This is a genomic window from Enterococcus sp. C46, assembly GCF_040887565.1.
Classification (GTDB): Bacteria; Bacillota; Bacilli; order Lactobacillales; family Enterococcaceae; genus Enterococcus_B; species Enterococcus_B lactis.
Window position 1 is genome coordinate 55,784 of record NZ_JBFOGA010000001.1, and the last position, 115,343, is coordinate 171,126.

The window sequence follows — 115,343 nt, forward strand, 5'->3', positions numbered from 1 at the left end:
CCTTGCAAAACGAAGGCGTTGAAACTCTTTACTTGGAAAAATTAGCAGCAGAAGCGATTGACGCAGGCAACGTCAAAGAACAATTCTTGAATAAAATGTTGGATGAATCTCATATCGCATCGAATGCAGTAAGAGATGGTCTTCATGAGTTCCTTCTATCAATGGAAACACAAGAAATGGTAGATAAAATCATGGCTGGGGTTCGTACAAAAGATATCGAAGTACGTTCTAGCAGCCTATATGATCTTTCAGCAGACGACGACTATCCATTTTACATGGACCCAATGCCAAACTTGTACTTTACACGCGATCCTTCCGCATCAATGGGAAATGGGATGACCGTCAATAAGATGACTTTTGAAGCACGTCGTCGTGAATCGATGTTTACAGAATATATTTTGAAACATCATCCAAGATTTGCCAATAAAGGGATTGAAGTATGGTTGGATCGTGAAAATCCAGATCATATCGAAGGTGGAGATGAATTAATCTTAAGCGATAAAGTAGTAGCAGTTGGGATTTCTCAACGAACAAATGCAAAAGCTTTAGAAAAATTAGCACGCCATCTATTCGCAAAAAATTCAGGATTTGAAAAAGTATTAGCAATCAAAATCCCGAACAACCGTGCAATGATGCATTTGGACACCGTATTCACAATGGTAGACCATGACAAATTCACTATCCATCCAGCAATCCAAAGTAAAGACGGTAAGATGGATGTCTTTACGATCGAACCAGATGGTGATGATATCAAGATCACTCATTCAGATAACTTACACGAAACGATGAAAGCTGCTCTTGGATTAGATGATCTTGTATTGATTCCAACTGGTAATGGGGATGAGATCGTTGCCCCTAGAGAACAATGGAATGACGGATCCAATACATTGGCAATCGCTCCAGGTGTCGTAGTCACTTACAATCGGAATTACGTATCGAACGAATTGCTTCGTAGCTATGGTATCAAAGTGTTGGAAATCAATTCAAGTGAATTGTCACGAGGTCGTGGCGGTCCACGTTGCATGAGTCAACCACTTGTCCGTGAAGACTTGAAGTAGTTTATAACCTGACGACAGTCTTACTGTCAGCTGTCGTCAGGATTTCCTCTTTAATCTTAAATAAAAACAATCTAAAGGAGAATGTTTAATATGAAAGAATCAGTATTCCAAGGAAGAAGTTTATTAGCAGAAAAAGATTTTACAAAAGAAGAGTTACAATATTTGATCGATTTTTCAGAACACTTGAAAGACTTGAAAAAGCGTGGGATCCCACATCACTATCTAGAAGGAAAAAATATCGCGCTTTTATTTGAAAAAACATCTACACGTACTCGTTCTGCATTTACCACTGCAGCAATCGATCTAGGTGCACATCCTGAATACCTAGGTGCGAATGACATCCAATTAGGTAAAAAAGAATCAACAGAAGATACAGCTAAAGTGTTAGGTCGTATGTTTGACGGAATCGAATTCCGTGGATTCAGTCAAAAAATGGTAGAGGAACTAGCAGAATTCTCTGGTGTTCCAGTTTGGAATGGATTGACTGACGAATGGCATCCAACGCAAATGATCGCTGACTTTTTAACTATCCAAGAAAACTTTGGAACTGTAGAAGGCATCACTGTTGCATACTGTGGGGATGGTCGAAACAATATGGCTAACTCTTTATTAGTAACAGGTGCAATTTTGGGAGCAAACATGCGTATCGTTGCACCAAAAGAATTACAACCTGAAGAAGAAATCGTCAAAATGGCAGAAGGTTTTGCTGAAAAATCAGGGGCACAATTGATGATTACCGACGATGTTGATAAAGGTGTAGACGGAGCAGACGTTCTTTATTCTGATGTATGGGTATCAATGGGTGAAGAAGATAAATTTGAAGAACGGATCAAATTGTTGAAACCTTACCAAATCAATATGGAAATGGTAGAAAAAACACACAATACAGATCGTTTGATCTTCTTGCACTGCTTACCAGCTTTCCATGATACAAACACTGTTTACGGTGAACAAATGAAAGAACGCTTTGGCATCACTGAAATGGAAGTAACAGACGAAGTCTTCCGCAGCAAATATGCTCGTCAATTTGACCAAGCAGAAAATCGTATGCATTCAATCAAAGCAATCATGGCGGCAACATTAGGTAACTTGTTTATCCCTCGCGTTTAAGCATAACCACATTCATCTCACGAAAAAACGAGTCAGCATTGAGGGAAAATCACAAGACGCTGGCTCGTTTTGTTATCTAGAAAATTCAGAAGAACTGAAGAAAGGGCGAATGAAATGGCCAAACGAAAAGTAGTTGTCGCTTTAGGAGGCAATGCCATCTTGTCTACGGATGCAAGTGCAAAAGCCCAACAAGAAGCGTTAATGGAAACAGCAAAGTATTTAGTGAAATTTATCGAGCAAGGAGATGAACTAATCATCTCTCACGGAAATGGTCCGCAAGTCGGCAACCTATTGATTCAGCAGCAAGCTGCTGATTCTGAGAAAACACCAGCAATGCCTTTAGATACATGTGTCGCAATGACAGAAGGGTCAATCGGCTACTGGCTCCAAAACGCGATGGGTGAAGTACTGAAGGAAAAAGGAATCGATAAAGATGTAGTTTCTTTAGTCACTCAAGTCATTGTGGATGAAAACGATCCTTCCTTCAAAAATCCAAGTAAACCAGTCGGCCCATTCTACACGGAAGAAGAAGCGAAAGAACAAATGAATGCTGATTCTACTGTGACATTCAAAGAAGACGCTGGACGTGGATGGAGAAAAGTAGTCGCTTCCCCTAAACCAATCTCGATCAAAGAAGCACGTGTCATCGAAACGCTAGTCGAACAAGGAGTTATCACGGTGTCTGTCGGCGGTGGCGGGATTCCTGTTGTAGAAACAGCTACTGGATTAGAAGGGCGAGAAGCCGTAATCGATAAAGATTTTGCTTCAGAAAAATTAGCCGAAATCATCGATGCGGATTTGCTGATCGTTTTGACAGGTGTAGACAATGTGTATGTCAATTACCAAAAACCGGATCAAAAGAAACTAGAAACTGTTACTGTTTCAGAAATGAAACAATACATTGATGAAAAACAGTTCGCTCCAGGAAGCATGCTTCCGAAAGTAGAAGCAGCTATTGCATTTGTTGAAGCAAAACCGAACGCTAAGGCAATCATCACTTCTTTAGAAAATATCGAAAATCTTTTAGCTTCTGAAGAAGGAACGATTATCGTAGCTGATTAATTTGTTAAGTCTTTCGTATTTACGAAATGATTTATAACTATCCAGGTGGTATTTCTTCTCCTTTAGGCCATCTGGATTGTTTTTTTTATTAGAAACGACTAGCCTTTCGTTTTTTTTTCTGATATAATTCAAGAAAGTTTAATAAGATTAAGATTTGTTGAACAAGAGAGTACTTGTATCATTCTTAGCTAGCGAATTCGGAAGTGGTGGAAGCCGAATGAAGGAGATACAACGAAGCGCACTTGGAGAATTCTGTTTTAAACAGACGGTCGTCTACCGATATCAGATGGAGCTGGTCCTTTTTTAGGACAATTGGAGTGGTACCGCGGGAAATCTCGTCTCTAATGATGGCATACTAAGTATGTCGTCATTAGAGATTTTTTTTGTTGAACAAATAAGAGAGTATTTTAGGAGGAATAAAGATGAATAATAAAGATCTTGTCGCAAAAGCTGTCTATGACGTTGTCAAAGACGATTTGACACTTGAACAAGTCGAACAATTACTAGAAAATCCAAAATCAGCCGAACACGGGGATGTGGCATTTCCAGCCTTTTCATTAGCAAAAGTTTACCGAAAAGCGCCACAGCAAATCGCTGCAGATTTAGCAGAAAAAATCGACTCTGCCAACTTTGAAAAAATCGAAGTGGTTGGACCTTACTTGAACTTTTTCATGAATAAAGAACTTATCAGCAAAAAAGTTTTGCAAACAGTAGTGAAAGAAAAAGAACATTATGGGGATAGCAATATTGGGAATCAAGGGACCGTACCGATCGATATGTCTTCTCCAAATATTGCAAAACCAATCTCAATGGGACATTTACGTTCGACAGTTATCGGTAATTCGATTGGCTTCATTATGGAAAAAATCGGATACCAGCCAATCCGCATCAATCATTTAGGTGACTGGGGCACGCAATTCGGAAAACTGATTGTTGCTTACAAAAAATGGGGTTCAGAAGAAGCGGTCAAAGCAGAGCCAATCAATGAACTGCTTCGTTTGTATGTCCAATTCCATGAAGTAGCTGAAACAGAACCAGAATTAAATGAAGAAGCTCGTGCTTGGTTCAAACGTCTAGAAGAAGGCGATGAAGAAGCTATCCAATTGTGGCAATGGTTCCGTGATGAATCGATGAAAGAATTCAACAAAATCTATGATCTACTAGAAGTACAGTTTGATTCATTGAACGGTGAAGCTTTCTATAATGACAAAATGGATGAAATCGTCGAACTTTTAGAAGAAAAACATTTGCTGAACGAAGATAAAGGTGCGGAGATCGTTGACCTTTCTGCTTACGACTTGAATCCAGCATTAATCAAGAAATCAGATGGCGCGACACTATACATCACACGTGACTTAGCTGCCGCATTGTATCGTAAACGTACCTATGACTTCAAGCAATCTCTATATGTAGTAGGGAATGAACAAAGTTATCATTTCAAACAATTGAAAGCTGTCTTGAAAGAAATGGGCTTTGACTGGTCTGACGATATGCACCATATCCCATTTGGTTTGATCACACAAGGTGGTAAAAAATTATCAACTCGTAAAGGAAAAATCGTCTTACTAGAAGAAGTATTGAATGAAGCAATCCAATCTGCTAAAGAACAGATCAGCGAGAAAAACCCTGATTTAGAAAACAAAGATGTTGTAGCTAAACAAGTAGGGGTTGGAGCAGTCATCTTCCATGATTTGAAAAACGATCGTCTCAATACATTTGACTTCAACTTGGAAGAAGTGGTTCGTTTTGAAGGAGAAACTGGACCTTATGTGCAATATACACATGCTCGTGCAGTCAGTCTGTTGGAAAAAGCAGGATTCGTCCCTTCAGAAACAGCAGACTATGCGTTGAATGACGATATCAGCTGGGAAGTAGTCAAATTGGTTCAAAAATATCCTGAAACAGTCTTATCCGCTGGGGAAAAATATGAACCTTCAGTGATTGCGAAACATGCAATCAAATTAGCACAGGCATTCAACAAATACTATGCTCATACGAAAATTTTAGCTGACGATGAACAAAAAGAAGCACGCTTAGCTTTAGTGTATGCAGTGACTGTATTATTGAAAGAAGATCTTCGTTTGCTAGGACTTCATGCACCAGATAAGATGTAAGAAAAAAAGAATGTGAAATCAGTGATCAGCTCCGAGTCACAAGGAACAATTTCAAAAAACAGCTTCTCGTGTTTGTTGGATATTGTGACTTGTGGCCGAGAAGTTGGCAGGAGAACACCGTTTATTCGCAATAAGGGCTGTGACAATATTTTTGTCACAGCCCTTATTGCGAATAAAAGTCATTCTGGATTCTTGTCAGCGCACAAAATGTACTCTGTTAACTCCTTTAAGTTATTTACGCAAAGATCAGCACCAGCTTGTTGGAATCTAAGAGCAACAGACTGTTTTAAGCGATCTTTTTCCTCCATCTCTATTTGTTGGTATGCATCATATGAAAGTCCCATCAGCGAACTACCTTCAATCACACCAACTGTAAACACCCCAGCATTTTTTCCTTCTTGGATATCTGAGACCGTATCTCCAACTTTGATTACTTCATCAACCGACTTGTTTTTGAAATGTTGTATGTTTTTATGAATCATATAAGGAAATGGTCGTCCATATCCTTCGACGTCTTCAGAAGTTGCCATGAAGTCTGGTGAATACCCTTCTTTTTTTGCGGTTTCTGCTACGATTGCCATCATAGGAGCAGTAAATCCAGTCGTGGAACCAATATTGATCCCAGCGCTTCTCAACTGCTCGACCGTTTCCAATGTGTCGGGTTTCAAGGTAGAATGCTGGGCCAAATCTTTAAACAGATAATGTTCAAATTGCTGATACAATTCCTCTACCTCTTTTTCCTGAGGTAGTTGTCCATGAATCGCTATCCATTGTTCTTTGACAGAAGGGAGGGAAAGAAGCTGTTGGATATGATCCCATTTTAATTTTCCCATCGGTTCGCGGATCTCTTTGTCAGTCAGTTGGATCCCTTTTTCTAGAAAAGCATTTCTAAAAGCGTGGACAGGAGCCATACAGCCAAAGTCCACAGTTGTTCCTGCCCAATCAAAAATTACAGTTTTAATCATTAATGTTCTCCTTATAGTCTTTGATAATTGCTGTCAGTTCTAAAATGTCTTCTGGATAAATCTCGCCAATATTACCGATACGAAAACATTCATGATCGCTGATCTTCCCAGGATAGATCACAAATCCGTTTTGTTTTAAATGCTGATAGAAATGATTGAAATCAAATCGCCAGTCTTTAGGGTAAAGAAAAGAGGTAATGAATGGCCCCTGATACTCTTGGATGAAAGGCTGGAATCCCATCTCTGTCATTTTTTGTCGTAGCACATGATTATTGGCGAGATAACGTGAATATCGAGTTTCGATCCCTCCTTCTAGCTCTAGTTCCTTCAATGCCTGTTGAAAAGCCAAAACCGTATGAGTAGGGGAAGTGAAACGCCATTTGCCATTCTCGTTTTCCATCACGCGATACTGGTCATACAGATCAAGTGACAAACTTCGACTCACATTTTTTCGCTTTTCTAGTTCCACTTTATTAGCAAGTACAAAAGAAAAACCTGGAACACCTTGAATACATTTATTTGAGCTAGAAATCAAAAAATCGATCCCTAGTTCCGCTACATGAATCGGTATCCCACCAAAGCTAGACATCGCATCTACTATAAACAAAAGATCTCTTTCCTGTACGACAGCAGCAATTTCTTCCAAATCATTTAAAATACCGGAAGTAGTCTCGCTATGGACCATTGCAAGTGCGGAGATAGACGGATTCTCTTCAATCAACTGTGTAATCATATGTGCTTGGGGGATTTGGTGTTCAGGTACTTCATAAACTGCATAGTTTAGTTGCAGATATTTGCACATGGCAACCATTCGTTGACCGTATGCGCCATTTGAACAAATCAGCAAAGTATCTTCTGGTCTAATCACAGTACTTAAAACAGATTCTACCCCAAAGGAGCCGCTGCCTTGCATCAAGACCGTTGTGTATAGTTTTTCCGGTACTTGAACAAGCTCCAGCAATTTTTTTCTTATCCATTGTGTCATCTCTTTGTATTCTTGATCCCAGGTACAATGATCGGTCAGCATCGCTTTTTTCACTGTTTCAGAAGTCGTTAATGGTCCAGGCGTTAATAATTTATACATGCGATTTCCTTTCATTTCTTTTTTATTGACATACACAAAGAGCAAGACTCTGCTCTTGCTAACATCCAATATAAATGATGAGTATTGTGATTTAATCAAAGTTATGAAAATTTTAAATAAAAACTGATGTATTTTTGTAAAGAGTGTAAAGGTTTATTTAACAAGGAAAATATTGAAAATAAAAAAACACGCATTCCTTATTAGGAACACGTGCTCTGATTAAAAAAGTGATACTTCAGTCGGATGGTGAAGAAATTCTTCTACTCGTTTTGCATCCTCCTCATTTTCTGAGATAATCATGATCGTATCAAATCCAGCAATCGTACTGACGATAGGAGGAGGCTTGATCTCATCTAAAACAGATGCAAATAAATGAGCATTGTCTGGCAAGGTATTAACGATTGTCAAAAAGTGGACTCGTTCGACTTTCAACACAATGTCTTCAATCATTTGAATCAGCCGATCCTCTTCTTCAGTCTTAGTATCAGGAGTACCTTTTTCGCGAAACAACACAAAGCGGGAAATACCGTTTTCATCAGGTGCCTTCACGATTTTCAGATCACGTATATCTCGAGAAATCGTTGCTTGCGTTGCGGTAACGCCATAATGCCCAAGTTTGTTTAATAGTTCTTCTTGCGTACGGATCGGGAATTCTTCAATGACTTGTTTAATCAGCAAATGTCTTTGAGCTTTGCGCATTTTCTTTCTCCTTTACGAAAGATTTCACATGTATCATAACAAAAAAAAGAAGGATTGCCCAATAATATTCGTCTTTTATATCTAAAATTATTTTATGGAAAAAAGAGAATAAAGAAACAAAGAGAAATCTACTGTTTTTCTTGAATTCTTTTTGTCTTTCAGGTAAACTATTGAATGTTGAGCAGAAAAGTACATTTGCTCTTGCGATATGGATCTTTTGTCTGTATAATAGCTGAGGGTGCTTTATGCATCAGCAAATCCACATTCTTATTGGATTGTCGGTAGGTGCTTGAAAAAGTTTGCCGGCAAGGTAGAAGATAAGAAGAGGGAAAATAAAACCAAATCGGAGGAAACAAACATGGCAGTAATTTCTATGAAACAATTACTAGAAGCCGGCGTACACTTTGGTCACCAAACTCGTCGCTGGAACCCAAAAATGAAGAAATATATCTTCACAGAAAGAAACGGAATCTACATCATTGACTTACAAAAAACAGTTAAATTAGTAGATGCAGCTTATGATTACATGAAGAGCGTTGCTGAAGAAGGCGGCGTAGCATTATTCGTAGGTACAAAAAAACAAGCACAAGAAGCAATCAAAGAAGAAGCAACTCGTGCAGGACAATACTTCGTTAACCATCGTTGGTTAGGCGGAACATTGACAAACTGGGATACTATCCAAAAACGTATCAGCCGTTTGAAACAAATCAATGCAATGGAAGAAGATGGAACTTTTGAAGTTCTACCTAAAAAAGAAGTTGCTGGTTTGAACAAAGAACGCGAACGTCTTGAAAAATTCTTAGGCGGTATCGCTGATATGCCAAGAATCCCAGATGTAATGTACATCGTTGACCCACGTAAAGAACGTATTGCTGTTCAAGAAGCACACAAATTAAATATCCCAATCGTAGCTATGGTTGATACAAACTGCGATCCAGATGAAATCGACGTAGTAATCCCTTCAAACGACGATGCCATTCGTGCCGTTAAATTGATTACTTCAAAAATGGCTGATGCTTTCATCGAAGGAAACCAAGGTGAAGATCAAGTAGTTGAAGAAGATTTCACAGAAGAAAACACAGCAACATCAATCGAAGAAATCGTAGATGTTGTTGAAGGCGACAATTCTTCAGCAGAATAATTTTGAATGATGGAGCTGTTTCAAAGGCTGGGCGACAAGCCTCACTCTCCTTTGAAACAGCTTTTTTTAAAAAGAACACACACAGGAGGAGTTAAACATGGCAGACGTTACAGCTAAAATGGTAAAAGAACTACGCGAAATGACTGGCGTAGGAATGATGGATGCGAAAAAAGCATTAGTTGAAGTAGAAGGCGATATGGAAAAAGCAGTTGATCTTTTACGTGAAAAAGGAATGGCAAAGGCTGCAAAGAAAAATGACCGCATTGCCGCTGAAGGATTAGCTTCAGTTGCTGTGAAAGGTAACACTGCAGCAATCGTTGAAGTAAACTCAGAAACAGACTTTGTATCTAAAAATGAAATGTTCCAAGACTTAGTAAAAGAAATCGCAGAACTTGTTGCTGAAAATAAACCAGCAGACATGGAAGCTGCAATGAAAATCAAAACAGATAAAGGAACGATTGAATCTGATTTGATCGAAGCAACTCAAGTTATCGGAGAAAAAATCAGCTTCCGTCGCTTTGAAGTTGTAGAAAAAGACGACAATGCTGCATTTGGCGGATACTTGCATATGGGCGGACGTATTGCTGTATTGACTGTTCTAGACGGAACAACAGATGAAACAGTTGCAAGAGATGTAGCTATGCACGTAGCAGCTATCAATCCTCGCTATGTAAACGAATCACAAATTCCAGAAGCTGAATTAGAACATGAAAAAACTGTTCTTACAGAACAAGCATTGAATGAAGGCAAACCAGCGAATATCGTTGAAAAAATGGTAGAAGGACGCTTGAAGAAATTCAAAGCAGAAATCGCTTTGGTTGACCAACCATTCGTTAAAGATCCTGATATGACTGTTGAAAAATACGTTGCTTCAAAAGGCGCAACTGTTAAAACATTCGTACGTTTCGAAGTTGGCGAAGGTATCGAAAAACGCGAAGATAACTTTGTAGAAGAAGTTATGAGCCAAGTGAAAAAATAATTCTGTTGAATGACAGACGGGAACGCACGCTTTGTGCGCTCCCTTTTTTTAAGCAAAACAAGAAAAACCAGGCTTAGCGTGTCGAAATCATCTAAGTATGGTAAAATGGCAATAGAAAATATTGGAGGAATGAACATGGTCACACCGAAATATCAGCGTGTAGTCTTAAAATTGAGTGGAGAAGCTTTAGCTGGGGATGCAGGATTTGGAATCAAACCACCAGTAATCAAAGAAATCATCCAAGAAATCAAAGAAGTTCACGAACTGGGCGTTGAAATGGCAATCGTTGTGGGTGGCGGAAATATCTGGCGCGGACAAATCGGAGCACAAATGGGCATGGAACGCGCTCAAGCTGATTACATGGGTATGTTAGCTACAGTTATGAATGCCTTAGCTTTACAGGATACGTTGGAAAACGTGGGTGTACCGACACGCGTGCAAACTTCGATTGAAATGCGTCAAATCGCAGAGCCATACATTCGCCGTAAAGCAGAACGTCATTTAGAAAAAGGACGGATTGTTATTTTTGCGGGCGGTACCGGCAACCCGTACTTCTCGACAGATACAACGGCAGCATTACGCGCAGCAGAAATCGGCGCAGATGTTATCCTGATGGCTAAAAACAATGTAGACGGTGTTTATTCTGCTGATCCGAAAGTAGATGCAAATGCAGTGAAATTTGAAGAACTGACTCATCTGGAAGTGATTGCTAAAGGATTACAAGTCATGGATTCAACTGCAAGTTCACTAAGCATGGATAATGACATTCCATTGCTTGTCTTCAATTTAAATGAACACGGAAATATTCGCCGAGCAATCTTAGGTGAAAATATCGGAACGACTGTAAGGGGGAAATAAAAATGGCAGATGCAATTATGACAGAAGCAAAAGAAAAAATGAAAAAAGCAGCACAAAATCTTCAACGTGAACTTGGGCAAATCCGCGCAGGCCGCGCGAATGCTAGCCTTTTGGATCGAATCACTGTGAATTATTACGGTGCACCAACTCCATTGAACCAAATGGCGTCAATCCAAATCCCAGAAGCACGTGTTTTAATGATCACGCCTTTTGACAAGAGCATTCTTCAAGATGTTGAAAAAGCTATTATGGCAAGTGATATCGGAATCAGTCCTACCAATGATGGAAATGTTATTCGTTTGGTTATCCCACAACTGACAGAAGAACGCAGAAAAGAATTAGCTAAAGATGTGAAAAAAGAAGCAGAAAATGCAAAAATCGCGATTCGTAACATCCGTCGTGATGCAATCGATGAATATAAAAAACAACAAAAAAATGGTGACATTACCGAAGATGATTTGCGTGGACTAGAAAAAGACGTACAAACATTGACAGATAACAGCATTAAAGAAGTAGATAAGATCGCTGCTGATAAAGAAAAAGAATTATTGGAAGTTTAATAAAACCATAAAAACAGAGGGGCGGATCATTCCGCTTCCTCTGTTTTTATTTATGTTTCTTTTATTTAAAGATTAAAAAAAGAAAAAATTATTCAGTTTTTAAATAAAAAAACAATGATTTCATAGGAAAAACGTTTAGATATTGCTATAATACTTAAGATAGTGGGAATCTTTTAAGTATAGGAGGAAAAAGAATGTTACGTTTTTTTCCGCAAAAAAACAAATATATTCAAGAAAAAAGCGAATTTCAATTTAATGCCGATGGACCAATTCCTCAACACGTTGCCATCATCATGGACGGCAATGGTCGTTGGGCGCAAAACCGGCGTTTGCCAAGAGTCGCTGGTCATAAAGAAGGTATGGAAACAGTAAAGAAAGTCACAAAGAAAGCATCAAGGCTTGGAGTGAAAGTATTGACGCTTTATGCTTTTTCAACTGAAAACTGGAAGCGACCAAAAGATGAAGTAAGTTTTCTCATGCAACTACCTGTCGACTTTTTTGATACGTTCGTACCAGAATTGATCAAAGAAAACGTCAAAGTCCATGTCATGGGGTATGAGAACGTGTTACCAGAACAGACGCAAGACGCTGTAAAACGTGCAATTGAGCAAACAAAAGACAATACCGGAATGGTGTTAAACTTTGCTTTGAATTACGGAAGCAGAGCAGAAATCGTGACCGCAGTCCAAAACATTGCTGAAGAAGTAGCAAAGGGAGAAATACAGGCAGAAGAAATCGATGATGAAGTGATTGCCAACCATCTAATGACAGGTTTCTTGCCCAAAGAATTACAAGATCCTGAGTTGATGATCCGTACAAGCGGAGAAGAGCGGATCAGTAATTTTCTGTTATGGCAGATTGCATATAGTGAATTGTATTTTACAAAAGCACTTTGGCCTGATTTTGACGGTGCACATCTTGAAGAAGCAATTGCCTCTTATCAAAATCGAGATCGTCGATTCGGCGGTGTAAAAAAAACAGAAAATGAGAAAGGGGATCAGTCATGAAACAACGTGTAATCACAGCAGCCGTGGCGCTTGTCTTGTTTATTCCGATTATATGGATTGGGGGCATAGCGGTTGAGCTTACCGCAGCAGTCTTAGCTGTGGTAGGAGTTTATGAGCTTTTCCGGATGAAAGGATTGACTCTCCTAAGTTTTGAAGGAGTTTTATCCGCTATTGGTGCAGTGCTCCTTGTCTTGCCAAAAGAAAGATGGTTCTTCTTTCTTCCAGAGAACGTCAGTACATTTATGCTATTTTATCTTATCGTTATGATCCTTTTAGGGACGTCAGTTATATCTAAAAATACGTATACGATTGATGAAGCAGGTTTCCCAGTACTTGTCAGTTTGTATGTAGGAATAGGCTTCCAGAATTTCGTCAATGCACGAACAGAAAGTTTAGCTGTTTTGATTTTTGGTCTGTTTATCGTTTGGGCAACTGATATTGGTGCTTATATGGTTGGCCGTCGTTATGGACAACACAAGTTAAGTCCGGATATTTCACCGAACAAAACGATTGAAGGCGCGTTAGGCGGGATCGGAAGTGCTGTTGTAGTCGCATTTCTTTATCTATTGTTGTATCCAGCAAGAGAACTATTCAATCATGGTATGTTTGTCATGCTTCTGATGACGATTATTTTTTCGGCAGTCGGACAATTTGGCGATTTGGTCGAATCAGCAATCAAACGCCATTATGATGTGAAAGACTCAGGAAATATCTTACCGGGCCACGGGGGAATCTTAGACCGTTTCGATAGCTTGCTGTTTGTATTTCCTATCATGCATTTATTTGGCATTATTTAGTAAGTATACCTGCGTTTCTTTGTGATTTTCATAAAAGACGCAGGTTTTTGTTTCTCATTTTATTGATACTATTGGTGTCTTAGGTATACTATGGTAAAATTATAGTGTTTTAACGTTGTTTAAAAAAACACACAAAAAACAAGTAAAGGAGAAAAAAGCTATGAAAACGATACTAACATTTATCATTGTTTTTGGTATATTAGTGATTGTTCATGAGTTTGGTCATTTCTTCTTTGCGAAACGATCAGGAATCCTCGTTCGCGAATTTGCTATCGGTATGGGTCCGAAAATTTATGGGCATCAAGCAAAAGACGGGACAACATATACGCTTCGCCTATTACCTATTGGCGGTTATGTTCGAATGGCAGGCAATGGGGATGATGAAACAGAAATGGCACCAGGTATGCCTCTTTCTCTTTTACTAAATTCTGACGGCATCGTAGAGAAGATAAATTTAAGTAAGAAAATCCAATTGACAAATGCTATCCCAATGGAATTGAGCCGTTATGATTTAGAAGATGAGCTGACTATCACTGGTTATGTGAATGGAGATGAAACAGAAGTAGTGACCTATCCTGTCGATCACGATGCGACGATTATTGAAACCGACGGAACAGAAATCAGAATTGCACCAAAAGATGTACAGTTCCAATCGGCTAAACTGTGGCAGCGTATGCTGACCAATTTTGCCGGTCCAATGAATAACTTTATCTTGGCAATCGTGTTATTTATTATTCTTGCATTCATGCAAGGCGGTGTTCAAGTGACAAATACTAATCGTGTAGGAGAGATTATCCCTAATGGTGCTGCGGCAGAAGCAGGCTTAAAAGAAAATGATAAGGTAGTTAGCGTGGACGGTAAAGAAATCCACACTTGGAACGATTTGACAACAGTCATCACGAAAAATCCAGGTAAAACATTAGATTTTGAGATCGAACGAGAAGGTAAGATGCAATCTGTCGACGTGACACCGAAATCGGTAGAGTCAAATGGCGAAAAAGTTGGCCAACTTGGCATACAAGCCCCAATGAATACAGGTTTTATGGATAAGATCATCGGCGGAACACGTCAAGCTTTTAGCGGTTCATTGGAAATTTTCAAAGCCTTAGGATCACTGTTTACAGGTTTTAGTTTAGATAAATTAGGCGGACCTGTTATGATGTACCAATTATCTTCAGAAGCAGCAAACCAAGGTGTAACAACTGTTATTGGTTTGATGGCGCTTCTTTCAATGAACCTTGGAATCGTCAATCTGCTTCCGATCCCTGCCTTAGATGGTGGGAAATTAGTGTTGAATATTTTTGAAGGGATTCGTGGGAAACCATTAAGTCAAGAAAAAGAAGGAATATTGACATTAGCTGGCTTTGGATTTTTAATGTTGTTGATGGTGCTAGTTACATGGAACGATATTCAACGATTCTTTTTCTAGAAAAAGTTGACAAATAGGGTATAATAACAAACGATAACTATTTTGAGGAAATAAAGGAGTATATAGAATGAGACAATCAAAAATGTTGATTCCAACATTACGTGAAGTTCCAAATGATGCAGAAGTATTAAGTCATCAAATCTTGCTAAGAGCTGGATATATCCGTCAAGTATCAGCGGGTATCTATTCTTATCTGCCATTAGCAAATCGTGTATTAGAAAAGCTGAAACGTATCATGCGGGAAGAATTTGAAAAAATCGGTGCGGTAGAGATGCTGATGCCTGCTATCTTGCCAGCAGAACTTTGGGAAGAGTCAGGACGTTACGAAACATATGGTCCAAACTTGTATCGTTTCAAGGACCGTAATGATCGAAAAATGATTCTTGGACCAACTCACGAAGAGACTTTTACTGATTTGATGCGTAATGAAATTAATTCATATAAGAAATTACCTTTGAATCTTTATCAAATCCAACCTAAGTATCGTGACGAAAAACGTCCTCGCTTTGGTTTGCTTCGCGGACGTGAGTTTATCATGAAAGATGCATATTCTTTCCATGCAACGGAAGAAAGTTTAGACGAAACGTATAAAGATTATGAAAAAGCCTATACCGAAGTCTTTAAGCGTTGCGGTTTGGAATTTCGTTCGATCATCGGAGACGGTGGCGCAATGGGCGGGAAAGACTCAAAGGAATTCATGGCGATCTCAGAGATCGGGGAGGATACGATTTGTTATTCGACTGAAAGTGATTATGCTGCAAACTTGGAGATGGCTACAAGCTACTATGTGTCAAAAAAATCGCATGAAACACAGCTTGAATTAGAGAAAGTAGCTACACCTAACGTAAAATCAATTGACGAAGTAGCAGATTTCTTTTCTGTTGAACCTCAAAAAATCATCAAGTCTGTATTGTTCATTGCGGATGAACAACCTGTCCTTGTTTTGGTACGCGGAGACCATGAAGTCAATGATGTAAAACTGAAAAACTATCTATCTGCTGACTTTTTAGAAGAAGCGACGGAAGAAGAAGCACAAAAATATCTAGGTGCTGAGTTTGGTTCTGTCGGACCAATCGGTGTTTCAGAGGATGTAAAAGTATATGCAGACCGTTATGTCCAAGATTTAGCGAATGCCATTACTGGAGCGAACGAAACAGGCTTCCACTATAAAAATGTGAATCCAGAACGCGATTTCACTGTGCTTTCTTATGAAGATCTTCGTTTTGTACAAGAAGGAGATCCTTCACCAGACAACAACGGTGTTCTTGCCTTTACTCGAGGAATCGAAATCGGACATATCTTCAAAATTGGCACTCGTTACAGTGAATCTATGGGGGCAACCGTTCTAGACGAAAACGGACGGGAAAAATTTGTGATTATGGGCTGTTATGGTATCGGTGTGAGCCGTTTATTATCAGCAATCGTAGAACAACATTCAGATGAACAAGGAATCAATTGGCCAAAAGGAATTGCGCCATTTGATCTGCATATCGTCCAAATGAATCTAAAAGACGAATACCAAACAAACTTGACGAATGAACTAGAAGAAGCGATGACAAAAGCTGGCTATGAAGTACTGGTTGATGACAGAAATGAACGCGCAGGAGTGAAATTCGCGGATTCTGATTTGATTGGCTGTCCAATCAGAATTACTGTCGGTAAAAAAGCAGTAGAAGGAATCGTAGAAGTGAAAATCAAGAAAACTGGCGAAATGGTTGAAGTACGTAAAGAAGAATTGGCGAATACTTTACCAATCCTCTTGAACCAAGGGGAATAATAAGCGTTAAAACACAGAAAAGTAAAATAGCTGAATCAGCTGTTTTTGACAACCTGATGTTTCGCTTTTAAAATTGGAACTGTGATGTGAATCACAGTTCCAATTTTTTAATGTAAAACTCAGAAAAAACGAGTATACTAAAGGGTACTGAAAAAGAAGAGGATACGATGCAATCAATTGCATAGTTTCTCATCAGAAAGGGCGTATATCTTTGTCAGAAAAACGAGATTTATTTGAAAAACTGTTGGAACAAATCCAACTAGAGGAAGCAGAAAAAAATCATCCACTGCTTACTGCTGGTGAAATGGATAGTGTAGTGGTCCATCGTAAATCGCGTTTATGGGAATTTACGCTGCATTTTTCTAAAATTTTGCCTATTATGCTGTATCGTTCATTGGCTCAGCATCTGACTGTCGCTTTTAAAGAGATTGCACAAGTCAAATTGAATATCTTAGCAGATGACCAGACATTCGATGAACAGCTCTTGCAAGATTACTGGGCCCAAGCTTTGGAAAATCAGCAATGCGATACACCACTAGCACAGCAAGTATTGAAAACGCAAGTACCTGTGATAAAAGATCGTAAAGTCATCTTGCCAATCGACAGTACAGGGGCTATTTCATATTTGAAACAGCAATACTTACCATTAGTAGAAGAGTTGTTCGTCAGTTACGGATTCCCGAAATTTCGTATCGAACCAGAAGTGGATGAGCAGCAAGCGGAACGTGTATTGAAACTTTTTGAAGAACGTAAACAAGAACAGGCAGAAGCCTTTATGAAGCAAGCAGCTGAAAGTCTAGTTGTTCATGAGCAAAAGAAAAAAGAAAGAAAAGAACAGTCACCAGCTCTTGAAGGACCCATCCAGCTAGGACGAAATATTCCAGCAGATGAGCCCACAACACCAATGATCAATATCGTCGAAGAAGAACGACGGGTCACTCTTGAAGGGTATGTGTTCGATAAAGAAGTCAGAGAACTACGCTCAAAACGCAAGATCTTGACTTTGAAAATCACAGATTATACTTCATCATTTATCGTCAAAAAATTCTCAAATGGCGAAAAAGATGAACAGATATTTGATGCGATCAGTGTCGGAAGCTGGTTAAAGGTACGTGGAAGTATCCAAGAAGATACGTTTGTCCGTGATTTGGTCATGAATGCGCAAGATATCGTTGAAGTCAAACACACCCCTCGTAAAGATTATGCTCCTGAAGGGGAAAAACGGGTAGAACTTCATGTTCACAGCAATATGAGTACGATGGATGCAACGAATAGCATTTCTGATCTGGTGGCACAAGCAGGAAAATGGGGACACCGTGCCATCGCCATTACGGACCATGGTGGCGCACAAGCCTTTCCAGAAGCTCATAGTGCCGGGAAAAAAGCAGGCGTGAAAATCTTATACGGTGTGGAAGCGAATGTCGTAGATGATGGCGTACCTATTGCTTATAATGATGCGCATGAAGCATTAAACGAAGCCACATATGTCGTATTTGACGTGGAAACGACAGGATTGTCTGCGGTATACGATACCATCATCGAGCTCGCTGCAGTCAAAATGTACAAAGGAAATGTGATCGAAAGCTTTGATGAATTTATCGATCCAGGACATCCTTTATCCCGAACAACGGTGGATTTGACAGGTATTACGGATGAAATGGTTCGAGGATCGAAGTCAGAAGAAGAAGTCTTGCGGATGTTCCTTGAGTTTTCAAAAGGTACAATTCTGGTAGCACACAACGCGGCTTTTGATATGGGGTTCTTGAATACTAGCTACGCAAGATATGGCATTCCTGAAGCAACTAATCCAGTTATTGATACCTTAGAATTAGCCAGATATCTGTATCCGCAATTCAAACGTTTCGGATTAGGTGTGTTATCCAAAAAATTTGGTGTCAGCTTGGAACAGCATCACCGAGCAATCTATGATGCTGAAGCAACAGGTCACTTAGCTTGGATTTTTGTCAAAGAAGCAATGGACAATCATCACATGCTTTATCATGATCAGCTAAATAAGCATATCGGAGAAGGAGATTCTTACAAACGAGCCCGACCTTTCCATGTAACGATTTTAGCAAAGAATCAGGCAGGACTGAAAGATTTGTTCAAACTGATTTCAATGTCGAATGTCGAATACTTCGAACGTGTCCCGCGAATACCACGCTCCCAATTGAAAAAGATGCGTGAAAATCTATTGATCGGCTCAGCTTGTGATAAGGGAGAAATCTTCGAAGCCATGATGCAAAAAGGGGTAGAAGAGGCAAGAAACCGAGCAAAATTCTACGATTATATTGAAGTTATGCCAAAAGCGGTCTATGCACCTTTGATCGAGCAAGAATTGGTAAAAAATGAACATGATTTGGAAGAAATTATCCAAAACTTGGTAGAAATCGGAAAAAGTTTGGATAAAATCGTTGTTGCAACAGGCAACGTTCATTATCTCAACGAAGAAGATGCCATTTACCGAAAAATTTTGATCAATTCTATGGGCGGAGCGAATCCGTTGAATCGTCATAGTTTGCCAGATGTCCATTTCCGAACAACTGATGAGATGCTCACCGCTTTTCACTTTTTAGGGGAAGAAACAGCAAAAGAGATTGTAGTGGATAACACGAATAAAATCGCAGATATCTGCGAAGAAGTGATTCCAGTCAAAGATGAACTTTATACACCGAAGATTCCAGGTTCAGAAGATGAGATATCAGAATTGAGTTACACAAAAGCAAAACAAATGTACGGAGATCCGTTACCTGAAATTATCCAAAAACGATTAGAAAAAGAGTTGAACTCTATTAATGGTAATGGCTTCTCGGTTATTTATCTGATCGCCCAAAAACTTGTGCATAAAAGTAATGAAGATGGCTATCTAGTAGGTTCACGTGGCTCTGTTGGCTCTAGCTTTGTTGCAACGATGACTGGGATCACTGAAGTGAATCCTTTAGCTCCCCATTATTACTGTCCAGAGTGCCAATATTCCGAGTTCTTTGAAGATGGCACGTACGGTTCTGGATTTGATATGCCAGAAAAACAATGTCCAAAATGTGGTGCACGCTTAAATAAAGATGGTCATGATATCCCATTTGAGACATTTTTAGGATTCCATGGAGACAAAGTGCCCGATATTGATTTGAACTTCTCAGGTGATTATCAAGCAGAAGCACATAACTATACGAAAGTATTGTTTGGTGAAGACTATGTTTACCGTGCCGGAACGATTGGTACAGTCGCCGATAAAACAGCATATGGCTATGTAAAAGGTTATGAAAGGGACAATAATCTGCAGTTTCGAAGTGCAGAAGTCGACAGATTGGCAAAGGGTGCAACAGGAGTCAAACGGACAACTGGTCAGCATCCTGGGGGGATTATCGTTATTCCAGATTATATGGATGTCTACGATTTTACGCCGATCCAATATCCAGCAGACGATCAAAATTCGGAATGGAAAACGACCCATTTTGATTTTCACTCAATCCACGACAATGTATTGAAATTGGATATTCTAGGACACGATGACCCAACTGTTATACGGATGCTTCAAGATTTATCAGGGATTGATCCACAAACGATTCCTACAGATGACCCGGAAGTGATGCGGATATTTGCTGGCCCTGAAGTACTAGGGGTAACTCAGGAACAGATTTATTCTAAAACAGGAACATTAGGTATTCCAGAATTCGGCACTCGTTTTGTTCGAGGAATGTTAGAAGAAACACATCCTACAACTTTTGCAGAACTACTTCAAATATCCGGACTGTCTCATGGTACAGATGTATGGTTAGGAAATGCCGAAGAATTGATTCGACGTGGGGATGCGACATTGGCGGAAGTAATCGGCTGTCGTGATGATATCATGGTTTATTTGATTCATGCTGGATTAGACAGCGGGATGGCATTTAAGATCATGGAAACTGTTCGTAAAGGGCAATGGAACAAGATTCCTGATGAATTGAGAGAAACCTATCTATCCGCGATGAAAGAAAATAATGTGCCTGATTGGTATATCGATTCTTGTTCAAAGATCAAGTATATGTTTCCAAAAGCCCATGCTGCAGCTTATGTATTGATGGCTCTTCGTGTTGCTTATTTTAAAGTTTATTTCCCTATTTTGTATTACTGTGCATACTTTTCTGTACGTGCGGATGATTTTGATCTAGTCTCCATGTGCAAAGGAAAAGATGCTGTGAAACAAGCAATGAAAGAAATCACGGACAAAGGGCTAGATGCTTCCGTAAAAGAAAAAAATCAGCTGACCGTGCTAGAATTAGCCAATGAAATGTTAGAACGAGGATTCAAATTTGGGATGATTGATCTGTACAAATCGGATGCAGTTAATTTTGTTATCGAAGGAGATACGTTAATTGCGCCATTTAGAGCTGTCCCTAGTTTGGGGACCAATGTAGCAAAACAAATCGTTGAGGCAAGAAAAGATGGTCCATTTTTATCTAAAGAAGATCTTGCTACTCGAGGGAAAGTTTCAAAAACATTGATTGAATATATGAACGATAATGGTGTATTGAAAGATTTACCAGACGAAAACCAATTATCGTTATTCGATATGTTATAAGCATCTGTTATCTTGTCTGCTTGTAATATTAAGCAGAGTATGGTATAGTTTTTATAGGTAATGATACTAACTGTGAGTGAGCGGATTTTTCGCTCACTCTTTTTAATGGAATTACGTATTTAATTTTTAAGGAGGCGAAACTTTTGAGTAGCGTCGTTGAAACAGTCACAGAAATGGTGACACCGATTTTAGATGAACAACATTTTGAACTTGTCGAAGTCGAATTTGTAAAAGAAGGAAAAAGTTGGTTCTTACGAGTATTTATTGACAAAGAAGGCGGAATCGATATCGAAGAATGTGCCTTTGTCAGTGAGAAACTGAGCGAAAAACTTGATGCAGCAGATCCAGATCCGATTCCTCAAGCTTATTTCCTGGAGGTATCCTCCCCTGGAGCAGAGCGGCCATTGAAAAAAGAAAGCGACTATGAAAAGGCACTTGGCGATTATGTCCATGTCTCCTTATACCAACCAGTAGATGGCGAAAAACAATACGAAGGATTTCTTCAATCATTTGATGCTGAACAGCTTACATTGAAAATACGCATAAAAACACGAGAAAAAGAATTGACTTTTGACCGAAAAAATATTGCAAAAGCTCGCTTAGCTATCCAATTTTAATCACGGAGAGGAATCAGAAAAAATGAGTAAAGAAATGTTAAATGCGTTAGACGCTTTAGAAGCTGAAAAAGGGATCTCAAAAGAAATCGTGATCGATGCTTTAGAAGCAGCATTGGTTTCTGCATACAAACGCCACTATGGTCAAGCACAAAATGTCGAAGTGGAATTTGATCAGAAAAAAGGAAAGATCCATGTCTATGCAGTAAAAGAAGTAACGGAAGAAGTGATGGATTCACAGTTGGAAGTCTCATTGAAAGATGCACTTTTGATTAATCCAGCATATGAGATTGGTGATACGATCCGTTTTGAAGTCACACCAAAAGATTTTGGGCGGATCGCCGCGCAAACAGCTAAACAAGTTATCTTGCAGCGTGTACGTGAAGCAGAAAGAACGATCATTTATAACGAATTCAGTGCTTATGAAAAAGACATCATGCAAGGAATCGTCGAACGTCAGGATAAACGTTATATTTATGTCAACCTTGGCAAAATAGAAGCAGTTCTTTCTAAACAAGATCAAATGCCAAACGAATTTTACCAACCTCACGATCGTATCAAAGTCTATGTTTCTCGAGTAGAAAATACGTCTAAAGGTCCGCAAGTATTTGTTAGCCGCAGCCATCCAGATTTATTGCGTCGCTTATTTGAGCAAGAAGTCCCAGAAGTTTATGATGGAATCGTTGAAATCGTCAGCATTGCCCGTGAAGCCGGCGATCGATCAAAAGTAGCTGTCCGTTCAAATGATCAGAATATCGATGCAGTCGGTACATGTGTTGGGCCAAAAGGACAACGTGTCCAAGCAATCGTCAATGAATTAAAAGGCGAAAACATGGATATTGTTGAATGGAATGAAGACCCAGCTGTATTCATTGCAAATGCATTGAATCCTGCACAAGTCATGGATGTGATTTTTGATGAAACCAATCCTAAAGCTTGCACAGTTGTCGTTCCAGACTATCAATTATCGTTAGCAATCGGTAAACGTGGACAAAACGCACGTTTAGCTGCTAAATTGACTAACCATAAAATCGATATCAAATCAGAATCTGATATGGCGGAATTTTATGAAAAACAAGAACAACAAAAGGAAACAGAAGAATTGCATGACGAAGCAATCGTTCAGTCAGATTTGACAGACGATGAGTATGAAGCAATTGCGTTCAATAATGAAACGGTCGAAGAAAAACCAGAAGCTTAACTTTAGTAAGGAGGCAAAGAGATGAAACAAAGGAAAATTCCTTTACGCAAATCCGTGGTTTCAGGTGAAATGAAACCTAAAAAAGAGATGGTCCGAATCACCCGTTCAAAAGAAGGGGAAGTATCGATCGATCCAACTGGAAAAATGCCTGGACGAGGAGCGTATGTCTCACTTGAGCCGGAAGAAGTACAACAAGCTTGGGATAAAAAAATTCTCGATCGAGTACTCGAAACAACTTTAACAGATGAGTTTTATCAAGAACTTCTTGACTATGTCACTCACCAAAAAGCACGTAAAGAGTTATTTGGAAAATGAATACAGTCAATCGGCAAAAAGTCATGAATCTCATGGGTCTGGCGATGCGCGCGGGAAAACTGATTACGGGCGAAGAACTGACCATAGCTGAAATCCGCAAACAAAAAGCAAAATTGGTTTTTGTGGCAACAGATGCAAGTGAGAATACAAGAAAAAAGATAAAAGATAAGAGTTCATACTATGAAGTTCCTTGCTTTGAGCTATTTTCTGAAGCAGAAATCACGCAGATGATCGGAAAACCTCGCAAGGTATTCGGAATAATGGATGCCGGATTTGCGAAGAAGACCAAGGAGCTAATTGAAGGTTAGGAAGGTGATTGCATGGGCAATAAAAGAATCTATGAATTAGCAAAAGAACTCAAAAAATCTAGTAAAGACGTCGTGGAAAAAGCACAACAACTTGGCATCGATGTGAAAAACCATATGGGTGCGATTACTAGCAGTGATGAGAAGAAATTGCAACAAGCGTTCAAAAACCCAAGCACGAAACAACAAGCTGCACAACAAGCAAGCAGAAAACCAGCCAATCAACAGCCGAACGATCAACGTAAAAAAGAAGCAACAAATAATCAACAAAAAAATAAAAATAACCGCAGTTATCAAGATCGCGGTCAAGGGAGCGGTCAAGTGAATCAAGGAAAAAAACCAACAACAAACCAAAATAATACGGGGAATACTAGCAGTCAAAATCGTCCAGGAACGAGCCAAGGCGGCAATCAAAACCGTACCAACAACAAACCAAACAATAACAATCGCGGCAAATTTAATAATAACAACCGTAATCGTTATAATAAAAAGGGTAAAAAAGGCAAACAGCAACAATCAACTAAGCCAGCTGTACCACCACGCAAATTCCGTGAATTGCCAGATGTATTAGAGTATACTGAAGGCATGAACGTAGCAGACATCGCGAAAAAAATTCATCGTGAGCCAGCAGAAATCATTAAAAAATTATTTATGCTTGGCGTCATGGTCAATCAAAACCAAGCACTGGATAAAGATACGATTGAACTGTTAGCTACGGACTATGGTATGGAACCACAAGAAAAAGTCCAAGTTGATATTGCAGATATCGATAAATTCTTCGAGTCGGAAGAAGTTGATCCAGATAAATTAGTCTCACGTCCGCCAGTAGTAACGATTATGGGACACGTAGACCACGGGAAAACAACCTTATTGGATACATTGCGCCATTCACGTGTAACAAGCGGCGAAGCCGGCGGAATCACGCAGCATATCGGCGCCTACCAGATTGATATCGATGGCAAACCAATCACTTTCTTGGATACACCAGGACATGCGGCCTTTACAAGTATGCGTGCACGTGGAGCAAGTATCACAGATATCACGATTTTAGTTGTCGCTGCAGATGACGGTGTCATGCCGCAAACCGTTGAAGCAATCAACCATGCCAAAGCAGCAGGCGTTCCAATTATCGTCGCTGTAAACAAAATTGATAAACCAGGTGCAAACCCTCAACATGTTATGCAAGAATTAAGTGAGTATGAGTTAATTCCTGAAGCATGGGGTGGAGAAACGATCTTTGTTGAGATCTCAGCGAAATTCGGCCAAAACATCGAAGAATTGCTGGAAATGATTCTGTTAGTCGCAGAAGTAGAAGATTTAAAAGCAGATCCAACACAACGCGCAATCGGAACAGTGATCGAAGCACGTCTTGATAAAGGTAAAGGTCCTGTGTCAACCTTACTTGTCCAAGAAGGAACACTTCATGTTGGTGACCCAATCGTTGTCGGTAATACTTACGGACGTGTCCGTGTAATGACAAACGATCTTGGCCGTCGCGATAAAGAAGCAGGACCTGCAACGCCAGTAGAAATCACTGGCTTGAATGATGTACCTCAAGCAGGTGACCGTTTCGTAGTCTTCGAAGACGAAAAGACAGCACGTGCAGCGGGTGAAGAACGCGCAAAACGTGCATTATTGGAAAACCGTGCTGCAAGCAGCCGTGTAACCTTGGACAACTTGTTTGAAAGCTTGAAAGAAGGCGAGCTAAAAGAAGTTAACGTCATTATTAAAGCCGACGTTCAAGGTTCAGCAGAAGCATTAGCTGCCTCACTGAAAAAAATCGAAGTTGAAGGTGTACGTGTGAAAATCGTCCATTCAGCGGTAGGTGCAATCAATGAAAGTGACGTAACACTTGCAGCAGCAAGTAATGCGATTATCATTGGATTTAACGTCCGTCCTACACCTCAAGCAAAAGCGCAAGCAGAAGCTGAAGAAGTAGACATTCGCTTACACCGTATCATTTATAAAGCTATTGATGAAATCGAAACAGCGATGAAAGGAATGCTAGATCCTGAATTTGAAGAAAAAATCACTGGTCAAATGATTGTACGTGAAACATTCAAAGTATCCAAAGTAGGCACAATCGCTGGTGCATATGTAACAGAAGGCTATATCCGCAGAGACAGCGGCGTCCGTGTGATCCGTGACGGTATCGTTATCTACGAAGGCCAATTGGCAAGTTTGAAACGTTTCAAAGATGACGTAAAAGAAGTCAAAATGGGCTATGAATGCGGTGCTATGATTGAAAAATTCAATGACATCAAAGTAGATGACGTAATTGAAGGGTTTATCATGGAAGAAGTCAAAAATGACTAAAAACTGATAAAGGAGGCCAATCATTATGGCTAACTATCGTGATCGCCGAGTCGGTCAAGAAATCTTAAAAGAAGTCAATGCGATCCTACGTAAAAAAGTAAGAGATCCTCGTGTGCAAGATGTAACGATCACTGATGTACACGTAACAGGCGATCTTCAACAAGCAACAATCTATTACAGCATCCTTTCTGATTTAGCTTCTGAAAAGAAAAAAGCACAAGAAGGATTGGATAAAGCATCAGGATTGATTCGTCGTGAGCTGGGGCACAATCTAAGTATTTACAAAACACCTGAATTGTCCTTTGAATTAGATGAATCAGTTGTCTATGGCAACCATATCGATGAATTGCTTCGCGACTTGAACAAAGACTAATTAAAAAATCCCGCAAATCCTGTGAAATCAGGGGTTGCGGGATTTTTTTGTTTTCATTAAGACGTATTGCCTAAGAGTTCCATGACTTTAGTCTTGCGGCGTGTCAGTTAACCAAAAAAGAGAAAAAGAAAAAATTCGACTTTCTTTTTTCTATAGTATATAAATTTTTGCATATAGATAAAGATCAAGATACCGATGAGGGAAGCTAGATTGTAATCCATTGTAGTGACAGTCAGGTTATATAGCCAAGTAACTAGAAGATCAGTGGAATCTGCACTATAAAAGTTTGAATTTGTCGGTCTGCCGTCAGTTAAAAGAAAAATCACGTTGAAGTTATTGACAAGATATAAAATCCAAGCAAATGAACAGAAGTGCTTATTAGGTTTCAATTGGGAGTATCTGCGCTAGAATAAGAGTAATAATGAAAAGGAGTGTTACGTATGGATTATTCTAGTAAAGAATACTTTGATAAAATGACGGCTTGGTGGCGTGCTGCCAATTATCTTTCTGTCGGGCAAATTTATCTTAAAGATAACCCCTTACTGAGACGTACGTTGAAACCAGAAGATGTCAAAAAACATCCAATCGGTCATTGGGGAACGATTCCTGGCCAAAATTTTATTTATGTCCATTTGAACCGAGTCATCAATAAATATGATTTGAACATGTTTTATATCGAAGGACCAGGACACGGCGGACAAGTCATGGTATCGAATGCTTATTTAGATGGAAGTTACACAGAAATCTATCCAGAAGTAACGGAAGATGAGACGGGAATGCAAAAATTATTCAAGCGATTTTCATTTCCTGGAGGCATTGCTTCTCATGCAGCACCAGAAACACCAGGTTCTATCCATGAAGGCGGAGAGCTTGGATACTCTCTTTCACATGGAGTCGGAGCTGTATTAGACAATCCTGAAGTAATTTCTGCTGTCGTGATTGGTGATGGTGAAGCAGAAACCGGTCCTTTAGCTGGAAGCTGGTTCTCAAATGTCTTTATCAATCCGGTGACAGATGGAGCTGTTTTACCAATCCTTCATTTAAATGGTGCTAAAATAGCCAACCCAACGATCTTGGCACGTAAAACAGATGAAGAATTAGCAAATTACTTTAACGGACTTGGCTGGGAACCTTTCTTTATTGAAGGAAATGATCCAGAAAAATTAAATCCTGTTATGGCTGAAAAAATGGATCAAGCAATCGAGAAAATCAAATCCATCCAAAAAGAAGCTCGCCTGAAGACAGCAACAGATGTGGTGATGCAAAAATGGCCAGTATTGATCGTACGCACACCAAAAGGATGGACCGGTCCAGAAGAATGGGACGGGGAGCCAATTGAAGGAACCTTCCGAGCACACCAAGTACCGATTCCTGTAGATCAAGAACATATGGATCATGCAGATGCTTTACTCCGTTGGTTGAAATCCTATGAACCAGAAAAATTATTTGATGCACAAGGACGTATTTTAGAAGAAATCAGAGAAATCGCGCCCACTGGTGACCAAAGAATGGCAAAAAATCCTATCATCAATGGTGGAATCGATCCGAAACCGCTTGTTATGCCAGATTGGAAAAAATATACTTTGCAATTTGAACAACCGGGCTCCGTTAAAGCAGAAGATATGACTGAACTTGGTAAATTCGTTCGCGAGATCATTGAGAAAAATCCAGAAAATTTCCGTATATTCGGACCAGATGAAACAAAATCAAATCGATTGAATCAAGTTTTCAAAACGACAAATCGCCAATGGATGGAAAAAATCGAACCAGAAAATGATGAATGGCTTTCGCCATCTGGCCGTGTCATCGACAGTCAATTATCGGAACATCAAGATGAAGGGTTCTTAGAAGGGTACGTTCTGACTGGACGGCATGGTTTTTTTGCAAGTTACGAATCATTTTTGCGAGTGGTTGACTCTATGCTGACTCAGCACTTCAAATGGATGCGGAAATCACGTGACCTTTCTTGGCGAAATAATTATCCTTCGCTGAATCTCATTGCAAGCTCAACAGTCTTCCAGCAAGATCACAATGGATATAGCCACCAAGATCCAGGAATATTGACACATTTGGCAGAAAAAAAGGCGGAGTTCATCCGTGAATATCTGCCTGCGGATGCAAATACGTTGCTCGCAGTCATGGACAAAGCATTCCGCTCGTCAGAAAAAATTAATTTGATCATCTCTTCCAAACATCCGCGTGCTCAATTTTACTCAGCAGAAGAAGCAGCCGTCTTAGTGAATGAAGGCTTGAAAATCATTGATTGGGCTTCGACAGCAAAAGAGGAGGAACCTGAATTGGTCATTGCTGCTGCAGGAACGGAATCTAACTTAGAAGCATTAGCAGCTGTGACTTTGCTGCTGGAAGAATTCCCAAAACTAAAAATCCGGTTCATCAATGTCGTAGATTTATTGAAATTACGTCATCCGAGTCAAGATCCGCGTGGATTGAGCGATGAAGAATTTGACAAATATTTTACAAAAGACAAACCGATCTTATTTGCTTTCCACGGTTATGAAACTTTGATCCGCACGATTTTCTTTGATCGTCATAACCATCATTTAATGATTCATGGCTACAAAGAAAACGGAGATATCACGACACCGTTTGACATGCGTGTGGTAAATGAACTTGACCGTTATCATTTGGCAAAAGATGCAGCTTTAAAAATCAAAGGAAGTCAAGCAGAAGATTTTGCAAAAAAAATGGATCAGAAATTACAAGAACATCAAAACTATATTCGTGAAAATGGTATTGATCTGCCAGAAGTATTGGATTGGAAATGGAAAAATCTTGACCAATAAAATGATAAAATCGACCCTGAAAAACAGATTTTTTTACATTGATCAAGAAACTGAAAAAATAAATAAAAAAAACGGAAAAAAGACTGGAAGAATGACCAGTCTTTTTTTTCGTTTTTGGGAAGTGAGAACCAATCTATTTACCTGTAAGCCACCCATAAATCCAATCAAATGGCGCAAAGAAAAAATCTTCCATTCTATTCCCTCCTTTAAAAAAGCATAACATGATTTCTATTTACATGAGCATGAATTTTGTTACGTTTTTATTGCCGAAAAATAAAAACCGTTCATTATGATGTCAAATTCGTCAGTAATAGATGCAATGTGTTATAATAATTCAGTTAAATCAAAAATGAAATGGAGAAAAGACATGGACGGGTTATTACCTTTATGGAAAGAACGCGGAATGACAAGTCATGATTGCGTATTCAAATTAAGAAAAATCTTACATACGAAAAAAATCGGACATGGGGGTACGCTTGACCCGGATGTAGACGGTGTATTGCCTATTTGTATTGGAAAAGCCACAAAAGTTATCGAATATTTGACAGATTCTGGGAAAATTTATGTGGGCGAGATGACTCTAGGTTTCAGTACAACGACGGAAGATCGATCCGGAGAACGAGTAGAAACAAAACCAGTGGATATGTCTTTATCTGAAGAAAAAATAGATGAAGTGATGGCTTCATTTATTGGTGAAATCACCCAGATACCGCCCATGTACTCAGCGGTAAAAGTAAACGGTAAACGGTTATATGAATATGCACGGAATAATGAACCAGTGGATCGGCCTGTTAGAAAGGCTCAAATTTACCGTTTTATCCGAACAAGTGAACTGACAAGAGACGAAGTGGCAGGAACCATTTCTTGGCGTTTCGAAGTAGAATGCGGGAAAGGAACCTATGTCCGTACATTAGCTGTGGATACAGGCAAGAAACTTGGTTACCCTGCACACATGTCTGATCTCACTCGAACAGCAAGTGCCGGTATGGCCCAAAAAGAAGCGTTAACATTAGAAGAAGTAGCTCAAGCTGTAGAAAACGGTACGATCGATGAGTATTTGCTGCCAATTGAAAAAGGAGTGGAACGGTTCAAACGAGTAGATATTACTGATGAGGTATGGCAGAAAGTAAAAAACGGTATGAGACTTGATTATACTGTATTTGCGCTCCCAGAAATGCCTTCAGAGGAAATTGCCTTGTTTTATAAAGGCAAAGTCGTAAGTATCTATCAGCCAAACCCGAAAGAAAAAAATAAACTAAAACCTAGTAAAGTATTGAGAAATGAGGAATGACGAATGAATATCATCAAGATCAGACATCCTTACCAACCAGAACAAATTCCAGAAGACGATGTCGTTTTAGTACTGGGATTTTTTGACGGCGTGCATATTGGACACCAGAAAGTCATAAAGACAGGTATGGAAATTGCGCAAAAAGAAGGATTGAAATTAGCATTGATGACTTTCAATCAACATCCATCGATTGTTTTTAAGAAGATCGATCCTAGCAGTGTGAAGTATTTGACTAGCCTGAAGCAAAAAGAAGAAAAAATGGCAGATTTGGGTATCGATTATTTATATGAAGTCGATTTTACTTCTTCTTTTGCTCATTTAGCGCCACAAGAGTTTGTTGATCAATATATCGTAGGATTACATGCGAAATATGCTGTTTCCGGTTTTGATTACACCTATGGACCGAAAGACATTGCGGATGTCGCTCATTTTCCTGAATATGCTAAGGGAAGATTCAAAATCGTCACAGTCTCTAAAGAAGAAGAACAAGGCGAAAAAATCAGCTCTACACGTATTCGAGGATTGCTAGACAGCGGTCAAGTAAAAGAAGCGGCAAAACTATTAGGTTGCATATACGAGGTAGAGGGGGTAGTTGTTCATGGCGATGCACGAGGCAGATTATTAGGATTCCCTACAGCAAATGTCAAAGTAAAGAGCACAGTCCATTTACCTAAAGAAGGTGTTTATGTATCGGAAATAAAAATTGGGGAAACTTGGTATCCAGCCATGGGTTCCATTGGACATAATGATACATTTGGTGAAGGACGGGAGCTGACTGTAGAATTATATATTTTGGACTTTAATCAAGATATCTATGGCGAGCATGTCAAAGTACGTTGGAATCAATTTTTAAGAGATCAAGTGAAATTTTCAAGTGTAGAGGAATTGATTGAACAACTCAAGGATGATGAACAAGCAACAGCTGAATATTTTTCTCAGCAATAAAATAATGTCCGTGAGAGCTAATCTTTATGCATAACTAGCAATTACAACGAAATGGTTGATAAATAAGCGTATGAAAGGCTGTGACAAAAGTCTTGTCACAGCCCTTTTTCCGAATAAATGGTGTTCCAGAAGTAGCTTCTTCGGAAATAAGCCGAAATTTCACAAAAATTTTGAGAAGCAATTTTCGTCCATTCCTTCTTATTTCTTGAAGCTGAACACTTCTGTCACAAACTCTTTCTTTATAGAAATAGAAGGATGCTACCAACCAATGAAAACGATTACTGGAGCGTATCATTTGCTTTAGACTATATATATTGGTGTACACTCACTTTAAGGCGGAAATAAAAGTTATCCGTAATAACAGGTTTAGGTATAAAAAGGAGTGGGTACTATGTATAAGGAATTAGAAAACAAAGTCGCAGTAGTAACTGGCGGCTCAAAAGGGATTGGAACAGCGATTGCTCAACGATTCGGGAAAGAAAAAATGAATGTAGTCGTCAACTATAATTCGGATAAAGAAGGGGCAGAAAAAGCAGTCAAAGCAATCGAAGAGGCAGGCGGAAAAGCAGTCTCTGTACAAGCAGATGTCAGTTCTGAAGAAGGAATACAGCGTTTACTTGATACGGCTTTAGAAAATTTTGGGACACTAGACATTTGGGTTAATAATGCTGGGATGGAAAATCAGCATCCGACCCATGAACTTAGCCTTGAAGATTGGGAAAGAGTATTAAAAGTAAATTTGACTGGCGTTTTTATCGGAACGAAAGCAGCTTTGAATTATTTTACAGAGAATGATAAAAAAGGAAATATCATCAATATGTCTTCTGTTCATGAACAAATCCCATGGCCAACATTTGCTCATTACGCTGCTTCAAAAGGCGGGGTAAAATTATTTACCGAAACGGTAGCAATGGAGTACGCACCTAAGGGAATCAGAATCAATAGTATAGGACCTGGCGCTATCCGTACACCTATTAATGCGGCAAAATTTGATGATCCTGAACAAAAAGAACTCTTGGAAAGTATGATCCCGCTAGGACGCGTAGGTGAACCAAAAGAAATAGCAGCGGCAGCTGCATGGTTGGCTTCAGATGAATCCAGTTATGTTACAGGTATTACACTATTTGCAGATGGTGGGATGACTTTATATCCTTCGTTCCAAGGTGGAAAAGGATAAGGGTGAATAAAAATGGGTTTATTGATTGCATTGATCCCGGCAGTTGGGTGGGGGATCCAGCCACTGATTTTGAAAAAGATTGGCGGCAGACCAACAAATGAGATATTAGGAACTGGTATTGGAGCGGTGCTTGTTGGCTTACTCGTTCAATTATTCGCTTCTCCAGCTGGCATTTCAGTGACTACATTTTTGATTAGTTTACTTTCTGGTACATTTTGGGTTATTGGACAAACAGGACAGTATACATCTTTCAACTTGATTGGTGTTTCTAAAACGATGCCTATCTCGACTGCATTACAGTTAGTCGGAACCTCGTTGATTGGTGTCTTTGCTTTTGGAGAATGGTCTGGAAGTATGGGGAAAATCATTGGTGCAGCAGCGATCATTCTTCTTGTATTTGGCTCTGCTTTAACGGCAATCAGTGATGATCCTGGAAAAAAAGGCGGTATCACAAAAGGAATTAGTCTATTAGCATCAACAAGTATTGGTTATTGGGTTTACAGTGCATTGCCCAAACTAGTTGATGCAAGTGGACTTTCCATTTTCTTTCCGCAAATGATCGGTGTCTTTTTAGGGGCAGTTATTTATGTGATTTTCCGAAAACCAACTGCATTTTCTGAAGACAAAAGTTGGAAAGCAACAATAGTTGGAGCCATCTTCAGTGTGTCAGCGTTGGCTTATATTTTTTCAGCGAATGAAAATGGGGTTGCTACTGCATATATCATTACACAACTAAACGTAGTTATCTCTACATTAGGCGGTATGTACATCCTGCATGAAAATAAGACACCAAAAGAAAAAAAATTAACGATTATCGGCTTGTTGCTGATCGTAGTAGGAAGTATGGTCACGGTCTTTATTTGAGGATAAAGAGAGCAAAAGATTACTTATAAAAAGAGGCCGGGACAGAAGCGTTTAACTCCAAGAAATAAGAAGGAATTCACGAAAATTGCTTTTCAAATTTTTGTGAATTTCAGCTTATTTCCGAAGGAGTTGCTTCTGCTTCCGCCATTTATACGTGTTTAGAGCGTGAGACAAAAGTGTTATTTACTTTTGTCCACGCTCTTTTTAATCGTCTAAGAAACAAGTGAAATATCTGTCTGCATCAATAATTTTCCATTGATCCATTGACTAAAGTTCGTTACATAATTAAAATTACCACCTATAAGTATCTCCGCATGATTATCTTTATAAAGATCGTATTGTAAAAGACGGTCTTTTTTATTTGCGTAAACATCGTTATGGTACTGAACTAATTGTTCTCGGAATTGATTGATCGCTGTAAAATCACGATACTGAAGGTTGAAACGCATCGTGATTGGTGTATCTAGCATGAATCGTTGCATGTCTTTTGCTGCTTCATCTGCTTGATCTCCGTAAAGAAATTCAAAAAGATTACGTTCAGAAAATTTCCATTGTCCGCCGACCTTTGTTCCTTTTAGTTTTCCTTCATGAAGATAATTTCTGATAGAACGTGTAGTAACACCTAATTGTTCGGCTAATTCATTTACTGAGTAAAAATCTTTCAATGTTCCCCCTCCTATGTGAATGATTCTATTGGTTTGGTTGTTAGTTGCTTTATCACGAGATGTAGAAAGAACGATCTCACTTAAAGTCATTGCAAAAAACGAATCAGAAAATTCTAACTTTTCTTTCTCTAAAGAAATTCATTCTCTTCTAAAGTGATATTATATTTAAATATACCTGAAAATAATGGATAGTATTATGAAAGATTGCTGATATTTTCTCGTATTTTTTCCTTATTCAAAAGATTTGCAGGAAAATTGCTGAAAAAATTTTACTAAGTTGAAAATTCAAGGTCATTCGTATCAGTGATTTTTTTCAGCACAAGAAAGACTCCTTATAAAAACAACAGATACTTTGCCAATTAAGTGTTTAACCAGTGAGGATAAAAAGGATAGAACAAAGCCTGTACAAGGTAATGGATAGATTCTTCGCCAGTACAGTTTTTGTTTGTATAAAGCTTTATCGCCAAAATTTATTATGATCTTTCTTGTCTTCAATATTAAATGAAATAAAATGGTCAATCAGTTCCCAATTGATTGCACTTTTCCAAGGAACTTTGATGACATTATCAGTATATATGTAACCAATTTCTTGGATAGTCTTTTCAAGGGCACGAATCGCTGCTTTTTCTGGTGCGATGGAAAAATGATTTTTAGCAAAACTGAATGCAATAATAAAGGTACCATGATCAGTAAAGATAGGCTGGTTCCATTTTACAGTTGTGTCCAGCTGGGGATATGTCTTCGCTATCTTAGAGAAAAGGTCATTGATCTTTTGTTGATTTTCTTTTTCTTTTATTTGATCAATAATCAATCGGAATTTTTCCATTCTAAAACGCCTCCATTAAGTGGTTTGATTTATTTTACCAGAAAAACAATGGTTATGTATAAAAATAAATTAGAAAACAAGCGATATTGTATCCGGTATATTTTGATGATAAGATGGCTCAAAGACCAAAATAGAAAAGAGGCATAAAAATGATTGACTTGGCAAAGAAATTCTCACACGCAAATATTTATTTTGAGTTGTATCATCATCGAGCTATTTATACAAATGAAGATGCTTTGGTGGTGAAGAAAGAGCAAGGATTTACAGGCACAGAGACCAAAAGCTTATTCTTAAAAGATAAAAAAGATAATAACTATGTATATCTGACTTTTACTACAAAACAAACGGATTTCAAAGCATTAGGAAAGATCATCGGTAAAAGGCTTTCTATTGTTTCATCAGAACATATGGAAGAACAGACGGGACAAAAACAGGGCGCTGTTTCTCCATTTGGTTACGAAGAACAGATACCGATTATTATTGACGAAGAACTATTGTCAAAAGAAAAACTTGTTTTTGCACCAGGAAGGCCAGATCAAACGATGGTCATCAAAACGATTGACTTAAACAAAATCATCCAGCTACTTAAAATACCGATGTTTTTAATGCCAGCAAATGAAAATAACAACAATCAAACAAAATAGTGCATACTAGGAGCTGTAGCAATATGATAAGATATCCGTTATTAGGTAAAAATACGACGATTGGGGTTATTGCACCATCATCGGGCGTAGCAGAAGAACACCACCTGTTACTAGAAATGGCTTTAAAGAGTATGGAAGAAAAATCTTTTCATGTCGTTACTGGAAAGACGCTGTGGACGCAAGATAAAGAAAAATCAGCTCCAGCAAGAGAAAGAGCAGATGAATTCAATCAAATGATGAAAGATGAGAATATCCAAATGATCTTTCCGCCTTGGGGAGGAGAATTATTGATTGAGATCCTCGATTCTGTCGATTTCGATGCACTACAGCCAAAATGGATAGTAGGTTATTCAGATATTAGTACGTTGCTACTCGCCATCACATTAAAAACAGGGATAGCCACTGCACATGGGACCAACCTTATTGATTTAAGAGGAAATTATTCAGATAAAACGACAGCGATGTGGAAAAGTGTGCTAGAAACAGGCAAAGGAGAATCAATCTTACAGCGTTCTTCTGAAAAATATCAAAAAGAATGGCATCATGAGCAACCGTCACCTTCAGTTTTTCATCTTACTGAACCAACAAATTGGCAAACAGTCAGCGGAGAGGCAGTAAGGATAAAAGGCCGATTATTAGGTGGTTGTATAGATACGATCAGACATTTAATTGGTACACCTTATGGAGATGTCCAAACGTTTAAAAGAACGTATAATGATGGAAAGCCAATCTTGTGGTTTCTAGAAAACTGTGAGCTATCCTCCGTTGATTTAAGAAGATCACTTGTTCAGATGAAACTAGCAGGATGGTTTGAGGACAGCTCTGGTATCATGTTTGGCAGAAGTGCAGCAGAGGATTTGCTAGATTATCGAATGAAGGATGTATATGAAGATCTTTCAAAAGAATTGAACATACCAATCTTGTATGATATTGATTGCGGTCATGTGCCGCCACAACTAACATTAATCAATGGTGCCTACGCAGAAGTATCGGTAAAAGATGGAAAAGAGACTATTTTGCAAACGTTTATTTAATAAAATTTTTTCCTGCCTTGGAGTCTATCAAAGACCAATAAATTTAAATAGAAAAGAAAGTGAAAGAAGCTGACAGTATTTTGTCAGCTTCTTTTTGTATAACATATTAGAAAGTTTAATTATCTATAACTGTCACATCGATTAACTGTTTCACGTCATTTGGGTTGCCTGTAGGAATAGCAACCACAGATGCATGATCAATGATTTCTTGAGTTGTTTTTTTTATGAATGCTGGATCAGAGGCTTGATCTGCAGGTATTTGCCAATGTGAAGGAACTGGATAACTAGTGATCGTTCCGTCGTGGTTACTAGAATACACTAAAATTCCCTGGTAGCCGTATTTTCCAGTAAGCATAACTACGTCTTTTGGATAACCTACGCTCCCTGCATCATAGGGATCGATAGGTGTTCCTGCCGGATAATGAATAACATGTAGTTCAAAATCGCCTGATGCATCTTTAAAAGTATTACCCTTGACAGCCAACCAAACGCGTGCGTACTCAATTTGCAGATCAGAATATCCTGCTAACGGATCTACTGACTGAGAAGACTGTGAGAAGGATGTGTCTGCTGTAGAAGAAAGACTCGTGTCAACTGTACCACTAGATATAGAAGAAGGGTTGGACTCTGAAAGCTTGCTGGTGGTTGAAGATGTATTCGATTCAGAAGAAGCTGATTTCTGTGTACTTGATTTTTCAGCTGAACTAGTTTGTCTGATGGAACTTTTGACTGCGGTCGCAGATGACTCACTAGTTTCTTTACTAGCAGATGTACATCCTACAAGGAATAAGGAGATCGACGCTAAAATAAACCCTAACTTTTTCATATAAAACACCTCGTCACTTTAATTAATACTAGTATAGCATAATTCTAAATTTCTCTGGTTAAAGGAGAAGCAGAGAAAAAATTTCTATACATTGATTAAATCTGTCTTTTATTTATGTATTTAGGGAAATTTCCCATTATATGCTACCTAAGAACTATTATTGAAATCAAGTTTCTTAAAGTGTAATAGCTATTGTAACCGATTTCTTTTATGCTTATACTAAATCTGCGACAAAAGATGTGTATGGAAGGAGTTGACTTATTATGATAATGGAAAAGATTCAACGCTTTGGCGGAGCTATGTTTACACCGGTTTTGCTCTTTTCTTTTTCGGGGATCATGGTGGCTTTATGTATCATCTTTAAAAATCCAATGTTAGTGGGGAGTATTGCTACAGAAGGAACAGCATGGTATTCGATCTGGTCAGTGGTTGAAAGTGGTGCTTGGACCGTATTCAATCAAATGGAGTTGTTGTTTGTTATTGGATTACCTATCGGATTAGCTAAAAAAGCAAGTGCTAGAGCAGTAATGGAAGCATTTGTAGTCTATATTACTTGTATAAATTCTATCATCACTTTCTTTTTTACTTTTATTTTGGACTCTCCCTATAGTTGAATAGGCTTGACATGGAGGACCGCCAATTATGCCATCAATTTTTTTATTTGCACTTTTTGAATCAATAATTTGAAAAATTTTTTCTAAATTTTTACTATTTATTTCCAAATTTTCGATCTTATCTAGAATCTCCTTTGGGACATAGGCATATAACTCTTCTCTGCTAAGCTCACCAGTTAAATAAGCATTATATACTTCTAATTGATTAGTATGATTTAAATAGTAGAAAGCTTCTCGAGTTTTCAGAGAGTAACATGCGTCTTTATCCATCTCAATATAACAAATAAAATCAAAGTTTTTACTTCGAAATCCTTCTGTCAAACCGCCCGCTCCAGAAAATAAATCTAAAATTTTTAATTTAGACATATGTACACCTCTTTCAATCTTTAAACAGTATACCAGGAATCGTATTGTTTTAAAAGATTATTTTATCATTCCTGAAGATAACTTATTTTTATATAAACAAGATAAAAGATACAAAAAATTCACCTTGTCTTATTATTCAGTATTTCAAAGTATTCATACAAAAATAGATTTATTTCCATAGTAATATCCTTTAAAGAGTATATACGCTTCTTCAGAAGTATATCCTCCAGTAAATTCCAAGTACTGGAGGATTCTTTTTCTTAGTGCTGCCTTGCTCATGAAAAAGTAGTTGGCTACTTCGTTAAAATTTCTGAACTTTTTTAACGCATAAGAAAGAGCCCGGTCATTCGCCATGAGGATACTGGCACCTATATTTGCTCGAAGTTTTTTTATAGTCTTCTGGCAAATAAGCATCTTCTAAAATCATATCAGAAAATGCATGAGATTCTCCAAGATAGGGGACGTCCTTATAATAATGGATGATCTCATGCATTTTTGTAAAATTTTTGCGTTCAAGCATTAAATGTTGATTGGTAGTAATGATGATTTCGCCATGAACTTTTGTAATGGAACCAAGCATTTTCTTACTTAAGTTATCTTTGAAGTCGTAATCGATGAATTCTACATCTTCTACTTCATTCACATAATTCTCAATGTCGTAGCATTTTACATGTTCCATTTTCTTTGAACAGTAATAACTAACTTCTTCTGAGAGTTCATTTGCAAGGTCTGCAGCTTCAAAATAAAGTCCTTCAGAAATCACATTCAATCCGATAATTCTCCCGGCTATTTTTTATTTTTCTTTGCTTTTGCACGTTGAACTAAAAAGTCCATATATTCATTTAATTCTTCTTCCAATTCTTCAATGTCTTCTACTTCCATATCTGCAGTATTCAATCTGAAGTGAGAAAGAATACTGTCTCCAAGCTGATCTTCTTCGCTACGTTTTGGAGGAGTCGGATCAGAGGTTCTATTTAGTAGAAAATCTGTAGAAACATTGAAGAAATCTGCTATTACTGTGACTAGCTGATAATTTGACAACAAGGTGATTAAATTCGACTTTTTTGTAAAATTAGCACTGTTTTTTTATAGAATATAAAAATAGTAACGATTACGAGTCTAAAACAGCTTTTTAAGATGCTATAAAATATTAAACTTGTTATCAATTTATAGTTATTTTGTCTTTATAAGGCAAATTTAAATTTTGGAGGATTCATAATGAAAAAGAAATATCTGGACTTAAAAATGTGGATTAGTGTAATAGCAGTAACTTTTGTTTTGTCCGTAGTAGCAACAAGTGGGAGTATGATTATTTCAGCGAATGAGTTGATTCTGGATGAAACTCAGAATAGTAAAAGCAATTTTAGTTCTGAAGACTTGTCAGTTTATTACTCGGAAGAAAAAAAGAATTCCGAACTAGCCCTTGAAAAAATCAAGGAAGAATATGGAGATGTTCAACCTAAATTTAACGAAAACGGAGAAATATTATTAACACCTGAAGATGAATTAAGGATGGAACAAGCAATCAATCAGTATTTAGCAATGATTGGATTCAATCCAAGAATGCGAGGCGTAGGGAAAAACTGGTGGAACTCAACTGGTTTTGTTGCTGGTGTCATTGATGCAGGATTAATCGTTTTGGGTCTAGGTTTAGCAAATTCAAGTGTGAATACGGTAAAAGCAATTATTAGAAAAAACAAGCGAAATATTGCTCGAGTAACTGAAAATGTAATTGTTGCACAAATTGGAATTACCACTGTAAGAGGAAAAGCGCTCGCAGCTGTAGAAATTGCCTTAGCTTTAGCTGGTACTTCGGCTGGAGGTCTAATCGCAGAAGGTCTTGATCGAGTAGATGGAAGAAATGATAATTATCTTTGGGCATAGCGCTAGACAAGATTAAAATTCAAGTAGATGAGGAGCTATAAGTGACAATAGGAGAAAATTTGAATTTTTTAGGTAGAATATTGCTAGGAGTATTGAGTGTGTGCTGCTTTATCATTGGCACACGATTTCTCTTGAAAGTAAAAACAATTGTTCGTTTCAATTTAGGAAAAGAAATGTCAAAAACAGACTATATAAAGGTAGAAACATGTTTAATAAAATATAAGCTATTTGTAATTTGGGGCTTTGTGTTTCTTGCGATATGTTTAATTTTGGTACGTTTTTAAAAAAACTACCCTTCTCTAAAAGTTCATTTGTAAGGTCGGCAGTTTCAAAATAAAGTTCTTCAGAAATCACATTCAATCCAATAATTCTCCTGGATTTTTTTATTGGTTAAAAAATGGAAAAATCTCAAAATAAGCTAAGTAAATCATACAAAATTGACATCTTGCCCCTTTTGTATTACAATGTGATACAAATGGGAGGCGATAATATGGCTATGATTACGGTTCGTGTGAGTGATGCCGAAAAAGAATGGCTTTCTTATATGGCGGAATTTTATGGGATTACTTTATCTGAGCTTCTAAAAACCTATTCGATGGAACAACTAGAAGATGAATACGATCGTCAAACGGCTGAAATTGCCCATAAACATTGGGTAGAAAGTGGAAAAACAACAGTATCCATGGAAGAAATCCTTCATGAATTTGGAGGGTTGGAATGACCTACCGTTTAGAATTCACGCCTGAAATTCAGAAACAACTTCGTAAAATGGACAAGCATCAAGCGACGCTGATCGTTCGATGGCTGTATCAACATATTGATGGTATTGACGATCCGAGAAAATTCGGAAAAGGATTGACCGCTAATCGTTCAGGACAATGGCGTTATCGAATTGGCAAATATCGTGTGTTGGTAGAGATAGAAGATAATCAAATGGTTGTTATCGCTATTCAAGTGGGACACCGAAAAAATGTCTATGATTAAGAGACTATTTATTTTTATAAAAAAATAATAAGAAGAATCTAGTTAAAACTTTTGAAGTGAGAGATTTAACTAGATTTTTTTATGGACAAAATATGGATAAAATTGTTTAGGAGGAATCATGAACGTAAAAAAAATCATCCAAGAAGTCGATTCTTGGATTTTTTAGTGGATTTGTTTGCCAAATACGTTTAGTATGCGTATATGAGAGGTTGTAAGCAAAGCGTTGTGACCTGAGCACTTAAGGAAGAATCTGTGAAAATAGCTTTTCATATTTTTGCAGATTTTGAGTTAACGCCGAAGGTCAGCTTTGTGAACACCGTTTATCGAGAGGTTGTGAAAGCCACATGTAGCTCCGATGACAACAAGCAAGCATTTTTGGAACTAGACTTCTTAGATTATAAACATGCGGCTTATTTCAAGGAGCTGGTGCTTGAACACCGTTTAAAGAAGGTCGAAAACAGGTACGACTTTTCGACGTAAGGAGAAAGAATTTCAATGATAGAAACAATAAATCCCGCAGAAAACAAGGTTTCTGCGTACATTCATATCCCATTTTGCGAGCATATCTGCTATTACTGTGACTTTAATAAAGTTTTTTTAGAAGGGCAACCGGTAGATGAGTATGTGGAAATGCTGCTGAATGAAATGAGATTAATGCTGGAAAGTCACCCGACAGCGAATTTGGAAACACTTTATGTAGGGGGCGGAACACCGACCTCTTTATCTGCTAAACAACTTGATCGATTGTTATCAGGAGCTAGAGAGATCTTGCCTTTCCAGGATGGTAAAGAGTTTACTGTAGAAGCGAATCCTGGCGATTTGACCCGTGAAAAGCTTCAAGTGATGAAAAACTATGGCGTCAATCGTTTATCCATGGGAGTTCAGACATTTGACAATCGCTTACTGAAAAAAATTGGACGTAAACACACCGCAGAAGATGTGTTTCAAACGATGAAATTTTTAAAAGCAGAAAATTTTACCAATGTAAGCATCGATTTGATTTATGCATTACCGGGACAAACACTTGAAGGGTATCGGGATACTTTGGAAAAAGCTTTGGCTTTGGATCTGCCTCACTATTCTTTGTACTCATTGATCCTAGAAAACAAAACAATGTTCATGAACTGGGTACGACAAGGAAGACTCGAACTGCCTGATCAGGAAACGGAAACTAAAATGTTTGAAGAGACCATTGAAGCAATGGAAAAGCATGGACGTCACCAATATGAAATAAGTAACTTTGGGCTTTCCGGACACGAGTCGCAGCATAACTTGATGTATTGGAACAATGACCATTATTTTGGGTTTGGAGCAGGAGCTAGCGGTTATCTTGGAAATATTCGTTATCGCAACAAAGGACCAATCCAACACTATTTACGTCCATTACGAGTCAATGAACGCCCAGTATTGGAAGAAGAAAAATTGACACGAAAAAATCAAATAGAAGAAGAAATGTTCTTGGGGCTAAGAAAAAAAACTGGGATTGCTAAAAAACACTTCTATGATCGCTATCAACAAACGATTGAATCGGTGTATGGAGATGTGTTGATGAAGTTAGAGGAAGAAGGGTTACTTGTTAATGAAGAAGAACGTATTTATTTGACACCTAGAGGGACTTTTTTGGGAAACAATGTGTTTGAGCGTTTTTTGTTTGAAAAATAGTTTAAAGAATATTTGTTTTTTATCGGAATTTAAATAAAAAAAGTTCAAAAATACAATAAAGAACTATTGAAACGTTGATATAACTGAATTTATAGCAATTGCTCATAATTAGCACTCTGGACGATAGAGTGCTAAAAAATGAAGTCTTTCTCTTGACAGGAGAAGGGCTTCTTGCTATATTTATAAGTGGATTAGCACTTAGAATATATGAGTGCTAATGAGAGGTGAGGAAGATGTTAACAAAGCGACAAAACGACATTTTACGTCTGATCATCCAACACTATACGAGTAGTGGCGTGCCCGTTGGTTCCAAAACATTGATGTCTGAGGGAGTCAAGGCCAGTTCAGCAACGATTCGCAATGATATGAAGGCATTAGAAGATGAAGGGTTGCTGTTGAAGACTCACTCTTCTTCTGGGCGGATTCCATCTGCTTTAGGCTATCGTTATTATGTGGATCATTTGTTAAAACCTGCTCGCGTAGCAGAAGATGACTTGCTGCTGATACGTCAGTCTTTAGGTAGAGAATTTCATGAGATCAATGAGATCATTAAGCAATCTGCTGAGATCTTATCTGAGCTGACAAGTTATACGACTTTTTCGTTGGGACCTGAAATAAAAGACCGCCGACTAACAGGCTTTCGTATCGTACCCTTGAATAATCGACAGATCATTGCGATTGTCGTGACAGATATGGGAAATGTAGAAAGCCAAGTGTTCACTCTTCCCGAATACATGGGAAGTCAGGAACTAGAAAAAATGGTGCAAATTGTAAACGACCGTCTAGTCGGGGATCCTCTGATGACGGTATACCATAAACTACGTACAGAGATTCCGATGATTCTTCATAAATATTTCCAGACCACAGAAGGGATGTCCCAGTTGTTTGACACCGTTCTTGGTCATGTGTTTGAAGAAAAAGTTTATGTCAGTGGACAAATGAATCTCTTGGATTATGAGCCCCGTCAAGATCTTGATCAGTTTAAATCGATGTTTTCTTTTATGAAAGACTCCGATGGACTTACACAAATGATCACTCCGATGGATAATAATATTCGTATCAAAATCGGTGCTGAATTAGGTAATGATTTATTGCAGAATATGAGCATGATTCAAGCAAGTTACGAGATAGATGGTCATGGAAGAGGTACAATAGCCTTGTTAGGGCCGACTAGTATGCCTTATTCTCGGATGTTTGGTCTAGTGGATGTTTATCGAAGAGAACTAGCAGCTAAGCTTGCTGATTACTATCGATCACTTGACTTGTCAAACTCGTAATGTGAATAACGAAGCTATTTGCAGCTGATCGTTCTCTCTTTCTTAGTAAGAGCAATCAAACAGCTGACTGAATAATGAAAGGAAGACTGTATCGTGAAAGAAAATCAAGAAGAACTAGATAAAGAAATGACAGATGCTCAGCCAGAACCGGAAATCGATGTCGAAGCTGCAGAAGATTCAGGCATTTCAGAAGTTGAAGCGGAAGAATTCGAATCAGCAAAATTAAAAGCTGAATTAGAAGAAATGGAAGATAAATATTTGCGGGCTCGTGCGGAAATCGCAAATATGGCAAATCGAGGAAAAAATGAACGTGAGCAATTACAAAAATACCGTTCACAAGATTTAGCCAAAAAATTGCTTCCATCAATTGACAATCTGGAACGTGCATTAGCCACAGAAGTGTCAGATGATCAAGGAGCAAGCTTGAAAAAAGGCGTGGAAATGGTTTTGGAAAGTTTACGTAACGCACTGGAAGAAGAAGGAATCGAGAAAATCCCTGCTAAAGGAGAATCCTTTGATCCTAATCTTCATCAAGCAGTACAAACTGTTCCAGCGACTGAAGATACACCAGCCGATACGATTGTAGAAGTACTACAAGAAGGCTATAAATTACATGATCGCGTGTTAAGACCAACTATGGTCATTGTTGCACAATAATTGTGCGGATATAAAACTTACACTTTCAATTAAAGAAGGAGACGTTAATTATGAGTAAAATTATCGGTATTGACTTAGGTACGACTAACTCTGCAGTAGCAGTACTAGAAGGAAACGAAGCAAAAATCATCGCTAACCCAGAAGGAAACCGTACAACACCTTCTGTTGTATCATTCAAAAATGGAGAAATCCAAGTAGGGGAAGTGGCAAAACGTCAAGCTGTAACAAACCCAAATACGATTTCATCAATCAAACGCCATATCGGTGAAGCTGGTTACAAAGTAGATGTAGAAGGCAAATCATACACACCTCAAGAAATCTCAGCAATGATTCTTCAATATATTAAAGGATTTGCAGAAGATTACTTAGGTGAAAAAGTCGAAAAAGCAGTTATTACTGTACCAGCTTACTTTAACGATGCACAACGTCAAGCAACAAAAGATGCTGGTAAAATCGCTGGTTTAGAAGTAGAACGTATCGTTAATGAACCAACTGCAGCTGCTCTTGCTTATGGTTTGGATAAAACAGATCGTGACGAAAAAATCTTAGTATTCGACCTTGGTGGTGGTACTTTTGACGTATCAATCCTTGAATTAGGAGACGGTGTCTTTGATGTATTGTCAACAGCTGGTGACAACCATCTAGGTGGGGATGACTTTGATAACAAAATCATCGACTACATGGTAGCAGAATTCAAAAAAGAAAACAGCATTGACTTATCTCAAGACAAAATGGCGTTACAACGCTTGAAAGATGCCGCTGAAAAAGCGAAAAAAGATTTATCTGGCGTATCAAGCACACAAATCAGTTTGCCATTTATCACAGCCGGTGAATCTGGACCATTGCACTTGGAAATGACATTGACACGTGCAAAATTTGATGAATTAACAGCTGACTTAGTAGAACGTACGAAAGTACCAGTACGTCAAGCACTAAAAGATGCAGGTTTATCACAATCAGAAATCGACGAAGTTATTTTGGTCGGTGGATCTACTCGTATCCCTGCAGTTGTAGAAGCAGTACGTAAAGAAACAGGAAAAGAACCAAACAAATCAGTTAACCCTGATGAAGTAGTTGCGATGGGTGCTGCTATACAAGGCGGCGTGATCACTGGTGATGTAAAAGATGTTGTTTTACTTGACGTTACGCCATTGTCATTAGGTATCGAAACAATGGGCGGTGTATTCACTAAATTGATTGACCGCAATACAACGATCCCAACAAGTAAATCACAAGTGTTCTCAACTGCAGCAGATAATCAACCAGCAGTAGACATCCATGTATTACAAGGTGAACGCCCAATGGCTGCTGACAACAAAACACTAGGAAGATTCCAATTGACAGATATTCCAGCAGCTCCTCGTGGTATCCCACAAATCGAAGTAACATTCGATATTGATAAAAACGGGATTGTAAATGTATCTGCGAAAGATTTAGGTACACAAAAAGAACAAAAAATCACGATTAAATCTTCTTCAGGTCTAACAGACGAAGAAATCGAACGTATGGTAAAAGATGCAGAAGCAAACGCTGAAGCAGATAAAGCTCGTAAAGAGGAAGTTGACCTACGTAATGATGTAGACGCATTGCTATTCTCTGTGGACAAAACATTGAAAGAATTAGAAGGCAAAGTAGACGAAGAAGAAGTGAAAAAAGCAGAAACAGCTCGCGATGAATTGAAAGCCGCTGTTGAAGCAAACAACATTGAAGAAATGAAAACTAAACGCGATGCATTGAACGAAATCGTTCAAAACTTGACTGTTAAACTATATGAACAAGCGGCACAACAACAAGCTCAAGAAAACCCAGAAGCAGCTCAAGGCGGAGCAGATGATGTCGTTGATGCTGATTTTGAAGAAGTCGATGGCGACGATAAATAATCAGTTCACTGAATTTCGAGAGAAGGCCAAAGTTGCTACTTTGGCTTTTTCTTTTGAAAAATAGTTTGAAGTATCGGTTTTTGTTTCAAACAAAATATGATATGATAACAAGCGACGTGAAAATGATGAGAACCAATAGGAGGAAAGCCTATGGCAACAAAACGTGATTATTATGAAGTCTTAGGGCTCTCAAAAGGAGCATCAGAAGATGAAATAAAGAAAGCTTATCGTAAGCTTTCAAAAAAATACCATCCTGATATCAATAAAGAACCTGATGCAGAAGAAAAATTTAAAGAAGTATCAGAAGCTTATGAAATTTTAAGTGATCCGCAAAAACGCGCTGCATATGACCAATACGGGCATGCAGGTACAGATCCAAATTACGGTGCTGGTGGAGCTGGTGGCGGATTTGGTGGATTCGGCGGCTTCTCTGGCGGCGGCTTCGGTGGTTTTGAAGATATCTTCGACTCGTTCTTTGGAGGGGGAGGTCGTTCAGTCGATCCCAATGCGCCTCGTCAAGGTGCTGATTTGCAATATACGATCGACTTATCTTTTGAAGAAGCAATTTTTGGCGTAGAGAAAGAAATCAAGTACAATCGGGAAGAAATCTGTCATACTTGTGGCGGAAATGGGGCAAAACCAGGTACGCAACCAACTACTTGTCATAAATGCCATGGTGCAGGTACGATCAATGTAGAACGCCAAACACCGCTTGGACGAGTGATGAGCCGTCAAACTTGTGATGTTTGTCATGGTACAGGAAAAGAAATCAAAGAACCTTGTCCAACCTGTCATGGCTCAGGTCATGAGAAGAAAGCTCACTCAGTCAAAGTGAATGTACCAGCTGGGGTAGAAGAAGGACAACAAATGCGTTTAGCTGGTCAAGGAGAAGCCGGAGAAAACGGCGGACCATTTGGTGATTTGTATGTGGTCTTCCGTGTAGAAGAAAGTGATATCTTTGACCGTGAAGGCTCTGAAATCTACTATGAATTGCCTTTAAGTTTTGTACAAGCAGCTTTGGGGGATGAAGTCCAAGTACCAACTGTCCATGGAGATGTGAAACTGAAGATTCCTGCTGGTACACAGACAGGTACGAACTTCCGTTTACGTGGAAAAGGCGCTCCAAAGTTACGTGGTGGTGCAACAGGCGACCAACATGTCAAAGTAAAACTGATCACGCCGAAAAATCTAAATGAACAACAAAGAGAAGCGTTACGTGCATTCGCTGAAGCTGGCGGCATCAAAGTAGAAGAACAACAAGAAGATGGTTTCTTCGATAAATTCAAAGATGCTTTTGGTGGGAAAAAGCGGAAGTAGCTTTTCTAGTAAAAAATACAAGTGTCAAAAAGACTTACCAAAATTTTCTATTTCTAGAAAAAATGGTAAGTCTTTTATTTTTTTATGTATTAACACTTAGTAATGCTAGTTTTCAATAGCGTTTATTAGGGGAAAAAGGAATCTAAGAAATGAAATAAGGGGATGGCTATCACTTTCTATATTGATAAAAAGTTGATAATGAGCCATTACTATATTTTGGTAAAATATAAATAAATAAAAAACTCGATTGATTGAATTAGTTCATTTTGATTGAAGAAATTAAAAAAGTATATGGTTGGAGTACATGGTAATGGTGGTTCTACATGGTACTAATCTATTCAGGAGTTTGTCTATGAAACTTATTGATTTTTCTAAACGATTTGGGCAAAAAATCTTATTTGATCATCTGTCATTCACATTTGATCAAAATAAAATCTATTATCTTTATGGGGATAATGGCATTGGCAAAACGACTTTATTTCGCTGCATTGTCGGTATTGATAGCTACTCGGGAACGATTGAAAAAACAGGTAGTTGTTTTTGTGTTTTTGACTCTACCCCTTTTTACTTGAATCTAACTGGATTAGATAATCTGATTTTACTGACAAAAAATCGGCAAATAAAAGAACTAATCTCTAAACAAAAAATCGATTTTTTACCCCTTTCATTTTTATCGTATGTGAAAGTTAAGAACTATTCTCTGGGAGAAAAAAAGATGCTTTCGCTGCTATTGCTATTGTTGCTTGCGCCGCGAGTTGTTTTATTAGATGAAGTGTTGAATGGATTAGATCAAAAGAATCGGAAAGTGCTGCTTTATTGCTTGGTTCAGCTGAAAAAAGAAGCTACAGTCATCTTAAGTGGTCATGAAGAATATTACTTGGAAATGGCTGATGAGTTATTAAATGTAAAAAACGGAAAAATAGAACCTATCACGTCCGAGGATTTACGCAGCTTTTTTATTTCAACAAAAAGGAGGTAAAAATGCTTTTTGAATTTTATTATCAAAGACGTTCGAAAATATTTTACCTTTTTCTTTCAGTAATATTGTTGCTTTCTACTTTAATGTTCGTTTCTCAAATAATGCTCATTCAAAGTCATCTTCGTCATTTCCAATATTATGTAGAGGAAGCCTTGGCAATGGGTGAAACGATCCAAGAAATACTTTAACAACCTTTTTCTATCAGTATGAACGAAAATACTGAAATAGTTGACAATCCGTTGAAATATCATTACGTTGCTTATCATTCCAGTTTTGCTGCTTTAAATGTCCAAAACGGGGTCAACCAATTATTGTCTTCTTCGTTTTTTGTTCTCTTTCCTTTTTTTTCGGGGGTATACGGGATAGTAATAGCAAATGCAGATATCAAATACCATACAATGAAAATCAGGCGCTGTTTGGATTCTCAATGGCAAATCAATCGTCATAAGATAGGAGCGGGGTTTCTTAGTTTAATTATTTTTATACTTGCTTCCCTCATTTTATTTTTGATGTTGCAGTCTTTTTCAAGATTTTTTGTTCAGGCTGACAAATCGACACAAATCGATGAAGCGTTAATTAGGCAAATATCTTATCTTGAGAAAGCGCCGCTTCAATTGAGTGTCCTATTGGGGTTTGCATTTCTTTCCTTTTTAGTTTGTTATTATTTTACAACAGTCGTAAAGAATTCTTTCGTCAGCCTATGTCTCTTAGGAAGTTATTTTCTTTTTTTGCCACCACTAGGAAAATATGATCTCAAGAATATTTTGTTATATCTATATCCTAAAATATTTAACACAAACGCTTCAACTTTTAGGATCAATTCGGGGACGCGGGTTGAGTTTGGTATAGAATATATTGTGATTATCGGTATAGGCATCATTATTTATATATGGACGATGGAAAAATTACAACGAATGTGGAGCAGTCCTACTGAGAAATAAGTAGAAACCAGACGGACAACCTTATGTTCATCTGGTTTTTTGTAATCGTCATATTTGTATCAACAAAAAAGCTAGCTTTAGAATAAGATAATCATCATAGTTTCTAGGGTTATAACCAGTGAGAGAATGGAGTTTATTCAGTCGATATTGCAAGGTGTTTTTATGAATAAATAATTCTTCTGCACATTTTTTGATACTTCCGTTATTTTTACTGAAGCATGTCAAAGTTTTCTTGAATAAATGTACTTCTTCTTCTGTCAAGCTTTTCAAAATACGTTTTACATATAATGATCGTTGACCTGATGGGATTGCTGGTAAAAGGATCCCGAGGTCTAAATCTTCAAAAAAGCGGATCTTGTTCACAGATTGATGGAAAGTTATCCATTCACAAGCATGCTGGGCATGAAGGAAAGATTGCGGTGTCTCCTGCTCTGTATAACAAAGCGACCCAATTCCGAAGTTCAGTTGTAACTGATACGATTTTTCAAAATTTGTCTGGACTTTGTCAAGTAACGATATCAATAAGGCTCTGGAAATGCGATTGACTAGGATAATGATTTGTTGCCTATGTACAGTGAACAAAGCCTGACTGTAGTAAGAAAAGACCCTTTCAAGTAACTCTAATAAAGGGGTGATCTGCTCTTGATACAATTCCTGATTGTCAGGAAGTTGCCCCACAACTACATAATATGGAGAAGAAAAATCAAGCTCGATCAAGTGAGGAGAGTCAAAATGACTGAAAGGAAACAATAGCGATTCGATCGTCAGACGATGTCTCTCCCTTAATTGAAAAGTAAAATCTTTCAGATATGCCTCTTTTATGAGTATTTCTGTCATTTTTTTTAAAATTTCAGCATACTTTTTCACTTCCTTTCCACCGGTCAGTCCAATTATACCGATGATATGTTGTTCAAAATACACCGAGGCGTTGATTCCACGCTTCGTTCCTTTGAATTGGCCGTCTTCGCTGATAAAAACTTCTTTTTTCGTATCCAAAACGATTTTTGCCCCTTCATGGAGGGTCCTGATCCGTTCCTCATCGGTGCTTGCAATGATTATGCCCTCTGTATCGATAAAGTTGATTTCTTGTTTTAGTACATCTTTGAGATTTTTGACAATATTCCGTGCTAATTGTTTAGAGATGTTCATCTAGTTCTCCTTGTAAGAAAATACAGTAAAACAGCAAAAGGTAACGTTTACATAAAAAATATAAAGGAAATTCAATAATAAATCAACAAGACTTCTAATATAACATTTATTTTTAAAAAAAATGATTATTATCCTGTAGAAATCATCGATAATTGTGATGGATAACGAATAATCTTATCAAAAGATGAATTATTTCTGTTACCTGTACCATACCCTAAATCATTGTGAAAATATATACTTTTTATTATGAAAACGTTCTTATAATTATTGCGATATTGATTTGTAGCATGAATATTGAAGAAACGATTGTGAAAAAAATCACTTTTATGTTGTGATGAACATCCCTAGGAGGAGAATGCATGGATATTGAAAAAGTCAAAGGGATTATCGTCCCAATTGTTACACCGGTAAATCAAGAGAATCAGATAAAAACTGCACCATTAGAACGAATGGTTGAACATGTGATTCAAGGAGGCGTCAATGGTATTTTAGCATTTGGAAGTAACGGAGAGTTTTTTGCGATTGATAAAGAGGAACAAAAGAAAGGTCTCCAAACAATCGTTAAATCAGCCAATAAACGTGTACCAGTTTATATGGGTATTGGATCGATCACGACGAAGGAAGGAGTGTTGATGGCAAAAACAGCAGAGGAAAACGGTGCTGATGGTTTATCGATCTTGCCACCGATGTTCATTTCTCCTACAGATGACGAATTGTATCAACACATAATCACGATTGCAAAGGCTGTGCCTCATCTACCTGTTTTGCTATATAACAATCCTGGAAAAGTTGGATATAGTCTAAGTGTTTCTTTGGTCGTTCATCTTTCCCAGTATCCGAATATTGTTGGAATTAAGGATAGTAGTGGGAATGTACATTTGACAGCAGAATATATTCGACGTACTGAGAATGAGGAGTTCAAAGTAATGGCTGGAAGAGACACCTTGATTTTAGGATCTCTTGTCTATGGGGCGGTCGGCGCAGTTGCATCTACAGCGAATGTTGTCCCTGAATTAGTCGTCTCTATTTATGAACATTATTGCACTGGCGACTTGTCTTCCGCGCGAAACGCGCAATTTGAATTGACAGAATTTAGGAATATGTTTGACCGTGCATCATTTCCAATAGCTACAAAAGATGCTTGTAATTTGATTGGACTAGATGTTGGAGCAAGTATTTTACCGAACACGACGTCTTCCGATCAATTAAAGAAAGAAATGTCTGAAGTACTTGAAAAAATCATAAATAAACGAGATATGGAGGAATAAGAAATGAAAATCGGATTTGTAGGACTAGGAATCATGGGTAAACCAATGGCAAAAAATCTAATAAAAGATGGTTATGAGGTTATCTGTTATGATTTCAATCAATCGAATATGGATGAAGTTGCAGCAGCTGGAGCTTCAACAGCAAAAAATAGTCAGGAGTTAGCAAATCAATCAGATATCGTAATTACTATGTTACCGAATTCTCCGAATGTGGAAGCCGCATTGTTTTCAGAAGAAGGGATAGCCGCTGGAATCAGTGAAGGCAAGATCGTAATCGATATGAGTTCGATTAATCCTGTTTCTAGTCAGCGATTTGCAGAAAAGCTTGCAGGACTTGGAGTAGAGTTCTTAGATGCGCCGGTATCTGGAGGAGAACCAAAAGCAATTGACGGAACAATCGCTGTTATGGTCGGTGGGAAAAAGAAAGTTTTTGATCAATGCTATGAGTTGCTCCTATCAATGGCAAGTTCAGTCACTTATATAGGTGAGGTAGGTGCGGGAAACATTGCTAAACTAGCTAATCAAATAATCGTCGCAATCAATATCGCCGCTGTCGGTGAAGCTTTATCCTTTGCTACTAAAGCAGGTGCTGATCCCGAGTTGGTCTATCAAGGGATTCGTGGTGGATTAGCAGGGAGTACGGTTATGGATGCTAAATCACCGATGATTTTGAACCGAGATTTTGATCCAGGATTCAGAATAGAGTTGCACATCAAAGATCTACAGAATGCGTTAGATACCTCACATATGATAAATGCCGGAATTCCTTTGACAGCTCAATTGATGGAAATCATGCAAGTACTAAAAAATGACGGTTTGGAGAAAAAAGATCATTCAGCTATTGCGTGTTACTACGAAAAAATAAATAACTTGACAATCGAAAGTAAAGATACAGTTTGATTTTCGTAAAGAGAGAGGAACTAGTGTATGAGAACGATTGATACGATACCCAAAATAATGAAAATGGCTGTCTATCCAGTAGCAGGTTATGACAGTATGACTCTGACTCTCAGTGGAGCCCACGCCCCTTACTTTACAAGGAATATCGTTGTTTTAGAAGATGAGACTGGTCAAAGAGGAGTGGGAGAGATTCATGGCGGAGAAGATATTACAAAGATGCTAGAAAGTTATATTCCTTTGGTAGAAGGTCAGAAAATTGCTGATTACCGACAAGTGATTACAACTATTCGTAAAAAAGGTTGGTTGGCAAAAGGAAATGATGGACAGGGTCTGCAAGGTTTAGATTTGAAAAATATGAAATTTGTTGTTCAAGCAGAAGCAGCAGTTGAATGCGCTATGCTTGATCTATTAGGAAAGCATCTAAATATGCCGATGTGTACATTGCTTGGAGATGGAAGACAGCGAGCCGAAGTTGAAGTCCTTGGCTATCTATTTTATATCGCAGATTGCGAGAAGACTGATTTGCCATATTTAGTGGAATCTTCATGTAAAGATAAATGGGACGAACTTCGTCGAAAAGAAACATTGACACCTGAAGAAATTGTTGCTCAAGCAAAAGCGGTGAAAGAAAGATATGGGTTCAATAATTTCAAGTTGAAAGGCGGAGTTTTTTCGGGGGAAGCAGAGATGAAAGCGATAGAAGCACTGCACGACGCTTTCCCCGATGCACGAATCAATATCGATCCAAATGGTGCATGGTCTTTAGAAGAAGCAATTGATCTGTGTAAAGACAAATTATCAATGATTTCCTATGTCGAAGATCCATGTGGTCCTGAACAAGGATTTTCTAGTCGTGAGATCATGTCAGAATTCAAGACAGCTACAAGGCATCAAGTGGCAACGAACATGATTGCGACGAATTGGCGACAATTCTATCATGCCTTAGAAACAAAAGCTGTAGATATCGTGTTGGCTGATCCTCATTTTTGGACGTTGAATGGAAGTATTCGTATGGCTCAAATATTAGCTGATTTCGGATTGACTTGGGGATCGCATTCTAATAATCATTTTGATATTTCCTTAGCTGTATTTGCGCAATGTGCAGCAGCGGCTCCTGGAAAAATCACTCCTATTGATACACACTGGATTTGGCAAGATGGACAGGCGTTATGCAAAGATCCTTTAGTTATTCGTGATGGAAAAATCAAAGTGACAGATAAGCCTGGATTAGGCATCGAAATAGATATGGAAAAACTTGAATCAGCGCATCACCTATATCAAAAAATTGAAAAGAAATATAGGGATCGTGATGACTCGTTAGCAATGCAATATTTAATTAAAGGTTGGATGTTTGATTCAAGTAGACCTTGTTTGGTGCGCTAAACATGTAATAAAAGATAATTGATGAAACTAGCTGACTTTTCTCCTATTCTTGCCAGCTGGATCAATTATGAAAAAATGGTTGAAGGAGATTACGGCATGAGTTATTTAGCAATTTTAGGCTTCGCAATGATGGGAGTCATCACTTTTCTGCTAATGAAAGATAAACTGAATATTTTGGTTTGTTTTGCGATTTTGCCCCTTGTTTTTTCATTTCTAAGCGGTGCTGATTTATCCAAGACAACAGAACATATTATATCTGGACTAGATCTCACTAGAAGTATCTTTTTAATGATTATGTTCTCGTTACCGTATTTTGCATTAATGACAGATGCTGGATTATTTGAGATTTTGATCTATAAAGTGCTGAAGAAAATGAAGATTGGTGGACCAATCCTGTGTAGTTTTACTGTACCGTTGGCTATCCTTGCAACATTAGACGGGAGTGTCATGTCTACTTATTTGATTGTTATCCCATTACTATTACCGTTGTTTAAAAAATTAAAGATTGATCCGATGATTCTGGTTTTTTTGACTTCGCTTGGTACGATGTTAGGAACGATTAAACCTTGGAATGCACGGGTGCTCCGGGCTGCTGCATTGTTGCCAAATGTCGATAGTCCGGCGATGCATGTCTTTTTAAAACTAATTCCTTTGATGATATTGATGACGATTTTGACCATGATATTCGCTTATTTTTTAGGAAAGAAAAGCCAAAAAAGAAATGGATTCATTAAAAAGAATATAGAAGCAGGTACATTAGTGGGAGAAGAACCAGAGCTTTCCGAAATGTCAAGACCTAAACTTTTTTGGTTCAATCTCTGCTTGACAATAGCTGTGGTCACGCTACTTATCGTTACTTCTTTTCCAGAATTTTATATTTTTGCCGTTGGTTTAATCCTTGCACTAGTGATCAATTATCCAGATCGCAAGATGCAAAACAAGCTGGTCAGCAAATATGCTGCGGCTACCTATCCCATAGCACCGATCGTCTTTATGTCAGGAGTCGTAGTTGGTGTATTGGAAGGAACGGGGATGATGGAACAAATGGTCATGACTTTAGTTGAGATCGTGCCTTCTTCTATGGGACCCTATCTTCATATCATTATCGCACTGTTGAGTACACCTTTGATGTTCATTTTCACTAATGATACTTGGTATTTTGCCTTAGTTCCCATTATAACAGCAGTAGGAGAACAATATGGAGTTGCTGCAGATATTATCGTGTTAGCGTTATTTTTCAATGTTGGTGCATTTGCTTCTATCGTGGCACAGCCTCAAATCATCATGGCCTGCGACCTTGGAGGAGAAACAATTAGAGAGTATATTCGCTTTTCTTTCTTCAAATTGTGGGGAATCAGCATCGTTTGGACGTTGGTAGGATTTGCTATAGGAATTTTTTAATAAGCTAGGCAATTAGAAATTAAAACAAAAAGGAGAAAAAAGATGATTCCGAAAATAATTGATACAAAAGTTATACCAATCGCAGGTTATGACAGTATGCTACTGAATCTAAGCGGTGCTCATGGCCCCTATTTTACGAGAAATCTATTTTTGATGACAGCAGACAATGGAGAAATCGGTGTAGGAGAAGTGCCGGGAGGGAAAAATATCCAAAAGGTTTTAGAAGACGCAAAGCAACTGCTTATTGGTAAAACAATCGGTGAATATAAAAATGTGTTGAAGAAAGTCCATCATAATTTCAATCATTTGGATAGTAGTGGTCGAGGATTGCAGACTTATGATTTGCGCACAACGATTCACGCAGTAACAGCTATTGAATCAGCTTTTCTTGATCTATTAGGCAAGTTCTTTCAAGTTCCAGTTGCTGCGCTTTTAGGAAATGGACAGCAAAGAGATGAGATAGACGTTCTAGGATATCTGTTTTATATTGCAGATTCTAGACAAACGACGTTGCCTTATTTGCTAGGTGACGATGAGTCTGATGAATGGGGTCGACTGAGAAGAGAAGAAGCATTGACTTCTGATTCGATCGTCTCTTTAGCGAAAGCTGCACATGAAAGATACGGTTTTAAGGATTTCAAATTAAAAGGAGGCGTCTTAGAAGGTGAGGAAGAGATAAAGACGATCTGTGCTTTGAAAAAAGCTTTTCCAAACTCTAGGATCACGCTAGATCCAAATGGCGCATGGTCTTTGCAAGAAGCAATTGATTTATGCAAGGGAATGAATGGTATCTTATCTTATGCGGAAGATCCTTGTGGGGCTGAGAATGGATTATCGGGAAGAGAAGCATTAGCGGAATTCAGAAAAGCAACTGGATTACCAACAGCCACAAATATGGTAGCTACAGACTGGCGACAAATGCAACATTCTGTAGCTTTGCAAAGCGTATCTATCCCATTAGCAGATCCCCATTTCTGGACAATGGATGGTTCGGTCAGAGTAGCGCAAATGTGTCATGATTTTGGATTGACTTGGGGCTCTCATTCCAATAATCACTTTGATATCTCACTTGCGATGTTTACGCATGTAGCAGCGGCGGCACCTGGTGAGATCACAGCCATCGACACTCATTGGATCTGGCAAGATGGACAGGAATTATCAAAAAGACCATTCGTTATTAGAGATGGGAAAATCAAGTTGACAGAAGAAATCATTGGTTTAGGTGTAGAACTAGATATGGAGAAAGTAGAAAAGGCACATCAGCTCTATTTAGACAACGAATTAGATTCAAGAGATGATGCAGTAGGAATGCAATTCTTAATTCCAGGATGGACGTTTGATCACAAAAAGCCATGTTTAGTACGTCCATAGCTTAAAGTAGTCATGTTGATTATGGTAGAAAAAGCAGGTGTAGCATGAAGAAAAAAATCATCATTGCGTCAGACTCCTATAAAGGAAGTGCTTCGACTTTTGAAGTAGAAGCATCTATTGAAGAAGGAATCAAACGAGTGGAGAAACAAGCAGATGTACTCAAGATCCCGATTGCAGATGGTGGAGAAGGTACTGTTGATGCAATCATTGAGGGGTGCGGTGGAGAATATCGATACATCACAGTGACTGGACCGTATCAGCAAATGGTTCAAGCAAAATTTGGGTTGATTGATACCGAGCGTGCCGTGATCGAAATGGCTCAAGCTTCCGGTTTGATGCTTGTTGGAACCAATCAGATGAATCCGATGGAAGCAACATCTTATGGAACAGGCGAGCTCATCAATGAAGTACTAGCCCATGGTGTAAATGAAATTTATATCGGTATTGGTGGAAGTGCAACGAACGACGGCGGAGTGGGTATGGCCCAAGCTTTGGGAGTGTCTTTTAAAGATGCCGATGGAAAAGAGATAGCGCTTGGCGCGAAAGAAATCGCAATGATTGATTCCATTGATATATCTAATATTAATCCAAGGTTGAAAGAGACTGTTTTTTACATTTTATCTGATGTTTCCAACCCTCTATGTGGGCAAAACGGCGCTTCTTTTATTTATGGGAAACAAAAAGGAGCTTCTGGAGCGCAAGTGTTAAAATTAGATGAAGCACTCTGTCATTATGGTCAAAAGATCCAAGAAACGTTAGGGATAACCGTTCTAGAAATGGAAGGTGCAGGTGCGGCAGGTGGTTTAGGAGCAGGTCTGTTGGCGTTCTGCGATGCAGAAATGTGTCAAGGAATCTCGAAAATCCTTGAACTTTTAAAGCTTGAAGAATACATGAAAAAGGCAGATGTTGTCATTACAGGTGAAGGGAGAATGGACGGTCAATCTTTGAATGGAAAAGCACCAGTTGGGATTGCTATTCTAGCCAAAAAATATGATATTCCTGTTATAGCTATCGTCGGTAGTGCCTCGGCTAATCTTTCGACCATTTATGAAACTGGTATCGACTATGTACTTGATATCATCAATGAACCGATGGAACTTTCTTATGCGATGGAACAGGTAGAGCGATTGCTTGTTTGTGCAGGAGAACAAGCGATGCGACTGATACAGTTAGGTGAGAAAATAAGAAGATAAAAACACACGGTCCCTTCATGGCGACCGTGCATTTTTGGTTTTTATTAAATATTTAATACTTTATTCAAGAAATCTTTTGTCCGTTCATTTTGCGGATTTTCAAAGATTTGTTGAGGCGTTCCATCTTCTAAAAAGTTACCGTCGTCAATGAACATGACGCGATTGGCTACTTCTTTAGCGAACCCCATTTCGTGCGTAACGATAACCATCGTCATACCTTGTTCTGCCAATTTTTTCATGACGTTCAAGACATCACCAACCATTTCAGGGTCGAGTGCAGAAGTAGGCTCATCAAAAAGCATGATGTCAGGATTCATCGCTAGAGCACGAGCGATAGCTACACGCTGTTTTTGTCCACCGGAAAGCATTTCAGGATACATATCTTTTTTATCTTCTAGACCAACTGTCTGTAGCAATTTGATTGCTTTTTTCTCTGCTTCTTCTCTGGATTCTTTCTTCAGATCCATCGGTGCTAAAATGATGTTTTCCAAAATAGAAAGATGAGGGAATAGGTTAAAGTGCTGGAATACCATTCCGATATGTTGTCTCACCAAGTTGATATCTGTGCTTTTATCCATCAAGTGGGCGCCGTCAATAATGATCTCACCGTCAGAAGGTTCTTCTAAACGATTCAAGCAACGTAAGAATGTACTTTTTCCTGAACCTGAAGGGCCGATGATACAGACGACATCTCCTTCGTTGATGGATACGTTGATGTCGTTTAATACTGTGTTATCGCCGTATTTTTTGACTAGATGCTCAACTAAGATTTTTTCTGCCATCTTACTTCACCTTCTTTTCTAAAACTTTCGCTAATTTTGTCAATGCTGTAATCAAAATCAAGTACATGATCGCGATGATCAAATAAACATACGTACTTTGTGTCGTACGTGCAACGATGATTTTACCAGTTTGTAGCAATTCGACTACACCAATTGCGGAAATGATCGTTGTATCTTTCAATGAGATAACGAACTGATTCACGAATGATGGAATCATGATGCGTATCGCTTGTGGTAAAATGATTTTTTGCATCGTCCGATTATAAGAAAGACCCAAACTTCTAGAAGCTTCCATTTGTCCGACAGGAACGGCATTGATTCCGCCTCGAACAATCTCTGCGATATAAGCACTTGCGTTAAGAGTCAAGGTGATAACACCAGCGATGAAGTCGGGGATCGTAAATCCAACGATACCAGGCAATCCAAAGAAAATAAAGAATGCAAGAACCATCATCGGAATCCCACGGATGATATCGACATAAATGCTAGCAACCGTGCGAAGCGCGCGTATTGGTGCTACACTGAATAATCCAAAAATCACACCGATTACTATAGCCAAAGCGAAGGAGATCAAAGTCAAGAGAATCGTTCGCCAAAGTCCTTTTAACAATGCTTGATAGTTGTTTTGGATAAGTCCAAGAAATGTCGATTCATCAGCTGCGGAAGAATCACTAGAAGATTCTGAACCATCTGCTACATATTCTTTGATGATCTTATCGTACTCGCCTGTTCTTTTTAATTCTTTCAATCCTTCATTGAACATATTAAGAAGTTCAGGGTTTTGCCCTTTTTTGACGGCAAATGCATACTTTCCGCCAGATTCTTTTTCAATTGGTGTTTCCAATTCTTGTCCTTGTTTGATCGCATAACCAATTACTGGATAATCATCCATCATGGCATCAATTGCGCCAACTTTCAACCCGTCATACAATTGATCTGCAGCATCAAAATATTTGATAGAATAGCCGTATTCAGATTCATGATCGCTTAAAAATTCTGCACTTTCGGTTCCAACTTTTGCTCCGACTGTTTTTCCTTTCAAATCTTCATAAGACTTGATCGAAGTGTCGCCTTTTTTGACAGCTAATTGAATTCCGCTGTCAAAGTAAGAATCAGAAAAATCGTAGCTTTTCTTTCTTTCGTCCGTTACCGTCATTCCGGCAATCATCCCGTCTGCTTGTCCTGATTCTAAAGCTTGCAAAGCAGCGGAGAATCCACGATAGTCCATTCGGATGTTGAATCCTTGCAGTTTGGCGATGCTTTCCATCAATTTTACATCGATGCCCTCGTACTCGCCGTTTGCGTTTTGAAATTCAAATGGAGCAAAAGCAGAGTCGCTAGCAATTACGTATACGTCTTTTTTGGGCTCTATTTTTTGCATTGTCTCGCTTGTGCTTGACTCTGCCGTTGTAGTGTTGTCAGCTTGTGCAACATGACCAAACGCAAGTGTCACAAGTCCTGTCATTAAGAAAACAAATGAGTGAAATAAATGCTTTCTTTTCATAATCAACCTCCTAAATTTCCAATATTTTATTATTATAGGCGAAAAGTGCTGAATCAGACAAGACTGTAGGCTCGAAAAAATGAAAAAAATGCGAGTTTCTAACATTGTATGTTATAAAACATAACATGGAGAATGAGAGAAAAAAGTGGCGAAAGTATGTTCGGTGTGGTATAATTTTTTAGTAAGGAATGCCTATGCTTTCCTTTTCTTTTTATTGGTCGTAAAATGAAAAGGAATGAATGAAAAGGAGGACAAAGAATGATTGAAAGAGATACCTCCCGACGCTTTGAGCTTGTCTCGAAATACCAACCGGCTGGTGATCAGCCTGAAGCGATTAACCAATTAGTGGATGGCGTAGTCGGCGGGAAAAAAGCACAAATTTTATTAGGTGCGACTGGAACAGGGAAAACATATACGATTTCCAATCTTATTGAGAAAGTGAATAAACCAACACTGATTATTGCCCATAACAAAACATTGGCTGGTCAGCTGTACGGGGAATTCAAGGAATTTTTCCCTAACAATGCTGTTGAATATTTTGTTTCTTATTATGATTATTATCAGCCTGAAGCTTATGTGCCTTCAAGCGATACGTATATCGAAAAAGATTCAAGTGTAAATGATGAGATCGATAAATTACGACATTCGGCTACTAGTTCATTATTAGAAAGAAATGATGTGATCGTCATTGCATCCGTTTCATGTATTTTTGGATTAGGTTCGCCTTTTGAGTATCAAAAACAAGTCGTTTCGATTCGACAAGGAGCAGAATTAGATCGCAACCAGTTGATTCGTGACTTAGTCAGTATCCAGTTCGAAAGAAATGATATAGATTTTCAGCGCGGTCGTTTTCGAGTGCGTGGTGATGTCGTGGAGATTTTCCCGGCTTCAAGAGATGAACGTGCCTTAAGAGTGGAGTTTTTTGGAGATGAAGTCGAACGTATCCGAGAAGTCAACGCGCTGACAGGTGAAGTTTTAGGAGAAACGGAACATGTAGCAATCTTCCCGGCAACTCACTTTGTGACGAATGACGAACATATGGAGCATGCCGTAGCGAATATCAAAGCAGAATTAGAGCAGCGTTTAGCTGTTTTACGAAATGAAAACAAACTTCTAGAAGCTCAACGTTTAGAACAGCGAACCAATTATGATATTGAAATGATGTTAGAAATGGGCTACACTTCAGGAATCGAAAATTATTCTCGGCATATGGACGGACGTAAAGAAGGCGAACCGCCTTATACGCTATTGGATTTCTTTCCTGAAGATTTTTTGATCGTGGCTGACGAATCGCACGTGACCATGCCTCAAATCAGAGGAATGTATAATGGCGACCGAGCGAGAAAACAGATGCTAGTAGATTACGGTTTCCGTTTGCCATCTGCTTTAGACAATCGACCGCTTCGTCTAGAAGAATTTGAAAAACATGTCAATCAGATCATTTATGTCTCTGCGACACCAGGACCATATGAATATGAACAAACTGATACCGTTATCCAACAAATCATCCGTCCGACAGGGCTGCTTGATCCAGTAATCGAAGTCCGTCCAATCATGGGACAAATCGATGATCTAGTAGGCGAAATAAATGAACGGGTCGAAAAAGATCAACGGGTATTTGTAACGACACTGACGAAAAAAATGGCAGAAGACCTCACAGATTATTTCAAAGAATTAGGAATCAAAGTCAAATATCTGCATAGTGATATCAAAACGTTGGAACGAACAGAGATCATTCGAGATCTACGATTAGGCGAATTTGATGTGTTAGTCGGAATCAATTTGCTTCGTGAGGGATTAGATGTACCTGAAGTTTCTCTTGTTGCTATCTTGGATGCAGATAAAGAAGGCTTTTTACGTAGCGAACGTTCCTTAGTTCAAACGATTGGGCGAGCTGCTCGTAATGAAGAAGGGAAAGTAATCATGTACGCAGACAAGGTGACGGATTCTATGCGTTTAGCGATGGATGAAACGTCAAGACGTCGTACGATTCAGCAGAAGTACAATGAAGAACATGGGATCGTTCCAAAAACGATCATTAAAGAAATCCGAGATTTGATTTCTATTACGAAAGAATCGGAAGATGATACAAAAGAAGCGGTACAAGTCTCGTACGAAGAAATGACGAAGGAAGAAAAAGATACGTTATTGATGAAATTAGAAAAAGAAATGAAAGATGCGGCAAAAGCTTTGGATTTTGAAACAGCCGCTAATGTACGAGATATGATTTTAGAATTAAAAGCTTCGAAGTAGGAGGACAACATGGCTAACGATAAAGTTACGATTCATGGTGCACGTGCCCATAACTTGAAAAATATAGATGTCACGATTCCACGAGACAAATTCGTGGTCGTTACAGGTTTGTCCGGTTCTGGAAAGAGTTCCTTAGCATTTGATACACTGTATGCAGAAGGACAGCGGAGATACGTAGAAAGTCTTTCTGCGTATGCCCGCCAGTTTTTAGGTCAAATGGATAAACCAGATGTAGACAGCATCGACGGATTGAGTCCGGCGATTTCTATTGATCAGAAAACAACAAGTAAAAACCCTCGTTCGACAGTAGGTACTGTGACGGAAATCAATGACTATTTACGCTTGTTGTTTGCTCGTGTAGGACATCCGATTTGTCCCAACGATCATATCGAGATTACCAGTCAATCAGTAGATCAAATGGCCGATCAAGTAATGGCTTTACCTGAGCGCACAAAGATTCAAGTAATGGCACCAATCGTGGTAAAGAAAAAAGGTCAACACAAAAAAATATTCGAACGAATCCAAAAAGAGGGATACGTCCGCGTTCGAGTCGATGGCGAAATCTATGATTTAAGTGAAGTACCTGAGCTGGAGAAAAACAAAAAACACGATATCGCAATCGTCATCGACCGGATCATTGTGAAAGAAGGAATTCGTTCTCGTCTATTTGATTCTTTAGAGGCAGCCTTGCGACTGGCAGACGGCTATGCTTTGGTTGACGTGATTGGCGAAGAAGAAATGTTGTTTAGCGAACACTATGCTTGTCCTTATTGCGGATTTACTGTTGGTGAACTAGAACCAAGACTGTTCTCCTTCAATGCGCCTTTTGGAGCTTGTCCAGACTGTGACGGTTTAGGCGTCAAATTAGAAGTCGATCAAGATTTAGTCATTCCAGATAGAACGAAGACGCTTAGTCAAGGTGCAATCGTTCCATGGAATCCAATCAGCTCTCAATATTATCCTCAAATGTTAGCGCAGGCTTGCGAAAGTTTCGGTATCGATTTGGATACACCATTCGAAGAATTACCGGAAGAACATCAGGAAATCATCTTAAATGGAACAGATGAACTTTTCCATTTCCATTATGAAAATGATTTTGGTGGCGTTCGCGATGTAGAAACAACTTTCGAAGGAGTATTGAAAAATATCGAACGTCGTTATCATGATACGAACAGTGATTTCACGCGTGAGCAAATGCGTCTTTATATGACCGAATTGACTTGTCAGACGTGTAAAGGTTATCGTTTGAATCCTCAAGCATTATCTGTTCAAATCAATGGAACGAATATTGGGCAAACAAATGAATTGTCTATCCAAAAAGCAGTAGACTTCTTCTCAAACCTTACATTATCTGAACAAGAAAAAGTGATTGCCAAACCGATTTTAAAAGAAGTAAATGACAGACTTTCATTCTTAGAAAATGTCGGATTAGACTATCTAACCTTGAGTCGTGCTTCGGGAACGTTATCTGGAGGAGAAGCACAGCGAATCAGATTGGCTACGCAAATTGGATCGAATCTTTCTGGAGTTCTGTATATTTTAGATGAACCATCGATCGGATTACATCAACGCGATAATGATCGACTGATTGGCTCATTGAAGAAAATGCGTGATCTTGGCAATACACTCGTTGTGGTCGAACATGATGAAGATACGATGTGGGCAGCAGATTATCTGATTGACGTCGGACCTGGAGCAGGGGAACAAGGCGGACAAATCGTTGCTGCAGGTACTCCTGAAGAAGTAGCTAATGATGAAAATTCTTTGACAGGGAAATATCTTTCAGGGAAAAAATCGATCCCGGTGCCAAAAGAACGCCGTAAAGGTAATGGGAAAGCAATCAAGATTACTGGTGCTTCAGAAAACAATCTGAAAAATATCAGTGTCGAATTTCCTTTAGGAGAATTTGTAGCAGTAACAGGTGTGTCTGGTTCTGGAAAGAGTACATTGGTCAATAGTATCTTAAAGAAATCATTAGCGCAGAAATTAAATAAGAATTCTGCCAAGCCAGGTAAATTCAAGACAATTTCCGGCTACGAAAGTATCGAAAAGATCATCGACATCGATCAAAGCCCAATCGGACGGACGCCGAGAAGTAATCCAGCGACTTATACGAGTGTCTTTGATGATATCCGTGGGTTATTTGCTCAAACAAACGAGGCAAAAATGCGGGGATATAAGAAAGGTCGTTTTAGTTTCAACGTAAAAGGCGGTCGTTGTGAAGCGTGTCGCGGGGATGGGATTATTAAGATCGAAATGCACTTTTTGCCTGATGTCTATGTTCCTTGTGAAGTATGTCATGGCAAACGATATAACTCTGAAACATTAGAAGTGCATTACAAAGGAAAAAGCATTGCAGATGTTTTGGAAATGACGGTAGAAGATGCTGTAGAATTCTTCAAGCATATTCCAAAGATTCATCGCAAACTGCAAACGATCGTTGATGTTGGCTTAGGGTATGTGACGATGGGACAACCAGCAACGACATTGTCCGGTGGCGAGGCGCAACGGATGAAACTTGCCAGTGAATTACACAAAATCTCTAATGGAAAGAATTTCTATATATTAGATGAACCAACGACTGGTCTTCATAGCGACGATATCGCCCGTTTGTTGCAAGTGTTACAAAGGTTAGTAGACGCTGGTAATACAGTTTTAGTGATCGAACACAATCTAGATGTAATCAAAACAGCCGATCATATCATTGATTTAGGACCAGAAGGCGGAGAAGGCGGAGGAACGATCCTTGCGACTGGAACTCCAGAAGAAATCATTGATGTAAAAGAAAGCTATACAGGTCACTATTTGAAAAAAATAATGGTATAAAGAAGATAGATCGCTGAGATAGTTAAAAAAACATAAAAAAATGAATTTTTGCTTGTTTTCTTAATACTAGTGTTCTAGAATCATTACATGGTAGTTCTTTCTACACTGATTGGTATAGATAAAAACTTCCTATAAGTTCAATCCGTTCAAAAAAGAATTGAGCAATCGGAGGAGTTTCCTTTGATTGCTTTTTTCTTTATGGTATGATATTCCTTGTGTAGTTAGAAAAGAAAAACAAGAGATTATGAGTAAGTGAGAGATAATGATGAACAGTATTGAAAATGAAGAATTTATCCCTATATTATTAGGAAGCGACATGAACGTTTATGGTATGGCACGTTCTTTTAACGAAGCATACGGCAAAGTCTGCCAAGCATATGCTTCTGATCAATTAGCCCCTACCCGCTACAGTAAAATCGTCAATGTAGAAGTCATTCCAGGATTTGATAAAGACCCTGTATTTATCGAGACGATGCTTCGTTTGGCAAAAGAAAGATATTCTGATAAGAGTAAAAAATATCTTTTGATCGCTTGTGGTGATGGGTATGCAGAATTGATCTCTCAACATAAGCAAGAGCTGTCAGAATATTTTATCTGTCCGTATATTGATTATTCTTTATTTGAAAGACTGATCAATAAAGTAAGCTTTTATGAAGTTTGTGAAGAATATGATCTTCCGTATCCTAAAACATTGATCGTCAGAGAAGAAATGTTAGTAAATGGACGCTTAGAACAGGAATTGCCTTTTGAATTCCCGGTTGCTTTGAAACCCGCAAACAGTGTGGAGTACCTTTCTGTTCAATTTGAAGGAAGAAAAAAAGCGTTTATTCTAGAAACGAGAGAAGAGTTTGATTTGATTTTAGGTCGGATCTATGAAGCCGGTTATACTAGTGAAATGATCGTACAAGATTTTATCCCGGGTGATGATAGTAATATGCGTGTGCTAAATGCGTATGTAGATGAAGATCATCAAGTTCGGATGATGTGTCTTGGTCATCCACTTTTAGAAGATCCTACACCAGCATCGATTGGAAATTACGTTGTGATCATGCCAGATTATAACGAAAAAATCTATCAAACCATTAAAGCATTTTTGGAAAAAATCGAATATACCGGCTTTGCCAATTTCGATATGAAGTATGATCCTAGAGATGGAGAATATAAATTATTTGAAATCAATTTGAGACAAGGACGTAGCAGTTTCTTTGTGACATTGAACGGCTTGAATCTGGCTCGTTTCGTCACAGAAGATCGAGTGTTCAACAAACCCTTTGTTGAAACGACCTATGGAACGAATCAATCAGATAAAGCAAGATTATGGATGGGTGTGCCCAAAAAAATCTTTTTAGAATATGCTCGGGAAAATGAAGACAAAAAACTAGCTGAGCAAATGATCAAAGAAAATCGTTACGGCACTACTGTATTTTATGAAAAAGATCGGTCAATCAAGCGCTGGATGTTGATGAAATATATGTTCCATAACTATATTCCAAGATTCAAAAAGTATTTTCATGTGAAAGAAGGCTAGTTCATGGAGAATTTTTTCAGTATTTTAGGCGGAATGGGCACGATGGCGACAGAAAGTTTTGTTCGCTTGATCAACCACCGAACGAAAGCTACAAAAGATCAAGAATATTTGAATTATGTCTTATTCAATCATGCAACAGTTCCTGATCGTACAGCTTATATTTTAGATCGATCAGAAGAAAATCCAATGCCGTTTCTGCTGGACGATATTGAGAAACAAAATTTATTGCGACCAAACTTCATTGTGTTGACTTGTAACACAGCACATTACTTTTTTGAAGAATTACAAGCGGCAACGGATATTCCTATTCTGCATATGCCAAGAGAAGCAGCAAATGAACTTGTCCGTCAGCATACGACAGGGAAAGTAGCGATTCTAGGAACAGAAGGAAGTATGAAAGCTGGAATCTATGAACGCGAAGTCAAAAATCTTGGATTCGAAACAGTGATTCCTGATACTGCGCTTCAAGAAAAAATCAATTATTTGATCTATCATGAAATCAAAGAGTCAGATCACTTGAATCAAGAACTCTACTATGAGATTTTGGAGGAAGCGGTAGAGCGATTAAACTGTGAAAAAGTTATTCTAGGTTGCACGGAATTATCTTTGATGCATGAATTTGCTGAAGATAATCATTACCCAGTGATCGATGCTCAATCTATTTTAGCGGATCGGACGATCGAACGTGCATTAGCTGAAAGAAACGAAGCATTAGATACAGTATCTGAAAAGTAGAAAAATCTTGGATTTGGGGCAAATATCCTAAAAGATATTTGGTCCAAATCTTTTTGTAAAAGAGAAAGAAAGCTGGTAATGATACGCCCGGAATGATATAATTTTATTATGTACAATGTGAGAGGGGTTCGTAAATATGACAGATAATTTGCAATTAGTCATCATAACAGGTATGAGCGGTGCAGGAAAAACAGTAGCTATCCAAAGTTTTGAGGATATGGGCTATTTTTGTATCGATAATATGCCACCTCGATTGATTCCAAAATTCTGGGAATTAATCAAAGAATCAGGTAAAGTCACAAAAATGGCTTTAGGAGTAGATTTACGTTCTCGTTCCTTCTTTGAAGAAATTCAAAACATGCTGATTGAAATCGAAAATACGAACTTCATCGACACTTCTATCTTGTTTTTAGATGCTTCGGACGAAGAACTAGTTGCTCGTTACAAAGAAACAAGACGAGCGCATCCGATGGCAATGGACGGTTTGATCACTGAAGGAATCCGTAAAGAGCGGGCAATATTAGACGACTTGAAAGCACAAGCTTCCGTGATCATTGACACCACGACATTGACACCACGACAATTACGCGAAAAAATCAACGAGTCTTTCAAGTCAAAGGGAGACCAAGGATTTCGAATCGAATTTGTATCATTTGGCTTTAAATATGGGTTGCCGATTGACTCTGATATCGTGATGGATGTACGTTTTTTGCCAAATCCTCATTATATTCCAGAACTAAGACCACTAACTGGTAAAGACCAGCCAGTCTATGATTATGTGATGTCCTTTGATGAAACACAATCTTTCTATCATAAATTTTTGGATCTTCTGGAAACCGTATTGCCTGGATATATCAAAGAAGGAAAAAGCAGCTTGACAGTTGCAATCGGCTGTACAGGCGGCCAACACCGTTCTGTGGCGTTGACTGAACGTTTGGCAAATGCTTTAGGAAAAACATATAAAGTCAATGTGACACATCGGGACAAGGATAAAAGGAAAGAGACGGTGAACCGGTCGTGAAAATGAAAACCTACCGGATAAGAAAACCAAAGATCGTAGTGGTCGGCGGTGGCACGGGTCTGCCGGTTATCCTAAAAAGTTTACGAAATCAGGGAGCAGATATCACGGCGGTAGTAACTGTTGCGGATGATGGTGGAAGCAGCGGCGCAATCAGAGAATCGATCGCTATGGCTCCTCCTGGTGACTTGAGAAATGTCTTAGTAGCGTTATCAGATATGCCGCAATTCTATGAAGATATTTTCCAATATCGTTTTAAAAAAGAAGATCAGTTCTTAGCCAATCATACGATCGGTAACCTGATTATTGCTGCAGTTTCCGAAATGCGAGGAAGCACATATGAAGCGATTCAATTATTAGCGAAAATGATGCATGTAGATGGACACGTCTATCCTTCTTCAGAAACGCCTTTGACCTTGCATGCCGTCTTTAAAGACGGAACGACTGCAGTAGGAGAATCTAAAATCGCGATTGATCGCAAAACGATCGATCATGTCTATGTTTGCAACACGAATGATAAAAGTGAAGCTAAAGCGGCACGAAAAGTCGTTTCAGCAATTATGGATGCCGACATGGTCGTTTTGGGTCCCGGCAGTTTATTCACTAGCATCCTTCCCAATTTAGTGATACCAGAAATTGGCGAAGCTATGATTAATACAACTGCTGAAACCGTGTATATCTGTAATATCATGACCCAAAAAGGGGAAACTGAACACTTCACCGATGCCGATCATATACGTGTCTTACACAAGCATTTGAAGCAGCCTTTTATCGACACGGTACTAGTCAATACGGAAAAAGTACCAGAAGATTATATGGACCCGGAAATCTATGATGAGTACTTAGTACAAGTCGCACATGATTTCCATGGATTGAGAAATGAAGGCTGTCGAGTGATTTCTACCGACTTTTTAGAATTGAAAGACGGTGGTGTCTTCCATGATGGAGACAAAGTGGTAGAAGAATTATTCCGATTAGTTTTCGGTTCAAAATATTAAGCAATTTATTGTTGGAGAAAGGAGGAGAATAGGATGTCATTTGCTGCAGATGTGAAGAAAGAACTAACTGGTTTGGAAGTTCATCGAGAACATGCGAAAGCAGAATTAGCTGCTTTGTTGCGAATGAACGGCTCTTTAGGTATTGTGAACCAGCAGTTTATTTTGAACGTCCAAACAGAAAATGCTGCAATTGCCAGACGTATCTATTCTCTTTTGAAAGATCATTATCAGGTACGAAGTGAGCTACTCGTTCGTAAAAAAATGAAATTAAAAAAGAACAATGTCTATATCGTCCGCTTGAAGCAAGGCACAAAAGATGTGTTGATGGATCTTGATATTATGGATGGTATGATGTTCAATGGACACGTTTCGGACGAGATTATGGGGAATTCGCAAAAAATGCGTTCGTATTTACGTGGGGCTTTTATGGCCTCGGGTTCAGTCAATAATCCAGAAACAAGCCGTTACCATTTAGAGATATTTTCCATTTATGAACAGCATAACCAAGACATTTGCGATATGTTGAATTATTACGGACTGCATGCTCGAACGCTTGAACGACGCAATGGCTATATTTCCTATTTAAAAGGCGCAGAAAAGATTGCTGATTTCTTGACACTGATTGGTGCAACTAATTCGATGCTTCGATTTGAAGACGTGCGGATCGTACGGGATATGAGAAATTCGGTCAATCGCCTAGTTAATTGTGAGACAGCAAATTTGAATAAGACGATTGATGCGGCTTCTAAACAAATTGAAAACATCGAATTGATCGAAGCAAAGGTCGGTCTGCATGCCCTTCCTGAAAAACTTCAGGAAATTGCTGAACTCCGGCTTCAGCATCCAGAAGTCAGTTTGAAAGAGTTAGGGGAAATGATTCCCTCAGGTACGATATCCAAATCGGGAATCAATCACCGTATACGCAAAATCAATGAATTTGCGGAAAAACTACGTGAAGAAGCAGTGTAATCCAATGTAAAAACTGATACATGAAGCAGAGGTGCGGATGTATCAGTTTTTTTTATTTAACAAAATATCACTTGCTTTTCTTTTCTTCTTCTGTCAAACTATAAATCCCTATTACTGCCCGTTGTTCGCCATAGATTTGTTTAAAAATCGATTTTAAAGGAGAAACAAGGATGACAGAGTATATTGAATTGATTCATGCACGAGAAAACAACTTGAAAAACATTGATTTGCGTATCCCAAAAAATAAAATTACCATCTTTACTGGCGTATCAGGGTCTGGCAAATCTTCTATTGTTTTTGATACGATTGCACAGGAGGCGGGCAGACAACTGAATGAGACTTTTAATAGTTTTGCACGTAATTTTTTGCCTAAATATAGCAGACCTGATATTGATGAAATCAAGCATTTATCCACGGCTGTTTTGATCAATCAGAAGAAACTGGGAGGAAATGCTCGATCCACTTTAGGTACTGCAACGGATATTCAGGCACTTTTTCGAATTTTATTTTCACGCTTTGCTGAACCGCCATTAGGTTATGCCAACGCGTATTCATTTAATGATCCTCAAGGTATGTGCCCTGTCTGCCAAGGAATTGGAAAAACGATAACATTGAATATCGATGCCGCCGTAGATGTGACACGCTCACTAAATGAAGGAGCAATCTTGCTTCCCAATTTCACGGTAGGGACTTGGTATTGGAAAATGTATGCAGAGACTGGTTTATTCGACCCAAACAAACCAATCTCCGAATACACATCAGAAGAATACGATCGATTATTGTATGGAAAAGCAGAGAGAATCAATATACCAAGTGCGGGAGATATGAATGTGACGTATGAAGGGATTGTCACTCGATTCATGCGAACCAATGTCCATACTGAAAAAGAAACAACGAAAAAAACAGCAAAGGTTCTGGAGACGTATACCAAAATGGACACTTGTCCAGAATGCCAAGGAAAACGTTTCTCACACGAAGTCCTAAACTCTAAAATAAACGGTTATAATATATACGATTTGACCGCAAAAGAATTATCTTCACTATTACAAATACTAGAAACGTTAGATAACAAAGAGCGTCATCCGTTGATTGCCAGTATCAAAAAACGTATCCAAGATTTGATTGATATTGGATTAGGCTATATGACATTGACACGCGAGACTTCAAGTTTATCTGGAGGGGAATCACAGCGAGTAAAAATGGTGAAGCAATTAGCTAGCAGTTTGACTAATATGATGTATATTTTTGATGAGCCAAGTACAGGATTGCATCCTAGAGATGTCCATCTACTTAATGATTTATTAAAAAAAATCCGAGATGAAGGGAATACAGTTCTGGTAGTCGAACATGATCCTGATGTCATCAAGGTGGCCGATCATATCGTGGATGTAGGACCTTATGCTGGAAGTCACGGCGGTGAGATCATGTATACTGGGGATTATGATGGATTACTGGATTCTGGTACGTTAACGGGAAACTATTTGCGACATCAATTACCAATCAAAAAAGAAGTACGGACATTTTCAGAAACCTTTATTAGCCGCCAGAGCTCTTTGCATAATTTAAAAAATATTCGCTTAGAAATCCCTAAAGGTGTTTTTACCGTTGTTTCTGGGGTAGCTGGTTCTGGCAAGAGTACATTGGTCAATCAAGTATTTTTAAAAGACTTTCCAGAAAGCCTACTTATTGATCAAAATCCAATCCATACGAACAAACGGTCAAATCCAGCCACATTCAGTGGGATCATGAATAACATTCGGAAAGCTTTTGGTAAAGAAAATCAAGTTGATGCTGGATATTTCAGCTACAATTCTAAAGGGGCTTGTCCAGAATGCAAAGGAATGGGTGTAATCGAGCTTAATCTATCCTTTATGGACGAATCAGAGGTAGTTTATTCAAATTGCCATGGGAAACGTTATGATCCAGCTGTTTTGGATTATCGTTATCGTGGAAAAAATATCGTAGAAGTCATGGATATGACCATAGAAGAAGCACTTGAATTTTTTGATGAGAAAGAGATCCAGCGAAAGCTTGAGAATCTAGAAGAAGTTGGTATTGGTTATCTGACTCTTGGACAGCCGATGGACACCTTATCTGGCGGAGAAGCACAAAGGCTGAAATTAGCTAATGAATTGAAAACAAATGGACAAATATACATTCTAGATGAGCCAACAACAGGACTGCATATGTCAGATGTCGAAAATGTGATTCGAATTATCAATAACTTAGTGGATAAAGGGAACACGGTCATTGTTATTGAACACAATCTAGATGTGATCCGAAGTGCTGATTGGATCATTGATCTTGGACCAGAAGGTGGATCTGGTGGTGGAAATATTCTTTATGAAGGGATTCCAGGAGGATTAAAGAACGCACAAACGATCACTGGAAACTATATCTGATTGAATACTGTTTAGTGGAGAGGTTGTGACAGAAGCTACTTCTGGAACACCGTTTATTCGGAAAAAACATACTAGGAAAGGGCTGTGACAAGACTTTTGTCACAGCCCCCTTGTTGTTTTATTTTGCTTGGATCAATTCTTTTAGTTTTTCTTTTGAAATAGATTCATCAAAGATTTCTTTACCCAAGATGACGGTTGGAACAAATCGAATATGTGCTTGCTCAGCTTCGTTGATGATAGCTTGGCTCAGCTGTTCGTTTTTTTGTTCTGCCAGCCCTAATTTATCTGCTGCAAAATCCGCTACTCCTTGGAGCGAAAGATGTTTCCACTCGTCTTGAGTATCGAATATTTGTTTGATCTCTTTGATTGCTTGTTGTCCATCGCTGATCGTGATATACCGGTGCATCACGTTTCCTCGCTGCAAGCTTTCTTTTTCTTTATCGAATAATTTGATCACTCTCTGTAATTGACCGCTTTGGACGGCTTCTTCCAATAGCTCATGAGATTCTTCAAACCATTGTCGGCAATATGGGCAAGCTAAGTTGATGAATTCGATCATTTTTTTAGGAGCATCTGATGAACCATAAGTAATACCTTTTTCTGTAGTTGTTTTTGTTGCATCAATCACTGATATATCCATGTAAAAACACCTCTTTCGGTTATAGTTTACACATGTCTGACAAAAAAAGGCAACGATTTAGATTGTTTTTCTAAAAAAATGATTGAAATAGACGTATGTGAAATATTTTTCTAAATAAAAGAAAAAATGGAATATTTTACGTTATAATGGAACAGATAATAAGAGAGAATATGAACAAGGATGATGAATCATGCGAAAAATGAAAACAATGGACGGCAATACGGCAGCCGCGTATATTTCTTATGCTTTTACCGAGATTGCTGCAATATATCCGATAACGCCCAGTTCGACCATGGCTGAATTAGTCGATCAATGGTCAGCAGCAGGAAAAGAAAATGTATTTGGTCAACCAGTAAAAGTAGTGGAAATGCAATCCGAAGCAGGAGCAGCTGGCGTGGTTCACGGTTCACTGAAAACTGGTGCGCTGACAACTACATATACCGCCTCACAAGGGTTGCTTTTGATGATACCGAATATGTATAAAATTGCTGGGGAACTACTGCCAAGTGTTTTTCACGTTGCTAGTCGGGCAGTGACGACGAATGCTTTAAATATATTTGGAGATCATGGAGACGTGATGGCTGCAAGACAAACAGGGTTTGCGATGCTAGCTGAAAGCAGTGTGCAAGAAGTGATGGATTTGACACCTGTTGCCCATCTTGCTTCCATTGAAGGCGAATTGCCTTTTTTGAATTTCTTTGATGGGTTCCGTACGAGTCACGAAATTCAAAAAATCGAAGTTTTGGAATATGAAGAATTAGCTCCTTTGGTCAATCAGGAGAAGTTAGCTTCTTTTCGTAAACGTGGGATGAATCCCAATCATCCGACAGTTAGTGGCACGAACCAGAATCCAGATATTCATTTTCAACAACGGGAAACAATCAATCCGTATTATGATAAGTTACCTGCAATCGTACAAAAATATATGAAAGAGATTAATCGATTACGAGGTACTTCTTATGATTTGGTGACTTATTACGGAGCAGCTGATGCAGAAGAGGTCATTGTTTCGATGGGATCAGTTGCACAGACGATTGAGCAAACAGTTGATTATTTGAATGCAAACGGACGGAAAACAGGTTTTTTGAATATCCATCTTTATCGACCTTTTCCAGTGGAAACATTTGTGCAAAAGTTACCTCATACAGTAAAAGCAATCGCTGTTCTTGATCGAAGTAAAGAGCCAGGAGCAGGGGGAGAACCCCTTTTATTAGACGTTCAAAGTGCGTTATATGATTCTGAATTTCGCCCGGCTATTATTGGCGGTCGCTACGGATTAGGTTCGAAAGATGTGACACCCGATCAAATCTCGGCAGTTTTTGATGAATTGCAAAAAGATCCAAGTATACGCAAAAAAAGGTTCACCATTGGGATCGTGGATGATGTGTCTTATCAATCTTTGGAAACAAAAGAAAGTCTAGATTTAACAGAACCGCAAACATTCCAGGCAAAGTTTTGGGGATTTGGATCTGACGGAACAGTTGGTGCAAATAAATCAGCCATCAAGATTATCGGGGATCACACAGACAAATATGCTCAAGGCTATTTTTATTATGATTCGAAAAAATCTGGCGGTCTAACTGTCTCTCATCTGCGTTTTGGAGATACGCCGATACGTTCAGCGTATCTTGTCGAGCATGCGGACCTTGTTGCTTGTCACACACCAGCTTACCTGCATAGCTATGACTTAGTCAAAGGATTGAAGCCAGGTGGAATCTTTTTACTGAATACTCTTTGGAGTGACGAACAATTAGAAACGCATCTGCCCATAAAATTAAAACGTTACTTGGCTGAAAATAACATTCGGTTCTATACGATCAATGCCATGAGATTGGCCCAAGAAGTTGGTTTGGGACGACGGATCAATACGGCAATGGAAACAGCATTTTTTAAATTAGCTGACATCATTCCATTTGATGAAGTGATTCCGTTGCTAAAAGAAGAAGCACTAAAAAGCTACGGGCATAAATCAATGGCTATCGTAGAAAAAAACATACAGGCAATCGATCGGACAATCGAACTGCTTCATGAAGTTGTGATTCCAGAAAATTGGAAAACATTGGAGATGCCTGAAAAAATCAATAAAAGGAACAAGGGGTATGTACAAGAAATCCTTGAGCCAGTGAATGCGCAGGAAGGGAATCATCTCTCTGTTGGTACGCTTGTAGCAAATGGAATGACAACTGGCGAAATGCCTTTAGGAACGGCTTCTGTTGAAAAGCGAGGTGTCGCTTTAGAAGTACCTGAGTGGATTAGTGATCGCTGTACGATGTGTAATGAATGTGCCTTTGTGTGTCCACATGCTGCCATCCGTCCATTTTTAGCAGATGAAGAGGAAATGGAAGAAGCACCAGAAGGATTTATCGTGAGAGAAATGAGAGGCGCAGACGGCGTAAAATACCGTATCCAAGTTTCAGTGGAAGACTGTACAGGTTGTGGTCTGTGTGTAGAGGCTTGTCCCGCAAAAGGCAAAGCTTTAGTGATGAAACCTTATGAAGAACAGAAAGAACAAGCTATGAATTGGGCTTTTGCGATGACGCTAAGACAAAAAGAAAATCCAGTGAAAGGGAAAAATACGGTTTTATCGACACAATTCAACCAACCACTTCTTGAATTCTCAGGCGCTTGCTCAGGCTGTGGCGAAACACCTTATGTAAAATTATTGACACAAATGTTCGGCGATCGAATGATGATTGCGAATGCGACAGGCTGTTCTTCTATTTGGGGCGGTGCCTCTCCAGCTTCGCCTTATACGACAAACGAATGTGGTCAAGGGCCTGCATGGTCAAATTCTTTATTGGAAGATAATGCTGAATTTGGTTATGGTATGCTTCTGGCGGCACAGACTCGTCGTGAGGCTTTGGCAAATTCAATCAAAGAAGTATTGCCAAAAGTGTCAGAAGAACTGCGAGAATTGATGGAAGACTGGTTGGAACATCTCTTTGAGAGTGAAGGAACGCAACAAAGAGCAGCAAAACTGCAAGCAGCGATCGAAAATGAACGATCAATTGTCCCTGAACTGGAAGATATATACAAGAGAAGAGATCTATTCGTAAAAAACAGCCAATGGATGATTGGCGGAGATGGATGGGCTTACGACATTGGTTTTGGCGGGATCGATCATGTACTTGCCAGCGGAGCAGACGTAAATATCCTTGTTTTGGATAACGAAGTCTATTCCAATACTGGCGGTCAAACCTCAAAAGCAACACCAGCTTCGGCAATCGCTAAATTTTCAGCTAGTGGAAAATATGCTTCAAAGAAAGACTTAGGGATGATGGCGATGACATATGGGAATGTCTATGTAGCACAAATCGCTTCAGGGGCCAATCAAATGCAGACAATCAAAGCATTTGAAGAAGCAGAAAAGTATCCTGGCCCTTCTTTGATTATTGCCTATACACCTTGTATCACACATGGCTTGCTTGGTGGAATGAAAGAATCGCTTAAAGAAGCAAAAGAAGCTGTTTCTTCTGGTTATTGGTCATTATATCGATATAACCCTACAATGGTCGAAAAAAACAAGAAACCAATGACTTTGGACTACAAAAAACCTGATTTCTCTACTATGCCTGATTTCATGAGGAAACAGGTTCGCTTTTCTTCACTAGAGAACGCAAATCCAAATCTTGCAAAAGCTTTATTTGAAAAGACTGTCCAAGATGCTAAAAAACGTTTTTACAACTATGCTGCACTGTCAGGAGAATTAGAAAAAATCAAGAAAAGACTTGAACCAGAAGAGTCCATTGATGTAGTCGTTAAAACGAGAAAAGAAAAAACGACGGATCTTGAAGCGGAAGAAAGAAGAGCTGCCCGAAGAGCCGCTCGAGCAGAACGACGTAAAAAAATGGAACACGTTACAGAAGAAAAAAGTGAAAAATAACAGAAAAAATGTAATGAATAATTCTCTGAGGTTTAAAAATTTTTATTCTAGAGAAAAATAAAACGCATACTTGTAATTTTCTTGAAAATTATGTGTTTTTCTCAAGAAAAAAACGAGTAGATCAGCCTCTAAAATTAAAACATATGATATACTAGAGAGGAAATCTCAAAAGAGAAGAGAGGCTTTTTATGTCATTTCAAATCGGGGAACTTTTTAATTTGGACTATTGGCAGCAAATGTTTTCCGGTGACTTGTTCTCTCTGAATTTTTTGGTGAACATACTTGATATTCTGGTTGTCTGGTATCTTGTATACAAACTGATCCAACTGCTGCGAGGCACAAAAGCGATTCAGCTTCTGAAAGGTGTAGCTATTTTTATTGTTATCCGAATCGTAGCAGAAATCATTGGTCTGCACACCTTGTCTTGGCTGATGAACCAAGTCATCACGTACGGGGTGATAGCTGCTATCGTGATTTTTCAGCCGGAAATCCGGAGAGGACTGGAACATCTTGGACGCAGTTCGCTTTTCAAACAATCAAAAAGCGAACAGCAGGAAGATGAGAAGATGATCTTGTCTTTTGACAAAGCCATCCAATATATGTCCAAGCGAAAAATCGGTGCGCTGATCACTATCGAACGTCATACTGGATTAGATGAGTATATTGAGACAGGGATTGCTTTAGATGCAGATATCACTGGGGAGCTGCTGATCAATATCTTTATTCCTAATACACCGCTGCATGATGGTGCAGTTATTGTAAAAGAAGGAAAGATCGCAGTAGCAAGTGCCTATCTTCCTCTATCAGAAAGTATGTTGATCCCTAAAGAATTCGGGACTCGACACCGGGCAGCTGTCGGTATAAGCGAAGTCAGCGACGCGATCACCATCGTTGTCTCTGAAGAAACCGGGGACGTCAGCATCACGTTAGATAATGAACTGATGGCTGGCTTATCCCAGCAAGAATATTTGGCAATCTTGCGTAGAGAATTAATTGCTGAAGAGAAAACAAAAAATAAGAAAAACGTGATTCAATCTTTCCTAGACGGTATGACTAAGGGAGGGGATCGCAAATGATCTCAAAAGAGAAACGGACAAGCATTCTTTACAGTTTTATTGCATTGCTGTTCAGTATTGCAATGTACTTCAATGCAAATGGACAGTCCGTTCAAAACACGCTTTCTGGAAATGAAGCGTATAATCAAACAGTCACTGGTGTGCCAATCAAAATTTCTTATGATTCGCAACGCTATTATATCCATGGATATGAAAACACAGTGACGGTCAAACTTTCCAGTGCAAACCGAGTCCAGTTGAATGCAGAAGCAAACGAAGATACACGGATGTTTCGCATCACTGCAGATATCACTAAGCTTGGCGAAGGAACACATGAAGTTCCGCTGAAAATTCAGAACTTGAGCAGTGCTGTCACAGCAAAGATGGAACCAGCAACTATTACAGTAACGGTTGAGAAAAAGGTGACAAAAGATTTCGATGTGGAAACATTGATTCCTTCAACGATCACACCATCTGGATATGAGCTGGATGATACTTCCGTTAGTCCTAAAAAAGTCTCTATCACTACAGGTGATAAAACGTTGGCCGAAATCAAACGAGTAGTAGCTGATGTAGATGCTTCGATGGTCACGGATGATGGAATCAATAGTGAAGTGCCGATACAAGCGCTGAACGCAGCAGGAGAAATATTAAGTATCATTTCCGATCCAGTGCAAGTAACTGTGAAAGCTGATGCAATCAAACCAAGCAAAACGGTACGACTTTATGGGACGCAACAAGGAACACCGGCTGCTGGGGTTAAAAGCTATGATTTCAGTTTTTCAGACCTGGAAGCAGAAGTAAGCGGATCTAGCGATTTGCTTGCGTCAATCGGCGACAGTATCGTTGTACCAATCAATGTCTCAGGAATCAGTCATCGAACAACTCGTAAAATCGAAATACCAGTAGAAGAAGGACTAAGTATCAAACCTAAATCAGTCAGTGTGGAGATTACACCCGTAATGCAAACGTCAAGCAGCAGCTCCGCTTCGACGAGCAGTCGGACACAAGAAGATACAAATATAAGTACAAGCACCACATCTGCTGATTCAGTAACGGTACCTTCAACAACAACGTCCATCTCTTCTAGTTCGGAATCTGCAACAAGCAGTTCATCCACGAGTACAGAAGAAACGTCGCAAACAAGCGAATCAACACAAATGAGCAGAACAAATTCCTCGGAAAATTAAGTTAAAGGAGTAATTTTACAACTATGGGTAAATATTTTGGAACAGACGGCGTCCGCGGTGAAGCCAACAAGGAGCTTACGCCAGAACTTGCATTTAAGCTGGGACGATGCGGAGGTTATGTCCTAAGCCAGCATGAAGAAGAAGGAAAACGCCCACGCGTACTAGTGGGGCGGGATACAAGAATCTCAGGTCAAATGTTAGAAGAAGCGCTGATTTCAGGACTTTTATCGGTGGGTATCGAAGTGTTCCAACTAGGTGTGATTTCTACGCCAGGTGTTGCTTATCTGACACGGTTACAAAAAGCAAGTGCAGGAGTGATGATCTCTGCTTCTCACAATCCAGCGCAGGATAATGGAATCAAATTTTTTGGTGCAGACGGTTTTAAATTAGTAGATGATCAAGAACTAGAAATCGAAGCATTGTTGGATGCAGAAGTAGATGAATTGCCTCGTCCATCAGCTGACGGTTTGGGAACTGTAGAAGAATTTCCAGAAGGTTTATTGAAATATTCTCAATTCCTTGTTCAAACGATCAATGGCGATCTTTCCGGTTTGACGATTTGTGTCGATGCAGCAAACGGAGCAACTTCAACAAGTGTCAATCGTTTGTTCGCTGATCTTGAAACAGACTTCTATACAATGGGCACAAATCCAGATGGTTTAAACATCAATGATGGGGTAGGTTCTACGCATCCAGAACGTTTAGCTGAGATGGTCGTTGAAAAAGGAGCGGACGCTGGTCTAGCTTTCGATGGCGATGGCGATCGCATCATCGCGGTAGATGAACTTGGGAATATCGTCGATGGTGATAAAATCATGTTTATCTGTGCTAAATACTTAGCAGAAAAAAATCGCTTGAAAAAAGACACCATCGTTACAACTGTGATGAGCAACTTAGGCTTCCACAAAGCGGTAGAAGGAATCGGTCTGAAAGATGTCGTTACACAAGTCGGTGATCGTTATGTTGTAGAAGAAATGCGCAAAAACGATTATAATTTTGGTGGCGAGCAGTCTGGACACATGATTTTCTTAGATTTCAACACAACTGGTGATGGGATGCTTTCAGGAATTCAGTTGTTGAATATTATGAAACAGACGGGTAAAAAATTATCTGAGCTTGCAGCAGAGGTAACGATTTATCCGCAAAAATTAGTGAATATCCGTGTAAGTGATAAAAATGGTGCGATGGATGTTCCAGCAATTAAAAAAGTGATCGAAGAAGCAGAAGCTGAAATGGGGTCAGAAGGTAGAATCCTAGTTCGCCCTTCCGGCACAGAACCATTACTTCGTGTGATGGCAGAAGCGCCTACCGATGAGAAAGTCAATTACTATGTCGATAAAATCGCAGCAGTAGTCAAAGAAGAAATCGGTCTAGATTAAGAACCTAAGGTAGAAGAGAAAAAGCAAAGACTAGTGACGGTTATTCGTCGCTGGTCTTTGCTTTTTCTTTTATTTAAAAACATATAAAAACATATTGTGTAAGAAATATTATACCAATGTAAGAGATGAAAAAACTCAACATCACTAGTAAAATAGCACGTTTGCGTGCTTTATCTGCTTTTAATCCTATTTTTTTGTGGATATGATCAAGAATAATATAACTAGGAATTTGAGCCAATAGATAGACGTAATAATAGTTTTGCCCGTCCGCAATAAGGAAGTACAAAACAAGAGAAGCAACTATACTATCAAAAAAGAGAATAGACCAGCGTAAGAGCGTTAATTTTGTTACCATCGAAAATCATAGGTAGAACTCCAGCGTGCTTCAGTCAAGGTTATTCTACCAGTCCCTCTATTGCCGTTAGCATCTTCATAACTATCATTTTTGTAAACATCAGGCTTGATAGTGGTAGTATCTAATTCAGAAGCAAGGGAGACGATTGCAGTAGAAGTCAGGACGAGTGAGGAAACAACAATTGTAGTGACAAAAATAATAAGCATTTTTCTTATCATAGGACAACCTCCATTTTGTTTTTGTTATAATATAAGTATAATAGTTTCTTTGTTACCCTTATATTTTATAATCATCGAATTGTTTTTGGTAGATTTGTTGCATAAGCTCACAAAAATTTTGGAGGGAGAAAAAATTGAGGTTTGGCGAAATGTATCGATTTATAAGGAAAGGGAAAGGAATGACTCAAAAAGAAGTTTGTAATGATTTTTTAGATAGGACAACTCTTTCGCGGATTGAAAAAAATGAGACGGAGCCAAGGTTTGAAAATTCTTGTTATTTATTAGAGAGGATAGATGTATCTTTAGATGAATTTAGATATTTGGCAAATATAGATAATAGAGATAATAGAGATAATAGAGATAATCGTACAAGGCTTATTGAGGATTTTTATTTCTATTATTTCAAATACAGAAAGTGCACAGATAAGAAAGTTGTATAGACGATGTTTAGAATTTACATCTACTTGTTCAGATAAAAAAATAGAAGAAATCCTGTTGATTTTACGCTTGTATTTATCTGCTGATCCTATAGACTTTGATAAAACAGAATTCAAAGGGTTGGTGACTCCGATTTGGCAGCGGCTTTCAAAAATAGAGGTGTGGACATTAAGAGATATTCAAATATTTGCGATCATTTCATTTCATCTAGAAATCAGCACGTTAGAAATAATGTATCCTATTCTATTAGCTACGCTTGATAGATATAATCGATTGGATGTTGTCGATACAGTAAGGCTGACACTTTTGATGAATATCTCTCAAATATATATACAAAAAAACTTGTAGAAGATGGCCGATACATGTTGAATCTAGCAAAAGATATGGCGAAACGAGCAAAACGAGCTGATTATCTAGGCATGATCTTCGTAAGATTGGGGTACTGCCAAAACGATACAAAATTAATGCAAAAAGGGTTTGATTTACTTGAAGTAGTTGAAGAAACGGAATTAAAAGCCAAATTATTAAAGGAACTCCAATATTATAGACAGAGAAAGTGAACGATTTATTTAAACGAGGTTTTAAAAAGTAAACGGGAAATGAAATAAAGTAAAAATACCGAACACTAAAAATCAAATTTTTTTGGTGTTCGGTACATACTATGCTTTTATTTTTTTACAAAAGACTGCAAAAATCAAATGATTTCCCGTACAGAAACGTTACTCAACTGTTACTGATTTCGCCAGATTACGTGGCTTGTCAACGTCAAACCCTCGTAACAGTGTGGCGTAATAGGCAAGTAATTGAGTCGGTACGACTGTGGCAAGAGTAGACAGATAAGGGTGGACTGCTGGCAGTACTAGTTGGTCATTTTCCTTTTCTAATCCTTCTGAGACGATAACTAATGTTTTAGCGCCACGGCTTTCGACTTCTTTCAGATTACCTCGAGTATGCGCGCCAGTCACTTCTTCACTGATGATTCCGATCACGGGTGTTCCTTCTTCAATCAAAGCAATTGTTCCGTGTTTCAATTCACCAGCAGCAAAACCTTCTGCCTGGATGTAACTGATTTCTTTCAATTTCAAAGCGGCTTCAAGAGAAACGTTGTAGTCTGCCCCGCGTCCGATATAAAAAGCATTTCTTGTGTCACTGAGGTATTCTGCAGCCAGCTCCTCTAAATAATCTTTCTGGGCAATGACCGATTCCATCGCATTTGCGACTAAACTCAATTCATGAGTGATATCGAACGAAAGAGAAGTTTCTACTTCTTTTTTGTCACCGATAGCTTTGGCTAATAAAGTCAGTACTGCTATTTGTGCAGTATAAGCTTTCGTTGATGCTACTGCAATCTCAGGTCCGGCATGCAACAATAGGGTGAAGGATGCTTCTCGCGAAAGAGTAGAGCCAGCAACATTTGTAATCGTAAGTGAAGGATAGTCAAGACGGTTGATTTTTACCAGCACTTGCCGACTGTCCGCTGTTTCGCCACTTTGACTCAAGAAAATAAAGAATGGTTTTTGTGAAAGAAGAGGTGTGTTATAGCCGAATTCACTGGCTAAATGAACCTCGACAGGAATCTGTGTCAATTCTTCCAAAGTCTGTTTACCAGCTAATCCCGCATGGTAACTAGTTCCGCAAGCAACGATGTAGATTCGATCGCTGTCAGATAATGTATCGATCAGTTTTGGATCAAGAGGGACTCGATTGTCTTCTGTTACGTATTTTTGAGCAATACGGCGCATGATAATAGGCTGTTCGTCGATTTCTTTCAGCATATAAAAAGGATAGGTGCCTTTCTCGATATCTGAAGCATCTACTTGCGCTTCAAATGAAGAACGTTCCATAATGTCGCCCGCAAAATTTTGGATAATAATTTTGTCTGATGTAACGGTAACCATCTCTTCATCTTCGACCTCGACGAATTTCTTCGTATGAGCAAGCATAGCCATTGCATCGCTAGCAATTACATTGAATCCATCACCAAGTCCGACTAACAATGGGCTTTTGTTTTTCGCTACATAAATCACATCAGGTGTTGTACGATCAATCAAAGCGAAAGCATAAGAACCTTTGATGACGCGCAAAGCTTTTAAAAATGCCTCTTTTGCCGTCATATCCTTCGCAAAAGTTTCAATCAGATGAGCGATAATCTCAGTATCTGTCTCACCGATAAAGTGATCATCTGTTAAATAAGCATTTTTAAGTTCTTCGAAGTTTTCGATCACGCCATTATGGACAAGTACGAAACGCCCGCTTTGTGAAGTATGTGGATGGGCATTTTCCTCAGATGGTTGTCCGTGGGTTGCCCAACGTGTATGGCCGATGCCTATATTTCCTGTAGTATCAGAAGTTATTCTATCTTTTAAATTTTGGATTCTGCCTTGTGCTTTGACTAAATGATCTGTCGTGCCATCTGAGACAAAGATGCCAGCTGAATCATAACCGCGGTATTCCAATTTTTCTAGCCCGCCAATCAATCCTGGTGTTACATTTTTTAATCCAATCATTCCAACAATTCCGCACATAAAAAACATCCTACTTTCTATAATGAATTCGTATGAATGCTTCCAGCTGCAGGAAAATCCTTTTGTTTTATCTTTGCAGATACTTTTTGTGGATCTTCTGTAGAGTGCAGTCCCTAGGGTCATCCGCCGAATCTTTCGATAAACCCTCTCCTCGTCATCTGTTTACACAGACCAGGCGCTTTCCTAAAAGGTATAACTATCCTCCTTTTTTGTTTTTTATCTGGAAACATTTAAAATCATACCCTTTTGCGAATGTTTTTGTCAACAAAAAAAGAATAAAAATAAATTGGTATATATCGAATTGCCTTTTGGGTGTGCGTTTTGTATCCAAAAATAATCGGTTTTTGTCTATCATCTTTTTCAGGAGTTCGGTACAATAGAAAGTAATAGGATGAAGGAGGAGAAAAATGGATTCAAAAATTGAAATCATGACACTTGGAATGTTAAAAAAACAATTGTCCGAATTTGAAGCATCAGCTGGTGTATCAGATGATACAAAAATATTTTTAGATACTGGTTGGGATAGCATCCAGGAAATCGCACCTGATGCCTTGGAAGTTGTCCAAGCGCGAGAGTTTACGGTAGAAGATGAATGGACAAAAGAATCATTTTCCGGGTATGCGCGTGAAGAAAAAGCAGAGCGGTTCGACGCTTCCGAGCAGTCAGAAACTGTAATCGTCATAAAAAACTTGTATTAGAAAGGAGAAAGAATGAATAAAAAACGTTGGGCAGCAGTTCTGATTGCTGCGGGATTATTTGTGGTTTCGTTAGTTTCGGCGAGTTTGACTAACCCTCAGGAAAACAATCAAGTCGAAGGGTTGAACAGTTGGTTATACGGGGATGAAGAGTTAGTACCAAATGTGTTGGAAGAGGGAGACAGTACGCAAAAAATCGTAAAACTGACAGTAGATGGAACGATTGCTGCAGGAGGATCTTCTGGCTTATTTGCTTCTGAAGGTTATAACCATGAAAATTTCATGGAACAACTGAAAGCTGTGGAAGAAGATCCAACAGTTAAAGGAATCTTTTTAGAAGTAAACTCTCCTGGTGGTGGTGTCTATGAAAGTGCGGAAATCGCTAAGAAATTAGATACGATCCGTAAAGAACATGATATCCCGATGTATGTCAGTATGAAAAACATGGCAGCTAGCGGTGGTTACTATATTTCTGCTCAAGCAGATAAAATCTTTGCAACCGAAGAAACAGTGACCGGTTCAATTGGTGTGATCATGTCAGGATTGAATTATTCAGGGCTTTTAGAAAAACTGGGTGTGGAAGACACAACAGTGAAAAGTGGCGCGTTGAAAGATATGGGATCAGGAACACGCCCAGAGACAAAAGAAGAGGAAGCAGTGCTTCAAGCGTATATTGATAGTGCGTATCAACGATTTGTAAGAATCGTTAGCGAGGGACGGAATAAATCTGAAGAAGCAGTCAAAAAAATAGCAGATGGAAGGATTTATGATGGTGTCCAAGCAAAAGAAGTAGGTTTAGTTGATGAATTGGGATTCCCTGAAGACGCCTTACAAGCTATGCGAAAGGAACAAAAGCTTGAAGATGCTGAATTAGTAGAATATTCCTCCCCATCATCTGGATTTGCCAGCACATGGTTAGGAAGCAAACTGGCAGAGTTCCAAGGATTGAAATCTTCTGAAACTAGTCAGATCTTATCAATACTTGAGAATCTCGGAACTGCAGAATCACCAAAAGCAATGTATTATTACGGAGGTGAGTAAGCATGACGGAACTTCCAAACGAAAATAAGGAACAAGGAAGAGAGAGGCAACAGCAGCCTGCTGTGGGACCTGATCCAAGCTTTTCCCAAAAAGTGCTGAGCTCTTTTGAAAGAGAACCGATGACATCAGAAGAAATCAAAAAGAAACAACGGAAATGGAAAAAGTATACTGACACAAAAAATGAACCACCAAAAGCAAATGATTTTCCTCATTATTTCTATGCAGGCTTTTTGATCCGAATGTTTGCCTTCTTGATCGATCTTTTGTGTATCGGAGCTATTACACGTTTAACACTTGGTATTGCCAAAAATCTAGGTTGGCTGAATTTTTCAGATTCGTATTTGAGTCTCTATGGATTCACGGCATTACTCATTTATTTAGCGTATTTTGTTTTATTGACGAAACTCAATCATGGCCAAACGATTGGGAAAATGATCTTCGGTATTCGAGTCATCAGCTTTGATGAAGAAGAACTTAGCTGGTCAACTGTTTTAGTTAGAGAAGGTGCTTGCCGGTTCATTTTAAAGTTTCCTTTGCTGATGTTAGGGTATCTTCCAGCAATCTTTAATCAGAAAAAGCAGCATCTGGGAGATTTTTTCACTAATACAAGTGTCGTTACGATTAATCTGATCAAAGCATTCAACCAAGAAGTTAACAGCTGATGATCCATAAAAAACAGTAGTTTGAAGCATCTTATAAAAGTCAGATCAAAAATCTAGCTTTTAGAGGATGCTTCGATTATTTTTAATTGTCATGCTTTTTTTGTTTTGCTACTATTGAACATGAGCTGAACATAAGCAAGAGGAGGACACTGCGTGAAGCCGATTGATTTTCCAGAAAAATATGAGAATTTAATGCGAGTGGCCCAACAAGCACTAGCAAACCAGCAATATCAGCAGGCAAAAGAACTATTTCAACGTGCTTACGAGTTGAAAGAAAGCTTTGAGGCTAATAGCCTGCTTGTTTTTTGTCTTTATGAGTTAGACGAGAAAAAAGAAGCGTTGAAACAAGCACTCTTACATGAAAAACAGTATCTTCAAAACGAGGAGTTTGCTGAATTTTATTTTGACTTGTTAATCAGTGCACAAGATTTTTTATATGCTAGAAAATTGATAGCAAGTACAGATTTTTATGAATCTTTTGAGCAGCGTATCATTGAAAAAATCCAATTTGCAGAAGAGTTATCCGGCCAAATGGAGAGGCAAAAAGTCAAGGCGCTCCATAAAAAATCGGAGGAACTTCCTTCATTGGAACCAGCACGTCAGCTGTCGTCTATTGAGGAGATCGAACAGCTTCCTTACCATGAGTTTATCCAAACAGCGAGTAAACTGATTGTATTACCAGAGGTCCATATTTTAGCGAGGGCAAAATTGCTGGAGATGCTTAGGCAATTGAATGAATGCAACCCTGTTTTCTATTTGACGATTGAAGAAAAACTAGTCAAAGTTATACCCAAAGATTTGCCTAAGCCACAGCAACAGTCAAGTTATCAACAATTGTGTGTGTTATCAGACCATTATGGGAATGAAGATGCGCTACTTAGTTCGGTGCTGAAAGAAGAATTTACGTTGCAATCTGCAATCGTTTATCCTGTCTATGATACATACATTGAAGACCCGAGGCGTTGGTTTCAACTGACTGTAGAGGCATGTACAGGAAAAACGATGTATGATGGTACGGAAGATGAAAAACAAAATTTTTTTAAAAAACGAGAGAAAATTTTGGAGCAAATGATCTTCTTCCATTAGATTTTATCAGTGAAAAAGATAAAAATGTTATGAAAAACAATGATTCTACCCATTCAATATGTTTACAATTTGAAAGGGTTAGTGTACTATTTAAAGGTATGCATGAAACGTTTTTGATGTATAAAATGAATTTCTAAACTCGGAGGGAATTAAATGACTGCAACATTTGAAAAAAAAGGCACGAATGATGGTGTTTTAAAATTTACGATTGCGCAAGACGAAATCCAAAAAGGATTAACAACTGCGTTTAATAAAGTGAAAAAAAGCTTGAACGTACCTGGATTCCGTAAAGGAAAAGTTTCTCGTCAAGTATTCAACCGTATGTACGGTGAAGAAGCTTTATATGAAGATGCATTGAATGCTGTATTACCAGAAGCTTATGAAGCTGCTGTCAAAGAAGCTGGCATCGATCCTGTTTCTCAACCAAAAATCGATGTTGAAAGCATGGAAAAAGGTCAAGACTGGGTAATCACTGCTGAAGTAACAGTGAAACCAGAAGTAAAATTAGGACAATATAAAGATCTAGTTGTTGAAAAACAAGATCGTGAAGTAACAGATGCTGACGTGGATGCACGTATCAAACGTGAACAAGAAGCACAAGCTGAATTAGTTATCAAAGAAGATGCTGCAGCTGAAAATGGCGATACAGTAGTAATCGACTTCGAAGGCTTTGTAGATGGCGAAGCGTTTGATGGCGGAAAAGGCGAAAATTACTCACTTGAATTAGGTTCAGGTTCATTCATTCCAGGATTTGAAGATCAATTAGTTGGTCATAAATCAGGTGAAAGTCTAGATGTAAATGTAACTTTCCCAGAAGATTATCAAGCAGAAGATCTTGCTGGAAAAGAAGCAGTCTTCAAAGTGACAATCCATGAAGTAAAAGCAAAAGAAGTGCCTGAATTAGATGACGAATTCGCAAAAGATGTGGATGACGAAGTATCAACATTAGACGAATTGAAAGAAAAATATCGCAAAGAATTAGTAGAAACTAAAGAAAAAGCAGCAGACGATGCAAAAGATGAAGCAGCAATCCGTATGGCTGTTGAAAACGCAGAAATCGTTGAATTGCCACACGTGATGGTTCATGATGAAGTACATCGTTCAATGGACGAATTCTTGAACAACATGCAACGTCAAGGTATCTCTCCTGAAATGTACTATCAATTAACTGGTTCTACAGAAGAAGACTTGCATAAACAATTCGAAGGTGAAGCAGAAATGCGCACAAGAACAAATCTTGTGATCGAAGCAATTGCAGCTGCTGAAAATCTTCAAGCAACAGAAGAAGAAATCAATGCAGAAATCCAAGAATTATCAGAAACATACAACATGCCAATCGAACAAATCAAACGCGTGTTGACAGAAGATATGCTGGAACATGATGTGACAATGAAAAAAGCAATCGAATTGATCACGGGTACAGCGACAGAAGCAAAAGAATAGAAATTAAGTAATACAGGTCATGAAATAAGGGACTGTGACATGTTTGTTGTCACAGTCCCTTATTTTTTGTTAAGCGTGAAAATATACAAAGATATAGGTCAATCGATCCTTTGTTAAACACTTTTTCTTTTTACTAAACTATGTTATGATAATAAAAGACTGTAAAGTCTCTGATAGTTTCTTGCATACTTTTTGCAAGTTAAGGGGTGAAGACCATGTATGACAATCCAAGTAGCAATGAGACCGTACGCTGTTCTTTTTGTGGGAAAACCCAAGAAGAAGTGAAAAAAATCGTAGCTGGTCCAGGGGTCTACATCTGTAATGAATGTATCGACCTATGTAAAGAAATCATTGATGAAGAATTTTATGAAGAAGCTGTACGCGAATTCACTGAAGTCCCTAAACCACTAGAAATTCTTGAAGTATTGAATAACTACGTGATTGGACAAGATCGCGCAAAACGCTCGTTAGCTGTTGCTGTATACAATCACTACAAACGTGTCAATCAGCAAGCACAAGAGAACACAGATGATGTTGAACTACAAAAAAGCAATATCTGCTTGATCGGACCTACAGGGTCAGGGAAAACATTTTTGGCACAAACATTAGCAAAAACGTTGAATGTACCTTTTGCAATCGCAGATGCGACAAGTTTGACAGAAGCTGGTTATGTGGGTGAAGATGTAGAAAACATTTTACTTAAATTGCTCCAGTCTGCTGATTACAATGTGGAACGTGCAGAAAAAGGGATCATCTATATTGATGAGATCGATAAAATCGCGCGTAAAAGCGAAAATGTATCCATCACTCGTGATGTTTCCGGTGAGGGTGTCCAACAAGCCTTGCTGAAGATTCTAGAAGGAACTGTTGCAAGTGTTCCGCCTCAGGGAGGACGTAAACATCCACATCAAGAATTTATCCAGATCGATACGACGAATATCTTGTTCATCGTAGGTGGGGCGTTTGATGGTATCGAAACAATCGTGAAAAACCGTATGGGCGAAAAAACGATTGGATTTGGTACACAAAACCAAAAACTTTCTGAAGACGAAAGCGTCATGCAACATATCATCCCTGAAGATTTGCTGAAATTCGGATTGATTCCTGAGTTTATCGGACGATTACCTGTTATGGCAGCTTTAGAGAAATTGACAACAGATGATCTGGTGCGGATCTTGACTGAGCCAAAAAATGCGTTAGTCAAACAATATCAAAAGCTTCTTTCTCTAGATGATACTGAACTTGAATTCGAACCTGAAGCGTTGAGAGCTATTGCGAAAAAAGCAATCGAACGCAACACTGGTGCTCGAGGTCTTCGTTCTATCATCGAAGAAATCATGATGGATGTGATGTTTGATATCCCTTCAAATGAAAACATCGAAAAAGTGATTATTACCAAGGAAGCAGCTGAATTGTCTGGTGAGCCAACAGTGATCTATAAAGATTCAGAGAAAAAAGCGGGTTGATGAGAAGAGGCTGCCGTAAAAGTCATTTTGGCTTTTACGACAGCCGCTTGCTTTATTCATCACCTTTTTAAGGAGAGAGACCATGAAAGTCCATCAAGCTGAAATCATCATAAGTGCAGTGGCACCAAAACAATATCCAGAGACACAATTGCCGGAAATAGCTCTGGCAGGGAGATCAAATGTAGGGAAATCTTCTTTTATCAACACATTGATTGATCGAAAGAATTTAGCGCGTACTTCCGGTAAGCCTGGAAAGACCCAGACCTTGAACTTTTATTTGATTGAGAATGCGTTGCATTTTGTCGATGTTCCAGGATACGGGTATGCAAAAGTATCCAAAACTGAACGAGCAAAATGGGGAAAGATGATCGAGACATATTTAACGACCAGAGAACAACTACGTGCGGTCGTTTCTTTAGTAGATCTACGCCATAAGCCTTCTCAAGAAGATATCCAGATGTATCAATTTTTGAAGTATTATGATATCCCTGTGATCGTTGTTGCTACTAAGGCAGATAAGATTCCTCGCGGTAAATGGAACAAGCATGAAAGCGAGATCAAAAAAGCATTGGATTTTGATCATAATGACACATTTATTCTTTTTTCTTCCGTTACAAAACAAGGAAAAGAAGAAGCATGGGCAGCAATCGAACAAGCAATCGAATCATAAAAAGAATAAAAAAGACTTACCAGTCAAACTCTTCCATAAAAGTTTGGCTGGTAAGTCTTTTTTTTGCAGAACTTATCTTACTTTTGTTTCTTGTCTTTTTTCTTTTCTTTTTGTGGTTGCGGTTTTAGAAACCGATCGATTTCTTCTTTTGGCGCAACTGTTTTTTCCGGATCGACAGCAAATGATTCGAAAAGTTTATCTAAATTGTCTGTACGTTCAAATTTCAATCCCATCGCGAACACCTCTTTGTTCCTTTTTTACTTAGTTTACCATGTAATACCTAAAATTGGTTTCCAAGACAAAAAGTTTTAGTTTTTCTTTATCATTCGTTATAATTAAATTATAAAAAGATTTGAAAGAGGTGAGAAAATGATTGGTGAAGATAAATTATTAATGACTATCCAGCTCACAGACTTAGATGATGAAGAAAAAAAACAGGAAATAAGCGATTGGGCTGTTTTGACACGTCTGTTGATCCAGCCAACATTTATCCGCTCTTTCACTCAACAAGCGGACCCGTATAATCTTAGGAAACTTCAAGAAAAAATAATGCTCGCATCGGTAAGAGACGAAAGCTGGTTAGTTGTAGGGAATGACGAGAACGAGTGTAGTTTTCGTTTGGAAGGCAATCAATTGTTGATAAAAAATGTATTGTCTATCTCTGTTTTCAAAGAAAACCAGTTTTTGATTCGAGATTTCATTCAGAAAAAAATGATTGCCCATGGTGTGTTTGCTTATATGAGAGCGTATAGCGAGTTTATCTATCACAATACAAAAGAGATCACCCAGCGGCTGCTGTTTGAGACGATGGATGAAATCGAGCGTTTACCTAAAATGAAACAGAAAAATGGCGACGTAGTAGTGGATTGCAATCAATTTCCAGGCTACGATCTTTTTTATCAAGGCTTATGTTTTACCTCATGCTGGGAAATGTATTACAGTCACTATTACCATCAGATTATCCCAAAACCGATTTTTCTCGATACACAACAAGTAGAAAAAGTGAAAGAATTAGATAATGAAGTCATATATATCCAGCTTTATCGAGACCCATTCAATTGGCAAAAAACAAACAATCAGCTATTCCAATCCTATTTTAGAGACCAGCTTGGGTTTGACCACCTTGCTTGGGATAACGGCGTGGGATTGTTGAAACCACCATTTGTTGAATACATTTATACTGATCATACGATTCAATCTGTCCAGTATCAAAATGCGCAAATGCAACCTGTTCCCAAAAAAAATGCCTCGTTCTTTGTAACGAAAAGTTATGATATTCAAGGAGGAAATTATAAAGAAAGACGTGTCCGCGGAACACTGAATGCTCAGGCGTATTTTCCTTGGGTTGACGAGAATCGCGCGCGAATGATGTGCTATAAGATCATCGATCCGACTGTTGCTTTGGACAATGGAATCGAAGCGTATTGTTATTACATCAGGGAATATCTAGAAGTAGAGGTAACAGATGAGAAATATCAAGATTATCTTTTATCATTAAGAATCTATGTTCCTTCTGAAGCACTTCCGGATTTACCGTTAAAGGAAATCAAACACAGACTCTCTGATATTGCCTTCAAACGAATAAAGAAAAAACGGCGTAGTGTCCAATTTGATGTCAAGAAAGGCGAGAAGCATCTGCGTGTGCAGTTTTTAGATTATCGCGAATTAGAACAATTGATTACTTTACAAAAAATATGAGGTGAAGAAAATGGATAAACAACTTTATTATCGAATCATGGTTCCAGCATCATTATTATCCGTCTGTCTTTTTTTTGTTCCTAATTTTCCTATTCGATCAGTCATCGGTTTCTTGGTTATGTTTGGTGGGATGGGACTTTATTATTACCTTCTTCATAAGGAAAGAAAACCTGCTACTGTTTATATGAAAAAACAAGAAGCGAAAATAACAAATGATAAAATAGTTTGATAATAGTCAAGTAAAGTAGGAAACCAGTCAAAAAAAGACTGGTTTTTTATTTTTTTTGACTGATTTATAATTTTTGTGAACGTTTTTGACTGATTTGTGTTGCGAGTCTAAAAAAAATATGCTATTATTTGTATTGAGGTGACCGTGAAAATGCTTACAGAGGAACGCAGACAAAAAATCCTAGACTTGCTTGAACAGCAGAAAATCGTGAAATCACAAGATCTTGTAAACCTTTTGAATGCTTCAGAATCAACGATAAGGCGTGATTTGCAAGAGTTGGAGAATGGTGGGTTTCTAGAAAGAGTCCATGGCGGCGCTAAGAAAGAGCAATTATTGAATTTTGAGCAGAATATGAGTGAAAAATCACTCAAAAACGTTCATGAAAAACAGCAGATCGCCAAATTGGCAGCTGAAACCATTAATGACGAAGATGTCATCTATTTAGACGCTGGCTCGACTACTTTAGAAATGATTCCTTTTTTACAAGGAAAACAAATCACAGTGGTGACAAATTCCGTTCAACATGCGGCAAATTTAGTCGATTTGGAGCTTGCTACGATCATTTTAGGTGGAACGATCAAGCTGTCAACCAATGCTGTTTTAGGATCTAATGCGATAGAACAACTAAAACATTTTCATTTCAATAAAGCGTTTATGGGAATGAACGGTGCACATATCGAACAAGGATTCACGACTCCGGATCCAGAAGAAGCAGCAGTTAAACGTTTAGCCATGAAAAATTCAGAAGAGACCTTTGTATTGATTGATCATACTAAATTCAGCCAGTTGTCTTTCACCTCTGTTGCACCTTTGGAAGCAGCCACGATCATAACCGAGCGTTGTCCATTAGAATTCATCAATGAATTCCGTGAAAAGACAACAATTAAGGAGGCAATACAATGATTTACACAGTAACACTTAATCCATCAATTGATTATATTGTACGCGTAGATGGGTTAAAACTAGGTGATTTGAACCGGATGAAAGAAGACTTCAAATTGCCTGGAGGAAAAGGGATCAATGTTTCCCGTATTTTGAAACGGATCGATTCTCAATCTACAGCACTAGGGTTTTTAGGAGGATTCACTGGCGAATTTATTTCGAAGTGGCTTGAAAAAGAACAAATCAAATCTTTGTTCACACACGTGCAAGAAGATACAAGAATCAATATCAAACTAAAATCAGATACTGAAACTGAAATTAACGGTTTAGGTCCAGCTATTTCAGACGAAGAAATCAATGAATTGAAGCAAGCGCTAGGGACAGTAGAACAAGGAGATATCGTCGTATTGTCAGGAAGCGCGCCAGCCAGCCTACGAAAAGGATTTTATCAAGAACTGATTGATATCATTCGAGAAAAAGGTGCAGATTTCGTAATCGATACAACAGGTGATGATCTAAAGAATGCACTTGTTAAGAAACCGTTGTTGATCAAACCAAACAATCACGAATTAGCTGAGCTTTACAATACAACCTTCCAATCTGTAGAAGAAATCATTCCGTATGGGAAAAAATTACTAGCTGAAGGGGCACAGAATGTGCTGATCTCAATGGCTGGAGATGGCGCTTTGCTCTTTACAGAACAAGGAACTTATAAAACGAATGTATTGGTTCGCCCGTTGAAAAATTCAGTAGGTGCAGGGGATTCAATGATCGCCGGTTTTATTGGTGCTTACAGTCGGACAAAAGATCCGATCGAAGCCTTTAAATGGGGAGTTGCTTGTGGAAGCGCAACGGCTTTTTCTGATGACTTGGCAGATCGCGAACTGATTGATGAGTTATTGCCAGAAGTTGAAATCACAAAAATTGATTAGTTTCAAGGAGGATAATCATGAATATCAAGGATTTAATGGTCAAAGAAGCAATGATCATGGATTTGCAAGCGACTGATAAAAAAGGCGCGATCGATGAAATGGTCCAAAAAATGTTTGATGCCGGCCGGATTTCCGATATCGACACATATAAAGAAGGAATTCTAGCTCGTGAAGCACAAACCTCTACAGGTCTTGGTGACGGAATCGCCATGCCTCACGCGAAAAATAGTGCAGTCAAAGAAGCAACAGTTTTATTTGCAAAAAGCCAAAAAGGAGTAGATTATGAAGCATTAGACGGACAGCCAACTTATCTGTTTTTCATGATCGCAGCTCCAGAGGGCGCGAACGACACACACTTGCAAGCATTAGCAGCACTATCTCGATTGCTGATTGATGCAGATTTTGTAGCGAAATTAAAAGAAGCAAGTACACCAGAAGAAGTCCAAGACTTGTTCCAAACAGCTGAAGAGCAAAAAGAAGCAGAAGAAAAAGCAGAACAAGAAACACAAGCTGCAGAAGCTTCTGCTCATCCAGAAAGAAAATTCGTTGTTGCCGTTACAGCTTGCCCAACAGGAATCGCTCATACTTACATGGCAGAAGATGCTTTGAAGAAAAAAGCGAAAGAAATGGGAGTGGAGATCAAAGTCGAAACGAACGGTTCAGAAGGAATCAAAAACCGATTGACTGCTGAAGACATCGCTCGTGCAGAAGGCGTGATCGTTGCAGCAGACAAAAAAGTAGAGATGAACCGTTTTGACGGAAAAGAATTGATCAATCGTCCAGTCAGTGATGGTATCCGTAAACCAGAAGAGTTGATCAATCTAGCCCTTAGTGGTACTGCACCAGTATTCCATGGTGACGGAAAAGAAAATAGTTCAGAAGAAGGAAACGCGGATGGTACTGTCGGACAAAGAATCTATAAAGATTTGATGAATGGCGTATCACACATGTTACCATTCGTTATTGGTGGAGGAATCGCTATTGCTCTTTCTTTCATGATTGACCAATTTATTGGCGTGCCGCATGACCAGTTATCGAATCTGGGGAACTACAATCAAGCTGCTAGCTGGTTCAACCAAATCGGACAAGCTGCATTTGGGTTCATGTTACCGGTATTAGCTGGATTTATTGCTTCAAGTATCGGCGACCGCCCTGGTTTGATTGTTGGATTTGCTGCTGGTGCATTAGCTAATACAGGTGGCGCAGGATTCTTAGGCGCACTGATTGGTGGATTCTTGGCTGGTTATGTCATCGTATTTTTACGTAAATTATTCAAGAACTTACCAAAATCATTGGATGGAATCAAAACGATCCTCTTTTATCCAGTGTTTGGCTTACTGATTACTGGTTTCCTGATGTTGCTAGTCAATGTCCCTATGAAAGCAATCAATGATGCATTGAACGGTTTCTTGACAAGTATGAGTGGTTCGAATGCTGCTTTACTTGGTGCATTATTAGCTGGAATGATGGCGGCAGATTTAGGCGGTCCAATCAACAAAGCCGCTTATGTATTTGGTACAGCAACTTTAGCTACGACTGTTGCCACTGGCGGAAGTGTTGTGATGGCTTCTGTTATGGCTGGAGGAATGGTCCCTCCATTGGCGATTTTCGTTGCTACACGTTTGTTCAAAAGTAAATTCAGCAAAACAGATCAAGATGCTGGTTTGACGAACATCGTGATGGGACTTTCGTTTGTCACGGAAGGATCGATTCCATTTGCAGCAGCTGACCCGATTCGTGCCATTCCAAGTTTTATTATTGGTTCTGCTTTAACTGGCGGATTAGTCGGTGCTTTCGGAATCAAATTACTGGCTCCTCATGGCGGAATTTTTGTTGTATTCTTACTGAGTCACCCAATCATGTATTTGGTGTTTATTGCTATCGGAGCAGTCGTCTCTGGTGTGATTTATGGTTTATTTAGAAAAGCTCCTGCAGTAGCAGAAGCATAGAAATAAAAAGAAGAGACTGGGGAAATCCAGCCTCTTCTTTTTTTGTAGAGTCAAAGTAGTATAGATGAATAGTTGTTGTGCCATAAAATAGTTCTTCCCGGTTCGTTAAAATGATTGCTTCAAATTTGTGATCGAAGATTTAGCCTCGATTTCTTGCTTGATTCTTGGTAAGTTTGCTTCATCAGTCAAGATTACCAAAATATCTCCTACATTCATGATCGTATCACCGTGAGTCAAGATTTCCTGATTTCCTCTGCGTATAGAGATTAGCAGCATATTTTTAGGCCAATTGAAGTCCCGTACCATTAATCCGTCTAAAGAACTCTCTGCCGTTACTGGAAAATCAAAAGTTGTCCTTGCGCCTTTAAGAGCGGCGGTCTGATTGTTTCCAAGTAAACGTTCCAACAATGATTCGTAGATCGGATTCCCTCCGAGAAGATCATTGACGATATAAGCAACAAGAGCAGCCAACCCTAAAGGCATCAGATGATTGAGAGAGCCAACCATTTCTGTCACTAAAATAATTGCTGTCAGCGGTGCTTTTCCAATTGCTGTGAAATAACCAGCCATGGCAATCACGACGAAATCCTTGATGTAGATTGGATCCATCCCGAAATCAACCATGATGTTTCCATAAAAGCTACCGATTAAAGCCCCCAATGTCAATATCGGAAGGAAAATCCCTCCTGGAAGACCACCACCATAAGAAATCATGGAAAAAACGAATCGAAGAACAAACAAACCGATAATCATAATGATTGGCAATGAAGCATGTCCAAAAGCTAAAACGATTTGATTACCTCCGCCTAGCGTACTAGGCCATAAATAACCAATCGGCAAAATCAGCAAGAAAGGAACGAATCCATGAAAATAAGCTGGTAAAGGCAATCGGTTGTAAAATTTTGGCAATGCTAGCAGGACCTTTTGATAAATAAAACCTAAGACGCCTAGAAGTACGCCTAATACCACCAAAGAACCATAATATTTCAACGGCAAAGAAGGAAGATCCCCTAGATATAAAACTGGTCTTAAGCCAAAAAAATAAAGAGAGACAAAGTTAGCTGTGATGGCCGAAGCAAAAGATGTCAGCCAAACAAGAGGAGAGAAGGAGTGATGGATTTCTTCTAAAACAAAGAGTAATCCTGCGATAGGAGCATTGAATGCTGCTGCAAGTCCGCTACTTGCTCCGCTAGAAATCAAAATCTTTTCTTCTGAAGATGGACTCCGAAACAATTGTCCAGCTCCTTGTCCGATAGCTGCACCAAGCTGTATAGAAGGGCCTTCTCGACCTAGAAAAAGTCCTGCGCCAACTGAAAGTACACCACCAATGAACTTTTTCCATAAAACAGAGAACCAGTTCATTGATAATTCCCCTCGAAGCTGTCCTTCTACTTGTGGAATCCCGCTTCCTTTGATATCCGGTTCATTTTTGACCAGATAACCCACAAAAAATGCTGCAAGGATGCAGCAAGTAGCCATGCCAACTAAGTAAATCGGCTGTTCCCGACTTATTTCATAGATGCTTCGAACAAAATCGCCTAACTTTTCGATCGATAAACGAAACAGGCTAACCACGATTCCTGTCAGTAGTCCAACGAATATTCCTTTTAGAATAAAATATATCTGAGTTTTATCTAATTTCTTGATTTTTCCTTTTTTTTCCATTCAAACGCCTCGCTTTCTTTTAATTTAGCGCGAAATCAACGAATTGACAAGAAGAAATCCATAAAAAGAAACAAATGATTTTGAATTAGCTAGTTTAATGAAAGCCAAGAAAATGCTATAATTAACAAGATTGATAAAAGAAAGGATGTTGTTAATGTCATCCAAAGCTGAATTATTAAACGGGATGAACCCCCGTCAGAAAGAAGCTGTTCTTCACACTGACGGACCATTATTGCTGATGGCAGGTGCGGGAAGTGGAAAGACGAGAGTGTTGACGCATCGCATTGCCTATTTGATTGAGGAAAAAGAAGTCAATCCTTGGAACATCCTAGCGATTACTTTTACCAATAAAGCTGCAAAAGAAATGAAAGAACGTGTCAATGCGATTCTCGCATCTGGGGGCGAAGATGTCTGGGTATCGACTTTTCACTCAATGTGTGTGCGTATTTTAAGAAGAGATGTTGATTTTATCGGGTATAACCGGAACTTTACGATCATCGACTCTTCTGAACAGCTGACCTTGATGAAACGGATACTGAAGGAACTGAACATTGACCCGAAAAAATATGATCCTCGCAGCATATTAGGAACAATCTCCCAAGCAAAAAATAGCTTGCAGACCCCTCAAGATTTTGCAAAAATGCAAGGCAGTTATTACGAAGAGATTGTGGCAAAATGTTACGCTGCTTATCAAAAAGAGCTTCAATACAATCAATGTATGGACTTTGACGACCTGATCATGAATACGATCCGGTTATTTGAAGAACATCCTGATTCACTCACATATTATCAAAACAAATTCCATTATATTCATGTAGATGAGTATCAAGATACAAACCACGCACAGTATACGTTGGTCAATTTATTGGCAGGTAGATTTAGAAATCTATGCGTAGTGGGAGATGCAGATCAAAGTATCTACGGCTGGCGCGGTGCAGATATGCAGAACATCTTGGATTTCGAAAAAGATTATCCAGATGCTGCAGTGATTTTGCTGGAACAAAACTATCGCTCCACGAAAAACATTCTTAGCGCGGCAAACCAAGTCATTGAAAACAATAGCAATCGAAAACCAAAAAACTTGTGGACAGAAAACAAAGAAGGAAACAAGATCACTTACTATCGTGCAGATAATGAACGAGACGAAACCCGTTTTATCGTAGACCGGATGCAAGAAGAGATTCGAAGCAATCATCGGAATTACGGCGACTTTGCCATTTTGTACCGGACGAACGCACAATCTCGTGTGATGGAAGAAACCTTGTTGAAAGCAAATATTCCTTATAAAATGGTTGGAGGGCACAAATTCTATGATCGGAAAGAAATCAAAGATATTTTAGCGTATTTAAATGTGCTGGCAAATCCTCAAGACTCAATCAGTTTTGAGCGTATCGTTAATTCGCCCAAACGAGGCATCGGACCAGGATCTATCGAAAAACTACGCAGTTTTGCTTCTCTCCATGAATGGCCACTGCTTGAAGCAGCCCAAAATGTGGAACTGGCAAATATCGGTGGAAAAGCAGGCCAGCAATTAGGTTCATTTGGAGAGATGATACAAGAAGTCACGCAGATGATCCCATACTTGACAGTGACAGAATTGACGAAAGAGGTTTTGGATCGTAGCGGATACCTGGAAGATTTAAAAATCCAAAATACATTAGAAGCACAAGCGCGTATCGAAAACTTGGAGGAATTTTTAACGGTCACACAAGAATTCGATAAGCAGTTCGAACAGCAAAATGAAGAAGATGCTGATGCACCAGAAGAAAAACTAACGGTCTTCTTGAACGATCTGGCACTTGTTTCTGACATTGACAATTTAGAAGAAGACGCTTCGCAAGTGACATTGATGACGTTGCATGCAGCCAAAGGATTAGAATTCCCAGTTGTATTCCTGATTGGTCTAGAAGAAGGTGTTTTTCCTTTATCTCGAGCATTGATGGAAGAAAGCGAACTGGAAGAAGAACGTCGTCTCGCTTATGTGGGAATCACGCGAGCAGAAGAAGCGTTGTATTTAACCAATGCTTTCTCCAGAACATTATATGGACGGACGCAATATAACCGTCCTTCTCGTTTTGTAGAAGAAATCGATCAAGAATTGCTAGAAATCGAGGGCATGCGTCCTACACCTAAAAAAACACCTGTATTCGCAAAAAAAACAGCATATAGCTATAAACAGCCAGAGACAGCGGTTGTTTCCTCTAAAAGTGCCACTGGAGGGGAAAAGAACAGCTGGAAACCTGGAGATAAAGTCAAACACAAAAAATGGGGTCTAGGAACAGTCGTCCGAGTAAGTGGGACGTCGAAGGATCTAGAACTAGATGTGGCTTTCCCAAGTCAAGGAGTAAAACGTCTTTTGGCTGCCTTTGCGCCAATTGAAAAAGCTTAGTAGTGGAGGGTAAATGATGGAACATGAAATGACGATTGACGAAGCTGCTAAACGAGCAGAAGAACTTCGTACAAGATTGAACCAATGGTCTCGTGAATACTACGTAGAAGATAAACCAACAGTGGAAGACTATGTTTATGATAAAGAATACGCAGAATTAGTAGCAATCGAAGAACAATATCCTGATTTGATCACGTCTGATTCTCCCACTCAACGAGTAGGCGGAAAAGTATTAGAAGGTTTTGAAAAAGTCACTCATGATATTCCGCTTTACAGTTTGAACGACGTTTTCAGCAAAGAAGAACTGATAGCTTTTGATCAACGTGTACAAAAAGCAGTGGGACGTGTAGTCGACTATTGCTGCGAACTAAAAATAGATGGTCTTTCCGTCTCTTTGCGTTATGAAGATGGGAACTTCGTTAGAGGAGCGACTCGTGGGGATGGGACTGTAGGAGAAAACATCACTGAAAACCTAAAGACTGTCCGATCAGTCCCAATCAAATTAAAAGAACCGATGAACATCGAAGTAAGAGGCGAATGTTTCATGCCAAAACGGTCATTTGTTCAATTGAATCAAGACAGAGAAGCAGAGGGAAAAGATATCTTTGCGAATCCTCGGAATGCCGCAGCCGGTTCCTTGCGTCAGTTAGATTCTAAAATCACAGCGAAAAGAAATCTGGATACTTTTTTATACACAGTAGCTGATTTCGGTCCTATGGAAGCAAAAACACAGTATGATGCATTAGAAGAGCTAGAAAAAATAGGATTCCACACGAATCGGGAAAAACGTCTATGTCATTCGATTGATGAAGTATGGGCATACATTGAGGAATATCATGATAAACGTGTAGATTTGCCCTATGAGATTGATGGAATCGTCATCAAAGTGAATGAGTTCTCGTTGCAAGATCAACTTGGCTTTACTGTCAAAGCACCACGATGGGCAACAGCTTATAAGTTTCCCCCAGAAGAAGTTGAAACACTGATCGAAAACATCGAATGGACAGTCGGACGAACGGGGGTAGTGACACCAACGGCAATCATGACGCCTGTCCGAGTAGCAGGAACGACAGTAAGCCGTGCCAGTCTGCATAATGGGGATTATATCAAGTTGAAGGATATCCGCTTAAAAGATACAGTTCTGATTTATAAAGCGGGAGATATCATTCCAGAAGTTTCGCAAGTCGTGTTGGATAAACGACCTAAAGACAGCGAAGAATACCAATTACCTACACATTGCCCAGTTTGTGGAAGTGAACTTGTCCATTTGGATGAAGAAGTAGCGCTACGGTGCATCAATCCTAAATGCCCTGCTCAAATGAAAGAAGGCTTGAACCACTTTGTCTCAAGAAATGCGATGAATATCGACGGATTGGGCCCACGTGTGCTTGAACAGATGTATGACAAAAAACTAGTCGCAGATGTTGCTGATCTTTATAAATTGACAGAAGAAGAGTTATTGACGTTGGACAAAATAAAAGAAAAATCAGCAAATAATATTTTGACAGCAATTGACAACAGCAAAGATAATTCGGTCGAGCGGTTGATTTTCGGGTTAGGAATCCGACATGTCGGAGCGAAAGCAGCAAAAATTTTAGCAGAACATTTCGGTGATCTAGAGACATTGAGTAGAAGCGACTATGAGTCGATTATTGCGCTTGATACGATCGGTGATATCATTGCCGACAGTGTAGTCACTTATTTTAGTAACGAAGAAGTCCATGAATTGATGAATGAATTAAAACAAGCAGGCGTCAATTTCGAATACAAAGGGCTTCGAAGTACCCAATTGCAAGAAGTCGAGTCGCCTTTTAAAGAAAAAACAGTAGTCCTTACTGGTAAACTAACACGATTGACTCGTGAAGAAGCAAAAGAGACGATCGAAAATCTTGGCGGGAAAGTGACTGGTAGCGTATCGAAAAAAACAGATATCGTGGTAGCAGGAGAAGATGCTGGCAGCAAGCTAACCAAAGCACAAGAATTAGGAATCGAAGTTTGGACAGAAGATCAAATGGCAGAAGCATTGGCTAAAAGCCACTCAGCAAAAGAATAAATATTGAGTTTTTTCAGACAAATTTCAATAAATAATTTCAGACAGAGCACTCTTATGTTAAAATAGAGAGCAAAGTTTTTAACTCGTTTAGAAAGAAGGGGTAGTATGGCGATTAGTGAAGAACAAGTGAAACACGTTGCCAAATTAGCAAAACTTGCGTTCGCAGATGAAGAACTTGCAAGTTTTACCGACCAATTAGGTAAAATCATCGATATGGTGGAAATGCTGGAAGAAGTAGATACGGAAGGTGTTCCATTTACGTCGAATGTTGTCGAAACAGTAAACGTGATGCGACAAGATCGGGCGCAAGCTGGATGGAACCGTGATGAATTATTGAAAAATGTGCCGGAAACAGAAGACGGCTTTATCAAAGTACCCGCAATCATCGATAATGGGGAGGCTGGCGCATAATGACAAAAATACACAATCGTTCTCTAGAAGAACTGCATCGTATGCTTGTATCGAAAGAAATCACTGTACAAGATTTGACAAAAGCAACATTTGAACGAATCAAAGAAACAGAGCCTGAGATCGAAGCATTCATCACATTGAATGAAGAAAAAGCATTGGAACAGGCAAAAGCTTTAGATGAAAAAGGTATTGATGAAAGCAACATCCTTGCTGGAATTCCGATTGGGATCAAGGATAATATCGTAACAAAAGATATCTTGACAACCGCTGCATCTAAGATTCTTTACAATTTTGAACCAATTTATGATGCAACGGTCATGGATAAAATCTATCAAGCAGATATGATCCCTGTTGGAAAACTAAACATGGATGAATTTGCTATGGGCGGAAGTACAGAAACTTCTTATTTCAAGAAAACAAAAAATGCTTGGGACCAAACAAAAGTACCTGGGGGCTCTTCCGGTGGTTCTGCAGCAGCAGTAGCAGCTGGACAAATCCCAGTTTCTTTAGGTAGTGATACGGGGGGAAGTATCCGCCAGCCAGCAGCTTTCAACGGCATTGTAGGAATGAAACCTACTTATGGCCGTGTCTCACGTTTTGGCTTGATTGCCTTTGCTTCATCTCTTGACCAAATCGGACCAATGACCCGTACGGTGAAAGATAACGCATTAGCATTGACAGCTATCAGTGGTTATGACGAAAAAGACGGTACTTCTTCAGGCGTTTCAGTTCCTGACTTTGCAGAGGGACTGACCGGTGACATCAAAGGAATGAAGATTGCTTTACCTAAAGAATACTTAGGCGAAGGTGTGGCCTCTGGCGTAAAAGAAGCTGTATTGAAAGCAGCAGAAACATTCCGTTCATTAGGTGCTGTTGTGGAAGAAGTCAGCTTACCTCATTCAAAATACGGGGTGGCTGTTTATTATATCATTGCCTCATCAGAAGCAAGTTCCAACTTGCAGCGTTTCGATGGTATCCGCTATGGTTATCGCTCTGAAAACGTGAAATCATTGGATGATGTATATGTCAACTCACGTTCAGAAGGATTCGGTGAAGAAGTAAAACGCCGTATCATGTTAGGTACATTCTCATTAAGTGCGGGCTATTATGACGCTTACTTCAAAAAAGCAGGACAAGTCCGTACATTGATCAAACGAGATTTTGAAAAAGTCTTTGCAGATTATGACTTGATCATCGGACCATCTTCACCAACAGTGGCATTCGGAATCGGTGAGAACATCAACGATCCAATCACGATGTACATGAGTGACATCTTAACGATCCCTGTCAACTTGGCTGGACTTCCAGGTATGTCTGTACCGGCAGGATTGTCAGAAGGATTACCAGTTGGATTGCAGATCATCGGTAATTATTTTGATGAAAAAACGATGTATCAAGCGGCATATGCGTTTGAACAAGCAACAGAATTCCACACACAACAACCAGCTATTTTAGGAGGGAAAGACGAATGAATTTTGAAACAGTCATTGGACTAGAAGTCCACGTCGAGTTGAAAACCAACTCAAAAATTTTCTCTCCAGCGCCAGCTCATTTTGGTGCAGAACCAAACAGCAATACAAACGTGATCGACTGGGGTTATCCAGGCGTGCTGCCAGTAATGAACAAAGCTGCGCTGGAATTCGGGATGAAAGCCGCTTTGGCATTAAACTGCGAAATCTCTAAAGATACTCATTTTGACCGGAAAAATTACTTTTACCCAGATAATCCGAAAGCATATCAAATTTCCCAATTTGATCAACCAATCGGTCATGATGGATGGATCGAAATCGAAGTAGAAGGCAAGAAGAAAAAAATCCGGATCGAACGGGTCCATTTAGAAGAAGATGCTGGGAAAAACATGCATGGTATCGGCGGCTATTCTTACGTTGATTTGAACCGACAAGGCACGCCTTTGATCGAAATCGTTTCTGAAGCTGATATGCGTTCACCAGAAGAAGCATACGCTTATCTAGAAGCATTGCGTTCAATCATCCAATTTACAGAAGTCAGCGATGTGAAAATGGAAGAAGGTTCTATGCGTTGTGATGCGAATATTTCTCTCCGCCCTTATGGACAAGAAGAATTCGGTACGAAAGCAGAATTGAAAAACTTGAACTCTTTATCTTTCGTGAAAAAAGGTTTAGCTTTTGAAGAAAAACGTCAAGCAAAAGTTCTTCTTTCAGGAGGAGAAATCCAACAAGAAACACGCCGTTTTGACGAAACAACGAATAAAACAGTTTTGATGCGTGTGAAAGAGGGTTCTAGTGATTATCGTTATTTCCCAGAGCCTGATATTCCGAAATTCGTGATCGATGACGAATGGATTCAAAAAGTAAAAGCTAGTTTACCTGAGATGCCAGCTTCTCGTCGCGAACGCTATATCCGTGAATTTGGTCTTCCAGAGTATGACGCAATGGTATTGACACTTACAAAAGAAATGTCTGATTTCTTTGAAGCTGTTTTGGAAAATGGTGCAGATGCCAAGCAAGCATCTAACTGGTTGATGGGTGAAGTTTCTGCTTACTTAAACAGTGAGAAACTGGAATTAGCTGAGACAAAATTGACACCTGAGAACTTAGCAGGAATGATTCGTTTGATCGCCGATGGAACGATCAGCTCAAAAATCGCCAAAAAAGTCTTCCGTGAATTGATCACAAATGGCGGAGAAGCGCAAGAAGTTGTTGAGAAAAATGATTGGGTACAATTATCTGATCCTAGCAAACTTCTTCCAATCATTAATGAAATCTTGGATAACAATCAACAATCTGTCGATGATTTCAAAAATGGAAAAGATCGTGCGGTTGGCTTCCTAGTCGGTCAAATCATGAAAGCAACTAAAGGGCAAGCAAATCCTGGTGTCGTGAACAAGCTGCTTAAAGATGAATTAGCGAAACGCTAGAGGCTGAAAATGAAAAAAGCACGCGTAATTTATAACCCTACCTCGGGAAAAGAATTATTGAAAAAAAATTTGGCGGATATCCTGCAGGCATTAGAAGAAGCAGGATTTGAAGCTAGCGCCTATGCCACTACACCAGAACCTGATTCAGCCAAGAATGAAGCACGCAGAGTTGCAGAACTAGGTTTTGATCTAGTAGTGGCAGCTGGGGGCGACGGAACGATCAACGAAGTGGTCAATGGGATCGCTCCGCTTGAACACCGTCCTAAAATGGCCATTATCCCAGCCGGTACGACGAACGACTATGCTCGAGCATTAAAAATTCCTAGAGATAATATTAAAGCAGCAGCAGAAGTAATAAAAAAACACCAAACAGTAAAAATGGACATCGGTCTTTCTGATAGCAGTTACTTCATCAATATCGCTGCAGGCGGCTATTTGACAGAATTGACTTATGAAGTTCCATCAGAACTAAAGAGTATTTTTGGTTATCTTGCCTACCTTGCGAAAGGAGCAGAGATGCTACCTCGAGTAAAGCCAATCAAAATGCGCTTGAAGTATGATGAAGGGGAATATATCGGAAATGCTTCGATGTTTTTCCTAGGGCTGACGAACTCTGTTGGAGGATTCGAACAGATCGCGCCAGATGCCAAATTGGATGATGGCAAGTTTTCTTTGATCATTGTAAAGACAGCAAATATCTTTGAGATCTTGCATATTGCGGCACTCATGCTGAATGGCGGTCGACATGTCGATGATCCAAGAGTAATCTATACCAAAACAAGCAGTTTGTTCGTCGAAACAGAAGATGATATCAATCGACCAGTAATGATCAACTTAGATGGTGAATATGGCGGGGAAGCACCGATGCATTTCCAAAATCTTCATCAGCACATTGAGTTCTTTGCCAATACCGATCAGATTCCTGATGAAGCAATCACAGGCACAGATGAAGAAGAATTAGAGGTTGTCAGCAAAGAATTCGTAAAAGAAGTCGAACGTTTAACGGATGAAGATATCGACGGTGACGGAAAAATAGCAGACGAAACACCTAATCAAAAGAATTAATCAAAAGCCGGTGCTGAACGTAGTAAGGTCAGTGCCGGTTTTAGTTGTGTAATTAACTGATTTATAGTAGAGTTCAGTAGGATTGAAAAATAGGCTTAAAGGAGCAAAATATGACAGAACAGCAAATAGTAAAGAAAAACGAACGATATACAGTCGAAATCGTCGACTTGAGTTATGAAGGAATGGGGGTAGCAAAAATCGATGGTTATCCATTATTTATCGAAAATGCACTTCCTGGAGAAGAAGTAGAAATACTAGTAGTGAAAGCGGGCAATAAGTTTGGATATGGGAAAGTCGAAACATTTATTACACAATCTCCTGATCGCCAGCCTGTAGAAAACAATGCACTACTTCGCACAGGTATCGCACCTTTAGCCCATTTGAAGTATGAACAACAGCTTGTTTTCAAACAAAAACAAGTAGAGCATGTAATGGCGAAGATTGCTAAGATGTCAGAAATTCCTGTACTTCCAACTGTCGGAATGGCAGAACCATTCGGCTACCGTAATAAAGCACAGATCCCTGTTCGCCGTATCGATGGACAGTTAGCCACCGGTTTTTACAAAAAGAATAGCCATGATCTAGTCCCTATCGAAGATTTTTATATCCAAGATCCTGTCATCGATCAAGCAATCAAAGTAGTCAGAGATATCTTGCAACGGTTCCAAGTACGAGGATATAATGAAGAAAAAAATGAAGGACAGCTTCGTCACATCATTATACGTCGTGGTCATTATTCCCATGAAATGATGGTCGTTTTAGTTACTCGTAAAGAAAAATTCTTTAAATCCAAGGAAATTGCTGAAGCCATTCATGAAGAATTGCCAGAAGTGGTTTCGGTCATCCAAAATATCAATGAAGAAAAAACAAATGTGATTTTAGGAGACAAAGAAAAAGTTTTATATGGCAGAGACTATATCGAAGATCAGCTATTAGGAAAAACCTATCGAATCTCAGCAAAGTCATTTTATCAAGTAAATACTCAACAAGCAGAGTATCTGTACCAAACAGCCATCAAGTTTGCTGAGTTAGATAAAAAAGACATTGTGATTGACGCTTATTCAGGAATAGGTACGATTGGCTTGTCTTTAGCAGACAAAGTGGATAAGGTGTATGGGATGGAAGTTATTCCAGAAGCAATTGAAGATGCACAATTCAATGCTTTAAATAATAAAATCGAAAATGTTTATTATGAAGTCGGAAAAGCAGAAAAAGTCATGAAAAAATGGCAAGAAAAAGGAATCAAACCATCTGTGATCGTAGTTGACCCTCCACGAAAAGGATTAGATCATCATTTTATTGAATCAGCAATCGAAATGTCACCAGAACGAATCGTCTATATCTCATGTAATCCGGCAACTTTTGCAAGAGATGCTAAGTTATTTGCAGAAGCAGGTTATGCCGTGAAGAAAGTTCAGCCTGTAGATCTTTTCCCACAAACCCATCATATCGAATTAGTCGCTTCATTCGTTAAAGGAGAATAAAAATGGACCAAAAAGAAAAAATGAAAGAATTGATCAAAAAGAAACAAGGTGGAGGTCGATCCAAACAAATGGAAACACCTAAAAATGATCGTAAAAACATGAGAAAAGGCCCTAAGATCTTTAATAATTAATATGGTTAAAAAAGGATGTGGAACGATAATCTTGATGATCGTTCCACATCCTTTCACTATTTAAATCCTCCTATACTTCGTTTCATGTTCTTGACAATAATATAACCTAAAAAAGACAAAGAAAGAGTGAACAAAATGCCGCTTTACTCCACGTTTTTTGGTAATTCAAACGGCTGTTCATGAAAAAGTCGTTGAAAATGAGGGGTGAAAAAAGTCATGATGACAAAAGAAACAAGAAACGTAGCTGCATTTAGAAAAGCTACGTTAAAAAAACTCATGAAAGCCATCAGAATTGCTTCCGCCTTTTATACGTGTTTAGAGCGTGAGACAAAAGTGTTCTTTACTTTTGTCCCACGCTCTTTTGGCTATGCTACCTGAAATTGACTATTATAAAGGCTAGCATAAAGCGTTGGTGCTTGGAGTAATTCAGAATGCGTTCCTTTTTCGACGATATCGCCGTTTTTCATTACAAGGATCATATCTGCATTTTCAATCGTTGACAAACGGTGGGCAATGACAAAACTTGTCCTGTCTTTTGTCACAGCCTCCATTGCTTGCTGGATCAATGCTTCTGTTCGTGTATCTACACTAGAAGTTGCTTCATCTAAAATAACGACAGGGGGATTTGCCAGAATGACCCGTGCAATTGTTAATAATTGTTGCTGCCCTTGAGATAACGTACCATTTTCGCTAGAGATGATTGTATCATATCCCTCTGGCAGTGTTCGAATAAAGTGATCACATTGCGCGATTTCAGCCGCTTCGATAATTTGTTCTCTCGTGGCATCCATTTTCCCATAGGCAATATTATCGGCCACTGTTCCTTCAAACAGCCAGGTATTTTGTAAGACCATCCCAAAAGAACGGCGTAGTTCTCCACGCGAAAGCTTAGTAATATCGCAGCCGTCAAATTCGATCTTTCCTTTATTCAGTTCATAAAAACGCATCAGCAGATTAACTAAAGTCGTTTTTCCTGCACCAGTTGGGCCAACAATCGCCACAGTTTGTTTTGGTTTTACTGAAAAATCAACTTGATTCATCAATATTTTATCTGATGTGTAACCAAATTGTACATTTTTGAAAGCTATTTTTCCTTTCGGTTCTTCCAAAAGTTTTGCTTCTGGTAGGTCCGGAATTTCATCTGTTTCATCTAATATTTCAAAGATCCTTTCGATTGCAGCCATTGCGGATTGGATCGAGTTGATCACATAAGAAGCAGTGGAAATTGGTTCAGAAATCTGATTGATGTACTGAAGGTAAGCTTGTAAGAAGCCAATCGACACACCGCCAGAAAGAACGAGTATAGCACCGAATACCGCACTTATGATGAAGGCAAGTTGATTGATGAAACGGATTGCCGGATAGATGGCAAAGTTCATAAATTGAGCACGTTTAAAAGCATTGTATTGTTTTTTGTTTACTTCATGTATAGAAGCCTCTGCACGAGCTTGCTGATTGAATGTTTTGACTACTAGATTACCAGCTAAGATTTCTTCCATCCGATTATTCAAGACACCTAGTTCATATTGGTTTTGTTCAGAAATCTGTTTGTTTTTATTCGCAATTTTAGTTGTAACAATTGAACTTCCGACGATCAGCAATAAGACGAGCAAAGTAAGCTTGCTTTCGATATAAAACAGCATTAGACCAGCAGCAACTATTGTTACCACAGAAGTGAAAAATTGATTGATACCTGTCAATAACACTTGAGAAAGCTGATTGAGTCCGGTAGTCGTCCGACTGATGATGTCGCCGACTTGATGATTATCAAAAAACGACATCGGCAATGTTTTGAATTTTTTTGTGATTTCTTTTCGTACCCTCAATGTGATCTTTTCGCTTAATGCTGCCATTGTACGTTCTTGGATAAATGAAGCAACACTGCTTAGGACTGAACAGCCGATCAGCAATAAGACAGGGAACAGCAATGCCTGTTTGATATCACTGAAAGTAAGCTGTCCAATACCTGTTTTTCTTATTTGCGACAACAAATCATCAATCCCAATTCCCATGATCAGGGGCATGGCTACAACTAATAGGTTGCCCAATAAACTGCATAGAAACAATCCGTAAAAATATTTATGTTCAGGTTTGATCATTTTCCAAAAACGTATCAAAGCGTGTGTGTTCAACGTTTTTTTCTTTTCCATCGAATCCCTTCTTTCTATATTCCTTGTGATTTGGCAAACTCTTGATATGTTTGACAATTAGACAATAGTTCTTCATGAGTACCTTGTCCTACGATTTTTCCTTCATCTAAAACAATGATGTTATCTGCTTGTTGGATCGTACTGAGCCGTTGAGCAACAATCACGAGAGTTTTCTCCGACATGTGTTTATGGAGTGCTGCCCTTAATGCTGCGTCTGTCTTATAATCTAAAGCGGAAAAACTATCATCGAATACATAGATTTCTGCTGGTTTGATCAATGCTCGAGCAATGCATATCCGCTGTTTCTGTCCGCCAGAGTAATTAGAACCACCTTGAGCAACAAAGCTATCTAATCCATCAGGAAGAGTGTCCACTAGTTCTTCTAATTGGGCGACCTTGATCGCTTTAGCCAATTCTTCTGGTGAAGCATGTTCATTTCCCATCTGCAAGTTGCTTAAGATCGTACCGCTGAATAAGAAGGCTTTTTGAGGGACATAACTGATGTGGGAGCGGATCTGTTCCTGCGTCATTTGAGTAAGAGGAATACCACCAAGGGTCACTTTTCCTACCGTAGGATCACTTAGTCTCAAGAGAAGTTTTGCTAAACTACTTTTTCCAGATCCGGTCCCACCAACGATCGCCGTTGTTTTTCCTTTAGGTATTGTAAAATCAATATCTTCTAGAACTGGATCAGAAGTTTCAGTATATTTGAATGTGACATGTTTAAAAGCAGCTGCATTTGTCTGATCAAAGGATGGTTTAGCAACTGTTTGGATCGTCTCTTCTTTAATTTCGATCTCTGCTTCGAGTATTTCTTCTATCCGTCGTAAAGAGGCGAATGATTTAGGGATAATGACCAGTACCATGGCTGCAATCATCAAATAAGCAAGTGTCAGCATAGAGTATTCCACTACCGCGGTCACGACCCCGATCTGTAACGTCCCGTCTGCCACAAGATTTCCGCCAAACCACAAAATAGAAGCATAAACGATTCCCATGAGTAAAAAAGCAATTGGAGTGACCCAAGCAAAGATTCGGTTCACTTTGATCATTTGACTAGCATAATCTGCAAAGGTCTGATTCGTTCGCTTTTCTTCATATGATTGATTATCAAAGGCACGGATCATATTGATCCCCGTAAAGAATTCTCTCAATGTGATGGTGATCCGATCCATTTTTGGTTGGATACTCAAAGATAAAGGCGTTCCTCGTTTCATCAGTCGGTAAACGATCCATACGTAAAAAACAACAGAGAATAATGTAACCCATGTAAGCAATAGAGAATAACGAAACATCATGAGGATGGTGAAAAAGCAAATAACTGGTGCTGGTAAAATCATTTGGCAAAATAAAACAATCATTTGCTGGACATTATCGACATCATTCGTCATTCTTGTCAAAAGAGATCCAGAACTGAAACGGCTGATATCCTTCATTGACAGTTGTTGGAATTTACGGAAATATTTCTCCCGTGTCTGGAAACCAAACCGAGCGGATGCCAATGCTGAAAAGTAACTAGAGGCAACTGCAGCAATCGTTCCTAGAAATGATACAAGTAGCATTTCAACGCCGATTTTCTTGATAACAGAGGCTTCGCCACTTGCTATACCTGTGTCGATCAGTTTGGCTACTAATTTTGGTACACCTAATGTACCGGCGATTTGTAAACAGATCATCACAAAGGTAAGGAGAGCGAGTCCTTTGTTTTGCTGTAAGAATTTTTTTAAGATAGTCATATTATTCCTCCTTTTTCCTGATACTTTTCGATTCTATACCTTCAAGTAGCTTGAAGGTCAATAGAAAAAAGAATAAACTGGAAAAGAGGTGAGAAAAAATGAAAAAAATGAAAAAAATGTACACGATCGGTCAAGTATCGGAACTGTTTGATTTGCCAAAATCAACGATTCGCTATTGGGATGAACAGGGACTGATCCGGTCAAGCAGACAGGAAGAGAATGATTACCGCTTGTTTGATATCGATGATATTTTTATGCTTTATGATATCGTTTTTTATAGAAAATTAGATATACCGATCAAGCAGATGAAGAATTTATATGGTAAAACGTTGACGGAGTTATATGAGACACTTGATGAAACAGAAAAAAGAATCCATAAAGAACTATTGATAATGAAACAAAAACAGAAAGAGATAAGGGCGCGAAAAAAACAGTTGAAATTGATGATCGATACAAACGAGGAAGAATTTCCTATAGAAGAGATCCCTTTTGACTGTATGATCTCAACGGAATTTGAAGATATTGTGGAAATAAAACAATTTCTACCAAACTATTCGAGTTTTGGAATGATGAGTATGCCAGCTTCCAGTTCGCAAACGATGTACGGCTTTTTTATCGACCCCAGTGACATACATTTATTTTCCCAAGATGTGATTTGGAAGAAAAAAGATACGACTATTTATCGCCGGTTTTTATTGAAATCTGAGATGAACCATGCGGAACGTAATAATATCTTAGAAGTCAGAGAAACAATGCATGAAAAAGGGTGGGAAACAGGAGAAGTGATCGGACAATATCTATTGACCAATACGGACGAAAACAATATCAGAATTGAATATTATCATGCATGGATGGAAATGAAAAAATAGGAAAGAAATATTTAGGATAAGTGGATTGAATGGATGAAAATGAAATGAGAGAGAAATCGCTCGATTTTTTTTATTGAAAAAAGATTGACAAAATGAAACGAAAGTGGGATATTAATTAGCAAATAATGAAGCGTTGAAGAGAAGAGTAGCTGATCGGAAATAAGTACAGAGACCTTGGTAGGTGAGAGCAAGGATTGTTTGGTCAGTGAAGATGAGCTCTGAGTTTTTTGGATTGTTCACGCAATCTAAACGGTAAAGCGACCGATAACTCGCCGGGTATACAATCTGTACCGATGAGGCATTATTTGTGAGAATAATGCAAATAAGGGTGGTAACACGAAGTATTCGTCCCTTTTGTCGTTCAACGGCAAAAGAGGCGGGTACTTTTTTCTTTTTTTGAAAAGCTTCTT

The 115,343-nt window shown here is 38.8% G+C and carries 98 protein-coding genes, 2 pseudogenes and 1 other annotated feature (1 of these 101 cut by a window edge); of the genes and pseudogenes, 80 read left to right on the forward strand and 20 right to left on the reverse strand.

Annotated features, from left to right (window positions below; all coding sequences use genetic code 11):
* The 4 genes from arcA to argS all read left to right on the forward strand — a co-directional run.
* On the forward strand, positions 1-1,058 hold the 3' portion of the coding sequence (gene arcA / locus AB3I27_RS00325; protein ID WP_002308888.1) for an arginine deiminase. 172 nt of this gene lie to the left of the window's left edge; the window shows 1,058 of its 1,230 coding nt (coding positions 173-1,230); the start codon falls outside the window, past its left edge; its stop codon occupies positions 1,056-1,058.
* Positions 1,059-1,148: 90 nt separating this feature from the next.
* Positions 1,149-2,168, forward strand: coding sequence for an ornithine carbamoyltransferase (gene argF, locus AB3I27_RS00330; protein WP_002288437.1), 1,020 nt, complete (start codon positions 1,149-1,151; stop codon positions 2,166-2,168).
* Positions 2,169-2,282: 114 nt separating this feature from the next.
* Entirely contained in the window at positions 2,283-3,230 is a 948-nt protein-coding gene (gene arcC / locus AB3I27_RS00335) for a carbamate kinase (protein ID WP_002313642.1), read from the forward strand.
* Positions 3,231-3,652: 422 nt separating this feature from the next.
* Positions 3,653-5,344 (forward strand): arginine--tRNA ligase, encoded by a 1,692-nt coding sequence (gene argS, locus AB3I27_RS00340; RefSeq protein WP_002308891.1) that lies wholly within the window; start codon positions 3,653-3,655, stop codon positions 5,342-5,344.
* A gap of 179 nt (positions 5,345-5,523) precedes the next feature.
* Here the strand turns inward: argS and phnX are convergent, their stop codons facing one another.
* The 3 genes from phnX to AB3I27_RS00355 all read right to left on the reverse strand — a co-directional run bounded on the left by phnX (position 5,524) and on the right by AB3I27_RS00355 (position 8,092).
* Positions 5,524-6,309 (reverse strand): phosphonoacetaldehyde hydrolase, encoded by a 786-nt coding sequence (gene phnX / locus AB3I27_RS00345; protein WP_104760041.1) that lies wholly within the window; start codon positions 6,307-6,309, stop codon positions 5,524-5,526.
* A complete protein-coding gene (gene phnW / locus AB3I27_RS00350) occupies positions 6,302-7,393 on the reverse strand; it encodes a 2-aminoethylphosphonate--pyruvate transaminase (RefSeq protein ID WP_104760086.1) in 1,092 nt (363 codons plus the stop codon). The genes phnX and phnW overlap by 8 nt, the downstream gene beginning before the upstream one ends.
* A gap of 219 nt (positions 7,394-7,612) precedes the next feature.
* The gene (locus AB3I27_RS00355; RefSeq protein WP_002316352.1) at positions 7,613-8,092 is read right to left on the reverse strand and encodes an arginine repressor; all 480 of its coding nucleotides are present in this window, start codon (positions 8,090-8,092) and stop codon (positions 7,613-7,615) included.
* A gap of 358 nt (positions 8,093-8,450) precedes the next feature.
* Here AB3I27_RS00355 and rpsB point away from each other — a divergent pair, with 358 nt between their 5' ends.
* The 15 genes from rpsB to rbfA all read left to right on the forward strand — a co-directional run bounded on the left by rpsB (position 8,451) and on the right by rbfA (position 26,328).
* A complete protein-coding gene (gene rpsB / locus AB3I27_RS00360; RefSeq protein ID WP_002293880.1) occupies positions 8,451-9,233 on the forward strand; it encodes a 30S ribosomal protein S2 in 783 nt (260 codons plus the stop codon).
* A 97-nt stretch (positions 9,234-9,330) separates the two neighbouring features.
* Positions 9,331-10,212: a translation elongation factor Ts gene (gene tsf / locus AB3I27_RS00365; RefSeq protein ID WP_002293878.1), complete on the forward strand. Its 882-nt coding sequence runs from the start codon at positions 9,331-9,333 to the stop codon at positions 10,210-10,212.
* A gap of 135 nt (positions 10,213-10,347) precedes the next feature.
* Positions 10,348-11,070 (forward strand): UMP kinase, encoded by a 723-nt coding sequence (gene pyrH / locus AB3I27_RS00370; RefSeq protein ID WP_002293877.1) that lies wholly within the window; start codon positions 10,348-10,350, stop codon positions 11,068-11,070.
* Positions 11,071-11,072: 2 nt separating this feature from the next.
* A complete protein-coding gene (frr, locus tag AB3I27_RS00375) occupies positions 11,073-11,630 on the forward strand; it encodes a ribosome recycling factor (RefSeq protein WP_002293875.1) in 558 nt (185 codons plus the stop codon).
* 194 nt (positions 11,631-11,824) lie between these two features.
* A complete protein-coding gene (locus AB3I27_RS00380) occupies positions 11,825-12,637 on the forward strand; it encodes an isoprenyl transferase (RefSeq protein WP_002308897.1) in 813 nt (270 codons plus the stop codon).
* Positions 12,634-13,434 carry a phosphatidate cytidylyltransferase gene (locus AB3I27_RS00385; RefSeq protein ID WP_368022878.1) on the forward strand — a complete coding sequence of 267 codons (801 nt, stop codon included), beginning with the start codon at positions 12,634-12,636 and terminating at the stop codon, positions 13,432-13,434. The genes AB3I27_RS00380 and AB3I27_RS00385 overlap by 4 nt, the downstream gene beginning before the upstream one ends.
* 160 nt (positions 13,435-13,594) lie before the next feature.
* Entirely contained in the window at positions 13,595-14,863 is a 1,269-nt protein-coding gene (rseP, locus tag AB3I27_RS00390) for an RIP metalloprotease RseP (protein ID WP_002308899.1), read from the forward strand.
* Between the two features lie 67 nt (positions 14,864-14,930).
* Positions 14,931-16,640: a proline--tRNA ligase gene (locus AB3I27_RS00395; RefSeq protein ID WP_002308900.1), complete on the forward strand. Its 1,710-nt coding sequence runs from the start codon at positions 14,931-14,933 to the stop codon at positions 16,638-16,640.
* A gap of 211 nt (positions 16,641-16,851) precedes the next feature.
* Entirely contained in the window at positions 16,852-21,204 is a 4,353-nt protein-coding gene (locus tag AB3I27_RS00400) for a PolC-type DNA polymerase III (RefSeq protein WP_070872377.1), read from the forward strand.
* A gap of 143 nt (positions 21,205-21,347) precedes the next feature.
* A complete protein-coding gene (rimP, locus tag AB3I27_RS00405; protein WP_002308902.1) occupies positions 21,348-21,821 on the forward strand; it encodes a ribosome maturation factor RimP in 474 nt (157 codons plus the stop codon).
* Between the two features lie 22 nt (positions 21,822-21,843).
* Positions 21,844-23,019, forward strand: coding sequence for a transcription termination factor NusA (gene nusA, locus AB3I27_RS00410; protein WP_070872375.1), 1,176 nt, complete (start codon positions 21,844-21,846; stop codon positions 23,017-23,019).
* A gap of 21 nt (positions 23,020-23,040) precedes the next feature.
* Positions 23,041-23,334 carry a YlxR family protein gene (locus AB3I27_RS00415; RefSeq protein ID WP_002288501.1) on the forward strand — a complete coding sequence of 98 codons (294 nt, stop codon included), beginning with the start codon at positions 23,041-23,043 and terminating at the stop codon, positions 23,332-23,334.
* The gene (locus AB3I27_RS00420) at positions 23,331-23,642 is read left to right on the forward strand and encodes a YlxQ-related RNA-binding protein (protein WP_002308904.1); all 312 of its coding nucleotides are present in this window, start codon (positions 23,331-23,333) and stop codon (positions 23,640-23,642) included. Before AB3I27_RS00415 ends, AB3I27_RS00420 begins: the two co-directional genes overlap by 4 nt.
* Positions 23,643-23,654: 12 nt before the next feature.
* The gene (infB, locus tag AB3I27_RS00425; protein WP_002314813.1) at positions 23,655-25,955 is read left to right on the forward strand and encodes a translation initiation factor IF-2; all 2,301 of its coding nucleotides are present in this window, start codon (positions 23,655-23,657) and stop codon (positions 25,953-25,955) included.
* A 25-nt stretch (positions 25,956-25,980) separates the two neighbouring features.
* Positions 25,981-26,328, forward strand: coding sequence for a 30S ribosome-binding factor RbfA (gene rbfA, locus AB3I27_RS00430; protein ID WP_002308906.1), 348 nt, complete (start codon positions 25,981-25,983; stop codon positions 26,326-26,328).
* Between the two features lie 107 nt (positions 26,329-26,435).
* Here the strand turns inward: rbfA and AB3I27_RS00435 are convergent, their stop codons facing one another.
* A complete protein-coding gene (locus AB3I27_RS00435; protein ID WP_002308907.1) occupies positions 26,436-26,654 on the reverse strand; it encodes a hypothetical protein in 219 nt (72 codons plus the stop codon).
* A 114-nt stretch (positions 26,655-26,768) separates the two neighbouring features.
* On the opposite strand from AB3I27_RS00435, the gene AB3I27_RS00440 reads away from it, so the two are divergent.
* The 5 genes from AB3I27_RS00440 (at position 26,769) to AB3I27_RS00460 (ending at position 33,409) form a co-directional block, all read left to right on the forward strand.
* Positions 26,769-29,132, forward strand: coding sequence for a phosphoketolase (locus AB3I27_RS00440; RefSeq protein ID WP_002348558.1), 2,364 nt, complete (start codon positions 26,769-26,771; stop codon positions 29,130-29,132).
* 367 nt (positions 29,133-29,499) lie between these two features.
* Entirely contained in the window at positions 29,500-30,423 is a 924-nt protein-coding gene (gene truB, locus AB3I27_RS00445) for a tRNA pseudouridine(55) synthase TruB (protein WP_070872372.1), read from the forward strand.
* Positions 30,424-30,426: 3 nt separating this feature from the next.
* The gene (ribF, locus tag AB3I27_RS00450; RefSeq protein ID WP_002308911.1) at positions 30,427-31,368 is read left to right on the forward strand and encodes a riboflavin biosynthesis protein RibF; all 942 of its coding nucleotides are present in this window, start codon (positions 30,427-30,429) and stop codon (positions 31,366-31,368) included.
* A gap of 391 nt (positions 31,369-31,759) precedes the next feature.
* Entirely contained in the window at positions 31,760-32,545 is a 786-nt protein-coding gene (locus AB3I27_RS00455) for a glucose-1-dehydrogenase (protein ID WP_002308914.1), read from the forward strand.
* A gap of 12 nt (positions 32,546-32,557) precedes the next feature.
* The gene (locus AB3I27_RS00460; RefSeq protein WP_070872369.1) at positions 32,558-33,409 is read left to right on the forward strand and encodes a GRP family sugar transporter; all 852 of its coding nucleotides are present in this window, start codon (positions 32,558-32,560) and stop codon (positions 33,407-33,409) included.
* A gap of 212 nt (positions 33,410-33,621) precedes the next feature.
* Here the strand turns inward: AB3I27_RS00460 and AB3I27_RS00465 are convergent, their stop codons facing one another.
* Positions 33,622-34,074 (reverse strand): helix-turn-helix domain-containing protein, encoded by a 453-nt coding sequence (locus AB3I27_RS00465; RefSeq protein WP_002316342.1) that lies wholly within the window; start codon positions 34,072-34,074, stop codon positions 33,622-33,624.
* Between the two features lie 457 nt (positions 34,075-34,531).
* Positions 34,532-34,900 carry an iron chaperone gene (locus AB3I27_RS00470; RefSeq protein ID WP_002308916.1) on the reverse strand — a complete coding sequence of 123 codons (369 nt, stop codon included), beginning with the start codon at positions 34,898-34,900 and terminating at the stop codon, positions 34,532-34,534.
* A 149-nt stretch (positions 34,901-35,049) separates the two neighbouring features.
* Here AB3I27_RS00470 and AB3I27_RS00475 point away from each other — a divergent pair, with 149 nt between their 5' ends.
* On the forward strand, positions 35,050-35,544 hold the full coding sequence (locus tag AB3I27_RS00475) for a YbaK/EbsC family protein (RefSeq protein ID WP_002316340.1): 495 nt from the start codon (positions 35,050-35,052) through the stop codon (positions 35,542-35,544).
* Between the two features lie 23 nt (positions 35,545-35,567).
* On the forward strand, positions 35,568-36,578 hold the full coding sequence (locus AB3I27_RS00480) for a S66 peptidase family protein (protein ID WP_002308918.1): 1,011 nt from the start codon (positions 35,568-35,570) through the stop codon (positions 36,576-36,578).
* A gap of 115 nt (positions 36,579-36,693) precedes the next feature.
* On the opposite strand, the gene AB3I27_RS00485 is transcribed toward AB3I27_RS00480, so the two are convergent.
* Complete coding sequence (locus AB3I27_RS00485; RefSeq protein WP_002308919.1) at positions 36,694-37,404, reverse strand: hypothetical protein; 711 nt, start codon at positions 37,402-37,404, stop codon at positions 36,694-36,696.
* Between the two features lie 263 nt (positions 37,405-37,667).
* Between AB3I27_RS00485 and AB3I27_RS00490 the strand changes: the two are divergent.
* Positions 37,668-37,985, forward strand: a pseudogene (locus AB3I27_RS00490) (PTS alpha-glucoside transporter subunit IIBC); the annotation flags it as partial.
* Here AB3I27_RS00490 and AB3I27_RS00495 read toward each other — a convergent pair.
* From AB3I27_RS00495 to AB3I27_RS00505, 3 genes are all read right to left on the reverse strand, one after another.
* Positions 37,902-38,384, reverse strand: a complete 483-nt coding sequence (locus AB3I27_RS00495) for a DNA cytosine methyltransferase (RefSeq protein WP_146094118.1) — start codon at positions 38,382-38,384, stop codon at positions 37,902-37,904. The pseudogene AB3I27_RS00490 and the gene AB3I27_RS00495 overlap by 84 nt on opposite strands.
* Before the next feature lie 343 nt (positions 38,385-38,727).
* Positions 38,728-39,147, reverse strand: coding sequence for a toxin (locus AB3I27_RS00500; protein ID WP_252702561.1), 420 nt, complete (start codon positions 39,145-39,147; stop codon positions 38,728-38,730).
* Positions 39,148-39,170: 23 nt separating this feature from the next.
* Positions 39,171-39,428: a hypothetical protein gene (locus AB3I27_RS00505; RefSeq protein WP_002313665.1), complete on the reverse strand. Its 258-nt coding sequence runs from the start codon at positions 39,426-39,428 to the stop codon at positions 39,171-39,173.
* Between the two features lie 174 nt (positions 39,429-39,602).
* Between AB3I27_RS00505 and AB3I27_RS00510 the strand changes: the two genes are divergently transcribed.
* The 12 genes from AB3I27_RS00510 to AB3I27_RS00565 all read left to right on the forward strand — a co-directional run bounded on the left by AB3I27_RS00510 (position 39,603) and on the right by AB3I27_RS00565 (position 49,965).
* On the forward strand, positions 39,603-40,268 hold the full coding sequence (locus AB3I27_RS00510) for a hypothetical protein (RefSeq protein ID WP_002292140.1): 666 nt from the start codon (positions 39,603-39,605) through the stop codon (positions 40,266-40,268).
* A gap of 490 nt (positions 40,269-40,758) precedes the next feature.
* A complete protein-coding gene (relB, locus tag AB3I27_RS00515; RefSeq protein WP_002329324.1) occupies positions 40,759-40,989 on the forward strand; it encodes a type II toxin-antitoxin system RelB family antitoxin in 231 nt (76 codons plus the stop codon).
* Positions 40,986-41,252 carry a type II toxin-antitoxin system RelE/ParE family toxin gene (locus AB3I27_RS00520; RefSeq protein WP_070872447.1) on the forward strand — a complete coding sequence of 89 codons (267 nt, stop codon included), beginning with the start codon at positions 40,986-40,988 and terminating at the stop codon, positions 41,250-41,252. The genes relB and AB3I27_RS00520 overlap by 4 nt, the downstream gene beginning before the upstream one ends.
* Before the next feature lie 252 nt (positions 41,253-41,504).
* Positions 41,505-41,732, forward strand: coding sequence for a hypothetical protein (locus tag AB3I27_RS00525; RefSeq protein WP_070872449.1), 228 nt, complete (start codon positions 41,505-41,507; stop codon positions 41,730-41,732).
* 15 nt (positions 41,733-41,747) lie between these two features.
* On the forward strand, positions 41,748-42,914 hold the full coding sequence (gene hemW, locus AB3I27_RS00530; protein ID WP_070872451.1) for a radical SAM family heme chaperone HemW: 1,167 nt from the start codon (positions 41,748-41,750) through the stop codon (positions 42,912-42,914).
* A 233-nt stretch (positions 42,915-43,147) separates the two neighbouring features.
* Positions 43,148-44,191 (forward strand): heat-inducible transcriptional repressor HrcA, encoded by a 1,044-nt coding sequence (hrcA, locus tag AB3I27_RS00535; RefSeq protein ID WP_104760045.1) that lies wholly within the window; start codon positions 43,148-43,150, stop codon positions 44,189-44,191.
* 93 nt (positions 44,192-44,284) lie between these two features.
* Complete coding sequence (grpE, locus tag AB3I27_RS00540) at positions 44,285-44,848, forward strand: nucleotide exchange factor GrpE (protein WP_002292135.1); 564 nt, start codon at positions 44,285-44,287, stop codon at positions 44,846-44,848.
* Between the two features lie 50 nt (positions 44,849-44,898).
* Positions 44,899-46,728: a molecular chaperone DnaK gene (dnaK, locus tag AB3I27_RS00545; RefSeq protein ID WP_002292134.1), complete on the forward strand. Its 1,830-nt coding sequence runs from the start codon at positions 44,899-44,901 to the stop codon at positions 46,726-46,728.
* A 150-nt stretch (positions 46,729-46,878) separates the two neighbouring features.
* Positions 46,879-48,045, forward strand: a complete 1,167-nt coding sequence (gene dnaJ, locus AB3I27_RS00550; protein WP_002292130.1) for a molecular chaperone DnaJ — start codon at positions 46,879-46,881, stop codon at positions 48,043-48,045.
* 352 nt (positions 48,046-48,397) lie between these two features.
* Positions 48,398-49,024 (forward strand): ATP-binding cassette domain-containing protein, encoded by a 627-nt coding sequence (locus tag AB3I27_RS00555; RefSeq protein ID WP_002292127.1) that lies wholly within the window; start codon positions 48,398-48,400, stop codon positions 49,022-49,024.
* 2 nt (positions 49,025-49,026) lie between these two features.
* A complete protein-coding gene (locus tag AB3I27_RS00560) occupies positions 49,027-49,212 on the forward strand; it encodes a hypothetical protein (protein ID WP_070872455.1) in 186 nt (61 codons plus the stop codon).
* A 51-nt stretch (positions 49,213-49,263) separates the two neighbouring features.
* Positions 49,264-49,965 (forward strand): hypothetical protein, encoded by a 702-nt coding sequence (locus tag AB3I27_RS00565; RefSeq protein ID WP_231601460.1) that lies wholly within the window; start codon positions 49,264-49,266, stop codon positions 49,963-49,965.
* A 48-nt stretch (positions 49,966-50,013) separates the two neighbouring features.
* Here AB3I27_RS00565 and AB3I27_RS00570 read toward each other — a convergent pair whose 3' ends face one another.
* Entirely contained in the window at positions 50,014-51,114 is a 1,101-nt protein-coding gene (locus tag AB3I27_RS00570) for a sugar diacid recognition domain-containing protein (protein WP_104771506.1), read from the reverse strand.
* Between the two features lie 359 nt (positions 51,115-51,473).
* Between AB3I27_RS00570 and AB3I27_RS00575 the strand changes: the two genes are divergently transcribed.
* The 6 genes from AB3I27_RS00575 (at position 51,474) to AB3I27_RS00600 (ending at position 58,630) form a co-directional block, all read left to right on the forward strand.
* Positions 51,474-52,382 carry a dihydrodipicolinate synthase family protein gene (locus AB3I27_RS00575; RefSeq protein WP_070872456.1) on the forward strand — a complete coding sequence of 303 codons (909 nt, stop codon included), beginning with the start codon at positions 51,474-51,476 and terminating at the stop codon, positions 52,380-52,382.
* A 3-nt stretch (positions 52,383-52,385) separates the two neighbouring features.
* On the forward strand, positions 52,386-53,282 hold the full coding sequence (gene garR / locus AB3I27_RS00580) for a 2-hydroxy-3-oxopropionate reductase (RefSeq protein ID WP_002308995.1): 897 nt from the start codon (positions 52,386-52,388) through the stop codon (positions 53,280-53,282).
* 27 nt (positions 53,283-53,309) lie between these two features.
* Positions 53,310-54,665 (forward strand): enolase C-terminal domain-like protein, encoded by a 1,356-nt coding sequence (locus AB3I27_RS00585; protein WP_002313674.1) that lies wholly within the window; start codon positions 53,310-53,312, stop codon positions 54,663-54,665.
* A 96-nt stretch (positions 54,666-54,761) separates the two neighbouring features.
* A complete protein-coding gene (locus AB3I27_RS00590; protein ID WP_002308997.1) occupies positions 54,762-56,066 on the forward strand; it encodes an SLC13 family permease in 1,305 nt (434 codons plus the stop codon).
* Positions 56,067-56,108: 42 nt separating this feature from the next.
* On the forward strand, positions 56,109-57,437 hold the full coding sequence (locus AB3I27_RS00595; protein ID WP_002292115.1) for an enolase C-terminal domain-like protein: 1,329 nt from the start codon (positions 56,109-56,111) through the stop codon (positions 57,435-57,437).
* 44 nt (positions 57,438-57,481) lie between these two features.
* Complete coding sequence (locus tag AB3I27_RS00600) at positions 57,482-58,630, forward strand: glycerate kinase (protein ID WP_104760047.1); 1,149 nt, start codon at positions 57,482-57,484, stop codon at positions 58,628-58,630.
* A gap of 44 nt (positions 58,631-58,674) precedes the next feature.
* Here the strand turns inward: AB3I27_RS00600 and AB3I27_RS00605 are convergent, their stop codons facing one another.
* Positions 58,675-59,412, reverse strand: coding sequence for an amino acid ABC transporter ATP-binding protein (locus tag AB3I27_RS00605; protein ID WP_002292113.1), 738 nt, complete (start codon positions 59,410-59,412; stop codon positions 58,675-58,677).
* 1 nt (position 59,413) lies between these two features.
* Complete coding sequence (locus AB3I27_RS00610) at positions 59,414-60,916, reverse strand: amino acid ABC transporter substrate-binding protein/permease (protein ID WP_002292110.1); 1,503 nt, start codon at positions 60,914-60,916, stop codon at positions 59,414-59,416.
* A gap of 258 nt (positions 60,917-61,174) precedes the next feature.
* On the opposite strand from AB3I27_RS00610, the gene uvrB reads away from it, so the two are divergent.
* The 8 genes from uvrB (at position 61,175) to AB3I27_RS00650 (ending at position 73,645) form a co-directional block, all read left to right on the forward strand.
* A complete protein-coding gene (uvrB, locus tag AB3I27_RS00615) occupies positions 61,175-63,169 on the forward strand; it encodes an excinuclease ABC subunit UvrB (RefSeq protein WP_002292109.1) in 1,995 nt (664 codons plus the stop codon).
* 9 nt (positions 63,170-63,178) lie between these two features.
* The gene (gene uvrA, locus AB3I27_RS00620; RefSeq protein ID WP_368022879.1) at positions 63,179-65,995 is read left to right on the forward strand and encodes an excinuclease ABC subunit UvrA; all 2,817 of its coding nucleotides are present in this window, start codon (positions 63,179-63,181) and stop codon (positions 65,993-65,995) included.
* A 262-nt stretch (positions 65,996-66,257) separates the two neighbouring features.
* Positions 66,258-67,523, forward strand: coding sequence for a D-aspartate ligase (locus tag AB3I27_RS00625; RefSeq protein WP_002320122.1), 1,266 nt, complete (start codon positions 66,258-66,260; stop codon positions 67,521-67,523).
* A gap of 3 nt (positions 67,524-67,526) precedes the next feature.
* Positions 67,527-68,258, forward strand: coding sequence for an aspartate racemase (locus AB3I27_RS00630; protein WP_002345169.1), 732 nt, complete (start codon positions 67,527-67,529; stop codon positions 68,256-68,258).
* Positions 68,259-68,394: 136 nt separating this feature from the next.
* Complete coding sequence (gene rapZ / locus AB3I27_RS00635) at positions 68,395-69,279, forward strand: RNase adapter RapZ (RefSeq protein ID WP_002292102.1); 885 nt, start codon at positions 68,395-68,397, stop codon at positions 69,277-69,279.
* The gene (gene yvcK / locus AB3I27_RS00640; RefSeq protein WP_002316327.1) at positions 69,276-70,274 is read left to right on the forward strand and encodes a YvcK family protein; all 999 of its coding nucleotides are present in this window, start codon (positions 69,276-69,278) and stop codon (positions 70,272-70,274) included. The genes rapZ and yvcK overlap by 4 nt, the downstream gene beginning before the upstream one ends.
* A gap of 33 nt (positions 70,275-70,307) precedes the next feature.
* The gene (whiA, locus tag AB3I27_RS00645; protein WP_002292098.1) at positions 70,308-71,243 is read left to right on the forward strand and encodes a DNA-binding protein WhiA; all 936 of its coding nucleotides are present in this window, start codon (positions 70,308-70,310) and stop codon (positions 71,241-71,243) included.
* Between the two features lie 170 nt (positions 71,244-71,413).
* Positions 71,414-73,645: an excinuclease ABC subunit UvrA gene (locus AB3I27_RS00650; RefSeq protein ID WP_104760048.1), complete on the forward strand. Its 2,232-nt coding sequence runs from the start codon at positions 71,414-71,416 to the stop codon at positions 73,643-73,645.
* A gap of 118 nt (positions 73,646-73,763) precedes the next feature.
* Here the strand turns inward: AB3I27_RS00650 and AB3I27_RS00655 are convergent, their stop codons facing one another.
* The gene (locus AB3I27_RS00655; protein WP_002292093.1) at positions 73,764-74,285 is read right to left on the reverse strand and encodes a DsbA family protein; all 522 of its coding nucleotides are present in this window, start codon (positions 74,283-74,285) and stop codon (positions 73,764-73,766) included.
* Positions 74,286-74,475: 190 nt separating this feature from the next.
* Between AB3I27_RS00655 and nifJ the strand changes: the two genes are divergently transcribed.
* The 4 genes from nifJ to glmM all read left to right on the forward strand — a co-directional run bounded on the left by nifJ (position 74,476) and on the right by glmM (position 81,792).
* Positions 74,476-78,168: a pyruvate:ferredoxin (flavodoxin) oxidoreductase gene (gene nifJ / locus AB3I27_RS00660; RefSeq protein WP_002334747.1), complete on the forward strand. Its 3,693-nt coding sequence runs from the start codon at positions 74,476-74,478 to the stop codon at positions 78,166-78,168.
* Positions 78,169-78,356: 188 nt separating this feature from the next.
* On the forward strand, positions 78,357-79,244 hold the full coding sequence (gene cdaA / locus AB3I27_RS00665) for a diadenylate cyclase CdaA (protein ID WP_002287821.1): 888 nt from the start codon (positions 78,357-78,359) through the stop codon (positions 79,242-79,244).
* The gene (locus AB3I27_RS00670; protein ID WP_325907979.1) at positions 79,241-80,413 is read left to right on the forward strand and encodes a CdaR family protein; all 1,173 of its coding nucleotides are present in this window, start codon (positions 79,241-79,243) and stop codon (positions 80,411-80,413) included. The genes cdaA and AB3I27_RS00670 overlap by 4 nt, the downstream gene beginning before the upstream one ends.
* Before the next feature lie 23 nt (positions 80,414-80,436).
* Positions 80,437-81,792, forward strand: coding sequence for a phosphoglucosamine mutase (gene glmM, locus AB3I27_RS00675; RefSeq protein ID WP_002292085.1), 1,356 nt, complete (start codon positions 80,437-80,439; stop codon positions 81,790-81,792).
* Between the two features lie 348 nt (positions 81,793-82,140).
* Here the strand turns inward: glmM and AB3I27_RS00680 are convergent, their stop codons facing one another.
* Positions 82,141-82,365 (reverse strand): hypothetical protein, encoded by a 225-nt coding sequence (locus AB3I27_RS00680; protein WP_002306487.1) that lies wholly within the window; start codon positions 82,363-82,365, stop codon positions 82,141-82,143.
* Between the two features lie 149 nt (positions 82,366-82,514).
* Between AB3I27_RS00680 and AB3I27_RS00685 the strand changes: the two are divergent.
* A pseudogene (locus AB3I27_RS00685) lies at positions 82,515-83,363 on the forward strand (helix-turn-helix domain-containing protein).
* A 159-nt stretch (positions 83,364-83,522) separates the two neighbouring features.
* On the opposite strand, the gene glmS reads toward AB3I27_RS00685, so the two are convergent.
* Positions 83,523-85,328: a glutamine--fructose-6-phosphate transaminase (isomerizing) gene (gene glmS, locus AB3I27_RS00690; protein ID WP_002306489.1), complete on the reverse strand. Its 1,806-nt coding sequence runs from the start codon at positions 85,326-85,328 to the stop codon at positions 83,523-83,525.
* 407 nt (positions 85,329-85,735) lie between these two features.
* Between glmS and AB3I27_RS00695 the strand changes: the two genes are divergently transcribed.
* From AB3I27_RS00695 to yihA, 7 genes are all read left to right on the forward strand, one after another.
* Positions 85,736-86,026: a hypothetical protein gene (locus tag AB3I27_RS00695; protein ID WP_002297551.1), complete on the forward strand. Its 291-nt coding sequence runs from the start codon at positions 85,736-85,738 to the stop codon at positions 86,024-86,026.
* A gap of 12 nt (positions 86,027-86,038) precedes the next feature.
* Positions 86,039-87,064: a signal peptide peptidase SppA gene (gene sppA / locus AB3I27_RS00700; protein ID WP_002309012.1), complete on the forward strand. Its 1,026-nt coding sequence runs from the start codon at positions 86,039-86,041 to the stop codon at positions 87,062-87,064.
* A 2-nt stretch (positions 87,065-87,066) separates the two neighbouring features.
* Positions 87,067-87,726 (forward strand): RDD family protein, encoded by a 660-nt coding sequence (locus AB3I27_RS00705; RefSeq protein ID WP_002292072.1) that lies wholly within the window; start codon positions 87,067-87,069, stop codon positions 87,724-87,726.
* Between the two features lie 153 nt (positions 87,727-87,879).
* Entirely contained in the window at positions 87,880-88,812 is a 933-nt protein-coding gene (locus AB3I27_RS00710; protein ID WP_002309014.1) for a hypothetical protein, read from the forward strand.
* 153 nt (positions 88,813-88,965) lie between these two features.
* Positions 88,966-90,255: a trigger factor gene (tig, locus tag AB3I27_RS00715; RefSeq protein WP_002292069.1), complete on the forward strand. Its 1,290-nt coding sequence runs from the start codon at positions 88,966-88,968 to the stop codon at positions 90,253-90,255.
* Positions 90,256-90,470: 215 nt separating this feature from the next.
* Entirely contained in the window at positions 90,471-91,721 is a 1,251-nt protein-coding gene (clpX, locus tag AB3I27_RS00720) for an ATP-dependent Clp protease ATP-binding subunit ClpX (RefSeq protein ID WP_002292068.1), read from the forward strand.
* A gap of 82 nt (positions 91,722-91,803) precedes the next feature.
* Positions 91,804-92,391, forward strand: coding sequence for a ribosome biogenesis GTP-binding protein YihA/YsxC (gene yihA / locus AB3I27_RS00725; RefSeq protein WP_002292067.1), 588 nt, complete (start codon positions 91,804-91,806; stop codon positions 92,389-92,391).
* A 77-nt stretch (positions 92,392-92,468) separates the two neighbouring features.
* Here yihA and AB3I27_RS00730 read toward each other — a convergent pair whose 3' ends face one another.
* A complete protein-coding gene (locus tag AB3I27_RS00730) occupies positions 92,469-92,624 on the reverse strand; it encodes an SPJ_0845 family protein (protein WP_002292066.1) in 156 nt (51 codons plus the stop codon).
* A gap of 136 nt (positions 92,625-92,760) precedes the next feature.
* Here AB3I27_RS00730 and AB3I27_RS00735 point away from each other — a divergent pair, with 136 nt between their 5' ends.
* From AB3I27_RS00735 to AB3I27_RS00755, 5 genes are all read left to right on the forward strand, one after another.
* Positions 92,761-94,089, forward strand: coding sequence for a hypothetical protein (locus AB3I27_RS00735; RefSeq protein WP_002345164.1), 1,329 nt, complete (start codon positions 92,761-92,763; stop codon positions 94,087-94,089).
* 10 nt (positions 94,090-94,099) lie between these two features.
* A complete protein-coding gene (locus AB3I27_RS00740) occupies positions 94,100-94,318 on the forward strand; it encodes a hypothetical protein (protein ID WP_104760051.1) in 219 nt (72 codons plus the stop codon).
* 150 nt (positions 94,319-94,468) lie between these two features.
* Positions 94,469-95,221, forward strand: a complete 753-nt coding sequence (locus tag AB3I27_RS00745; RefSeq protein WP_002297539.1) for a DeoR/GlpR family DNA-binding transcription regulator — start codon at positions 94,469-94,471, stop codon at positions 95,219-95,221.
* Positions 95,218-96,132, forward strand: a complete 915-nt coding sequence (pfkB, locus tag AB3I27_RS00750) for a 1-phosphofructokinase (RefSeq protein ID WP_065773044.1) — start codon at positions 95,218-95,220, stop codon at positions 96,130-96,132. The genes AB3I27_RS00745 and pfkB overlap by 4 nt, the downstream gene beginning before the upstream one ends.
* Before the next feature lie 17 nt (positions 96,133-96,149).
* Complete coding sequence (locus AB3I27_RS00755) at positions 96,150-98,081, forward strand: fructose-specific PTS transporter subunit EIIC (RefSeq protein ID WP_104760052.1); 1,932 nt, start codon at positions 96,150-96,152, stop codon at positions 98,079-98,081.
* Positions 98,082-98,186: 105 nt separating this feature from the next.
* Here the strand turns inward: AB3I27_RS00755 and AB3I27_RS00760 are convergent, their stop codons facing one another.
* Entirely contained in the window at positions 98,187-99,746 is a 1,560-nt protein-coding gene (locus AB3I27_RS00760) for a ClC family H(+)/Cl(-) exchange transporter (protein WP_002292056.1), read from the reverse strand.
* Between the two features lie 154 nt (positions 99,747-99,900).
* Here AB3I27_RS00760 and pcrA point away from each other — a divergent pair, with 154 nt between their 5' ends.
* From pcrA to AB3I27_RS00805, 9 genes are all read left to right on the forward strand, one after another.
* Positions 99,901-102,135, forward strand: coding sequence for a DNA helicase PcrA (gene pcrA, locus AB3I27_RS00765; protein WP_002334742.1), 2,235 nt, complete (start codon positions 99,901-99,903; stop codon positions 102,133-102,135).
* Positions 102,136-102,151: 16 nt separating this feature from the next.
* Positions 102,152-104,188, forward strand: a complete 2,037-nt coding sequence (gene ligA, locus AB3I27_RS00770) for an NAD-dependent DNA ligase LigA (protein WP_002306506.1) — start codon at positions 102,152-102,154, stop codon at positions 104,186-104,188.
* Between the two features lie 105 nt (positions 104,189-104,293).
* Positions 104,294-104,599 carry an Asp-tRNA(Asn)/Glu-tRNA(Gln) amidotransferase subunit GatC gene (gatC, locus tag AB3I27_RS00775; protein ID WP_002288477.1) on the forward strand — a complete coding sequence of 102 codons (306 nt, stop codon included), beginning with the start codon at positions 104,294-104,296 and terminating at the stop codon, positions 104,597-104,599.
* A complete protein-coding gene (gene gatA / locus AB3I27_RS00780) occupies positions 104,599-106,071 on the forward strand; it encodes an Asp-tRNA(Asn)/Glu-tRNA(Gln) amidotransferase subunit GatA (RefSeq protein ID WP_002292053.1) in 1,473 nt (490 codons plus the stop codon). Before gatC ends, gatA begins: the two co-directional genes overlap by 1 nt.
* On the forward strand, positions 106,068-107,498 hold the full coding sequence (gene gatB / locus AB3I27_RS00785) for an Asp-tRNA(Asn)/Glu-tRNA(Gln) amidotransferase subunit GatB (RefSeq protein WP_104760053.1): 1,431 nt from the start codon (positions 106,068-106,070) through the stop codon (positions 107,496-107,498). Before gatA ends, gatB begins: the two co-directional genes overlap by 4 nt.
* Before the next feature lie 9 nt (positions 107,499-107,507).
* The gene (locus AB3I27_RS00790) at positions 107,508-108,563 is read left to right on the forward strand and encodes a diacylglycerol kinase (protein WP_002292050.1); all 1,056 of its coding nucleotides are present in this window, start codon (positions 107,508-107,510) and stop codon (positions 108,561-108,563) included.
* A gap of 110 nt (positions 108,564-108,673) precedes the next feature.
* A complete protein-coding gene (rlmD, locus tag AB3I27_RS00795) occupies positions 108,674-110,047 on the forward strand; it encodes a 23S rRNA (uracil(1939)-C(5))-methyltransferase RlmD (RefSeq protein ID WP_002309023.1) in 1,374 nt (457 codons plus the stop codon).
* A 2-nt stretch (positions 110,048-110,049) separates the two neighbouring features.
* The gene (locus AB3I27_RS00800; protein WP_002292046.1) at positions 110,050-110,178 is read left to right on the forward strand and encodes a hypothetical protein; all 129 of its coding nucleotides are present in this window, start codon (positions 110,050-110,052) and stop codon (positions 110,176-110,178) included.
* Positions 110,179-110,394: 216 nt separating this feature from the next.
* Positions 110,395-110,556, forward strand: a complete 162-nt coding sequence (locus AB3I27_RS00805; protein WP_002306511.1) for a hypothetical protein — start codon at positions 110,395-110,397, stop codon at positions 110,554-110,556.
* Here the strand turns inward: AB3I27_RS00805 and AB3I27_RS00810 are convergent.
* The gene (locus tag AB3I27_RS00810; protein WP_368022880.1) at positions 110,544-112,328 is read right to left on the reverse strand and encodes an ABC transporter ATP-binding protein; all 1,785 of its coding nucleotides are present in this window, start codon (positions 112,326-112,328) and stop codon (positions 110,544-110,546) included. The two genes, AB3I27_RS00805 and AB3I27_RS00810, sit on opposite strands and share 13 nt — an antisense overlap.
* A 14-nt stretch (positions 112,329-112,342) precedes the next feature.
* Entirely contained in the window at positions 112,343-114,064 is a 1,722-nt protein-coding gene (locus AB3I27_RS00815) for an ABC transporter ATP-binding protein (protein WP_104760054.1), read from the reverse strand.
* Between the two features lie 107 nt (positions 114,065-114,171).
* On the opposite strand from AB3I27_RS00815, the gene AB3I27_RS00820 reads away from it, so the two are divergent.
* Complete coding sequence (locus tag AB3I27_RS00820; RefSeq protein ID WP_002309028.1) at positions 114,172-114,933, forward strand: MerR family transcriptional regulator; 762 nt, start codon at positions 114,172-114,174, stop codon at positions 114,931-114,933.
* A gap of 124 nt (positions 114,934-115,057) precedes the next feature.
* Positions 115,058-115,289: a binding site (T-box leader), on the forward strand.
* Positions 115,290-115,343: the final 54 nt, after the last annotated feature.

Excerpts from the sequence above, each read along its gene's own strand:
- argF (WP_002288437.1), top strand. The coding sequence starts at position 1,149 with ATGAAAGAATCAGTATTCCAAGGAAGAAGTTTATTAGCAGAAAAAGAT.
- arcC (WP_002313642.1), top strand. The coding sequence starts at position 2,283 with ATGGCCAAACGAAAAGTAGTTGTCGCTTTAGGAGGCAATGCCATCTTG.
- argS (WP_002308891.1), top strand. The coding sequence starts at position 3,653 with ATGAATAATAAAGATCTTGTCGCAAAAGCTGTCTATGACGTTGTCAAA.
- phnX (WP_104760041.1), bottom strand. The coding sequence starts at position 6,309 with ATGATTAAAACTGTAATTTTTGATTGGGCAGGAACAACTGTGGACTTT.
- phnW (WP_104760086.1), bottom strand. The coding sequence starts at position 7,393 with ATGTATAAATTATTAACGCCTGGACCATTAACGACTTCTGAAACAGTG.
- AB3I27_RS00355 (WP_002316352.1), bottom strand. The coding sequence starts at position 8,092 with ATGCGCAAAGCTCAAAGACATTTGCTGATTAAACAAGTCATTGAAGAA.
- rpsB (WP_002293880.1), top strand. The coding sequence starts at position 8,451 with ATGGCAGTAATTTCTATGAAACAATTACTAGAAGCCGGCGTACACTTT.
- tsf (WP_002293878.1), top strand. The coding sequence starts at position 9,331 with ATGGCAGACGTTACAGCTAAAATGGTAAAAGAACTACGCGAAATGACT.
- pyrH (WP_002293877.1), top strand. The coding sequence starts at position 10,348 with ATGGTCACACCGAAATATCAGCGTGTAGTCTTAAAATTGAGTGGAGAA.
- frr (WP_002293875.1), top strand. The coding sequence starts at position 11,073 with ATGGCAGATGCAATTATGACAGAAGCAAAAGAAAAAATGAAAAAAGCA.
- AB3I27_RS00380 (WP_002308897.1), top strand. The coding sequence starts at position 11,825 with ATGTTACGTTTTTTTCCGCAAAAAAACAAATATATTCAAGAAAAAAGC.
- AB3I27_RS00385 (WP_368022878.1), top strand. The coding sequence starts at position 12,634 with ATGAAACAACGTGTAATCACAGCAGCCGTGGCGCTTGTCTTGTTTATT.
- rseP (WP_002308899.1), top strand. The coding sequence starts at position 13,595 with ATGAAAACGATACTAACATTTATCATTGTTTTTGGTATATTAGTGATT.
- AB3I27_RS00395 (WP_002308900.1), top strand. The coding sequence starts at position 14,931 with ATGAGACAATCAAAAATGTTGATTCCAACATTACGTGAAGTTCCAAAT.
- nusA (WP_070872375.1), top strand. The coding sequence starts at position 21,844 with ATGAGTAAAGAAATGTTAAATGCGTTAGACGCTTTAGAAGCTGAAAAA.
- AB3I27_RS00415 (WP_002288501.1), top strand. The coding sequence starts at position 23,041 with ATGAAACAAAGGAAAATTCCTTTACGCAAATCCGTGGTTTCAGGTGAA.
- AB3I27_RS00420 (WP_002308904.1), top strand. The coding sequence starts at position 23,331 with ATGAATACAGTCAATCGGCAAAAAGTCATGAATCTCATGGGTCTGGCG.
- infB (WP_002314813.1), top strand. The coding sequence starts at position 23,655 with ATGGGCAATAAAAGAATCTATGAATTAGCAAAAGAACTCAAAAAATCT.
- rbfA (WP_002308906.1), top strand. The coding sequence starts at position 25,981 with ATGGCTAACTATCGTGATCGCCGAGTCGGTCAAGAAATCTTAAAAGAA.
- AB3I27_RS00440 (WP_002348558.1), top strand. The coding sequence starts at position 26,769 with ATGGATTATTCTAGTAAAGAATACTTTGATAAAATGACGGCTTGGTGG.
- truB (WP_070872372.1), top strand. The coding sequence starts at position 29,500 with ATGGACGGGTTATTACCTTTATGGAAAGAACGCGGAATGACAAGTCAT.
- ribF (WP_002308911.1), top strand. The coding sequence starts at position 30,427 with ATGAATATCATCAAGATCAGACATCCTTACCAACCAGAACAAATTCCA.
- AB3I27_RS00455 (WP_002308914.1), top strand. The coding sequence starts at position 31,760 with ATGTATAAGGAATTAGAAAACAAAGTCGCAGTAGTAACTGGCGGCTCA.
- AB3I27_RS00460 (WP_070872369.1), top strand. The coding sequence starts at position 32,558 with ATGGGTTTATTGATTGCATTGATCCCGGCAGTTGGGTGGGGGATCCAG.
- AB3I27_RS00470 (WP_002308916.1), bottom strand. The coding sequence starts at position 34,900 with ATGGAAAAATTCCGATTGATTATTGATCAAATAAAAGAAAAAGAAAAT.
- AB3I27_RS00475 (WP_002316340.1), top strand. The coding sequence starts at position 35,050 with ATGATTGACTTGGCAAAGAAATTCTCACACGCAAATATTTATTTTGAG.
- AB3I27_RS00480 (WP_002308918.1), top strand. The coding sequence starts at position 35,568 with ATGATAAGATATCCGTTATTAGGTAAAAATACGACGATTGGGGTTATT.
- AB3I27_RS00485 (WP_002308919.1), bottom strand. The coding sequence starts at position 37,404 with ATGAAAAAGTTAGGGTTTATTTTAGCGTCGATCTCCTTATTCCTTGTA.
- AB3I27_RS00495 (WP_146094118.1), bottom strand. The coding sequence starts at position 38,384 with ATGTCTAAATTAAAAATTTTAGATTTATTTTCTGGAGCGGGCGGTTTG.
- AB3I27_RS00510 (WP_002292140.1), top strand. The coding sequence starts at position 39,603 with ATGAAAAAGAAATATCTGGACTTAAAAATGTGGATTAGTGTAATAGCA.
- relB (WP_002329324.1), top strand. The coding sequence starts at position 40,759 with ATGGCTATGATTACGGTTCGTGTGAGTGATGCCGAAAAAGAATGGCTT.
- AB3I27_RS00520 (WP_070872447.1), top strand. The coding sequence starts at position 40,986 with ATGACCTACCGTTTAGAATTCACGCCTGAAATTCAGAAACAACTTCGT.
- hemW (WP_070872451.1), top strand. The coding sequence starts at position 41,748 with ATGATAGAAACAATAAATCCCGCAGAAAACAAGGTTTCTGCGTACATT.
- hrcA (WP_104760045.1), top strand. The coding sequence starts at position 43,148 with ATGTTAACAAAGCGACAAAACGACATTTTACGTCTGATCATCCAACAC.
- dnaK (WP_002292134.1), top strand. The coding sequence starts at position 44,899 with ATGAGTAAAATTATCGGTATTGACTTAGGTACGACTAACTCTGCAGTA.
- dnaJ (WP_002292130.1), top strand. The coding sequence starts at position 46,879 with ATGGCAACAAAACGTGATTATTATGAAGTCTTAGGGCTCTCAAAAGGA.
- AB3I27_RS00555 (WP_002292127.1), top strand. The coding sequence starts at position 48,398 with ATGAAACTTATTGATTTTTCTAAACGATTTGGGCAAAAAATCTTATTT.
- AB3I27_RS00560 (WP_070872455.1), top strand. The coding sequence starts at position 49,027 with ATGCTTTTTGAATTTTATTATCAAAGACGTTCGAAAATATTTTACCTT.
- AB3I27_RS00570 (WP_104771506.1), bottom strand. The coding sequence starts at position 51,114 with ATGAACATCTCTAAACAATTAGCACGGAATATTGTCAAAAATCTCAAA.
- AB3I27_RS00575 (WP_070872456.1), top strand. The coding sequence starts at position 51,474 with ATGGATATTGAAAAAGTCAAAGGGATTATCGTCCCAATTGTTACACCG.
- garR (WP_002308995.1), top strand. The coding sequence starts at position 52,386 with ATGAAAATCGGATTTGTAGGACTAGGAATCATGGGTAAACCAATGGCA.
- AB3I27_RS00585 (WP_002313674.1), top strand. The coding sequence starts at position 53,310 with ATGAGAACGATTGATACGATACCCAAAATAATGAAAATGGCTGTCTAT.
- AB3I27_RS00590 (WP_002308997.1), top strand. The coding sequence starts at position 54,762 with ATGAGTTATTTAGCAATTTTAGGCTTCGCAATGATGGGAGTCATCACT.
- AB3I27_RS00595 (WP_002292115.1), top strand. The coding sequence starts at position 56,109 with ATGATTCCGAAAATAATTGATACAAAAGTTATACCAATCGCAGGTTAT.
- AB3I27_RS00600 (WP_104760047.1), top strand. The coding sequence starts at position 57,482 with ATGAAGAAAAAAATCATCATTGCGTCAGACTCCTATAAAGGAAGTGCT.
- AB3I27_RS00605 (WP_002292113.1), bottom strand. The coding sequence starts at position 59,412 with ATGGCAGAAAAAATCTTAGTTGAGCATCTAGTCAAAAAATACGGCGAT.
- AB3I27_RS00610 (WP_002292110.1), bottom strand. The coding sequence starts at position 60,916 with ATGAAAAGAAAGCATTTATTTCACTCATTTGTTTTCTTAATGACAGGA.
- uvrB (WP_002292109.1), top strand. The coding sequence starts at position 61,175 with ATGATTGAAAGAGATACCTCCCGACGCTTTGAGCTTGTCTCGAAATAC.
- uvrA (WP_368022879.1), top strand. The coding sequence starts at position 63,179 with ATGGCTAACGATAAAGTTACGATTCATGGTGCACGTGCCCATAACTTG.
- AB3I27_RS00625 (WP_002320122.1), top strand. The coding sequence starts at position 66,258 with ATGATGAACAGTATTGAAAATGAAGAATTTATCCCTATATTATTAGGA.
- AB3I27_RS00630 (WP_002345169.1), top strand. The coding sequence starts at position 67,527 with ATGGAGAATTTTTTCAGTATTTTAGGCGGAATGGGCACGATGGCGACA.
- rapZ (WP_002292102.1), top strand. The coding sequence starts at position 68,395 with ATGACAGATAATTTGCAATTAGTCATCATAACAGGTATGAGCGGTGCA.
- whiA (WP_002292098.1), top strand. The coding sequence starts at position 70,308 with ATGTCATTTGCTGCAGATGTGAAGAAAGAACTAACTGGTTTGGAAGTT.
- AB3I27_RS00650 (WP_104760048.1), top strand. The coding sequence starts at position 71,414 with ATGACAGAGTATATTGAATTGATTCATGCACGAGAAAACAACTTGAAA.
- AB3I27_RS00655 (WP_002292093.1), bottom strand. The coding sequence starts at position 74,285 with ATGGATATATCAGTGATTGATGCAACAAAAACAACTACAGAAAAAGGT.
- nifJ (WP_002334747.1), top strand. The coding sequence starts at position 74,476 with ATGCGAAAAATGAAAACAATGGACGGCAATACGGCAGCCGCGTATATT.
- cdaA (WP_002287821.1), top strand. The coding sequence starts at position 78,357 with ATGTCATTTCAAATCGGGGAACTTTTTAATTTGGACTATTGGCAGCAA.
- AB3I27_RS00670 (WP_325907979.1), top strand. The coding sequence starts at position 79,241 with ATGATCTCAAAAGAGAAACGGACAAGCATTCTTTACAGTTTTATTGCA.
- glmM (WP_002292085.1), top strand. The coding sequence starts at position 80,437 with ATGGGTAAATATTTTGGAACAGACGGCGTCCGCGGTGAAGCCAACAAG.
- AB3I27_RS00680 (WP_002306487.1), bottom strand. The coding sequence starts at position 82,365 with ATGATAAGAAAAATGCTTATTATTTTTGTCACTACAATTGTTGTTTCC.
- glmS (WP_002306489.1), bottom strand. The coding sequence starts at position 85,328 with ATGTGCGGAATTGTTGGAATGATTGGATTAAAAAATGTAACACCAGGA.
- AB3I27_RS00695 (WP_002297551.1), top strand. The coding sequence starts at position 85,736 with ATGGATTCAAAAATTGAAATCATGACACTTGGAATGTTAAAAAAACAA.
- sppA (WP_002309012.1), top strand. The coding sequence starts at position 86,039 with ATGAATAAAAAACGTTGGGCAGCAGTTCTGATTGCTGCGGGATTATTT.
- AB3I27_RS00705 (WP_002292072.1), top strand. The coding sequence starts at position 87,067 with ATGACGGAACTTCCAAACGAAAATAAGGAACAAGGAAGAGAGAGGCAA.
- tig (WP_002292069.1), top strand. The coding sequence starts at position 88,966 with ATGACTGCAACATTTGAAAAAAAAGGCACGAATGATGGTGTTTTAAAA.
- clpX (WP_002292068.1), top strand. The coding sequence starts at position 90,471 with ATGTATGACAATCCAAGTAGCAATGAGACCGTACGCTGTTCTTTTTGT.
- yihA (WP_002292067.1), top strand. The coding sequence starts at position 91,804 with ATGAAAGTCCATCAAGCTGAAATCATCATAAGTGCAGTGGCACCAAAA.
- AB3I27_RS00730 (WP_002292066.1), bottom strand. The coding sequence starts at position 92,624 with ATGGGATTGAAATTTGAACGTACAGACAATTTAGATAAACTTTTCGAA.
- AB3I27_RS00735 (WP_002345164.1), top strand. The coding sequence starts at position 92,761 with ATGATTGGTGAAGATAAATTATTAATGACTATCCAGCTCACAGACTTA.
- AB3I27_RS00740 (WP_104760051.1), top strand. The coding sequence starts at position 94,100 with ATGGATAAACAACTTTATTATCGAATCATGGTTCCAGCATCATTATTA.
- AB3I27_RS00745 (WP_002297539.1), top strand. The coding sequence starts at position 94,469 with ATGCTTACAGAGGAACGCAGACAAAAAATCCTAGACTTGCTTGAACAG.
- pfkB (WP_065773044.1), top strand. The coding sequence starts at position 95,218 with ATGATTTACACAGTAACACTTAATCCATCAATTGATTATATTGTACGC.
- AB3I27_RS00755 (WP_104760052.1), top strand. The coding sequence starts at position 96,150 with ATGAATATCAAGGATTTAATGGTCAAAGAAGCAATGATCATGGATTTG.
- AB3I27_RS00760 (WP_002292056.1), bottom strand. The coding sequence starts at position 99,746 with ATGGAAAAAAAAGGAAAAATCAAGAAATTAGATAAAACTCAGATATAT.
- pcrA (WP_002334742.1), top strand. The coding sequence starts at position 99,901 with ATGTCATCCAAAGCTGAATTATTAAACGGGATGAACCCCCGTCAGAAA.
- ligA (WP_002306506.1), top strand. The coding sequence starts at position 102,152 with ATGGAACATGAAATGACGATTGACGAAGCTGCTAAACGAGCAGAAGAA.
- gatC (WP_002288477.1), top strand. The coding sequence starts at position 104,294 with ATGGCGATTAGTGAAGAACAAGTGAAACACGTTGCCAAATTAGCAAAA.
- gatA (WP_002292053.1), top strand. The coding sequence starts at position 104,599 with ATGACAAAAATACACAATCGTTCTCTAGAAGAACTGCATCGTATGCTT.
- gatB (WP_104760053.1), top strand. The coding sequence starts at position 106,068 with ATGAATTTTGAAACAGTCATTGGACTAGAAGTCCACGTCGAGTTGAAA.
- AB3I27_RS00790 (WP_002292050.1), top strand. The coding sequence starts at position 107,508 with ATGAAAAAAGCACGCGTAATTTATAACCCTACCTCGGGAAAAGAATTA.
- rlmD (WP_002309023.1), top strand. The coding sequence starts at position 108,674 with ATGACAGAACAGCAAATAGTAAAGAAAAACGAACGATATACAGTCGAA.
- AB3I27_RS00800 (WP_002292046.1), top strand. The coding sequence starts at position 110,050 with ATGGACCAAAAAGAAAAAATGAAAGAATTGATCAAAAAGAAACAAGGT.
- AB3I27_RS00805 (WP_002306511.1), top strand. The coding sequence starts at position 110,395 with ATGATGACAAAAGAAACAAGAAACGTAGCTGCATTTAGAAAAGCTACG.
- AB3I27_RS00810 (WP_368022880.1), bottom strand. The coding sequence starts at position 112,328 with ATGGAAAAGAAAAAAACGTTGAACACACACGCTTTGATACGTTTTTGG.
- AB3I27_RS00815 (WP_104760054.1), bottom strand. The coding sequence starts at position 114,064 with ATGACTATCTTAAAAAAATTCTTACAGCAAAACAAAGGACTCGCTCTC.
- AB3I27_RS00820 (WP_002309028.1), top strand. The coding sequence starts at position 114,172 with ATGAAAAAAATGTACACGATCGGTCAAGTATCGGAACTGTTTGATTTG.